The following is a 114267-nucleotide window of genomic DNA, read 5'->3' on the forward strand; positions in this document are numbered from 1 at the left end:
GATGGTGCAAAATCAGGACTGTGCAGGAGGTGCCGGGATCCGCACTAAACTGGATAGGTGACTTCAGAGGACCTATCGGCCAACGAACTACCGGCAAGCAACAGCCTAGCCAATCGCTACGGTGGTCAAAAGCGCGGCTTGACCCGTACATCGAAGCGGAACATCGTCATCGTGGCCCTGGTCCTCGGAATTGTGTTCGCCGCATGGGTGGCTACGTCCTCTGCACAAGCCCCGGTGACCTTCAAGGACATCGGATACAGCACGGTGGATGGCACTCAGGCCGAGGTCGATTACCAGGTCACCAAATACCCGGGCGCCACGGCCAAATGTGCCGTGAAGGCCATGGATTCCAAGTTTGCAGTGGTGGGCTGGAAAGTGGTCGAGATCGGCCCCAATGAGCCCAAGGACGGTGCCGACGGCGGCAGCACAACAGCCCAGCGCACCGTATTGAGAACGGAGTCCCCCGCTGTCGCCGGGGTAGTGGATAATTGCTGGATCGTGGACAGCGGGAAATAACAATCGTGTGACCCACAACTCAACCAGTTTGGGTTCGTCCAGAGGATTTACTACAATGGATGAAACCTTCACCCCGTTAAGTTGGTTACTGAGTTTCACGAGTGGCCACCTCGGCGGGGTCTTTGCTTTGTCAGATCAAGAGGAGAAATCCGTGTCTACCACCAAAGGCGCCACAGCAGCTTGGCTTACCCAGGAAGCTTTCGACCGCTTGAAGGCTGAGCTGGACCACCTTTCCGGCGCTGGCCGGGCGGAAATCGTCCAGAAGATCGAAGCCGCCCGCCAAGAAGGCGACCTCAAGGAAAACGGCGGATACCACGCAGCCAAGGAAGAGCAGGGCAAGATTGAAGCCCGCATCCGCCAGCTCACCGCGCTCCTGCGCGATGCCCAGGTGGGCGAAGCTCCTGCCGATGACGGAATCGTAGAGCCCGGCATGTTGGTTGTTGCCCGCATCGCCGGGGACGAAGAAACGTTCCTGCTCGGCTCCCGCGAGATCGCCGGCGACTCCGACCTCGATGTCTTCAGCGAGAAGTCTCCGCTGGGTGCCGCCATCATCGGCCACAAGGAGGGCGACAAGCTCAGCTACACCGCCCCCAACGGCAAGGAAATTCCGGTGGAGATCGTTTCCGCCAAGCCGTACGTCGCCTAAGCAGCGCGAAAAGCACGACGCCGGTCCACCCCTTCGCGGGGCGGGCTGGCGTTTTTCGTGTGCGTGCCCAACTGGGTCGCAGCAGTGCGCGTTTTGAGAGCTCATAACGCGCACAAATGCGACTTACTTGGGTCAGACGGCGGGCTCGGGTTTCGGACGCAACAGGACGGCTGCGATGATCCCTCCAAGGGCGCCGCCCAGATGGGCCTGCCACGAAATGAAGCCCATGACGGTGGGCAGCACCCCAAAGAGGATGCTGCCGTACGCCATGAAGAGGACCACGGACAACAGAATCTGCCACCAGTTCCTGTTGAAGAATCCCCTGACCAGAAGGAACGCGAAGAACCCGAACACCAGCCCTGACGCACCCACTGTCACCCCTCCCCCGCCAATAAGCCACACCATGAGTCCCGAACCCAGCCAGCTGAAGGCCAGGGCTGTGAGGAAGACCCTGATGCCGGCCAGGAAAACCAGGAAGCCGAAGATGATGAGGGGCAGGGTGTTGGACAGCAAATGGTTGAGGTTCGCGTGCAGCAACGGAAACGTCAGGATGTCCAGCACTCCGTCCATGCTGCGGGATCGAAGTCCAAAAGTACTGTTAAGGCCATGCCTCATCAGCGTGTTCAGGAACTCGATCACGTACAGCACGATCACGAAGCTGCCCATGAACAGCAGGCCGCCCTTCGCTCGGCCCGCGAGTGTCTCCTTGGCCTCGGCCTTGGATCCGTCAGGCGTTTCGAGCACCATCTGCGACTCCCGTCAGTGCACCACGATCGGCTGGAAGCCTTCGGCCCTCAAGGCGCCGAGGACCTGTTCGCCGTGTTCGTGGCCCTTCGTTTCCAGGTTGATGGTGATGGAGACATCGCCCATGCTGATGGAGCCACCCAGTCGCGTGTGGTCAAGGCCGGTCACGTTGGCGTCGTTTTCGGCAATGATGCGGGCGATCGTCGCCAGTGAACCCGGGCGGTCATCCAGCATCATTCGAACCGTCATGAACCGGCCCGCAGCCGAGAGACCACGCTGGATGACCTTGAGCATCAGCATCGGATCGATGTTGCCACCGGAAAGCACGACGGCGGTGTTACCCGGGTTTTCGATCTTGCCATCCATCAGCGCGGCTACTCCCACCGCGCCTGCCGGCTCCACGACCATCTTGGCCCGTTCCAGCAGGAAGATCAGCGCGCGGGCAAGGGAATCCTCGCTCACAGTCACAACATCGTCCACGAGCTCGCGGATGATGCTGAAAGGAAGCTGCCCTGGCCGGCCTACGGCGATGCCGTCGGCCATGGTCGAAACCTTTTTGAGCGGCACCAGGGCGTCCGCAGCGAGGGACGGGGGGTAGGCGGCTGCATTTTCCGCTTGTACGCCGATGACACGGATCTCGCGACCGAGCTCCTTGGCCTTGGCCTTGATGGCCACTGCGACGCCTGCAAGAAGTCCTCCGCCGCCGACGCCCATGAGAATGGTGTCCACGTTGGGGATCTGTTCCAGGATTTCCAGTCCGATGGTGCCCTGGCCGGCGACGACATCCACGTTGTCAAAGGGGTGCACAAAGACTGCCCCCGTTTCGTTGGCGTAGCGCTGGGCTTCGGCCAGTGCCTCATCCACGTTGTGGCCGTGCAGGATGACTTCTGCACCATGGCTGCGCGTTGCTGCAAGCTTGGGAAGCGCCACGCCCAGCGGCATGTAGATGCGGGCATTGATGCCCAGGCTCTTTGCGGCTACGGCTACGCCCTGCGCGTGGTTGCCTGCAGAGGCAGCCACCACGCCGCGCTTCTTCTCGGCATCAGTCAGGCGCGCCATCCGTACGTAGGCGCCGCGGACCTTGAAGGATCCGGCGCGCTGCAGGTTCTCGCATTTGAAGAAAACGTTGCCGCCCACGAGGGTTCCCAGCGCACGGGACGACTCCACCGGAGTCTTGGTAATAATGCCCTCGAGCAGCTCCTGCGCCTTGAGGACATCGTCCAGCGTGACGGGCAGGGTATCGAGGGTATTCACTGACTATTCTCCTTTGTTGGTGTCAACTGCAGGCTCCTGGACGGAGGTGTTATCTGCGGCCTTGGTCTTGCCGACAGCGCTGCTGCCGCTGCGGGATCCGGCTCGCGGAAGGTGGACTTCCTTGAAGTTGGAGTCGCCATCGGTTTCCGACGACGCGGCTCCAGGCTGCAGCTCAGCCGCGCCCAATCCTTCATCATGTTCCCACGTCCGGCCGGCAATGTAGCGAACCGCCGTGTTTACTACGGCGAGCAGCGGCACTGCGAACAGCGCGCCGGGAATGCCCGCGAGATAGGATCCGGCAGCTACCGAAAGGATCACCGCCACGGGATGAAGCGCCACAGCCCTACCCATGACCAGCGGCTGCAGGATATGGCTTTCAAGCTGCTGGACAAGCAGGACGATGGCCAGCATGATCAGCGCATTGACGGGTCCGTTCGCCACAAGGGCCAGCAGGACGGCGATTGCACCAGTAACCAGCGCACCCACTACGGGAATGAACGAACCAATGAACACCAGGACAGCCAGTGGAAGCGCGAGGGGAACCTGGATGATCGCGGCACCGGCTCCGATACCCACGGCGTCGATGAAGGCAACGAACATCTGGATCCGTACATAGCTGACCATGGAGGTCCAGCCACGACGTCCGGCACCATCAGCGGCCCTCCGGGCTGTCTTGGGCAGAAGCCGGACCAGGAACCCCCAGATCCGGCTTCCTTCCAGCAGGAAGAAGATCAGGATAAAGAGTGCCAGCACCAGGCCGGCTGCAAAGTGTCCCGCAGTGCTGCCAAAGGACAGGGCACCGCTGAGGATGCTGCTGCTGTTGTCCTGCAGGGCCGTGGCACCGTCTGAAATGTACTGATCGATTTGGGCGGCCGTCAGGTGCAGGGGTCCGGCTGCCAGCCAGTCCTGGATCTGTTGGATTCCGGTGAGTGCCTCCGTCCAAAGCTCCCCGAATCCTGAGACAAGCTGCCTGCCTACCAGGGCAAGGGCACCTCCGATTACCCCGATGAAACCCAGCACTGTAATGGCCACGGCTGCACCGTTGGGCAGATTCCGCTTGCGCAGCCAGAGCACCACTGGGTAGAGGAGTCCGGCCAAGAGCGCAGCGACCATGACCGGAATGATGAGAAAGCTGACCTTGCCCAGCAACCAGACCAAGGCGCCGATCATCAGCAGGATCAGGCCCATCCGCCACGACCACGCGGCCGCAATGCGCACCCCGTAGGGAATGTCTTGGGCAATTTGTCGGTCAGAACGTGATTTGGCGTCCGGTGTTGGCGTCATGAACCCATAATTCCGCAGGCCGCCCCGTATGGGAAACCGGCCCGCCGCGCACATGGCCTAGACGGAGGCGGTTATCCCCCACGTCATGGTGAACGTCTCCCCTGGCACAAGCCAACGCAAACCATCCCCGCTGTTAAAGGCATTGGCTGGACCGGTCATGGGCTCAATAGCGACTACTTTTGATCGGCCAGGGAAGGTGTCCGTGACGAACACGTGGACATACTGGCAGTTCTGGTCCTGCTCGAGTGACACGCTGCGTCCATCCGGCGCCGTCAGCGTATGCCGGGCCACGCCGCCGTCGAACGTCAGGTCCGTCAAGGCGACGTCGATGTCCAAGCTGCCCACCGCGCGGCCGACAGAAAGGTCAAAGTCTCCCTCCACCGCAGCCGTGCTGCGGGGAATCAATCGTTCGTCCGCTACCAGGCGGGTGTCGGCTTTGACGGTCAGGACCAAATCTTCGGGGGCTACCTCGCCCAGTCGAAGATAGGGATGGGCGCCTAGGACGACCGGAGCAGCGTCCTGTGAATCGTTGACCATCGTCTGTGAGACACGAAGGTCCAGGTTTTCGTCGAGCTCATACCGTACGAGGTGCCGGACAAGGAACGGGTAGCCGTGCTGGGGGAAGACGGTTGCTTCCAGTGTCACTGAGAACTCAGACTCGTCCACCAGAGTGTAGCCGGTGTTCCGGAGCAGTCCGTGGCTGGCGTTGTTGCGTGAGGCCTCGGTGATATCGAGCTGCTGCTTTTTCCCGTTGAGATACCAGACGCCGTCCTCCACCCGGTTGGCCCACGGGGCGAGCGTGATGCCCGTGGCGCCTGGCGGAATCTCGGCGTCACCGTAACTTTCGGTGAGTTGGACGCCTCCGCGGGAGTACAGCCGAAGGCCTGCCGCAAGCTCGGTGACGATGGCGAGCGCATCGTCCCGCCGAAGCTCGAATTGGCGGCCGGTGGCGAAGCGTCGGGGTGCTGATTCGGCCGGGCTTTGGGCAGAAGGGGAAGAGGCAGACATGGCAATACCGTACTGCATGTGTTGCCGCTCCCAGAGAATCATGATGTTAGCTTTTGTTTGAAACTATGCGTTTTTGATTGCTTTGTGGGATGATGGACCCATGAGCCGCATGACCCGCACCCGCCTCGCTGACAACCGCGAGTTGATCTACTTTGACGACCCCGGAACTCCTGAGCGCACACCGGACTCGCTGGTGGACCACCGCGAGCTCCCGGCGCGTGGCGAGCCCGGCGAGGTCAGGTACGACGCCCTGTCCGGCGAATGGGTAGCTGTGGCGGCCCACCGCCAAAGCCGTACTCACCTTCCTCCGGCCGACCAGTGCCCTATCTGCCCCACGACCGCGGCGAATCCCTCGGAAATTCCGGCTTCAGACTATGACGTCGTGGTTTTCGAAAATCGATTCCCCTCACTGGGACCGGCGCTGGGCCAGATCCCGGAGATCCCCGGTCATGGATTCGCTGGCCACGGCGTCACCGGGTCTGCCTTCGGCCGCTGCGAAGTTGTGGCCTTCACGCCGCAGCACACAGGGTCCTTCGCCGAATTGGGAGAGACCCGCGCCCGCACCGTCATCGAGGCCTGGGCACAACGCACCGAAGCACTGAGCGCCCTGCCCGGCATCAAGCAGGTCTTCCCGTTCGAGAACCGCGGCGCCGATATCGGGGTCACCCTGCACCACCCCCACGGCCAGATTTACGCGTACCCCTACGTCACGCCCCGGGCCGCCACCTTGGGTGCGGTAGCCCGCAAATACTACGACGACGTCGACGCGAAAGAAACGCTCGGGGCGTCCCTCCTCAGGGCAGAACGCGAGGATGGCAGCCGCATGGTTGTGGAAGCCAAGCACTTCAGCGCCTACGTGCCGTTTGCAGCCCGCTGGCCTCTGGAAATCCATTTGGTCCCCCACCGCAGCGTCCCTGACCTCGCGGCCCTGACGGGCGAAGAACGCGACGAGCTCTCCCACGTCTACCTGGACCTGCTGAAGCGCCTTGATGCGCTCTACCCCACCCCCATGCCGTATATATCCGCCTGGCACCAGGCACCGCTGGACCCGGTCCTGCGCCCGGCGGGACAGTTGCACCTCCAGCTGACTTCACCGCGCCGCGCTGCCGATAAGCTCAAGTACTTGGCAGGCTCTGAAGCAGCCATGGGAGCGTTCATCAATGACATCACCCCGGAAGCCGTGGCGGAGCGACTCCGCGACGTCGCTGCAACCACCGACGCCACACGGTTGGCCGACACCCTGGAAGGCACCCGAGCATGACCACCACCACTGACACCAGCGTGCTTTCTGCCCGCTTCCAGGAAACCTATGGTTCAGTTCCCGACGGCGTGTGGCAGGCACCGGGGCGTGTGAACCTGATCGGTGAACACACGGATTACAACGAGGGCTTCGTCCTCCCGTTCGCGATTGATAGGACCGCCAAGGTAGCAATCAGACTCCGCGAGGACTCCACGGTTCGGCTGCTGTCGCTGTTCGGTGGTCACGGCTTGGTGGAGGCAGACCTGTCCATCTCAGAACCGGGCTCCGGCGAAGGCTGGTCACGCTATCCCCTCGGGGTTGCCTGGGCCTTGAAAGAGCGTGGCATCGACGTTCCGGGTTTTGACCTGCTGCTCGATTCGGACGTTCCGCTGGGTGCCGGACTCTCTTCCTCCCACGCGATTGAATGTGCCGTCATTTCCGCCCTTAATGACCTCACCGGGGCAGGTTTAGGCGCCGAGGATCTGGTGCTCGCCACCCAGCGCGCTGAGAACGTTTTCGTCGGCGCACCCACGGGCATCATGGATCAGTCAGCTTCACTGCGCGGAGCCAAGGGTCATGCTGTGTTCCTGGATTGCCGGGACCAGCACGTTGACCTTGTGCCTTTCGACGCCGAGGCATCGGGCCTGGTCCTGCTGGTCATCGACACGAAGGTGTCGCATTCACACGCCGACGGCGGTTACGCCTCCAGGCGCGCCTCCTGCGAGTTGGGTGCCGAAATCCTCGGTGTCAAAGCACTGCGCGACGTCGGCGTGGAATCCTTGGCGGAAGCCGCGGGCTTGCTGGATGAGACAACCCTTCGCAGGGTCCGGCATGTGGTCACCGAAAACGACCGCGTACTCCAGACCGTGGAAATCCTCACCAGCGAAGGCCCGGCCAGCATTGGCGCGTTGTTGGATGCCAGCCACGTGTCCATGCGCGACGACTTCGAGATCTCCTGCCCCGAGCTCGACCTCGCCGTGGAGACATCAAAGGCCAACGGCGCGATTGGTGCCCGCATGACAGGCGGGGGTTTCGGCGGCTCCGCCATCGCCCTGACTCCGGTAGGCCAGGAGCAGCAGGTGCGTGACGCCGTCGTGCGTTCCTTCGCGGAGAGCGGTTTTACCGCCCCGGACATCTTCACCGTGACTCCAGCAGCAGGCGCCCTTCGCTTGGCCTGACCTCTCAGACTTACGCCCGTCTTCCTTCCAGATGCCGGGCGTAAGCTGGGGCCATGACTGAGGCTGTCATCGTTTCCACTGCCAGAAGTCCAATTGGGCGGGCCTTCAAAGGCTCCCTCAAGGACGAACGCCCCGACGACCTTGCTACTGCCATGGTGCAGGCTGCACTCGCCAAAGTTCCGGGTTTCGATCCTGCCGCCGAAGATGGAGGCGGCCTTGATGACATCCTGCTGGGATGCGCCGAACCCAGCGGCGAAGCGGGCTCCAACATGGCCCGCGTCGTCGCTGTCCTTGCAGGCCTGGACCGCGTACCGGCGGCTACCATCAACCGATTCTGCGCGTCCAGCCTGCAGACGCTCCGGATGGCATTCCATGCCATCAAAGCCGGAGAAGCGAACGCGATCATCTCGGCCGGAGTGGAAAGTGTCTCGAGATACCGGAATTGGGCAGGGGCTGGACAGACCGACGCCGGCAATCACAACCCACTCTTCGAATCAGCAGCCCAGCGGACAGCGGCCCGGGCGGCGTCGAACATTCCTTGGACGGATCCGCGGCTGGGCCGGAGGCTTCCCGATATCTATATCGCCATGGGCCAGACAGCCGAGAACGTTGCCACCAGCTACGGAATCAGTCGGGCGGACCAGGACGAGTGGGGCGTCTTGAGCCAGAATCGCGCTGAAAAGGCCATTGCCTCGGGTTTCTACGCCCGCGAGATCACACCGTACGCGCGCAAGGACGGCACCCTGGTTGACCGGGACGACTCCCCGAGGGCAGGAGTGACCTTGGAAGCTGTATCCGCTCTGGAGCCCGTTTTCCGGCCCCAAGGCACAGTGACCGCGGGCAATGCGTGCCCACTGAACGATGGCGCCGCCGCCGTCCTGGTCATGCGTGACACCCGTGCACGCGAGCTTGGACTCCAACCGCTGGCCCGGGTTGTCTCCACCGCCGTCTCCGCCCTCTCGCCCGAACTCATGGGCATGGGGCCAGTTGAGTCAACGCGACGGGCGTTGGCACTGGCAGGACTGACGATTGACGATATCGACCTTGTGGAGCTCAACGAAGCTTTTGCCGTCCAAGTGGTTGCAAGCGCCCGTGAACTTGGCATCGACCCACAGAAGCTCAACGTCCACGGTGGAGCCATTGCCCTGGGGCACCCCTTCGGCATGACTGGCGCGCGCATGACCACCACGCTCCTGAATGGTTTGAAGGAACGCGACGGAACCCTTGGCCTGGCCACGCTATGCGTGGGAGGCGGCCAGGGAATGGCTGTGGTGTTCGAGCGCCTGAGCTGAGGCATCCCTGTTTAAACCAGGCCCCGTTTAAAGAAATATGCCCCCGAAGTAATTTCGGGGGCATATTTCCTGAACTCAGGCGGACTTAGTCGTCGCCGCGCAAAATCGCCAGAAGCCGAATGATTTCGACGTAGAGCCAAACCAAGGTGACGGTCAGGCCGAAGGCAGCGACCCAGGAGTAGCGCTCAGGGGCGCCGGCACGGACGCCTTCTTCGATGCTGGTGAAGTCCATGATGAGCGAGAAAGCTGCCAGGCCAATCGCCAGGATGCCAATGAAGACACCCAGCGGGATGCCAGCAATGGTGATACTCGTGCGGAGGCCGAACGGTTCCTGGACCGCACCGGTCCACATCATGACGAGGTTGATCAGCGCAAAGACCGCGTAGCCGATGGTGGCGATCATGAAGAAGCGCACCATCTTGGGTGTGGCGCGGACCTTTCCGCTCTTGAAGAGCATCAGCGTGACGCCGAAGACGGCCAGCGTACCGATGACCGCTTGGAGGCCGACGCCAGGGAACATTCCGTCAAGGATCCGGGTCAGGCCACCGAGGAAGAGTCCTTCAAGGCCCGCATACGCCAGAATCAGTGCCGGAGAAGGCTGCTTCTTGAAGGTATTGACCAGCGCCAGCACGAAACCGCCCAGTGCACCGACGATCATGAGCATGGTGGACAGTGCCGGCGCTACAAAGAGCGTGATGCCGGCGCCGATGACCAGGGCAACAAGGCAGGCGACGGTCTTCATGATGACGTCGTCGTAGGTCATCCGGCCGGTATCGGCGGGTCCTGCTGCAGGCTGGTTGTACATCTGCTGCAGTTGTTCGTTGGTCATGTTCTGCTGCGAGGCGGACCAAGCGGACTGGGCATCGAGGACCTGTCCAGGCGCGCGGCCAGGTGCCTGGTTAAACTGCTGGCCGTACGGGTTGGAATACGGATTTTGCGGAACAGGCGGTGCCTGTTTGGCTCCACGGAAATTCTTTCCGTTGAAGATAGGGTTTCCGCCAAGTGCCATTGCGGGTGTCCTCCTGAAAAGGGCTAAGTGATAATTCACGGTACCAATTACCACGCGCCCAAGGCACGGAAAGTTCCCTTGTTCACCCAGACGAAACTCAACCGTGACACGAATGTGGGAGATTGCTTGTTGCCTATAGCTTCACAGTTGTTATCCGATCGCTATCTTCTGACCTCCATGCTGTGCATTCTTTAGCCGCACTGAGCGGTAACATAGGCCACACATGGGTGACTTAGATCACAATCGAGGCAGCTAGGCAAGAACTGTTCACAAGCCCCATGACCGTTCGCACCGGCTGCAATGGCGCAGCCGGGACCACCCCCACTGTGGAGGTTTCCATTTTGAGAAGCACACTGCGCGACCCGTCCATGAGACGGTCCAAGGGACTGCAGAGAGCCGTGGGGGCGTTCTTCGCAGCCCTCATTGCCACTCTGTTGATCGCCGCCCCCTCGGCGGAGGCTACCACCCCCTCGCCTTCGCCATCCCCAACGAATTTCCAAAACAATATCAGCGGCTTCCTCCGCGACGACGCCCGTGCTCCCATACCGGGCGTGAAAATCAAGGCCTCGGGCAACGGCTTTGAAGGCGAAGCCACCTCCGGAGCCAACGGAGCCTGGAACATAGGCGTCCCCGTACAGGGCACGTACAGAGTTGAGCTGGATACCTCCACCTTGCCGGAGGGCATCAAGCTTGCCGATGGCCAGGAGAATCCCCGCAATGTCACGTTCAACCAGACGTCCAATCTGTCGGTCATCTTCGCCTTCGGTAAGGGCATCGTCGTCCAGCAACAAGACTTCGGCCAAAACCTCCTCAACCGACTGGTTGCCGGGCTGAGCTTCGGCCTGCTGCTGGCACTTGCCTCCGTCGGCCTGTCCCTCATCTTCGGCACCACAGGCCTTACCAACTTCGCCCACGGCGAGATGGTGACCATGGGTGCCGTGCTCGTCTTTATGCTCAACGGTTTTGGGTTGCCGTTCTGGCTGGCCATCCTGCTTTCGCTGATCGGCGGCGGGCTCTTCGGCTACGTCCAGGATGCCGGACTCTGGCGGCCGCTGCGGCGGCGCGGCTCGGGCCTCGTCCCCATGATGATTGTCAGCATCGGCCTGGCACTGGCCATCCGCTACGTCATCCAGTTCTTCTTCGGCGGCGCAACCCAACAGCTGCCCGGAGCCCAAAGCGCAGAGGTCCAGATCGGGCCCATCTCCATCTCTCCGAACAACCTGTGGTCCCTGTTGATCAGTGCCGTGGTGATTGCCCTGATCGGCATCATCCTGCTGAAGACCCGTCTCGGTAAAGCAACCCGTGCAGTGGCTGACAATCCTGCGCTGGCCGCTGCTTCGGGCATCGACGTCGACTCGGTCATCCGGCTTGTATGGATCGTTGGCGGCGTCCTCGCTTCCCTCGGCGGCATCCTGTGGGCCTACTACCGGCCCGGGGTGACGTTCGACATGGGCTCGCAAATCCTGCTGCTCATCTTCGCCGGCGTGACGCTCGGTGGCCTGGGAACCGTCTTCGGCGCCCTGCTCGGCTCCATCGTCGTCGGAATCTTCGTGGAGCTGACGACGGTCTTTGGCCTCCCTGCCGACCTCAAGTACGTTGGCGCTTTGTTCATCATGATTGTTGTTCTTCTGTTCCGACCGCAGGGTATCCTCGGCCGGCGTGAGCGTGTGGGTTAGGAGCGGGCCATGGACTTCGGATTTATTCTTTCCAGCGCCCTTGGCGAATTGTTCAGCCCGACGACGGCGGCCTACGCGCTTGCCGCTTTGGGCCTGGCCGTACACTTCGGATACTCAGGTCTGTTGAACTTCGGCCAGGCCGGTTTCATGGGAGTGGGCGCCTACGGCTTCGCCATCTCTACGTTGACTTTCAAAACCCCGTTCTTCATCGGCCTGCTTATCGCGGTCCTGTGTTCTGTAGTCTTCGCGTTCATCCTGGGTATTCCAACACTGCGGTTGAGGGCTGATTACCTCGCTATCGTCACTATCGCCGCAGCGGAAATTGTGCGCTACGTCGTCACTACCAACCAGCTCACCAGCGTCACGGGTTCGGCAAACGGCCTGGCCGCGTTCGAGGGTGGCTTCTACTCCATGAATCCCTTCCCTGAGGGGTCCTACATGGGAATGAACAACCGTGACTTCTTTATTCGGTTTGTGGGTTGGGGCCTGGTCATTGTTTGCTGCCTGCTGGTCTGGCTGCTGATGCGCAGCCCTTGGGGGCGCGTCCTGAAGGGCATCCGCGAGGACGAGAACGCAGTGCGGTCACTCGGCAAGAATGTCTACTCCTACAAGATGCAGGCCCTCATTATCGGTGGCATCCTGGGCGCCCTCGCCGGCATGATCTTCACCCTCCCCCGCGGCGCCGTCCAACCATCCAACTATGGCACTGAGCTCACGTTCTTCCTTTGGACCTGTCTCCTGCTCGGTGGCATGGCAACCGTCCTGGGTCCGGTGATCGGAGCCATGATCTTCTGGGTAGTGCTCTCGCTGACGCAGAGCCTGCTTTATGGGCTCATCGAATCCGGAGTCATCACCTGGCTGACCACCGTTCAGGCCGGCCAGCTGCGCTACATCCTTGTTGGTGTGGCACTGATGCTCCTGATGATCTTCCGCCCGCAAGGCGTCTTCGGCAATAAGAAGGAGCTTGCTTTCGCATGAGTGAGACCAACGAACCAAACAGCAACAACCCAGTCAATCCAGTCAACCCGCCTACCCCTTCCAGCAGTGGTAGCTCTGCCCACCCTGCCACCCCGAGCGACGAGGCAGGTATCGACTACATGACCGATTCGCGCCCTATTGCGGTCGGGGAAAATACCCCTGGCTGCAAGAAGCGCGATCCGATCGTCGTGGCCGAAGACGTCACCCGTTCCTTCGGCGGCATCAACGCCGTGGATGTGGAATACCTGGAGATCCCCCGCCACAAGATCACTGCATTGATTGGGCCCAACGGTGCCGGCAAGACCACCCTGTTCAACTTGCTCACCGGCTTCGACACGCCAAACACGGGCAAGTGGCAGTTCGAAGGGAACAGTATTGCCGGCGTCTCGTCCTACAAAGTGGCGCGCATGGGCATGGTGAGGACATTCCAGCTGACCAAGGTCATGGGCAAGCTGACAGTCATGGAAAACATGCGGCTCGGTGCAGCGGACCAGCCCGGCGAGCGTCTCTCCAAAGCTCTGTTCAAGGGCATCTGGGGTGGCCGCGAGAAGGAGATTACGGCACAGGCACACGTGCTCCTGGAGAAGTTCAAGCTGGACACCAAGAAGGATGACTATGCCGCTTCCCTTTCCGGCGGCCAGCGTAAGCTGCTGGAGATGGCACGATCCCTGATGGTGAGGCCCAAGCTCGTCATGCTCGACGAGCCCATGGCCGGCGTGAACCCGGCACTGACCCAGTCCCTCCTGGACCACATCAAAAACCTCAAGGCTGAAGGCATGACGGTCCTGTTCGTGGAGCACGATATGAACATGGTGCGCCACATCGCAGACTGGGTAGTAGTCATGGCAGAAGGAAAAATCGTCGCCGAAGGCCCTCCCGGGGAAGTCATGAAGAACCCTGCCGTGATCGATGCTTACCTTGGCGCACACCACGACGTTGACCTCGGTGACGCGGAGGGCATCAAGGTGCTCGAGGCAGAACTTGAGGCTGACGAAGAGTCGGTGGTGGGAACGGAAGACGCAGGCATCCTGTCCGACATCGTAGAAACCAAGAAGGAGGACGGGAAATGAGCAGCACCAGCGCAATGCCCGCCTCGGCAGATGCCCCGGCAAGCGATTCCGTCGTCAAAGTCACCAACCTCGTCGCGGGCTACATTCCTGGCGTCAACATCCTCAACGGCTGCTCCATCGAGGCCCGCAAAGGTGAACTGATCGGCATTATCGGCCCCAACGGCGCCGGTAAATCCACCCTGTTGAAGGCCATGTTCGGCCTGGTCAAGGTCCATTCCGGCACCGTGGTAGTCCGGGGTGAGGATCTCACTGGTTTGAAGGCCAACAAGCTGGTCACGCGGGGCGTTGGTTTTGTCCCCCAGACAAACAACGTCTTCGCGACCCTCACCATCGAAGAGAACCTCCAGATGGGCATGTTCCAGCGGCCCAAAGCATTCGCTGAGCGCTTCGACTTCGTGGCCAGCCTCTTCCCGGAACTGGCCAAGCGACGTGCCCAGCGAGCCGGTTCCCTCTCAGGCGGTGAACGCCAGATGGTAGCCATGGGACGCGCACTCATGATGGATCCTGCGGTGCTCCTGCTCGATGAGCCATCGGCGGGCCTCTCCCCCGTCAAGCAGGACGAGACCTTCCTTCGGGTCCATGAGATCAACCGCGCCGGTGTTTCGGTCATCATGGTGGAACAGAACGCCCGCCGGTGCCTCCAGATCTGCGACCGTGGCTACGTCCTGGATCAAGGGAAGGACGCCTACACGGGCACTGGACGCGAGCTTATGAAGGACCCCAAGGTTATCCAGTTGTACCTGGGAACCCTGGCCGACGAGGTCTAGCAGCCGCACCACACACGAACGGAGGGCCTTGGGTTACCCAGGGCCCTTCGTTGTTCCCCGCCCGCTACGCACCCCGCTTGCCAAGGCCGCTCTGCGCCCCAAACCCACTCCCAAGCACGCACACCAGGCCCCACAACACACCCCGGCACCCGCGCCTTGAAGTAGAGCACACGAAACAGAACAGGTCCCCTTCCTTGAGAGGAGGGGGACCTGTTGCTTTGTTGCGGTCTAGTTAGGCCTTGGCTTACAGCTTGCCGAACTCCGCCTTCACGGGCATTAGCTTATTCTCGTCGGTGTACTGATAGATGCCGATATAGGCTTCCGTCGGGTCACCCGCATCCGAGAACGTGATTGGACCCGACTGGCCGTCGTAGTCGATGTCCTTGCCGTTACGAAGCAACGTGACGCAGCTGGCGAAGTTGTTGCACTTCTCGCCACCCTGCGATACGTCCTTGAGCTTGGCTGCGATATCGGCGCCCTTGGTGCTCTTGGCTTCCTCAGCGGCGAGCGCAATCAGGTTTACTGCATCGTAAGACTCACCGCCGTATGTGAAGTCCTTCAAAGCCGGATCCACGCTGAGAAGTGACTTGGTAAAGGATTCCGCCGCGAAAGTGCCGGGGAATGTTCCGTGAGCGCCGGTGAGCGTACCCGGTTGGAAGTCCTTGCTGTAGTCGGTGGTGTTGCCATCAACCAGGAACAGCTGTCCGGGCTTTGCCCCCTTGCCTGTGACAAGGGGAATAATGCTCTTGGCTTCGTCAAATGTGATCAGGACAATGGCGTCCGGCTTTGCCGCAATGACCTTGTCCACCTGGCTGCTGAATTGGGTGTCGCCGGTATTGAACAGCTCCTCGGCTACGACCTTGCCGCCGGCAGCTTCAAAGGCCGCCTTAACGTTCTTCTGCAAGCCGGTTCCATACGCGTCGTTGAGGACAATCATGCCGATGGTCTGGGCGCCGCAGGTGGCCATGTAGTTGCCGAGAACCTTGCCCTGCAGGACGTCCGAGGGGGCAGTACGCCAGTAGAGGCCCTTGTCGTCCCAGGTGGTGAAGTCGGGCGAAGTATTGGCAGGGGAGAACTGGAGCACACCTGCGCCTGTGATCTGGTTGATCACGGTCTTGGAGACGCCGGATGATGCTGCACCAATAATCGCGCTCACGCCCTGGCCCAAGAGGGCGGTGGTGGACTGGGTTGCGATGTCGGTCTTGGTGTCACCGGAGTCACGGTGCACCACCGAAACCGGAGCGCCCAGAACGCCCCCAGCATCATTGACTTCTTTAATACCGAGGTTGACGCCAGCAACTTCCGGTGGGCCGAGGAACGCGAGCGACCCCGTCGTCGGCAGAAGCGATCCAAGTTTCAGAGGAGTGGCGGTAGTGGTGGTCGAGGGAGGTACGGGTCCCGTGTTGGTAGCAGCCTGGCTGTTGCTGGCTCCCGCCCCTGCACTCGGAGCCGGGCAGGAGATGCCTGCGGCGGCGGCGGAACTGGACCCGGTCTGGCTCGGCGTGGAGGACCCACCACAAGCTGTGGCCAGGAGGGCAACCCCAATGCCAAGCGCTGTAAGCTTGGCGGCTCGGGGCGCCGCTTGGGAAAGATCAAACATTCGTTGTCTCCTCGATCGAAAGGTGCGAACTGCCTTTGATGCGATAACTCAGGTGTTCCTGATTAAGACTCAAACTAGTGCAATTGATCCGGGAAGATAAGTGATTCAGGTCACATCCCTATAACACTCGTTGCCTGTGGGGAATCTACGAGCCTGCTGGGAAAAGTCTCTGAAGAATAGCCGACAAATGGAAGGGGAGGAATCGTCCTCCCCTTCCGGTCTGTGCCCCAGGTGGGACTCGAACCCACAACACGCGGATTTTAAGTCCGCTGCCTCTGCCAATTGGGCTACTGGGGCGCCCGCACCATGGTATCCCAGCTACAAGCGTTCGAATGGCGCCGCGTAGCGAAACGTGCCCCGAACGCCGTCGGGCCATGCCGTAAGCGGCAGCAGCTGGAAGTGATCGCCCCAGGCAGCCTCCGGCGGTTCCACACCCAAGGAGGTGGCCGGTACATAGCCGAAGCGCGGGTAGTAGACGGGGCTGCCCAACAAAGCTATGGCCGGCTCCCCTGCCGCCGTGGCGCGCGCTGCGGTCTCACGCATGAGGGCCGAGCCGACGCCGCGTCGCTGAAACTGGGGAAGCACGCCGATGGGACCCAACCCCACAAGCTCCAGGTCGCCGATCCAGCCGCGGGTGCTGATGGCATGGCCAACGATGTCCCCGCCGATCTCAGCCACGATGCTCAACTCTGGAATGTACTCGTCGCACTCGAAGAGCTCGCGCAGCAAGCCAACTTCCAAAGGGGTCCCCTCAACCGGCTGACCGGTCACCGGAGACACTGAAAAGGCCCGTGCCGTCAGCTCCAGGATTTCAGGGCGGTCTTCTGGCCGCTCAGTCCGCAGTACCACTCCCCGGGCCAGCAAACGCAACACGTCCAGCGCGCGGTCGGCCTCCGCAACGGGAACCAGCAAGTGGTCATGATGAAAGCCAGCCAGGACGTTGCAGCTGATGCCTGCATGCGTCAGCGCCGCACTCACGGCGGCCGTCAACCCCACCGCTTCCAACGCGGAATGAATCTGGAGCGTGATCCAGGCGGCCACGAAATCGTAAGCGAGGCCAAGCCTGTCCGCCTCGTTCCGTCGAAGGACCACAGTCAAACCTTCGGCCTCCCGGACGGCGGCCTCGATGCCGCCTTCCAGCGGCTTGCCATGCGGCCAGAGAGCGTACACGTAGTCACCGTCCCTGATGACAGGATGCAGTGACTCCAGAAGGGTCTTCAGATCAGTTTCGCCAGGCATGGCAACAGCTTAAACGACGACGGCCACTCCCCTCAGGGAGCAGCCGTCGTCGGACGTGTACTACTTGGCGTCAGCCGATACCGGAGTCTTGTCCTCGGCAGGCTTTTCCGCAACAGCAGGTGCGGGGGCAGGTGCAGCAGCCGGCTTGGGGGCCGGGGTTGCAGCTGCAACGAAAGCGCCACGTGGGTTGTCCAGGTCAATCAGCTGCGTGGTGTCGCGGCCTGCGAAGAAGGCCAGGATCCAGCCGAAGATCACACGGAACTTGCGCTCAACCGTGGGCATCGCCATGCCGTGGTAGCCACGGTGTGCCAGCCAGGCGAGGCCGCCCTTGAGGCCGATGCGGCCGAGCAGGTTGATGTTGGCAACGCCCTTCCACTCGCCGAAGCCAGCCACAGCACCCAGGTTCTTGTGCTTGTAGTCGTGCAGCGGCTTGTCCCAGCGGGAAGCCCAGAGGTTCTTGGCGAGCTTCTTCGCCTGGCGGAGTGCGTGCTGGGCGTTCGGGACGCAAGTACCGTCCGGCAGGCCCTTGCCCGTGAGGTCAGGAACAGCGGCGATGTCGCCGGCTGCCCAAGCGTTCTCGACGATGCCTTCATCGCCGGCAATACGGAGGTCCGGGAGGACGCGGACACGGCCGCGCGGTTCCAGCGGGAAGTCCGTTGAGCGGATCATCGGGTTGGCCTGCACACCGGCAGCCCACACGAGGGTGTCAGCTTCAACTTCACCGGCGGACGTCTTGTCCGGGAGGTTGATCAGCTTGAGGTTGCCCTCAGCGCTGTCCAGGGAGGTGTTGAGGAGGACCTCGATATCGCGGCTACGCAGGTGCTCTACAACCCACTCGGCCTGGGATGCGGTGACCTCGGGCATGATGCGGCCCATGGCCTCGACGAGGATGAAGCGGACTTCTTCCTGGCGGACACGCGGGTTGTTCTTGACCGCGGCGCGGGCGAGGTCTTCCATTTCGGTGAGGCATTCGATGCCGGCAAAACCGCCACCGACAACCACGAAGGTGAGGGCCTTGGCGCGCTCTGCGGGGTCCGTCATGGTGGAAGCGGCTTCAATGCGCTCCAGCACCTTGTTGCGAAGTGCTACGGCTTCCTCAATGGTCTTCAGGCCGATGCCCTTGTCAGCGAGGCCCTTGATCGGGAACGTGCGGGTGATGGCACCAGCTGCGATGACGACGTCGAAGTACGGAATCTCGAAGGGAGCTTCACCATTGGCAGGAGCCACAACCGCTGTGCGGTTTGCGTGGTCGATGCTGGTGACGCGGCCCTGGATGAGCTCGGTCTGCTTGAGGTGCTGACGGTGGGAGACGACGGCGTGGCGTGCCTCGATGTTGCCACCAGCGACCTCGGGGAGGAACGGCTGGTAAGTCATGTAAGGCAGTGGATCTACGACGGTGACGATGCCACCTGCATTCGCGATCTTCTTCTGCAATTTAAGGGCTACGTACAAGCCGACGTAGCCGCCGCCGACGACGAGAACCCGGGGACGGTCAATGAGCTCTGGGGTGGTTGCCATGAAACCAGAGTACAGCACTTTGTGAAAATCTTCACTAGCTACTTCCGGGTGGGTGGATCCACCGCTTCCAGCGTTCCCGTTTCGGCCTCTTCCGCAGCGGCGGGAGGGCTTTTGGCGACCCTGCGCAGCTGGATGGATGCGCCCACAACGATCACTGCGAAAATGCCTCCGAACCCGAGCACGACGGCGGCCGGAAGGGCGTCATCCACCTGTGCAGGAGTGGCGGCGACGGGCACGGTCGGATCCGCCAGAGTGGGCGCCGCGCTTGTAGGACTTGCCACAGGTGCCTCGGACGGGGTGCTGAAGTCGCCCCGACGGTGGACGCGGATCCAGTCCGCGATCGATCCGAGCGGATTGGTGCTTGTGGTCTCTACCTCTTCCTTCAGCGCTGCCTCTGCGTTGAGCACACCGTAGCCGTAAAGGGGGTCCTTGCCTGGGGCACCGGCGTCCTTGGCCGTGCTCACAATCCTGTTGATGACCTGCTTCGCACTCATGTCAGGCCACTTGGACCTGATGAGTGCGGCCACGCCGGAAACGATGGGCGCGGACCCTGAAGTTCCCGCCCACTGCGCGTATCCGCCTCCGGGCATCCCGCCCAGCAAATTTTCAGCCGGGGCGGCAACGCCAATGCTGATCCCTTGCGAGGAGGAGTCGACGCTGGCCTGGCCATCGCCGTCGAGCCCTGCCACGGTGAGCACACCGGGAATGGTTGCGGGAGCTCCCACCTGCACGTTGCCACCCACCCGGTTGCCCGCGGCGGCGACGATCACCACATCCTTTTGCTCGGCATAAAGGAAGGCTGCGTCCCAACTTTGCGGCCAAACCGGCGAGGTGCTGCCCAGGGAAATATTGATGACCTTTGCGCCATTGTCCACGGCCCAGCGCACGGCGTCCGGAATCTGCTCCTGGTCCGTCTTGCCTCCCGGGTTCGGTGAACCCAGCCAGGTGGACACCGCCAGGATCTCCGCTTCCGGCGCGACGCCGATGATCCCGTCCGGTCCCCCGGCAGGAGGAACCGTGGGCGAGGCTGAGGGCGACGGCGAAGCTGTGGGCGTGATGTGTCCGCGGCCGGCCAGCATGGTGGCTACAAGGGTTCCGTGCTCCGTTTTGGCGCCGATGCTCTTCTGTCCGTTGGGCGCACCGGCTCCGGAAACGTCCGTTCCGCCCACCACGACGCCCTTGAGGTCAGGGTGGTTCCCGTCAATGCCGCTATCGATGATGGCGACCTTGACTCCTGCGCCCTTGGACACCTGCCAGGCATTCGTGATTCCGGATTCCTTGAGCCAGTACTCCTTGTCCCGCCAGGCGTCCGCCATCGCTGCCGGCGCAGTCAACAGCGCACCGGCCAGCGCTCCCCCGGCCAGCATCGTGGCCAGGGCAGCGGAAAGCAGCCGACGGTATCGCAGGGTCATGCGGAGTCCCGGATACTCAGGGCAATCCCATCCAGGATGTCGTGTTCGCTGGAAATTGCACCGCTGATGGCACCGTTGCCCACGGCGGCAAGCCTTTCCAGGATGCGCCGCCACACCAGGGCTCCAGCTCCGATGACGTCCACGCGGCCTGGATGCATGTAGGGAAGAACGGCCCGTTCGTCGCGGGTCATTTCCAGCAGGCTGGTGCAGGCGTCGCTGATGGTTTCAATATCGAGGTAGGCACCGTGGATCCGGTCCGGCTGGTACTCGCTCAGGCCCAGGGCATGCGCAGTGATGGTGGTGATGGAACCCGCGACGCCAACCATGGCTGAGGCACGGTCAAGCGGAACCGTCTGCGCGGCAAGGTCAAGCGCGGCGTCGACGTCGGCCTCTGCTGCTGCAATCTGCGCCGCCGTAGGCGGGTCGCTGCGAAGGTGCCGTTCGGTCAACCGCACACAGCCGATGTCCACCGAACGCGCAGCAATCACGCCATTGGCGTCACCCAGGACGAATTCGGTGCTGCCGCCACCCAGGTCAACCACCAGGACGGCGTCATCCCCTGTGACCGGCAAAACGCTGCTGGCACCTGCGAAGGACAGTGCAGCTTCCTCATCACCCGAGATAACTTCAGGCTCCACGCCCAGCAGCTCCCGGATTCCGTCAACGAAAACCTGGCGGTTCCGGGCGTCGCGGGTGGCCGACGTGGCGGCAAAGCGCACGCGAACGGCACCGTGTTCACGGATTAGCGCTGCATAGTCCGCTGTGGCGGAGAAGGTGCGTTCCAAGGCCTCGGGAGCAAGTTCTCCGGTGGCATCCACGCCTTGTCCCAGCCGGACAACGCGCATTTCACGCACGACGTCGGTCAGCGGCCCGGGCGCCCCGTTCTCCGAGGCGTCGGCAATGAGGAGGCGGATGGAGTTGGTTCCGCAGTCAATGGCGGCGACGCGGCTCATGCGTCCTCCACCAATTCGCTGCCGGAGCCGGCCTTGGGCTTTCGGACTGGCGCCGGACGCCCCACGATGTCAGGCAATCCTTGAGGACCGTGACGGCTCAGGTCCCTCGAGGGAGCCTCGCCTGCAGTGTCCCAGGCGCCATCGCAGTAGCAGCGGTCCTTGGTCCACCACTCTGCGATTGCGTCCAAGGCTTCGTCACCCAGCGGGTTGACCCCGGGACCGGCAGCCAGCGAGTGGCCAACCAGGACGTGCAAGCACTTAACGCGGGTGGGCATGCCGCCGGCGGAGATACCATCGATTTCCGGCACGGCCCCCGTCCCGGAACGTCCAGCGATCTCATTGCGTGCCTGCAGGTAGGCCTCGTGCGCCCCATGATACGCGTCCGCAAGTTCCTGATCCGCCGTAAGCCGATCATTCATCTCATTCATCAACCCGCCGGCTTCCAGCCGCGACACGGCGGACGTGATGACCGGGTGGGTGAGGTAGAACGTGGTGGGAAATGGAGTCCCGTTGCTGAGCCGGGGCGCGGTGGCCGCGACGAGCGGATTCCCACATACACAGCGTGCGGGAATTTCCACCACGTCCCGCACCGGCCTGCCCAGCTGGCGGCTGAGGACATCGAGGTCGTGTGCTGACGGCTGGCGGGATTCCTGCGGCACGGCTGCCGTGTTCTCTTCCACTTGCGTTGCCAACCTTCCTGCCCTTTTGGCCATGTCCCAGTAGGACACGACGGCGGCGGGCACCGCGTCTAGTCTGTTGCCGATCGTCTGATTGACTCCCAGAGCGCATCCACCCAGGGCAGGTTTGCCGGGTTTGCGGATGATCCGGAGCCGGTGCGGCCCCCAGGGGTACCGGCGGCTTCTTCCCCGCCAAATACCCAGTAACCCGTTTCACCCGGCATAACCATGTTAATGCGGTCGCGGGCCTGTTGTTTCACGTAGTTGGGATCCTGCCACCGGGAGAGCTGCTTGTTCAGCTCCGCCTGCTCTGCCTCCTTGCTGGCGATCTCAGCCTCCAGGGCCGAGATTTCAGCGCGCTTCTCCAAGAAAATCCGGACCGTGGGCGCCAGCATGATAGTGATGGCAATCATGACCACAGCCAGCGCGAGCATCCTGCCCGAGAACGCCTTGGCAGGTACAGGATCGAGGTCCTGGGCTTCACGGGCACCGTTGCCGGAGGCTTTGTCTGAAGCTTTCGTGGACGCGGCTTTCGTGGAAGCGGCGGGGCTGGTCTTGGTGGACGCTCCCTTGGCGCTGCCCGCGGTCTTGGTGGCTGGGCTCTTGGTACTGCCTGCAGTCTTGCCACCGGCGGGGGTCTTGGCACTACCTGTCGTCCTGGCACTGCCGGAGGGCTTGGGAGCCGAGGGCTTTCTGGTGCCCGTTGCCGGCGTCGAGGATTCCGCAGAGCCGCGGGAGGCGCCGAACTCGGCCTCGATGACGTCTCCGCCAGCAGGGCCTGCGCTGTTTGGCTTGCCCGCCGTAGTGGGCCGTGCCGGACCGTTGGCCGTGCCTGCGCTGTTTGGCCTTCCTGCGCTGTTTGGCCTGCCGAGGGCGTCGGCCCTGGGAACCTTTGGACGACGGGTGGCCATGACACTCCTGTAATGCCCGGTGCTTGCCTGGCGGGTTGCTGCGCTTGCCCTGCGCGTAACGTACGTGTGCGGAACTTGCGTAGGTCCTGCTGTGCCCGCGGCTCCGCAGGCAAGCGTTAAACAGAACCGGTGGCTATGGTCTTTCCACCATAGCCACCGGTCAGCTGTTTTCGCGGAATGCTAGCCCTTGAAACGCGGGAACGCGCTGCGGCCGGCGTAGCGTGCGGCGTCGTCGAGTTCTTCTTCGATGCGCAGCAGCTGGTTGTACTTGGCGACGCGCTCGGAGCGGGCCGGGGCACCGGTCTTGATCTGGCCCGCGTTGGTGGCAACGGCGATGTCAGCAATGGTGGTGTCCTCGGTTTCGCCGGAGCGGTGCGAGGTGATGGTGGTGTAACCGGAACGCTGGGCCAGGGAAACGGCGTCCAGGGTTTCGGTCAGGGAACCGATCTGGTTGACCTTTACCAGGAGGGAGTTGGCCGTGGCCGTCTCGATGCCCTGCTGCAGGCGGACCGGGTTGGTGACGAAGAGGTCATCGCCAACCAGCTGGACCTTGTCACCGATAGCGTCGGTGAGGGTCTTCCAGCCTTCCCAGTCGTTCTCGTCCAGCGGGTCTTCAATGGAGACCAGCGGGTAGTCGGCAACGAGCTCAGCGTAGTAGGCGCTCATTTCCGAGGCGGTCAGTGCCTTGCCTTCGAACTGGTATGCACCGTCCTTGTAGAACTCGGAAGATGCAACGTCCAGGGCAAGGGCGATGTCCGTACCTGGGGTGTAGCCGGCGTTCTTGATGGCTTCCTGGATCAGGTCCAGTGCAGCGCGGTTGGACGGCAGGTTGGGGGCGAAGCCACCCTCGTCACCGAGGCCCGTGGAGAGGCCCTTTTCCTGGAGGACAGCCTTGAGGTTGTGGTAGACCTCAACGCCCCAGCGGAGGCCTTCGGAGAAGGTCTCGGCGCCGATCGGGGCGATCATGAATTCCTGGATGTCAACATCGGAGTCGGCGTGCGAGCCACCGTTGAGGATGTTCATCAGCGGAACCGGCAGGACGTGTGCGTTCGGGCCACCGAGGTACTTGTACAGCGGCAAGTCCGAGGAAGCAGCAGCTGCGTTGGCAACGGCCAGGGAAACACCCAGGATGGCGTTGGCGCCGAGCTTGCTCTTGTTCGGGGTGCCGTCGAGGTCGATCATGGCCTGGTCGATGCTGCGCTGGTCCGTTGCGTCGAAACCAATGAGAGCCGGCGAGATCTCGTCGATGACCGCGTCAACGGCCTTCTGGACACCCTTCCCGAGGTAACGGCCCTTGTCGCCGTCGCGGAGTTCAACAGCTTCGTGCTCGCCGGTGGAGGCGCCGGAGGGAACTGCTGCGCGGCCGATCTGGCCGTCGGAAAGCAGGACCTCAACTTCTACGGTCGGGTTTCCGCGGGAATCAAGGATTTCGCGGGCGTGAATGGCATCGATAAGCGCCATGGATGTGCTCCTTATGGGCAAATTACAGGAATGTGGAGGGAAATTCTCAACGTCCTCGTCGCTACTAGCGTAGTCGAGAGTGGCTTAGGTTACGGAACGGGTTCAAACTCCTCACGTCATGAAGGCTGGGCCTTCCCGTTCTGAAACGATCGAACTGCTGCGCGGAGGGCACGCTCGGCGTCGAGCCCTTGCTCCCGGGCGCCGGCAACGACGGCGAGCAACAGCTCACCGAGCGCCTCTTCCGAGTCTGGAATTGCAGGAAGCCCGACGGCGGTTGCCTGGCTTTGGGCCTCGATCGACAGCCCCGCACGGGCAGCACGGTCCAGGGACTTTTGCGCCCCTGCCAAGGCAGGCAGGTGCGGCGGAATTCCCTCGAACGGATCGGCACGGTCGGGCTTCTCAGCACGCTTCACGGCATCCCACTTCAGGATGATTTCCTCGACCGTGGCAGGGAATGTGGCCTGCAGCGAACCGTCCGGCTTGAACACATGGGGATTGCGGCGGACCATCTTCGCGTTGATGCCGCGCGCTACAGCATCAAAGTCGAAGCTGCCCCGCTCCTCGGCAAGCCGGGCGTGAAGCACCACTTGAAGCAGTACGTCGCCCAGCTCGCCGCGAAGTTCCTCGTCCCTGGCCGGCGAATCCCCGGCCTCGATCGAGTCCACAACCTCATAGGCTTCCTCGATCAAGTACTCCACCAGGGACTCATGCGTGAGCGCACCCATCCAAGGGCAATGCTCCCGCAACGAGGCGATCGTCCGGATCAGCTCCGCAACCCCGGTTGTGGACTCGTTAGCCGAGGTTGGCGTAGGCATCGTTGATGTACTCGACCAAAGCTTCACGCTCGTCCAGCGGCAGGAACGCGGCCTCTGCGGCGTTGAGCGTCAGTTCGAGCAAATCATCGAGGTCGTAATCGAAGGTCTCAACCAGGAGCTCAAACTCGTCCGTCAACGTGACGCCGCTCATGAGCCTGTTGTCCGTGTTGATGGTGACGTTGAAACCGAGCTGGAAAAGCATGTCCAACGGGTGGCTCTCGATGCCTTCGCCGAAGCTGGAGACAGCACCGGTCTGGAGGTTCGATGACGGGCAGATTTCCAGGGCGATTCCGCGGTCGCGTACCCAGGCGGCCACGCCGCCGAGCGTCACCATGCCGATGGTGTCCTCGCCGTCGTCGTCGGAGTTGTCTTCAAACTCCACCGTGATGTCCTCCGCGATACGCACCCCGTGCCCAAGCCGGAGAGCGCGTCCGTCCACGAGGGCCGACTGGATGCTGTCCAGGCCTGCGGCCTCACCGGCGTGGACCGTGGCCGGAAAGTTGTTCTCGGCAAGGTAGGTGAAGGCGTCCTTGAAGCGCGAGGGCAGGAAACCGTCCTCGGCGCCCGCGATGTCGAAGCCCACAGCGCCGTTGGCGCGGTGCCGAACAGCGAGTTCTGCGATTTCCTGGCCGCGATCCGCGTGGCGCATGGCAGTGATGAGTTGCCCCACCTGGATCTGCTGGCCGCGTTCTTCCGCCGCATCCACGCCGGCTTCGAGGCCATCCTGGACCGCTTCCACCACTTCATCCAGGGTCAGGCCCTTCTGCAGGTGCTGCTCGGGGGCCCAGCGGACTTCACCGTAAACGACGCCGTCCTCGGCAAGGTCCTCCACGAATTCCTTGGCGACCCGGAACAGGCCCTCCTTGGTCTGCATCACGGCAATCGTGTGGTCGAACGTTTCCAGGTACCGCACCAGCGAACCGGAGTCGGCGGACTCGCGGAACCATTCGCCCAAGGCAACAGGATCAGTGGAAGGCAGCGTGTGGCCGACGGCTTGCGCCAGTTCGATGATGGTTTCAGGCCGCAGTCCTCCGTCCAAATGGTCATGGAGGGAAACCTTGGGAAGGCTCTTCAAATCGAAGTCGAGGGCAGGGGCAGCGTCAACAATGGGCTCAGTCACGTACTAAGACTAATCCCCACGGCTGCCATGGACTCGTTTCAGGTGCCCGCTGTGGTCGCCAAGGGACGGCAGGAGCTTAGCCAGCAGGCTTGGAAAGGTCGACGCCGGCGACCGCCTTGTGGGCCAAGTCCTGCGGGTTCGCCGTAGGCGCCTTCGCAGTTGCAGCGGCAGCGCCGGCCTGATCCTTCTTCTCCGCATCCTTCTTCTCCAGATGCTTGTGCCACCAGCGAAGGACGTGGTCCACAATAATGCCCAGGATCACCGCGAACGCCACGGCAATGCCTACGCCGAGCAGCGGGTTGTTGTGCACCCATTGGCCGGCGAGAAGGCCGATGCCGATGGAGTAGCAAACCCAGGTGACACAGGCAAAGGCATCCAAGAAGAAGAATGTCCTGTGGCGGAACCCCGTCTGGCCGGCAACGTAGTTCACAGCCACACGTCCCCAGGGAATGTAGCGGGCCGTGAAGATCAGGACTGCCCCACGTTTGTCGAGCTCATAGTGGGCCCAGGCAAACATCTTCTGGACCTTGGGGCGCCGCATCCACTTCCAGCGCGTCAAACCGATCTTGCGGCCCAGCATGTACGCCATGTTGTCGCCGGCCATTGCACCAACCAAGGCCGTGGCCCCCAGAATCCAAAGGTTCGGCTGACCGCTGTGAAGGGACAGCGCCGAGAGCCCAACAATGGCTGTTTCACTGGGAAGGATGGTGGCAAATCCGTCAATGAAGAAAAAGACGAGGAGTACCGGGTAAATCCAAGGCTGCCCGGCTGCATGCTCGAGCATTTGGTTCAAAAACTCCACGCGGCGGTAGCTCCTAGGCGAATATGACTTGACACTGTGACGGAAGTCGCTCTTAGTGTCCCATGGCCGGGACGTCGTTCGCTACGCCCCAGCCTCGGGATCACAGACTTAACGCTACGCGTGGAGTACGCGTTCCGTCGTCAACCGCCGGGCTGATCTCCCGGCGTCGTTCGTGTCATACCGTGGGTGGAGGCGGCGCTTCTTCCTCAGCGATATTCGTGCCTTCAGCGATGTTCTTGCGGTCCAGCGGCGCCGATCCCCTGACCCTGCTGATGATGCGGTCAATGATGATGCCCAGAATCACCGCCACCACAATTGCAATCACTGCACCCAACAGGTGGTTGTGCTCGAACCAGACCCCAAAGAAGTACCCGAGGACCACTGAATAGCTGGCCCACAGGATGGCCGACATTGCAGTGAGTCCCACAAAGCGGCGGTGATTGAAGTGCGTGGCACCGGCTGTGAGGTTCACTGCCACCCGGCCGATGGGAATGAAGCGCGCCACCATGATGAGTGAGGCTGACCGCCGTCGAAGTTCCTTCCCGGCCCAGCGGAAGGCGCCCTGCATGCGCTGCGTACGCATCCAACGCCAACGCTGGACCCCGATCCGGTGGCCTATCAGGTAGGCGATGTTGTCACCTGAGAAAGCACCGATTGCTGCCATGACGCCGAGCAGCCACACGTTGGGCGCGCCTCCGCCGCCGGAGACAGCACTCAAACCGACCACCACGGACTCGCTGGGGATGGGTGGGAAGAAACCGTCGATCAGGCAGCAGGCCAACACAAGGAACAACACCCACGGCTGCTCGGCCGCGGCGAGGATGAAATCGTTGATGGCCTGCACGGGATCTAAGCCTAGGCGATCCTGTCGATGATCAGCTGATGGGCTGGTCGTGAGCCCTCAGGGGCAATCACCACGGCGTCCTGCAGCGCTTCCTTGGCCCGCTCAAACTTCTCAGGAGTATCTGTCAACAGCGTCATCAACGGCTCGCCGGCCCTGACCAGCGCACCCGGTTTGGCATGCAGCCGCACACCGGCTCCGGCCTGGACCTTGTCCTCCTTGCGGGCCCGGCCAGCTCCGAGGCGCCACGCGGCAACGCCGACGGACAGGGCATCCAGTTCAACCAGGACGCCGTCAGCCGGGGCGTAGACCACCTCGGATTCCTTGGCCACCGGCAGTGCCGCGCGCGGATCGCCTCCTTGAGCTTCGATCATCCGGTTCCAGACGTCCATGGCGCGCCCATCCTTGAGGGCAGCCGCGGGATCGGCATCGTGAATGCCGGCACCGGCCAGCATCTCCTCGGCCAAGCGGACAGTCAGCTCGACGACGTCTTCCGGACCGCCGCCGGCAAGGACCTCCACGGATTCCTCCACCTCGATGGCGTTGCCTGCTGTCAGGCCCAGGGGCGTGGACATATCGGTCATCAAAGCCACCGTGTGAACGCCCGCGTCCTTCCCCAAGGCCACCATGGTCTCCGCCAGCTCACGCGCCTTCGCCTCATCCTTCATGAAGGCACCGGAGCCCACTTTCACGTCCAGTACCAACGAGCCGGTGCCTTCTGCGATCTTCTTACTCATGATGGAGGAAGCAATCAGCGGGATCGCTTCCACCGTTCCCGTGACGTCACGCAAAGCGTAGAGCTTCTTGTCAGCCGGCGCCAGACCGGATCCGGCAGCACAAATGACCGCTCCGACGTCCTGGAGCTGCGCCATGATCTCCTCGTTGCTCAAGTTCGCGCGCCATCCGGGGATCGCTTCGAGCTTGTCCAAGGTGCCGCCGGTGTGGCCGAGTCCGCGGCCGGACAGCTGCGGAACGGCCACCCCAAAGACCGCCACCAGCGGGGCCAACGGGAGGGTGATCTTATCCCCCACCCCACCGGTGGAGTGCTTGTCGCTGGTAGGCTTCCGGCCGCCGTCGGGCGTTGTCAGCGAGGAAAAGTCCATCCGCTCCCCGGACGCGATCATCGCGGAAGTCCAGCGCGAGATTTCCTCGCGGTTCATGCCGTTGAGCAGGATGGCCATGTTCAACGCCGCCATCTGCTCCTCGGCGATCACACCACGGGTATAGGCGTCGATGGTCCAGTCGATCTGTTCGGGTGTGAGTGTGCCTTTGTCGCGTTTGATGGAGATGATTTGAACGGCGTCGAAGGCTTCAGTGCTTCTCACGTGGTTTCCTCCAGGTTTTCGGGACCAAAGGCGTCAGGCAGCACTTGGTCCATGGATTTGATTCCCTGCGTTGTCATGAGCTGCATTCCGGGTGCGCGGAATTCGTAGAGCAGCTGACGGCAGCGCCCGCACGGCATGAGGACGTTCCCTTGGCCATCGACGCAGTAGAAAGCCGCGATCCGGCCCCCACCGGTCATGTGGAGTTGTCCCACCAAGGCACATTCAGCGCAGAGGGTCAGGCCATAGCTGGCATTCTCCACGTTGCAGCCGCTAACGATCCTGCCGTCCTCGGTGAGGGCCGCAGCCCCCACCGGGAACTTGGAATACGGGGCATAGGCCCGTTCCATGGCCTGTACTGCAGCCTCTTCCAGTGCATGCCAATCGACGTCAACCGTTGGCATCGTCAACCCTTCACGTACGGTATGCCGCTTGCGGCAGGTGGCCGCGACCTACCCACCAAACCCGCGACGGCGAAGATGGTCACCAGATACGGCAGCATGGCCATGAACTGGCTTGGCACCGGGGTACCAATGATGCCCAGAATCGATTGCAGGTTGTAGGCAAAGCCGAACAGCAGCGAGGCGAGGAAGGCACCGATCGGATTCCACCGTCCAAAGATCAGGGCCGCCAGGGCAATGAAGCCACGGCCACCGGAAATTTCCTTGGTGAAGGAGTCGATGGTCACCAGCGTGAACACGGCACCACCGATGCCGGCGATCGCACCGCCAAGCGTCACGTTCCAGAAGCGGGTGGCGTTGACGTTGATGCCGAGGGTGTCCGCAGCCTGCGGGTGCTCGCCGACAGCGCGGACGCGCAGGCCCCAACGGGTCTTGAACAAGCCGAACCAGACTACGGCTACAGCCACATACATGAGGTAGCCGGCGATGGATTGCTTGAACAGGATGGGCCCGATGATGGGAATGTCCGAAAGGAACGGAATCGGCAGGATATCCAGGCGGCCAGGAGTGTTGAACCGCTCCTTGTTGGTCACCATGACTGTGCCGAACAGGAAGCCGGTAAGGCCGGAGACCAGCACATTCAGGACGACGCCCACAATGATCTGGTTGACGAGGTATTTGATGCTGAAGACCGCGAGGACCATGGACACCACGGCGCCAGCTGCTGCGGCAGCAATCAAGCCGACATACGGGCTGCCCGTCACCGTTGCCACCAAGGCGGCCGTGAAAGCTCCGCCCAGCAACTGGCCTTCAATGGCAATGTTCACCACGCCCACCCGCTCGCACAGAACACCGGAGAGAGAGCCAAACACCAAGGGAACTGCCAAAGTCACCGAACCGGCAACCAGGCCGGCAAGTGAGATGGACGGCTGGCGTGCACCGGCAACAATCCATACCAGCAAGGCGAAGACGAAGACCACTGCGAAGGCGATCGGCAACCACTTGGGTGATCGCTCCCCGCGCGTCCACAGGTAGATCGAGTAAGCGGCCATGGCCAGGAGCACGATGGCCAGGACGACGCCACCTACCTGGCCTGGAATCGCCAGCGCCGGGACGGCAAAGGCATCGCCGGGATCGCTGATCTTCATCTCTGCTGTCTGGTCCGGACCCATGAGGCCGAAGAACACGAGCGCAATGAGTGCCAGGACGCCGAGCGAAACGGGGACCTTCAAAGACGGGCGGAGCCCAGGCGCTGCTGTTGCGCCCGGTAGTGGGGCGGTGGATGTTGCGCTCACTTGGCACCTCCGGTGGCGTTGGCAAGGGCAGCTTTCCTAGCGGCCTTCGGCGTCTTGTTCTTTTTCTTGGGCTCAAGCCGGAAAACCGACCTGATCAGCGGGGGCGCTGCGATGAACAGGACGATGAGTGACTGGACCACCAACACGATGTCGATGGGCGTGCCCGTTTGGATCTGCATCTGAACCGCGCCGGCCCTGAACGCACCGAAGAGCAGGCCCGCGAAGAACGTCCCCCAGGGAGTGCTTCGGCCAAGCAGTGCAACGGTGATGGAGTCGAAGCCGATCTGGGCTGCAACGCCGCCGGTCAACACCTTTTCCGTACCGGCCACCTGGGCAACGCCGCCGAAGGCAGCGAGCGCGCCGGCAAAGGCCATCACCAGGATGGTGGCACGGGGTACCTTGACCCCGGCCGTCCGCGCGGCCACGGGGTTGGCTCCAACAGCGCGGAACTCAAAGCCAATGGTGGAGCGGTTCAGCATCCACCACACGCCGTAGGTCAGCAGAACGGCCACCAGGAAGCCCAGGTGGAGCCTGGAATCTGGGATGAGCACAGGGTAGGTGGCACTGTCATCCAGCCGGGGTGAGATGGGGCTGTTGTCCCCCGGGCGCCGGAAGGCCGCGGTGTTCAGGAGGAAGTCCAAAAGGAACAGTGCCACGTAGTTCAGCATGATGGTCACGATGACCTCGTGAGCGCCGGTCCTGGCTTTGAGGATGCCAACTATCGCACCCCATGCAGCGCCTCCGAGGACGCCCATGATGATGACCAGCAGCAGGTGGAGCCCGAACGGCAAGTGCCAGGTGAAACCAACATACGCAGCCAGAGTGGCGCTGATAATGATCTGGCCCTGGGCACCGATGTTGAACAGGCCGGCACGGAAGGCCAAGGCAACGCCGAGGCCTGCACAGATCAGGGGCGTAGCTACCGTCATTGTTTCAAGCAGGGGCATGAAACCTTGGCGGGGATTGAAGACCGAGCCCTGGAACAACGCGACGTAGCTCTTGGTCATGGCATTCCACAGCGCCAGCAGGAAGTCGCTGGGCCGCGCGAAGAAATAACCCGCGCTCTCGGAAACCTTCTTATCCGTGCTGGCAATGAGCAAACCGCCCAGGAACAGCGCCACGATAACCGCCAGGACAGACACGAAGCCGTTGCCCATGACGATCCTGCGCATCGTGCTGCCTTGCCGGTGACCGGTGTCCCCGCTCTGCGAGGACACGGGAACAATGGACGGTTCCAGCGTGCCGCCAGCGGTGTCGAGTGCGACGTCCGCCGCACGCACTTCCGAGGTAGATTCCTCGGGGGTCTGGTCCTTACTGGGGGTCTGGTCCTTACTGGGGGTCTGGTCCTTACTCGTCATGGGAGCCTCCTTCCGGGCCGACGCCAGCCATCATCAGGCCGAGGGTGTCACGGGGCGTTCCGGCAGGGACAATGCCCACCAGCTTCCCCTTGTAAAGCACAGCGATCCTGTCCGCGAGTTCGATCACTTCATCGAGTTCCGTGGAAATGATCATCACCGGTGTTCCGACGTCCCGCTCGGCAACTATGCGTTTATGCAGGAATTCGATGGAGCCAACATCCACGCCGCGCGTGGGCTGGCTTGCGATGAAAAGCCGCAACGGCCTGGACAGCTCGCGCGCCATGACTACCTTTTGCTGGTTTCCACCGGAGAGGGTTCCGGCCGCAGCTCCCGCCGACGGCGTCCTGATATCGAACTCCTGGATCTTGGCTTCCGCATTTTCTGCCACTTTGGACGGCTTCATGCTGATGCCGCTCGCAAACGGTGCTTGGTCGTAAAGGTCCAGCACCAGGTTCTCGGCAACAGAAAAGGGCCCGACCAGCCCGTCCACTGTGCGGTCTTCCGGGACAAAGCCGACGCCCGACCGCAGCACGTCCTTGACCGGCAAGCCCAGGAGCTGCTTGCCGTCCAGCGTCACGGATCCCGTGACGTGCGGCTGGATACCGAGAATGGCTTCCGTAAGTTCCGTCTGGCCGTTGCCCTGGACACCTGCGACGGCGAGGATCTCGCCTTGGGCGATGTCGAAGCTGATGCCGTCCACAACGTTGGTGCCATTGGGGGCGCGAACTGTCAGGTCCTTCACCACGAAGGTTGTTTCCTTTGGCTGGGCGGCGGCTTTGTCCAAGGTCAGGCTAACGGGGCGGCCCACCATCATGGAGGCAAGTTCCGTGGCCGAGGCCGTGGGTGGAGCATCGCCTACTACGTTGCCGCGGCGGATTACCGTGATGACGTCGGCGACAGCCTTCACTTCTCGAAGCTTGTGCGAAATGAACACGATGGATGTGCCGGATGCTTTGAGCTGGCGCATGATGTCCAGTAGCTCATCCGTTTCCTGCGGTGTCAGGACTGCCGTGGGTTCATCCAGGATAAGCACCTTGGCGTCCCGGACCAACGCCTTGATGATCTCGACGCGCTGCTGGACGCCCACGGGCAGGTCCTCCACCAGGGCGTCAGGATCGACGTCGAAGCCGTACTTCTTTGAAATGTCCCGGATTTTCTTCCGGGTTTCATCAATGCTGAGGACGCCGCCAAAGGACGTCGGCTCTGCGCCGAGGGCCACGTTTTCGGCGACTGTGAAGACGGGAACCAGCATGAAATGCTGGTGGACCATGCCAATACCGGCGGCCATGGCGTCGCCCGGGCCCCGGAAGTTGACCGTCTTGTCGTCAACGAGGATTTGTCCGGCCGTCGGTTCATAGAGTCCGTACAGCACGTTCATGAGGGTTGATTTTCCGGCGCCGTTTTCGCCGAGGAGGCAATGGATCTGGCCGGATTCGACCACGAGGTCGATGTCTTGGTTGGCGTAGAAGGTCCCGAAAGCTTTCGAGATCCCCTTCAATTCGAGTTTCACAACTCCCACCGTTCTTTGAGTCCGAGGGACGGCTGTACTGCTCAAAGCCATTGGCTTTGAGCAGAAGCCTATTCTTGCGAGGGCCAGCAAGATAGGCGCTGGGGTCCGCTAGATAGGCGCTGGTCAGGGCAAAAACGCGCCGCCAGTACCGGCACTCGGTACTGGCGGCGCGTCCAGGAATTGTTACTTCTTGGGGCTTGCCGCTGATTCGACAACCAGCTTGCCGGACACGATGTCCGCCTTCAAGGCGTTGAGCTCGGACTTGGTATCTGCGGAGACTGCGGAATCGAGGTCGTGGAACGGTGCGATCGCAACGCCTTCGTTGGCAAGCGTGCCAACATAGGCTTCGTTGCTGAACTTGCCTTCCTTGTCGTCCTTCACCACGGTTTCCACGGCCTCACCCATCTGCTTGACCACGGAGGTCAGCATGAGGTCCTTGTACTCAGGAGCAGTGAGGTAGCCATCGGAGTCAACCCAGATGAGCTTGACGTCCTTGCCGGCAGCCTTGGCTTCCTTGAGGGCTGCACCTGCGCCCTTGCCCACCGGGCCGGCAACGGGCATCACAATGTCCGCACCCTGGTCCAGGAGGTTCTTGGTGATCTGCTTGCCGGTGTCCTGCTTCTCGAAGTCGCCTGTGAACGAGCCATCCTGGGTGGCCTTGTCCCAGCCGACTACCTGGACGGACTTGCCCTTGGCCTTGTTGTAGGCCTGGACGCCGTCATAGAAACCGTCCATGAAGATGGTGACCGTAGGGAGCTTGATGCCGCCGAAGGTTCCCACCTTGCCGGTCTTGCTCGCCGATGCAGCGGCGTAGCCTGCGAGGTAGGCAGCCTGGGCGGTGTCATAAACCACCGGCTTCACGTTGGCGATGGGGTCCTTGTACGAGAAGTCGATGATCGCGAAGTGCTTGTCCGTGTTCTTCTGCGCTGCTGCCTTGGTGGCGTCGCCCAGGAGGAAGCCCACCGTGATGGTCATGTTGCAGCCAGCGGAAACCATGCCGTTGAGGTTGGTCTCAAAGTCGCTGTTCGCCTTGGACTCAGCTGACTTCATGGTGATGCCAAGGTCCTTTTCGGCCTTCTGCAGACCCTCGAAGGAGGACTGGTTAAAGGACTGGTCATCGAATCCACCGGAGTCGGACACAATACAGCCGATGTAGTCGCTCTTGGTGGCGGCGCCCGAACCGGCGTCGGGAGCTTGTCCGCAACCGCTGAGCAAGAGCGCTGCCGCTCCCGCAGTTGCAATACCGGCCATTGAACCGCGCTTAATTGAACCGCGCTTAAGGGTGGCACGCAGTGGGTTCTTCAATTTTCCTCCAGGAAGAAAGTGAGTCGCGCTACGACGGATGGTCAATGAGTGTCCGTTTCGAATACCCGAGGCAGAAATTCTGTTTTCACTGAAGTTCGCAGCACTGCGCCGAAGCGCCTTGATACCCACAACACTAGTGGCGTGGACCACAGGCAGGTAGCACAATCCAGTCCTCATGGGCAGATTGTTGACCTTTTGTTACCAAGCAGTAGCCGGGCGCGCAAGTCACACCCGGCCCCACCCCAACGTCAGAGCCTGACGAGCATCTTTCCGGTGTTGGCGCCGTCCAGCAGATCAATGAATGCCTGCGGTGCGTTCTCCAGGCCGTCCACGATCGTCTCGTCGTAGCGAATCGTCCCGTCAGCCAGCCAACCGGCCATCTTCTCCGCGAATTCCGCCGCGTGCTGACGCTGGCCGCCAACGAGGAATCCACGCAGGGTCAGCTGCTTGCCAATCGCCAGGGCCAGGTTCCTAGGGGCCGCCGGCGGTTCGGTGGAGTTGTATTGGGCAATGGCACCACACATGGCAACGCGCCCGCCCACAGTGAGCGTAGCGAGAGCGGCTTCGAGGTGCTCGCCGCCGACGTTGTCGAAGTACACATCGACGCCACGCTCCCCCGCAGCTTCCCGCAACTGCTCAAGAACGGGGCCGTCGTTGTAGTTGAAGGCGGCGTCGAAACCGAGCTCCAGCAGCCTGGCGACCTTTTCGGCAGAACCGGCACTGCCGATCACCTTGCTGGCTCCGGACGCCTTGGCAATCTGGCCCACCATGGATCCCACAGCGCCAGCCGCGCCCGACACGAAGACAACGTCGCCTTCTTTGAACTCGGCCACCTTGAGCAGGCCCGCATACGCGGTCAGGCCCGTCATGCCCAAGGCACCAAGGAACGCCGATGTTGGAGCAAGGCCGCTTGGAACCGTGGTCGTCGCGGCCGCGTCCACCACCGCGTGCTCGCGCCACCCCAACTGATGCACGACGACGTCACCCACCTTGTGCGCGTCGGACCTGGACGCGATCACCTCACCTACCGCCCCGCCGTCGAGCGCTGCATCCAGGCGGAAAGGCGCCGAGTAGGACTTGACGTCGTTCATGCGTCCGCGCATATAGGGGTCCACGGACATGAACTGGTTCCGGACCAGGACCTGGCCGTCCTGAAGGTCCGGGAGGCCGGAGGCGGCCAGCCGGAAGTTCTCCGGCGACGGGCGTCCTACCGGGCGTGACGCGAGCTGGATTTCGCGGGTTTCCACTGGCGTGCTGGTAGCGGCGCTCATGCTGCGAACTCCACGAGCTTGAGGTCTACGGCCATGTTTCCGCGCGTGGCGTTGGAGTAGGGGCAGATCTGGTGCGCCTTGGCCATCAGTTCCTCCGCGGTATCGCGATCCAAGGCGGGCAGGGCGATCTCCAGCTCGGCGGCCAGGCCATAGCCCTCGCGGTCAGTGAGTGCCCCGAAGTGGACCTTGGCGGCAACGGCGGAATCGCTGAGGTCAACGCGTTCCTTGCGGCCCACCAAGCGCAGTGCGGAGTGGAAGCATGCCGCGTAGCCGGCGGCGAACAACTGCTCAGGGTTGGTGCCCTGGCCGTTGCCCCCGAGCTCAACCGGGCTGGCGAGGGCGACATCGAGCTTGCCGTCGTTGGTGCGGGCGTTGCCATCGCGGCCTTCGCCGGAGGCCAAAGCCTCGGCAGTGTAGAGAGTCTTCACGAATCTTCCTTTTCTCTTGGACATCAGTGGGCTTGTGTGTGGCTTGAAAAGTGTCAGAGTGACTTCTGCAGTGCCGCCGTGAGTTTGCCGAGCGTCGCGTGCAACTGCTCAATCTCATCCGTGGAGAGGCCGGCGGCATCAGCGAGGCGCTTGGGGACGGCCTGGGCCCGGCTGCTCAACTCCCTGCCGGCGTCGGTCAGGACCACATCCACTCGTCGTTCATCCTCAACGGAACGGTGGCGCTCAACGAGACCAAGCGCCTCAAGGCGCTTCAGGAGAGGCGACAACGTGCCGGAGTCGAGCCCGAGTTCGGCGCCAAGTTCCCGGACACTGCGCGGTTCCTGCTCCCACAGGACCAGCATCACCAGGTATTGCGGATATGTAAGACCCAGTTCGTCCAGCACGGGGCGGTAGACCGCCGTCGCGGCCTTGGACGCCGAATACAGCGCAAAGCAGACCTGGTGGCGGAGGCGGGGTGCATCACTCATGAATAAAACGATAGTGCACAATTCAATTGTGCACAACTCAACTTGGCCCAACTAGGGGACAACACATGTCCCAATGAGTGCTCAGTGGAACACGTGCTGTCCCTTAGTTGGGTTTAGTCCTGGAGGTCGCGGATCGTTCGGAGTGCAGCAGCAGTGAGGACCCGGATGGCGTAGCCAAGGGCGCGCTCGTCGACGATGAAGTCGCCGCGGTGGAGGTCATATTCCTCGCCGCCAGGCGTGTGGGTGCCGAGCCGCATCATGGCTCCCGGTAGGTCGGCCAGGAACCAGGCAAAGTCCTCGCCACCCATGGACTGGGGCGTCAGGACGACGGCGTTCTCGCCGAGTTCGGCACGGGCCGCAGCTTCAATCAGGGCGGTCTCATGCTCGGAGTTCACCACGGGAGGAACGCCTCGGGTGTGCTCCAGATGTACGTCCACACCGTAAGGAGCGGCAACCTGCTTCACGACGTCGTCCAGCAACTCCCCGGCACTGTGCCAGGCATCGCGGTCAAGGCAGCGCATGGTGCCCGCCATGTAGCCGGTGCCGGGAATCGCGTTGGGTGCAGAACCTGCCGAGATCTGGCCCCACACCACTGAGACTCCGCTGCGGACATCCACGCGACGGGAGAGCACGGCTGGTACGTTGACCGCAATTTGCGCCAGGGCAAAGACGAGGTCTTCCGTCAGATGCGGCCTGGACGTGTGGCCACCGCGGCCCGTGAGCTCGATCTTGATGGTGTCCGATGCCGAGGTAATGGCCCCGATCCGGGTGCCGATCTTGCCGACGTTGATCCTGGGATCGCAGTGCAGCGCAAGGATCCGGGGAACGCCGTCCAGCACGCCCTGCTCGATGCAGGACAAAGCACCGCCGGGCATGGTCTCCTCGGCCGGCTGGAAGATGATGCGGACAGTCCCGCCCAACGGGGTGTTCTTGTGCATCCGCTGCAGCACCAAGGCAATGCCGAGCATGGTGGTGGTGTGGACGTCATGCCCGCAGGCGTGCGTGACGCCGTGGTTCTTCGAAGCGAACGGCAGGCCCGTTTCCTCGATGATGGGCAGGGCGTCGATGTCACCACGCAGTGCAGTGGCAATGGGACCTTCCCCGATGTCCACCGTGAGCCCGGTGCCTTCAAGGCGGCGCGGCTCCAATCCGGCAGCCTCGAGCCGCTCCACGAGTTTGTCCGTGGTGCGGAATTCCTTGAAGGAGAGTTCAGGGTGCGCGTGCAGATCCCGCCTGAAGTCTATGAGTCCGGGCAGCAGCTCATCCACCCACGGACTTACAACGGGGGTCGGCTCGGTTTCAGTGGTGTAATTGCGCACGTCACAACTCTAGCCACCCACGGCCTCCGAAGAACGAAAGCCACCTCTTGGTTACGCTGCGTTCAGGCGCAGGACAACCAAAGAGGTGGCTCACGGTATAAGGGATTGCTACAGGACGTCCGTATCGCCGCTGGCTTTCAGGGCGTCAACAGTGCCCTTGACCAACTGGGCATGTTCCTTGGTAGTGACCAGCAGCGCGTCGGGCGTGTCCACGATGACCACGTCCTTGATGCCGATAAGGGCGATCACACGCTTGGTATCGGACACCACTACGCCGCTCGCATTCTCGGCAAACACCCGGGCACCTTCGCCAAGAACGGTAACTTCATCGACGTCGCCGGCATTGTTCAGGCGGCCAATTGCGGCAAAGTCGCCAACGTCGTCCCAGCGGAAAGTACCAGGCACGACGGCGACATCGCCGGCTGCCGCTGCTGGCTCGGCAACCGCGTAGTCGATCGCAATCTTGGGCAGTGTGGGCCAGACACGCGCGGTAACTTCAGCGCGCTGGGGCGTGTCCCAGGCTTCGGCGATTTCCTGGAGGCCCTTGAACAGCTCCGGCTGGTTCGCTTCGAGGTGCTGGAGCATGAGCGCTACGGGAGCCACGAACATGCCTGCGTTCCAGACGTAGTCCCCTGCTTCTACATATTTGTTGGCAACTTCCTGGCTGGGCTTCTCAACAAACTCAGCCACGGCAAGCGCATTCGGAGCACCTTCGACGTTCAGTGCCGCACCGGAGCGGATGTAGCCGAAGCCGGTGGAGGGGTGCGTGGGCTTGATGCCGATCGTGACGATCTTGCCCGTGGCAGCGGTGTAAATTGCCTCGCGAACGGTGTCCTGGAAGAGGTCGTCAGGGCTGATCACCTGGTCCGCGGCGAACGAACCCATGATGGTCTCGGGGTCGCGGCGGTAGAGGATGGCGGCGGCCAATCCGATGGCAGCACCGGAGTCCTTGGGCTCGCTCTCGAGCACCAGCTCGTCATCTCCCACCTCGGGGAGCTGCCGGCACACAGCGGCACGGTGCGCCTCGCCGGTCACAACGAGCACCCGCTCGCCGGCCAGCGGCTCAAGGCGGTCATAGGTGGCCCTCAACAACGTGCTGCCGGAGCCGGTCAGGTCGTGGAGGAACTTGGGCGCAGCGGCACGCGAGAGTGGCCATAGCCGGGTCCCCACACCGCCCGCCGGAATAACCGCGTGGAAGCGGTTCAATGGAGATTCCGGGAATGTCGCGTCTTCTGTACTCACCGCAACACTTTATCGGACGCGACTGCAAAGCCCCGCAGCACGCCGCACATGTGGCCTTCGTCTCACGAAGCACGGGAAATTGCCCAAATATCGCGTAAATACGGGCAGGAAACATGGAATTAACAACCAGAGAAGCGCGTCCTAAATTGAATAAGCTGGTAGCGAAGCCTAGATTTAGGCGTGAGCTACGAGTGCTCTCGCAGCAGGCGTTCCCCCCGCATGGATCCCATGCCAGCGCCGCTGTGTTGCAGGAAGGTTTAATCAGTGCCGACAAAACCAGCTGGCACCTTGTACCGCGGCCGTGAAGGCATGTGGTCCTGGGTTGGACACCGTATTACCGGTGTAGTGATCTTTTTCTTCTTGTTGGTCCATGTGTTGGACACCTCATTGGTGCGCGTGTCCCCTGAGGCCTACACGGCCGTCATTGGTGCTTACAAGAACCCCCTCATGGCCCTGGGTGAAACGGGCCTGGTCGCCGCGATCATCTTCCACGCCTTCAACGGCCTGCGTGTGATCGCCATCGACTTCTGGAAGAAGGGCGCGAAGTACCAGCGCCAAATGCTGTGGATCGTGCTTGCGCTGTGGCTGGTCACGTTCGCCGGCTTCGCTATCCGCCACCTTTCCCTCGCGCTGGGAGGCCACTAGACCATGACCACGATCGAATCCCCCCGCAGCGGAAAAATCGGTGCAGGCAAGATTGCTCCGAAGTACAACCGCACCGGCCCCAGCCGTGGCAACTTCGAAATGATCGCTTGGCTCTTCATGCGCCTCTCCGGCATCGTCCTGGTGGTGCTGATCTTCGGCCACCTCTTCGTGAACCTTCTGGTAGGTGAGGGTATCCACGCCATCGACTTCGGTTTCGTCGCCGGCAAGTGGGCGGATCCCTTCTGGCAGTTCTGGGACCTCGCCATGCTCTGGCTTGCCATGCTGCACGGAACCAACGGCGTCCGCACCATCATCAACGACTACGCGGAAAAGGACGCCACGCGCTTCTGGCTCAAGGTTGTCCTCTATGCAGCCACGGCTGTCATCATCATTCTCGGCACCCTGGTGATCTTCACGTTCAACCCGTGCCCCGTCGTCGACGGCGTTCAGCTGCCTGGCGGCTTCTGCCCGGCCCCGTAGCGGCTTCCTGGCGCAGCCGGCCAGCCCTGTTGGGGAACCGGTTGCGCCTGACTTAGCGGAACAGCCTCCGCCGACCATCTGAATTTTTGAAAGAGAGAGCATCTGGTATGCAGGTCCATAAGTACGACGTCGTCATTGTCGGTGCAGGTGGCGCCGGCATGCGCGCCGCGATCGAATCCGGTCAGCGCGCACGCACCGCGGTACTGACCAAGCTCTACCCCACCCGCTCGCACACCGGTGCAGCCCAGGGTGGCATGTGTGCAGCACTGGCCAACGTCGAAGAAGACAACTGGGAGTGGCACACCTTTGACACGATCAAGGGTGGCGACTACCTGGTTGACCAGGACGCAGCCGAGGTCATGGCGAAGGAAGCCATCGACGCCGTGCTGGACCTGGAAAAGATGGGTCTGCCGTTCAACCGCACGCCCGAGGGCCGGATTGACCAGCGCCGTTTCGGTGGCCACACCCGTGACCACGGCAAGGCTCCCGTCCGCCGTGCTTGCTATGCAGCCGACCGTACAGGCCACATGATCCTGCAGACGCTGTACCAAAACTGCGTCAAGCACAACGTTGAGTTCTACAACGAGTACTACGTCCTTGACCTACTGATCGTCGAAGAAGACGCAGTACGCGAAGACGGTACCCCGTACAAGCAGAAGCGTGTCGCCGGCGTAGTCTCCTACGATCTTGCTTCCGGTGAACTGCACGTATTCCAGGCCAAGTCCGTTGTGTTCGCCTCCGGTGGTGCCGGCAAGGTCTTCAAGACGACCTCCAACGCCCACACCCTCACGGGCGACGGCATGGGCATCGCCTTCCGCCGTGGCATCCCCCTGGAAGACATGGAGTTCTTCCAGTTCCACCCGACCGGCCTCGCTGGCTTGGGCATCCTCCTCACCGAGGGCGCACGTGGTGAAGGTGCCATCCTTCGTAACTCCGAGGGTGAGCGCTTCATGGAGCGTTACGCCCCCACCATCAAGGACCTTGCACCCCGTGACATCGTGGCCCGTGCCATGGCGAACGAAGTGCGTGAAGGCCGTGGTTGTGGTCCAAACAAGGATTACGTCCTCCTGGACCTCACCCACCTCGAACCGGCCCACATCGAGGCCAAGCTTCCGGACATCACGGAGTTCGCACGCACCTACCTGGGTGTGGAGCCGTTCACCGATCCTGTCCCCGTGTTCCCCACCGCGCACTACGCCATGGGCGGCATCCCCACCAACATCACCACCGAGGTGCTGCAGGACAACGACACGATCGTGCCGGGCCTCTACGCAGCCGGTGAAGTTGCTTGTGTTTCCGTGCACGGCTCGAACCGACTCGGCACCAACTCGCTCCTGGACATCAACGTCTTCGGCAAGCGGGCCGGTATCGCCGCTGCGGAGTACTCCAAGACGGCCGACTTCGTCGAGCTGCCCGAGGACCCCGAGGCAATGACCCGAGGCATCCTCAACGGCCTGCTCAACGGCAACGGCACCGAGCGTGTGGCCCAGATCCGCAAGGAACTGCAGGACACCATGGATGCGAACATGCAGGTGTTCCGCACCAAGGAATCACTGGAGCAGGTCCTTAGCGACATCGCTTCCTTCGAAGAGCGGTACAAGAACGTCACCGTCCAGGACAAGGGCAAGCGCTTCAACCTGGACCTCCTGGAAGCAGTGGAGCTGGGCTTCCTGCTGGACATGGCCAAGGTCATGACGGTCGGTGCCCTGCACCGTGAGGAGTCCCGCGGTGGCCACTACCGCGAAGACTTCCCGGACCGCAATGACGAAAAGTTCATGAAGCACTCCATGGCTTACCTGGACACATCCGTCACCGTCGACTCCTCGGCGGAATCTGTTGCGGGCATCCGTCTTGAGACGAAGCCCGTCATCTTCACCCGTTACGAGCCGATGGAGCGTAAGTACTAATGACGACCGAAATGGCAGAGCCCGCTTCCAAAATCGAGCTCCCGGCAAGCGTTGCGGGCGACGGTGAAATTCCCACCTTCCACATCACGCTCCGCGTACGCCGCTACGATCCCGAGATCTCGGACGAAGCACGCTGGGATGACTACAAGCTGACCATGTACGGCACGGACCGCGTGCTGGATGCCCTCCACAAGGTCAAGTGGGAGATCGACGGCAGCGTTTCCTTCCGCCGCTCCTGCGCACACGGCGTCTGTGGTTCGGATGCCATGCGCATCAACGGCCGCAACCGCCTCGCCTGCAAGACGCTGCTGAAGGACCTGGACACGACCAAGCCCATCACCGTCGAGCCGATCAAGGGCCTCCCGGTGGAGAAGGACCTGATCGTGGACATGGAACCCTTCTTCCAGTCCTTCCGCGAAGTCATGCCGTTCCTGATCAACAAGGGCCACGAGCCCACCAAGGAACGCCTGCAGTCCGTTGAGGACCGTGAGCGCTTTGACGACACCACCAAGTGCATCCTGTGTGCTGCCTGCACCTCGTCCTGCCCGGTCTTCTGGACCGACGGCCAGTACTTTGGTCCGGCCGCAATCGTCAATGCACACCGCTTCATCTTCGATTCCCGTGATGACGCCGGCGACATGCGCTTGGAAATCCTGAACGACAAAGAAGGCGTGTGGCGTTGCCGCACCACCTTCAACTGCTCGGAAGCATGCCCCCGCGGCATCCAGGTGACCCAGGCAATCGCCGAGGTCAAGCAGGCCATCCTGGCCCGCAAGATCTAGCTTCGCCGGTCCCCTAAGGAACCAAACGACGACGGCGCCGCTCACCACTTTTGGTGCGTGGCGCCGTCGTCGTTAATCACTTCACCAGTCTGGCTCCGGCCCGATAGCGCAAAAGCAAGGAGACCAGCGTGTCACGCCCTGAGAAGATCACTTTCACCGGAAGCACGGGTGACGCCCTCGCCGGCATCGTAGACGTGCCTGAGGGTCCTGTCCGTGGCTGGGGCGTCTACTCGCATGGACTGACCCTTGGCAAGGACAGCCCTGCTGCCTCTCGGATCTGCAAAGGGCTCGCAGAGCAGGGTGTGGGCATGCTTCGGTTCGACAACCTTGGCCTGGGCGGCTCTGCCGGGGAATGGTCCGCGGGCTCGTTCAGCGTCAAGGTGGCTGACACCATCCTCGCCGCCGCCTTCATGCGGGAGCAGGACAGGCCGGTCTCCTTGCTGGTTGGCCACTCCTTCGGTGGAGCCGCTGTGCTGGCTGCTGCGCGCGACATCCCCGGACTCAACGCCGTGGTAACCGTGGGCGCACCTTACGAGCCAAAGCACGTTGAGCACATGTTCGACGCCGAGATTGACTCCATCCTGCGTGACGGCAGCGCCGTGGTTGACCTGGGTGGCAGGCCAATGGAAATCCGCCGGCACTTTGTGGAGGACGTGGAACGCGCTGACCTGCGCGATTGCATCCGCACCCTCCACAAACCGTTGATGGTGATGCATTCCCCCACCGACAACACCGTGGGCATCGATAACGCCAGTGAAATCTTCCGCACAGCACGGCATCCCCGGAGTTTTATCTCCCTGGAGGGCAGCGAGCATCTCCTCACCGGGAAGGGCCAGGCCGCCCGTGTGGCACGGATTATCAGTGCCTGGGCCGATCCGTATTTGGAAGTCCGCGACGCCTAAGACCAACCCGGGGTCACTTATGGCCCATGTTTCCTTCTGGAAGGGGCCCCAGGTGACCTCGCGTTGGTGTTCGCCTACTTGCCGATGGCCGCTTTGCTCTCACTAAGCCACTGCTCGGCGGCCTTCTCCGGCGTCAGCCGCTTGAACAGGACTTCGGTGTTGATGCGCGCCGTAATCTCGGAGACCGCTGTTGAACCGGTGGGACCGATGAATGTCGGGGCGAACTCCATTTTGCCGATTTGGTCGATGTAGGCGGCCTCCGCCTTGCCCTGCGGCGTGAGCAGATCCTGGATGGCCGTACGCATGCCGGAGTTGCTGGGTACACCACGGTCGCTCTGGATGATCTTTGCTGCGGCCTCATTGTTCACAAGGAAGCTGACCAGCTTGGCTGCGGCATCCGTGTGCTTGCTGCGTGCAGAGATGGTGTAAAACTGCGAAGACTGAAGCCAGATGCCGGGTGTAGGCTTCTCCCCAGGCAGCTTCAGCAGCTTCAGCTCAGCGCCGGAGGCTTTACTGAGTGCGGTCAGGGAGTTCGACCAAGTAAGCATCATACCGGCCTGCCCCATGCCCATAAGTGTCTGTTCAGTGCTGACGTTGAGCTTCTCCACGGTTTCCGAAGCGCTGGGGGCGGCGCCTGACTCGCTGAGTTCGAGCGAGAAATCGAAGTAGTCCCGCACGGTTTGCTTGTCCAGTCCCAGCTGGCCGTCTTGTGTGTACAGCGACTTGCCGCGCTGACGGGCGAAGGCGTCCAGAGAGTCATGCGTGAGGACGGTGGCTGTGCCGTATGTTCCCTTGGGGCTCTTGGCCGTGATGTCTTCGGCGGTCTTGGCGAAGTCATCCCACGACCATGTGTTGTCATCCGGCAGGGCAACGCCGGCAGCCTGGAAAACTGAGGGGTTTACTACGATGGCCAAGGCGTTGGCACCGGTGGAGACGCCGTACTGTTTGCCCTGGACCTGCCCGTTTTCAAGGGCTCCCTGATCCATTTTGGAGAGGTCGAGCGAGCCATCCACCTTGGATAGATCCAGCAGGGCGCCGCGGTTGGCGTATTCGGCCGGGTAGGCACCGCCCATGGTGATGACATCGGGGGCGTCGTTGGCTGCCACTTGGGTAGCGAGCTTGTCGAAGTAGCCTCCAATGTCGCCATACTCCGGCTTGACCTTGATGTTGGGGTTGGCAGCCTCGAACTCCTTGATGGCTTTGTTCGTCAGTTCGGCACGGGTTGCGTTGCCCCACCACGAGAACCGAATCTCTACGGGTCCGTCTTCGGCCTGGCTGGATGGAGGGCTGGAGCAGGCTGCGGTGAGCCCCAGCACACTGACGGCTGCTACGAAAGCTATCGACTTCCGGATACTACGGAGAGATTTACGCGTCATTGGGCAAGCTTCTTTCAGGCTCGAGAAAACGGTTCCTGAAACGTATCAAGACGGTGTATATTCGTCAATAGTTTGGGATATGAACTATTTGAGCTACTAAGGAGTCCGCCGTGCCCACGAGGTCCGAGTCCCCAGCCATCGACCGCAAGGCACTCGTCCAGCGCCACAATGTCCGCCAGGAACGCCTTGACCCACGGAGCCCAGTATCGGTCGGCAATGGCGAATTCGCGTTCACACTGGATCTCACCGGGTTGCAGACTTTTCCCGTGGCCTACCCCGTGGGCGCCCGTGATGACCTCCCGCCGGGCACGCTTCTGGGAACCCAATCCCAATGGGGTTGGCACTCCGTGCCGCCGGCACGGCCCTACGACCTGGTCGGCTCGATAGTCCTCTACGATTCCCCCCGCGGCCCAGTGCCCTACGTCGACATGGTGGGTGGCATCGTCAATGACCGCGAGACCGACACATCCCTGGCTGAAACGTGGCTCCGGGCGAACCAGCATCGGCTGGACCTGGGGCGCATCGGCTTCCGCTGGCTGGAGAATGGCACGGCGCGCTCCATCCGTGAGACTGAGATCACCGACACCGAACAAACACTCGATTTATGGTCCGGAGTAGTTACCAGCCGCTTCACCTTGGCCGGACACCCCGTCAAGGTCACGACGGCGTGCCACCCCGACAGTGATGAGCTCGGCTTCCGCGTGGAATCGACCGCGCTTGGTACTGGTCTAGTCGTGGGTGTCGGCTTCCCCTACGGCTCCGAGGCGTGGCATGACGCGGCTGACTGGAACAGTCCGGACGCCCACACCACCTCGGTCAACGGCCCAGTGATGTCCGAAGAACACGATGGCTGCGCAACATGGACGGTCCACCGTGAGTTGGACGAGGCCCGCTATCAGGTGGTCATCACCGGCCAAAACCTGACAGTGGAACAGACCGAACAGCACCAACTCCAACTAGCTCTTGGTAAGGCCGGCGCTCCCGAAACCAAAGACGTGCTGGACTTCTCCGTCGCCTTCCTTTCCGCAGGAGATGGCGACTGCATCCCTCGAGGCATCAACAGGCGAACTGCCATGACTCCTGCGGTGAGCTATGCGGCCGGTGACGGGACCGGCGTCGAGCCTTCACCGGCCCATAACGTGATCGCAGCTTCCCAGGCCTATTGGCTTGGGTTCTGGTCCTCGGGCGGGGCGATCGAACTTGATGCGACCGAGGATCCCAGGGCCAAGGAATTGGAGCGAAGGATTGTCCTTTCCCAGTATCTGACGGCGATCAATTGCTCGGGCTCGCTACCTCCGCAGGAAACCGGACTTGTGTGCAACTCCTGGCGTGGCCGCTTCCACTTGGAGATGCACTGGTGGCATGCCGCGCACTTTGCGCACTGGAACCGTGTGGAGCTCCTCCTGCCATCGCTACGGTGGTACTCCACAGTCCTGGAGATATCCCGTCAAACTGCAAACGCGCAGGGATTCGACGGCGTCCGCTGGCCCAAGCAGATCGGACCGGACGGCCGGGAAAGCCCAAGTCCCATCGGGACATTCCTGATCTGGCAGCAGCCACACCCCATTCACTTGGCCGAGCTTGTGTACCGGGCAAATCCCAGCCGTGAAGTGCTGGAAGAATTTTCGGAGATCGTTTTTGAGTCAGCGGCCTTCATGGCCGACTTTGCACATCCCACGTCGCGTGGATTCGAACTGGGGCGACCCTTGATTCCGGCACAGGAAAGCTACGGCTCTATCCGGGCCAAGGTCACGAATCCCACGTTTGAGTTGGCCTACTGGCAGTGGGGACTCCGGACCGCAGTTGCCTGGCGCGATCGGCTGGGTCTGGAACCTGTGCACGAGTGGTCGGACGTGGCAGATGGCATGGTGCCGCCACGCGTGATCGATGGCGTTTACGCTGCGATCGACGTGGAGCCCTTCACCATCCGCACGGACCACCCTTCAATGCTGTGCGCGCTTGGCGTCCTGCCTCCGACGGACTTGATTGATCCGGACATCATGCGCGCCACCCTGTCGGATGTCCTGGCGGACTGGGATTGGGGCAGCACCTGGGGTTGGGACTATCCAGTAATGGCAATGACGGCGGCGCGACTGGAAGATCCCGAAGCTGCCGTCGACGCCCTTCTCCTCGACGCCGGAAAAAACACCGTGCTGACCAACGGGCACAACCGTCAAACCGATTCCCTGCCGCTCTATTTGCCCGGGAATGGTGGGCTCCTGGCCGCCGTGGCGCTCATGGCAGCTGGCTGGGACAACGGACCGGACCGCCACGCACCAGGTTTCCCAGCTGACTGGACCGTTGCTTGGGAAGGTCTGGTCCGGGCACCCTAGCCGGACTGGAACCACCACAATCCCTCACAGTCACTTATGGCCCATGTTTCGTTCGAGAAGGTGCCATAAGTGACTGTGAGGATTGTCGTGGCCCTATTCGCGGCGGGGTCCTACGGCCGCTCCAACCAAGGCGCCCAGGCCGAGGCCAACGAGCATCCCCACAAATGGAGAGTTGAAGACGAGCTGTCCAACCACCAGCCCCGCTGCGGTTCCCAGGAGGCAAGCGATCCACAACTGGTTGTTCATAGCACCTCCTGGAAGAAAGTAGCCCTACGTCTGGGGCGTTGTGCGGCGTGAACCGAGGACCTTTTTGCGCGGGGTATCCCCCGCCTGCAGGTCAGCCTCGCGGATGGCGGCCCACGAAGCGGAAATGAGATACACCTGGCTTACCAGGTTGAACCAGATGAGAAGGCCGATGATGATGGCGAATGAGGCGAGGACGGGGTTCTGTCCTGCCCGGGCGAGAAGTTCGGTGCTGAACAGCTGAAGCACGGTGGTCCCGATACCGGCCAGTGCAACGCCTTCGATGAATGCCCGGCGCCCCAGCTTGAGTCCACCTGCAATGTGGAACAACACGGCCGCCGTCGCGCAGTTCAGCAGGAGGGGGACGACCACCTTGACGACGGCTGCCACGGGCGCTGCGACCGCTTCATCCAACCTTAGGAGGTCGAAGATCCAGTCGGCAGCTGTGCCAAAGATGAGGGACGCGCCGGCACTGACCACGAGGATCACGCCAAGGAGCAGGAGTGTACCGGCGTCGACCAGTTTCTGAAGGACGGGGCTGCGCTGGAGCGGATCAGCGCCCGTCACGCCCCGCAGGCCTTCCCTCACGCTGGCTATCCAGCCAAGGGACGTGAAGATGGTTACCGCTGCCGCGATGACCGCGGTCCATCCAAGACCTGAGGGATTGAGCAGCGTTTGCGGATCAACCAGTCCCTCACCGCCGTTGACCTGGAGGAGTCCCGGAGCTGCAGAGGCGACGCTGCGAATGACGGCGTCTTCGAGAACCGGGTTGCCGCCCAGGACGATTCCGGCGATGGCGAAACCCGTGGTCAGCAGACCTGTGACGGAGAAGAACATGTTGAAGCCAATGCCGGCACTCAGAAGCGGCCCATGCTGCAGGGTGTAGTTCTGGAAGGAGCGCATGGCCCGGTTGGTGTTCAGCCTTGCGAGCAGGAGGGCGAGAAGGGCGCCGGCCCTCTTCGGCAGGCCTTCTCCGGCCCGCTTGGCGTGGCTCCAGTCCTGCCGCTTGTGAAGAAGTTGAAGTTTTAGCTTTGCCAGCTCAGTTGGCAGCGGAGGACTTCCGGCCGGTGGATGTTGATTCCGCCTGCTGCGTTTTGTCAGTGTCGCCGCCAAAGTCGAGCTCTTCCCGTAGCTGCCAAATTCCGTTGGTGTCGTGCTCGTAAAGTCCCATGCTAACCACTGGGAAGGTTGCCCGGTAATCTCTCAGGACCGTTTGGGCCTCGTCCAGGTTTTCCTTGGCGACGTCATGGGCCACGGTGACATGCGGGTGGTACGGGAAGGGAAGCAAACGCTCAAGCGGACCCGTTTGGAGCTTTTCGTGCAGCTGCACGCACTCTTCAAAGCCTTCTTCGACGTTGACGAACACCACGGGCGAAACGGGCCGGAAGGAACCGGTACCGGAAATGGTGATGGTGAACGGTTCCTGTGAGCGGGCCACCTCGCGCACGTGGTCCCGGGTGGCTGCCCAGTCCTGTGTGGGCGTGGTGGTGATGAGTGTGATGTGGGCGGGGATGACTTCGGCCATGGGATCGCCAAAGGATGCTCGCCAGGCCTGCAGTTCCCGCGCGATCTCCGGCGGGAAACCGAGGATCACCCCAACGCACATGGTGTCACCGGCACCGCAATCGGTGCCGGTGACAGCAGGCTGGCGCGATTCGTCCGGACCGACGCCTTGATGGGTGTCGGTCTTGACGTTAAGCTGGCCAGCTGCGCACATGAACTTAGCGGACTCCTTGCTCGCTGCGGTATGCATCCCCTCGGTACGGCAGGAAGCCTACCTTGGAGTAGACATCGGCGAGCGTCGCCGAGGCGATCTCACGCGCTTTGTCTGCACCGTGAGCCAGGAGACGGTCCAGTTCTGCCGGGTCCGCGAGAAGTTCGTTGGCCCGCTCACGGATGGGGGCAAGGCGTCCGGAGACGAGCTCGGCGAGATCTACCTTGAGGTGGCCGTACATCTTGCCCTGGTAATCGGCCACGATCTTCTCTACCGGGGTGCCACTGATTGCCGAGTAGATGGTGAGCAAGTTGGAGACGCCCGGCTTGTTTTCGCGGTCGTAGCGGATCTCGGTCTCAGTGTCAGTGACAGCGGATTTGATGCGCTTGGCAACGGTCTTGGGGTCATCCAACAGGTTAATGAGGCCAGCGGGTGATTCGGCAGACTTGGACATCTTGGCCGTGGGGTTCTGGAGATCGTAAATCTTTGCCGACTCCTTCTGGATGAAGGGCTCGGGCACCTGGAACGTCTCGCCGAAACGGCTGTTGAAGCGGTTGGCGAGGTCCCTGCTGAGCTCCACGTGCTGGCGCTGGTCTTCGCCCACGGGTACACCGTGCGGCTGGTAGAGCAGGATGTCTGCAGCCTGCAGGATGGGATAAGTGAACAGGCCGACGCTGGCGTGGTCCGAGCCCTGCTTCTGTGCCTTGTCCTTGAACTGGGTCATGCGGCCGGCTTCACCCATGCCGGTGATGCAGTTCAGTACCCAGGCAAGCTGGGCGTGCTCGGGAACCTGCGATTGCACGAACAGTGTGCACTTCTCCACGTCCACGCCGCCAGCGATGTACTGGGCGGCGGTGACCCTGGTGCGGCGGGCGAGCTCGGCAGGATCCTGCGGAACGGTGATGGCGTGCAAATCCGGAATGAAGAAGACGGCATCGTACTCATCCTGCATGCGAACCCAGTTGACCAAGGCGCCAAGGTAGTTGCCGAGGTGCAGGGAGTCAGCCGAGGGCTGCATGCCTGAAAGGACGCGCTGCTTGGCGCCAACGGCAAGCTTGGTGGAGGTCACGGTACTCCCGCTGGGCAGTGTGGCGGCTGGGGTGCCGGTTTCAGTCGTGATGGAGCTAGTCATTGAGCAATACTTTCGTGAAGCTTAGAGCCGGTAGTCCACTACCAGCGGTGCGTGGTCAGAGAAGCGGGTGTCCCACGAAGGCGCCCGATCCACGACAGCCGAGAACGCGGCCGCTGCAAGTCCGGGAGTAGCCAGGTGGTAGTCGATGCGCCAGCCTGTGTCAGTATCAAAGGCCTTTCCGCGCTGGGACCACCAGGTGTAGGGGCCGGCGACATTTCCTGCCAGGCCCCTGTGGACATCCCTCCATCCGATTTCTTCACCCATGAAGCGGTCAAAATAAGCGCGCTCCTCTGGCAGGAAACCGGCACGCTTGACGTTGCCCTTCCAGTTCTTGATGTCCAGTTCGGTGTGCCCGACGTTGAGATCGCCAACTACCAGCGCGTGATCGCTGTGCTTGGCGAGCTCGGGGAGACGGGTGGTCATGGCGTCCAGGAAGCGGTACTTGTCATCCTGCTTGGGCGTGCCTGCCTCACCGGAGTGAACGTAAGCGCTGACCACGGACAACGTGGAGGATTCGCCGTGGGTGTTCCTGACGGAGAAATCCGCTTCAACCCAGCGGCCGGCGGTGGCGAAGTAGTCATCGCCAATCCCGATCCGGGTGGCGGTGGGTTCCTCGCGGGAAGCAATGGCAACCCCTGCGCGGCCCTTTGCCTCAGCCTCAGCGTGGAGGATGTACCAGCCTTCGCCGAGCAGCGTGTTGACGATGGCATCAGGAGCACGGACTTCCTGCAGGCAGAGGATGTCAACCTCGCGTGGCTCCAGCCATTCCGCCATGCCGTTCTTGTAGGCAGCCCGAAGGCCATTGACGTTGACCGATGCGATGCGAAGGAAGTCCTTCTTCAATGCCGTACTCACCCGGTCTACTCTAGTCGATGATGGTGCCGGCCACGGGCTCGTCCGAGCCACCTGAGGACTTGATCATGTCCCGGGCATTGGTGGCCGTGATGGCAATGGTTTCCAGCGCGCGGTTGATGGTGTCCTGGTTTGCCGCTGCGCCCTTGGCACGTTCTTCGTCCACGACGCGAACCTGCACCTGGACAATCTTGAAGGAGTGGTCCAGCTTGAGGTCCCGGACTTCGTCGGCCTGGCTGCGTTCGGCGACCACGCGGGTACCGCCGCTGTCAGCCGAGGACGACGACGGCGCGCGGCCGGTTGCCGAGTTGAAAGCGGCTTGCGCTTCGCTCAATTTTGCTCCGGCTCGCCGCGCGGCCCTTCGAATGCTGAACACCACGAAGGTGGCGAGCGCGAGCCAGCCGAAGGCGACCACCGCAACTACCCAACCCACAAAATCGTTCTGATTGGCCGCGAAAATGACGGCTACCACGAAAGCGATGATGACTACGGTCATCCCCAGGCCGCCGATGCGGAAGCCCTTGAAAAGGCCTTTACCGGACGAGGACGTGGACGGGTGCGGGTCGCCGAGAGATTGCATGAGTCAATTGTCGCAAACCCCCGAAGGTGCCTGCGCCGCTTCCACGGATGGCGAACACAAACTCCATCACTTCAGGAACAGCTGGCGCAGCCGTGCGGTGGTGAGCATGATCCCCAGCGCGATCATCACCAGGTAGTAGCCCACGTGGATGGCCGTTGCCGGGCTGAACGAGCCCACGCTGATCTGCCGCAGCAGCTCAACCCCGTGCCACAGGGGCATGGCTTGGATGAACCACTGGATGACCTGCGGGTAGACGCTGAGCGGATAGAACGTGGCGCTGAAGAGGAACATGGGCAACAGGAATAAGTTGATCCAGTCCATCTGCTGGAACGTCTTCATGAAGCTGGTGATGCCCATGCCGAAGCTCGCGAAGCCGAAGGCAATCAACACTGATGCAGGGATCACCAGGATGGCCCACCAGGTAGTGATCAGGCCCATGACCCCCATCACCGCGGTGAATCCCGTGGCGTAGAGAAGACCCCGCAACAGTGCGAGGAAGATCTCGCCCATCGCAACGTCCAACGGCCCGAGGGATGTGTAGAGCATCCCCTGGTACAGCTTTGCGAAGTTCATTTTGAAGAAGACGTTCCAAGTGGAATCGTAGATGGCACCGTTCATGGCTGAGACTGCCAGGAGTGCGGGCGCTATGTAGGCCGCGTAGCTGATGTCTTCGCCGCCGGGTCCTTGGACTGTGCCCACGATCGAGCCCATGCCAACACCCATGGCCAACAGGAAGAGAACAGGTTCGAAGAACCCGGACAGCAACACCAGCCAGGTACTGGACTTGGCGGCCATGAGGCCACGAGCTACCACGGCCTTGGCATTTCGTGAGTAGAGGGGACCGAACTTGCGTTCCCGGGCGATATCGGTGGCGCTGTGGCCGCCAGTCAGGATGCTCATGAGCCCATCCTCTTCACGAACTGGCGCCGGACCAGCAGCCAGCCAACCGTGGCCGTTCCCAGGAGGAACACCACATGCGTAATGGTCAGCAAGGGGTTCTCGTCCATGCCATAAGTGAAGACCCGCCCCAGCTCAGTTCCGTGCCACACAGGCGATATCCAGCCGATCCAACGGACAGCCAACGGCAGGGTGTCCAGGGGAAAGAACGTCCCGGAGAAGAGAAACAGTGGCATGACGATGAACCTCTGCACCAAAGCGAACTGTCCTTTGTCCTGTGTGATGCTGGCTGCATAGGCCATGAGTGGCAGGCCGAAGGACAATGCCGCCGTGGTGGCAACCAGTGCTGACACCCAGCCCCACGGACTGGGCGAAGCCCCGAACATGGCCACAACTGCGAAGTAAATAACCGATTGCAGCAGGAACCTGAGCGTGCTGGCCATGATGTGGCCGCTCGCTATTTGCTGCGGTACCAGCGGCGAAGCGTGCGGGCCGTAGAACACCCGCCGCCATTTGAAGCCGTCCGTAATGGGGTAAGAGAATTCTCCGGAAGCCGTCATGACCGCCGCGGACACCAGCAGCGCAGGTGCAACAAATTCCAGGTAGCTGACGCCGCCGAAAACGGATTCGCTGTTCGCGTCCACCAGGCTCGCCAGCCCGACTCCCATGGCGAACAAGTACGCCACAGGCTGCCCCACGCTGTAGAGAACCACGGACCAGCCGTAATTGCGCATGACCCGGAGCACTTGTTCCGCGTAGAAAAAGGACCCCCAACGCCGCGCCCTGGCCGCCGAGACGGCAGGCGAGTGGGCCCGCAACGGCTGCTCCGCCGTCGTGATTGGCTTCTCAGCTCCGCTAGTCAACGAGGCTCCTCCCGGTGAGCCGCAGGAACACGTCCTCCAGCGAGGAACGGCGCACCAGTGACGTCATGGGGCGCAGCCCGCGCGCGGAGACCTGTTCCAGCGCGGCCTCGCCATCATGCGCGTAGATCAGCACGCGGTCAGGAAGCGTCTCGAGCCGCTCGCCGATGCCCTGAAGTTCGACGCCGATACGCGAGTTCCGCTCGGATCCGAACCTGAGTTCAAGTACTTCGCGGGAGGAGTGCTCGCGGATCAAGCTGGCCGGCGACCCCTCGGCCATGATCTTGCCCTTGTCCACCACGATCAGGCGGTCGCAGAGCTGCTCTGCCTCATCCATGTAGTGGGTGGTCAGGATCAGTGTGACGCCGTTTTCCTTGAGCCGGAACAGGCGGTCCCAGAGGATGTGCCGGGCTTGTGGGTCAAGGCCCGTTGTGGGCTCATCGAGCAGCAGGATGCGGGGTTCGTTGATGAGCGACCGGGCGATGGTAAGCCGCCGTTTCATGCCGCCGGACAGCGCATCCACTTTGGAGTTGGCCTTGTCTGTGAGCTGCGCGAATTCCAGGAGTTCGTCCGCTTTGGGCCGCAGGTAGCTCAGCGGCAGGCCGAAGTAGCGGCCGTAAACGATCAGGTTCTCGCGGACCTTCAATTCTTGGTCAAGGTTGTCCTGCTGCGGAACGACCCCCAGGTGTGCCCTGACCTCGGGCCCGTGGGATTCCGGGTCCAGGCCCATGATGTTCAGCGTTCCTGAAGTGCGCTGTGAGACGCCGCCGATCATTTTCATGGTGGTGGATTTACCCGCGCCGTTTGGGCCGAGCAGCCCGAAGGACTCCCCCGCCGGAACATCGAAGGAGATGTTGTCCACGGCTGTGAGCTCGCCATAGGTTTTGGTGAGATTCCGCGCGCTGATGACGGTGGGTGGGTTCATGTCGAAGCTGGTTTGCCACGATTCGGAGTGTGTTGCAGAGCCGGTTGCTTCATTGTGCACCCTCAGCAGACTAGTAGCGCCAACGAATATGTGAAAGGGCCCTTGCAGATATTTTTGCAAGAGCCCTCTCATTTTTTACTTTCATCCAAGTCAGGACGGTGGCTGCGAGCGCAGGACCTCCAGCCGCTGCCGGAACTCCGTCTCATCAATTTCGCCCCGCGCATAGCGTTCGCGCAGCACGCCCTCGGCACCCTGGGTTGCCGCCCAGTGATGGTTGCGGCGCCAAGCACGCCGGCCCACGAAAATGAACAGGAAGATCACGAGGATCCAGAACAGCGGGAACAGGAGGAAGAACGGCCAGAAGGTGCCGTCACCCCAGGGACCGTGCGCGACGACGGTGGCCGGCAGCTGTGCCAGCGCTCCCCCGAGCGTTGTGGTCTCCCCGACGATTGAAGTCAATGCGGTGAACATGTCAGTGATCCAAACTCTCTCCGCCGATTCCCGGCGCGAACCGTCTTTCGGCTCTGATTTGAGTCTGCCCGGGGACGGGCGGCGGGACGTCCGCCGTCGGGAGTCACCTGCAGGTGCTGCCCTACTCCCTTGGGAGTCGGAAGCAGCCCGTCAACTGCTCCAACCTGGCCGCACCAGTCCTGATTCATACGCGAGCACCACCAGCTGGGAGCGGTCGCGGACCATCAGCTTGGTCATGATGCGCGATACGTGGGTCTTCGCGGTCAGCGGGGTGATGAACAGGCGTTCGGCGATCTCGGCATTGTTCAGGCCCTCCCCCACCAAGGCCAGGACTTCGCGTTCGCGTTCGGTCACCTGCTCGAGGGGAATCACTTTTCCAACTGCCCGGCTCTGGGACGCCAGCTGTGCCATGATCCGTCGGGTCACCGAGGGCGAGAGCAGCGCGTCGCCGTCGTGGACCACCCGGACGGCGCGGATGAGCTCCGCAGGTTCGGTGTCCTTCACCAGGAAACCAGCTGCGCCCGCACGGACGGCCTCGGCAATGTACTCGTCGAGCTCGAAGGTGGTCAGGATGATGATGCGCGTGCCGGACAGGGATGGGTCTGCAAGAATTCTGCGGGTGGCGGTGAGGCCGTCATCGTCCGGCATCCGGATGTCCATGAGGATGACGTCCGGTTTGTCGCGCGCCGCCAGCCTCACAGCCTCCCTGCCAGTGCCGGCTTCAGCCACCACTTCCATGTCCGGTTCAGCATCCAGAAGCGCGCGGAAGCCTGCCCGGATGAGGGTCTGGTCATCAGCGAGGAGGATGCGGATCATGGGTGGTTTCCTTCTTGTTGTGCAGGCAAAGTTGCTTCCACGCGGAGCCCGGCCTGGAGTTCGTGCAGCGTGAGCGTCCCGCCCAAGGCGGCCGCCCTCTCACGCATCCCCGTGAGGCCGTTGCCGGGTAGCGCCCCGCCCATGCCCGCGCCGTCGTCATCTATCCGGACAGTCAGCGCATCTTCGGTCTGGGCAAGATGCACGACGGCGGTTTGGGCACCTGAGTGCCTGCCGACGTTGGTCAGCGCTTCCTGGATGATCCGGTACGCCGCTTCCTGCTGCGCCGGGCCGACGAGCTCATGGTTCGAGTGGTCCTCAAAGCGCACCTGCAAGCCCCCCAGCTCCGCGTTCTTCACAAGTTCGGGGATCCTGGCGAGCGTAGGCCGGGCCGCCGGGGCTAGCGGGACGTCCTCCCGCAATACGCCCAGGAGTTGCCGGACTTCCGTGAGCGATTCCTTGCTGGCTGCCTTGATGGCTTCCAGTGCGGGCCGGAGCTTCTGGGGATCATCCGAGCCCACGTGCAACGCCACCGATGCCTGCACGTTGATCATGGATAAGGAATGGGCCACGACATCGTGGATATCGCGGGCAAGCGTAAGCCGGTACTCATCGCGTTCGGCCTTCCGGGCGGCCTCCCGGCGACGTCTGTATTCCGCGAACCGCTCGCTCCGGCGTCGAAATCCCTGTCCAATCAGCACCAAAATGGCGGCCCATCCCACTCCGGCGGAAGCGCGGAGGAGCCAGTTGGGATCGCCGCTGAGTGCGGCCGCGAACACTACTGCGGCGGCGGCGATACCTGCCCCGGCCCACGCCTGCCACCGCAAACCCGCGGACGATGTCAGCACGATGGCCACCGCCAGTGAGAGCGCAATGGGACCCCAGGCGTAGCCAAGGCCAACATAGGCGCCTGTGGCCACGAGCGCGACGGGAAGCATGACCGCAGGCGCCCGCCTCCGGAAGGCCAGTCCCGCAGGCCCCGCCAGCAGCAACAGAATCGCAAGCGCGTCCAAGGGCCGTGGGGCGTCCTGGTGGCCCGCAGAAAAAAGCGTCCCCGCCACCTGGATGAGGGCCACTGTGATGACGATGAAGCTCGTGGGTGGGCCGGCGAAACGGCGTGGACCAGCAAACCGGCCTGGGCCTGGAAATCCCCGCGGTCCAGGAGAGCTCTCGGGTCCAGGGAAACGGGGTTGCATACACCGAGCCTAGCTTTGGTCCGGGTGTTCGTCGTCGGGTTAACGGAGCAGGGCGCCTACTCCCGGAGGAGTAGGCACCCTGGCTCTGTTTACAGTTTCAAGCAGGTTCCAGTTTCCAGCAGGCGTCAGGCGATGCCCGCTGCGCGCTCGGCGCTCTCCACAACGTTGGCGAGCAGCATGGCGCGGGTCATCGGACCCACGCCGCCCGGGTTCGGGGACAGCCAGGCGGCGACGTCGGCAGCTGCCGGGTCCACGTCTCCGGTGACCACAGCCTTGCCGTTAGCGTCCTCCACGCGGCTGACGCCGACGTCGAGCACTATTGCGCCCGGCTTGAGGTCTTCGGCCTTGATCATGTGCGGCACGCCTGCAGCGGCAATCACGACGTCGGCCTGCTTGAGTTCCGCGGGCAGGTCAACGGTTCCCGTGTGGGCCAGGATGACTGTGGCGTTGACTTCCCTGCGGGTGAGAAGGAGGCCGATGGGTCGGCCGATGGTGACGCCGCGGCCCACTACCAGGACGCGCTTGCCGTTGAGCTGGATGCCGTGCCGGCGCATCAGTTCCACGCAGCCCTTGGGCGTGCAGGGAAGCGGTGACTTCATTTCGCCGCTGACGTTGGCCACCAGGCGGCCGAGGTTCATGGGGTGCAGGCCATCGGCGTCCTTGTTCGGATCCATGGCTTCGAGGATGACGTCCTGGTCAATGTGCTTGGGCAGCGGCAACTGAACGATGTAGCCCGTGCATTCCGGGTTCTCGTTGAGCTCGCGGACAACCTTCAGGAGGTCTTCCTGGGTAATGTCCTCGGGCAGGTCCCGGCGGATGGACTGGATGCCCACCTCGGCGCAGTCCTTGTGCTTGCCGCCGACGTACCAGGTGCTGCCGGGGTCCGAACCCACCAGGATGGTGCCCAGGCCGGGGACGATGCCCTTTGCTGCGAGGACGGAAACGCGTTCGGTCAGTTCTGCCTTGATGGCTGCGGCGGTGGCCTTGCCGTCAAGGATCTGTGCGGTGGACTGTGTCATTCCATCTGCTCTTTCTGGTGGGTGACCTATTCAAAAACCTACTGTGAGGTTCATGCAGCGGGACCCGCCGCCTGTGATGTGGCGGCGGATCCCGTTGGCTCCGGGCCAGTGCCCGGCGATGCATTATTCGTGGGTTACCACTGCTCGTGCTGCGGGTACAGCGGGAAGTCGGCAGCGAGCTTGTCTACGCGGGCCTGGAGGGCCTCCACGTCCGTAGCGGAGCCAGCCTTCAGCGCGGTGGCGATGATCTCTGCAACCTCGGTGAACTCGGTGGCACCGAATCCGCGGGTAGCCAGTGCAGGCGTACCAATGCGGAGGCCGGAGGTGACCATCGGCGGGCGGGGGTCGAACGGAACGGCGTTCCGGTTCACGGTGATGCCCACGGAGTGCAGGAGGTCTTCAGCCTGCTGGCCGTCCAGCTGCGAGTTACGCAGGTCCACCAGGACCAAGTGGACATCGGTGCCGCCGGTGAGAACCGAGACGCCGGCTTCGGCGACGTCGGACTGGTTCAGGCGGTCAGCGATGATCTTGGCACCCTCGAGGACACGCTCCTGGCGTTCCTTGAACTCTTCGCTGCCCGCGATCTTGAAGGCAACAGCCTTGGCGGCGATGACGTGCATGAGCGGACCACCCTGCTGGCCCGGGAAGACGTTGGAGTTCAGCTTCTTGGCCCACTCCTGCTTCGCCAGGATGACACCGGAACGCGGACCCGCGAGGGTCTTGTGCACGGTGGAGGTGACGACGTCGGAGTGCGGGACCGGGCTCGGGTGCAGGCCTGCTGCAACCAGTCCGGCGAAGTGTGCCATGTCCGTCCACAGGAGCGCGCCCACCTCGTCAGCGATGGACCGGAAGGCAGCGAAGTCAAGGTGGCGCGGGTAAGCGGACCAGCCGGCGATGATGACCTGCGGCTTCTCGGCGATGGCCTGCTCACGCAGCTTGTCCATGTCCACGCGGAAGGTGTCTTCTTCGACCTGGTAGGCAGCTACGTTGTAGAGCTTGCCGGAGAAGTTCAGCTTCATGCCGTGGGTCAGGTGCCCACCGTGTGCCAGGGAGAGGCCGAGGATCTTGTCGCCCGGGGTGATCATGGCGGACAGTGCTGCGGCGTTCGCCTGGGCACCGGAGTGCGGCTGGACGTTGGCGTATTCCGCACCGAAGAGTTCCTTGACGCGGTCGATCGCCAACTGCTCGGCGACGTCGACGTATTCACAGCCGCCGTAGTAGCGGCGGCCCGGGTATCCCTCGGCGTACTTGTTGGTCAGGACGGAGCCCTGTGCTTCCATGACGGCGCGCGGGGCGAAGTTTTCGGAGGCGATCATTTCCAGGGTGCCGCGCTGGCGGCCGAGTTCCTGGTCGAGGACTGCTGCGATCTCGGGATCGAGCTCAGCGAGCGACTGGTTGCTGACAGACGCGGAAGTGGTGGTGGTAGGCACGGAGATCTCCTGGCTAGGCAACGGGTGGTGCTACAGGTCAGGCTACCGGCAGCAGCATTCCCGCGTCCCCTTGATTACGGAGGGATCGGTCACGTGCGTGCAGCGGTAAGACATGACCCTCGGCCCAGGCGTACGATCCGTGGTCTTCGTGATTGCCGCTCCCTGGTGGTAGTCCACCCAACGCCAGTTGCGACCCGTTAACAGTACAACAAGGCAGCACAGGTAGGCTTATCCGCGTGACTGACTCCACCGCTTTCGTTGTAACACTCTCCTGCCCGGACCGCCCCGGCATCGTCCACGCGGTAGCCGGCGCCCTCCTTGAGGCCGGCTGCAATATCGCCGACTCCCAGCAGTACGGAAGCCCCAGCACCGGCAACTTCTTCATGCGCGTGGAGGCAACCACAGCATCCTCGCAGGACGAGCTGACCGCCGCACTGCGTCCGGTTGCAGAGACCTTTGGCATGACGTGGCAGATCAACCCTGTTGGCGAAAAGGTCCGCACCATCATCCTGTGCTCCAAGGACGCGCACTGCCTCAACGACCTCCTGTTCCAGCAGCGCACGGGAACATTGCCTATCGAGGTTCCGGCGATTGTTTCCAACCACCGCGACCTTGAAGAGTTGGCCCAGTTCTACGGGATCCCGTTCCACCACATTCCCGTGACACCGGAAACCAAGCCGCAGGCCGAGGCCGAACTCCTGAAGCTGATTGCCGAGCACGACGTCGAGCTCACCGTCCTGGCGCGTTACATGCAGGTCCTGTCCAACGAGCTCTGCACTGAGTTGAACGGCAAGGCAATCAACATCCACCACTCGTTCCTGCCTTCCTTCAAGGGTGCCAAGCCTTACCACCAGGCCCACGCCCGCGGTGTGAAGATCATCGGAGCCACGGCCCACTACGTGACCGCTGACCTCGACGAAGGCCCAATCATCGAACAGGAAGTCATCCGTGTGGATCACGCCCGCACAGCCGCCCAGTTCGTCCAGATGGGCCGCGACGTGGAGGGGCGCACCCTGGCCCAGGCAGTCCAGTGGCATGCTGAACACCGCGTGCTTTTGGACGGCACCCGCACCGTGGTGTTCAACTAGCGCCACTCCTAAGCTGGGGGTATGCAGGGCATCCCCGAAGCTGACCACGAAGCTGACCTCGCAGTTTTCTACGACCGCCAAGCACCCGTCCGGAACACGCGCGCCCTCACCCCTCACCGGGTCGAGTGCCGGGAATGGTTCATCCGGCTTCTGAAGGATGAGCACCGGCACTCCGTCTTCGAGCTGGGCTGCGGGACCGGGGTTGAGGGGTTGGAGTTCGTCCGTGCAGGCCTGCACTACACCGGCGTGGACCTGTCGTCGGAGAGCGTTCATGTGGCCCGCTCCCACGGGCTCGAAGCGACGGTCGCCAGTGGCCGGCAATTGCCGTTCCCCGATTCGGTCTTCTCGGCAGCTTGGACCATGAGCACGCTTCTGCACGTGCCCAACAGCAGGATTCACGACGTCGTCAGCGAACTTGTGCGGGTCAGCGCGGCTGGTGCGCCAATCGCCGTCGGGCTTTGGTCAGGTGAGGATGAAGAGGTCCTCAACCCGGAGGACCTCGAAGAACCCCGACGTTTCTTCAGTCGTCGCAGCGACGACACAGTCCGGCGGATCTTCGGAGAGCACGGCTCGATTGAGCATTTCCGGACCTGGCCGGAAGGCATCGGCGTGGAGTCCGGGCCGGGAGCGGGCAGCTGGACGCAGCACTACCAGTTCCTGGTCCTGCGCACCCAGGCACCCAACTAGGTCGCAGCTGAGCGCGTTTTGAGCTCTCTAAACGCGCACAGCTGCGACCTAGTTGGGAACTAAGCTGGCTCCATGGCTCCCTCTTACACTTTCGCCGGGGACACCCCGGCCATCCATGAATCTGCGTTCGTTGCACCCACCGCTTCCATCATCGGCAAAGCGACTTTGGCCGAGGACTCCAGCGCCTTTTACGGGGTTTCGGTCCGTGCCGATACGGCTGCCATCAGCGTCGGTGCCGGCTCCAACCTCCAGGACAACGTGGTCCTGCACGCCGACCCCGGATTCCCCTGCACCGTTGGCGAGCGCGTCTCCATTGGGCACAGCGCAGTGGTCCACGGCTGCACTGTGGAGGACGACTGCCTCATCGGTATGAGCGCCACCATCCTCAATGGTGCAGTCATTGGGGCGGGCTCGCTCATTGCAGCCGGCGCCGTGGTCCTTGAAGGCACGGTCATTCCGCCCCGCTCGCTCGTAGCGGGCGTGCCTGCCAAGGTGCGCCGCGAATTGACCGGCGAGGAGTTCGAGGGCGTCAAGCACAACGCCGCCCACTACAAGGACCTCGCCGCGGCACACAGGGAAATGCACGCGTCTTAAACAATGCGGGGCCTGCTCTGCATCCCCACCGCCTCCCTGACTTCGCAAGCTCAGCCAGGGAACCCGGGCGGTGTGGGCCCTGCGATTGGTTTAGGACGCAGAGCAGGCCCCGCAACAGCAGTTAGTCCACGGAAATCTAGTCCAGTGAAATTGGCCCGAACTCGTCCAGCAGGTCGCCCGGACCCGGGTTTCCTGCGACGGACGATCCGCCCAAGTGGTTCACCACTCCCCACACCGCGTTCAGGCCTGTGGTCACGGCGCCCTCGGCCCAGCCTGCGGTGAAGGACACGTCGTCACCGGCGAGGAAGATGCCGCGCTGGCTTTCCGGCAGCTGATCCTGCTTGAAGTGGGTGAAGAGCCGCTGCTGGTACCGGTAATGGCCCGGCAGGTTGGCTTTGAAGGCGCCCATGAAGTTGGGGTCCGCTTCCCAGGACACCGTGATCGGCTGCCCGACGATGTGGCTGGCAATGTCCACGCCCGGGTAGATCTGCTCCAGCGAGTGCAGCATCAGCTTGACGCGTTCTTCGGCAGTGAGGGCAAGCCACTTCAGGGCGTCGTCGTTCCATGTGTAGGACAAGAGGATGACAGCGGGCTTGTCAGGGCCGTCGTCGAGCAAGTATGTGGCCCGGTTGAGGCGGTCGGTGAGGGTCATGGACAGGACTTCGCGTCCGGTATCCGGATCGATGTCCTTCCAGAAAGGCCGGTCCACCATCACGAACGTCTTGGACGACTGCATGTAGTGCGAGCGCTCGATCGCCGTCCACAGCTCCGCCGGGAACAGTGCCTCTTCGGTGTGGATGCGCGTGGAGAGCAACCACGACTGGCAGGTGGTCACCACCGCTGGGTACGTGGCTTCGCGTCCCCAGTTTTCGCGGACTACCAGGTCCCCGTTGTCCGCGCGGCGGATGTTGTCCACGGCTCCGCGCGGCGAGCCGGAGTGCAGCGACGACAGCGACGTGCCCTGCGGCCAGTGTTTAAGGTCCGACGGCGCGTGGTTCCACAGCGCCTCGGGGAGCCTTTGCGCTCCTCCCGAAATGAGCCGGTGCTGGTCGTCTGCATCGGTGTAGACCACCCGGAGGATCTCCAGGATGGAGTTGGGGAAATCGGTGTCCCAGCCTCCGGTGCCGAAGCCCACTTGGCCGAACGCTTCGCGGTGGGCGAAACCGGCTTCTTTGAAGGACTTGCTGGCTGCTATGAATCCGTAGAACGTCTGCTCGTCCATTTCGGGCAGGAGCGCGTTCCAGAGTTCCTTGATCCGCTTGGTATCGCGGGCCTTGATGGCTTCCTGCATTTGCGCGAACGCAGCGCCATCGTTGACGGCGGCCTTCCAGGCATCGGCCACTTCACGGAAAAATTCCGGTAGCTCATCTGCTGTGGTGGCGTAGTGCTTCTTGCCCGCAAGTTCGATCACAGTGCTGGACGTCGCCGGGGCCATCGGGTTGGGGAAGGCCTGCGTTTCCAAGCCAAGAAGGTCCACGTAGTGGTAGAAGGCCTTGCCGGAGACCGGGAAGCGCATGCCACCAAGATCGGCTACGACGCCGGGCGCCGAGGGGAAGCTCGCCGTGCGAAGACGGCCGCCGATCTGGTCGGCCTCGTACATCACGGGCTTGAGGCCGAGCTTCATGAGCTCATAGGCCGTGACCAGCCCCGACAGCCCGGCGCCGATGACTGCCACTTCCGTGCCGTAGCTCTCTTCCGGAATGCTGCCGAGTCCGTCCGGGTGTGCCAGGTAATGGTCATAGCTGAAGGGGAAGTCCGGGTTCAGCATGGTGATGGGGGCTTCGCCTGCCTCCGCCGCGGAAGCGGCAACGTCGGCTGTGGGAAGTTCGGTAGCGATGGTCATCAGTTTGCGGCTTTCACAGGTTCCGGGCTCACGGCCCTGGTGGTCAGTTCACGGTAGTCCTGATCGCTGAGCGCGGCTACCTTGGAATTCCGGCGTCCATAGCCGAAGTAGATGGCGATGCCCACCAGCATCCAAACACCGAACGTGATCCAGGTGTCGGCGCCGAGGTTGAGCATCAGGAAGGCACACATCAGCGTGCCCAGGATCGGGGTGATCGGGTACAGCGGAACCCGGAAACTGCGGTCAAGGTCCGGGCGGTTGCGCCGGAGATAGATCACTGCAACATTGACCAGTGCGAAGGCGAAGAGCGTACCGATGCTCGTTGCGTCGGCCAAGGCACCCAGCGGGACCAAGCCAGCGGTGAGGGCGACGGCGGTTCCGACTATCAGGGTCCCGGCGACTGGCGTTCCGGTGCGGCGGGAGACGCGGCCGAAGACTTTGGGCACCATGCCATCGCGGGACATCGAGAGCAGGATGCGGGTCTGGCCGTAAAGGACAGTCAGCACGATGCTGGCAATGGCAAGCACTGCACCGGCAGAGAAGACGAGTGCGATCCACGGCTGCCCGGTGATCTCGTGCAGGATCTGGACCAGGGCAGCTTCCGTGCCGTCGAACCAGCCCCACGGACGGGCACCGATCGCGGCAACGGAAACGAGGACGTAGATGCTGGTGACAATCACCATGGAGAGCATAATGGCGCGTGGCAGGTCCCGCTTGGGGTTCCTGGCTTCCTCGCCGGCGGTGGAGGCGGCATCGAATCCGATGTAGGAGAAGAAAACGCTTGACGCTGCGGCGGAGACACCGGCTGCACCCATCGGCATGAGGGGCTCGAAGTTGCCGGCGTTGAAAGCGGTGAAAGCTACCGCGCAGAAGAAGATCAGGATGCCCACTTTGATGATGACGATCGCGGTGTTGATCCATGCACTTTCACGGGCGCCCCGAACCAGCAGGATCATGGCAAGGACCACGATCACCATGGCGGGAACATTTACCACCCCACCATCGCCCGGGGGCTGGCTCATGGCGTCGGGCAGGACCTGTCCAAACGCAGCCAGGGTCTCGTTGACGTACTGGCCCGCGCCCACTGCAACAGCGGCCACGGACACCGCATATTCCAGCACCAGGCACCAACCGCAGATCCACGCCATGCCCTCACCCATGGTGGCGTAGGAGTAGGAGTAGCTGGAACCTGCCACCGGGACGAGCCCGGCCATTTCCGCGTAGGACACTGCCGAGAAGAGGGCAGCCAAACCAGCGATCACGAAGGAGATCCAGATCGCCGGCCCGGCCAGCGGTACGGACTCGCCAAGGATCACCAGGATGCCGGTGCCCAGCGTTGCACCGACGCTGATCATGGTCAACTGGAGGACCCCGAAGCTGCGTACCAGCGGCGTGCCGCCTTCGCCCGTTCCGGCCTCATCGGCCATCTGCCCGATCGGCTTGCGGCGCAGGAGTTGGGCACCGAGGCTTGGCCTGGCCATGTTCGCCGCCGTTGAGTTTTGAGTGTTCACAGGCACAGTCACCCTTGACGTCCCTTCAAAGTAGTTTCGATTTCCCCTCCACAAGACTGGCATGTGAGCCACCTCTCACAATGGTGCAAAATGACCTATAGTGTTCAACCATGAGACGTATTGCACAGTACCAAGAGGGCGGCCCGCTGGCCCTCTCCGGTCAGGTCAGAGTGGACCTGTCCGCCATTTCAGACAACATCAAAGCCCTGAAGGACCTGACCAAGGCGCCCTTCTTCATGGCCGTCGTGAAGGGCAACGCCTACGGTCACGGGCTGGTGGAAGTAGCCCGCACGGCCGTCGCTTCCGGCGCTGACTGGCTCGGAACAGCGCAGCTCACCGAGGCCATCGCCCTGCGCAAAGCCGGCATCACTGAACCGATCCTTTCCTGGCTATATCTGGCATCCCAGACGAGCGACACCATTCTGGAAGCACTCGAAAACAACATCGATGTGTCCCTCGGAAGCGTCCACCAACTTCAGGTGCTGGCTGGCATCGCCGAACGCCTTGGCCGTCCCGCCGTCGTACATCTTGAACTGGACAGCGGGCTAAGCCGCGGCGGGGCGCGAAAGGAGGATTGGGCCGAACTTGTATCTCATGCCCGGCAAGCGGAAGTGGACGGCACGGTGCTGGTCCGCGGCATTTGGACCCATTTGGCGTGGGCCGATGTGCCGGCCCATCCTGGAAACGCCAGCGCTGTTGCGGAGTTCGAAGACGCCGTCCGCGAGGCCCGCGAAGCCGGACTCAAGCCTGAACTGAGGCACGTTTCCAGTTCAGCAAACATCCTGGACCGCCCGGAATTCCACTTCGACATGGTCCGGGCTGGACTGGCAATTTACGGCCTCGCTCCCGCAGACCACCTCAACCCGACCGACTTCGGATTGCGGCCGGCCCTCAGCGTCACCGCCCCCTTGGTGATGGTCAAGAAGGTTCCTGCGGGCACTGGCGTCAGCTATGAGCACCAGGCCATCACCTATGAACCCCGCTACCTGGGCCTCATTCCCCTCGGCTATGCGGACGGCATCCCGAAAGGCATCAGCGGCCGCTCGGTGGTGAACATCGCGGGCCGCAGCGTCCCGGTCATCGGCAAGGTCTGCATGGACCAATTCATGGTGGACCTCGGACCCGACGCAACGGGGATCGACGTCGGCGATACTGCGGTGTTGTTCGGCGACCCCGCCACCGGTGCGGCGAGCGCCGACGATTGGGGCGCTGCGATCGGCAGCCACGGGGATGAAATCATCAACAGGATCGCCCCGCGCTTGCCGCGTATATACGCCTCCGCTACACATGAAGATGCCGCCTACGAGTGCCCCGACTACCAGGAGCCGGCAACCGCCGGGCAGGACAATGTTGCCTGAGCCCGCCACCGCCCGCCTGAGTTTCGTCACGCTGGAACAGTTCCTGGAGCAGTTGCCGCCCGAGTTGAAAATGCTTCACGACGGCGGCAGCGGCGCCTCGCTGCTGCGCTGGGTGGAACCGAGCGAGCTCGAAGACCCCACGCCATATCTGCCGGAGGGCGAGTTCTTGCTGACCGCCGGGCTGCCTTTCCTTGGGGAGGGCGGCTCGGCGGCCAGCGTGGACGCCTATGTCCGGCGTCTGGTGGGTGCGAAAGTGGCGGCGCTCGGTTTTGGGATCAGGCCCTATTTCGACGCCGTCCCCGACGTCCTCCTCGATGCCTGCCGCAGGCACAACCTCACCCTGTTCGAGGTCCCGGAGTCCGTGCCGTTCGCCGCAATTGGCTTGGAGTTCTCCCAGCTCCTGGAATCGGACAACGCCCGCGTGTTCCGGCAATTGGCCGAAACCAACCGCCAGCTCATGCGGGCAGTCCTCTCCCCCAGGCCGGAGCACGAATTGCTGGCGGCCCTTGTCCAGCGTGTGCCGGTGTGGGCGCTGCTGGTCGGGGCGGACGGACGGGTGCGGGCGCGTGGGCACAATGCCGGCGGCAGCACCGGCGTCGAGCATTCCTTGTTGGCGCCGCTGCTGGAACGGTTGCTGACCGGCAGCGGGCCGCGCGTGGAGATGGATGGTTTCGAGCAGCCGGGGTCTGCCCTGGTGTTCGGTCATCCGCTGCGCAGTACCAAGGACGCGAACCTCGGGGCGCTGATTCTTGGCTCGGACGCTCCGCTGACACCTGCTCAGAACAATGTGGTGCAGTCGGCGGTGGGTTTGCTGGAGTTGCTGGTCCGTCAACGAACCAGCGGGTCGCTTGCTCCGAGCCAGCTGGCCACGGCATTGCTCCTGCATCCGGATACCTTGTCCTCCGGCGCCACCAAGCACGTCAACGGGCTCAAAGACCTGCTGGCACAAAGCCTTTCCTCGACACGCTCCGGCCAAATGCGGGTGGTGCAGGGCATCAAGGCCGAATCCCCTGACTGGCCCGCCGGTGACGGCCCCGTTCGTGAGCTGCTGCAGTGGCGCAGGTTGTTCGATACCAAGCTCGTGGAAATAACCGACTACGGTTTCGCGGCCATCACCCGGTTGAAGGTGGACGACGCGCTACTTGCCGACGTCGAGAAGCTTGGCTGGAGGCTGGCGATCGGCGAGCCGACCGAACTCACCGGTCTTGCGGCGGCCTATCAGCGGGTGAGTTCCCTGCGGAGCCGGGTGTTATCCAGCGCAAAGAGTGTCCGCGTGGAGGAAGTGCAGTGGTCCGTGACTGGACTTCTTGGACGCGAGGCGGGAACCATGCTGGCCGAGCGGCTGCTGGCCCCAGTGTTGTCCTTGGAACCCGATCGCCGTGACCCACTGCTGTCAGTACTGCGCGGCTGGCTCAGCGAAAACGGCAGCTGGGACGGTTCCGCCAAGCTGCTGGGCCTGCACCGCAACAGCGTTCGCCGGCAAATAGGCGTCCTCGGTGAGCTGCTCGACATGGACCTCAACCAGGCACAGGTCCGGGCAGAATTGTGGATCGCCCTGCAGTATGCGGACGAACTTGTTGCCGGGTTGTCCGGACTCTCCGACCGCGACGGTGGCGGCGTCTAGGCGCCCGCCTCCCACTTCCGGTAGAGCTCAGGGCGTCGTTCGCGCAGATACGGGACTTCGTCGCGTGCGGCTTTCACCGCCTCCGTGCCCACCTCCGCGAACAGGAGCGCCGCCGACTCCCCCGCCGCAGCGAGCAACGAGCCATCGGGACCGGCAACGACGCTGCCGCCCAGGAAGTTGTAGATGTCCTCGTGCCCGCTGTGGTTGGCGTACGCAACGTTGAGCTGGCTCTCCACCGCGCGGGCACGAATGAGCACCTGCGGCACGTTATCGAACCCCATTGACAACGCTGTGGGGACCAGCAGGAGTTCAGCCCCTCGGGTCGCCGCTGCCCGGACTGCCTCCGGGAACTCAACGTCGTAGCAAATCAGCATCGACGTGCGGATCCCGTTGAAATCCACGACGGCGGGAGGTTCTTGGGCGCCGACGAACGCCTTGCGCTCCTCCGCTCCGAAGAGGTGGACCTTGGCGTAATGGAGGAGTTCCTCGCCATTGGCATCTACGAGTGTGGCGGTGATGTGCCACGTGTTGTCCTCGGGAGCCGGCGCGGGAAGGCTGTAGACGAGTCCGATGTTGTGCTGGCGGGCGATGCCGGAAAGGCGTTCGCGGATGCCCGGGAGCGTTGCCGGATCCAATTCGGCGTGAAGCCGCAGCGGTGCGTAGCCCACGGGAAAGAGCTCCGGGGTCAGGAGCAACCCGGCCCCTGCCTGGGCAGCGCGCCGGGCGGCGTCGTCGATCGTGCGCAGGTTCGCCTCAACGTCCAGGACGGAAGCGTTGGCCTGCAGGACGGATAGCAGCATCATTACCACCTTGGTTGCACCGGTACCGGACCGCGGGGGCCCGGAAGTCTTCTTGTTTCCAGAGTAGGCCTGTGGTCCGACACGTGGAGCGGGGCATTTGGACCCGAAGGCGTGCCAAGCGGGACGCATTGCACGCCCACCAGGCCCCACAACGGCAGAACCAGGTGCGTCTTGCGTTGGAGTATGTCGGGAATGCTTGACTCCTTGTGTTCACTTCTTGACTACAAGGTTGCTTTTGGGGCAATCTTCTTGTCATGCCCGCTATGCAGCGCTCAACGAAGAGCCAACCACGAAAACCCGGCTCGCAGTCCGCGCTCCGGCACCTGAACCAGCAACGGATTATCGAGTGCTTGTTGAGCGGGCCGTCCACGCAAGCCGAGCTTTCCAGGCAGACCGGGCTCTCCACCGCCACTGTGTCCAACATTGTGAAAATCATGCAGGACGCAGGCCTCGTTTCAACCGAGCCAACCACCAGCTCCGGACGCCGGGCAACCAACGTGAGGTTGAACAGCAACGGTGCGGTCGCCGTCGGAATCGACTTTGGCCGACGCCACCTCAGGGTGGTTCTGGCATCCCTCGGATACCACGTCATCGCCGAAGATTTCATTGAACTTCCGTTGGGCCATCATGCCGAGGAAGGCATCGCGGCGGCAGTGCGGTTGCTGGGGCGATTGCTCGCAGAAAATGGCATCGATCCGAGCGCGGTAGTGGGCGCAGGAGCGGGCATTCCCGGCCCGATTGATCGCAGAACAGGGACCGTTGCCCAAGGTGCCATCCTGCCCGAATGGGTGGGAATCGACATCCTCCACAGGCTTGAGGAAGCCCTGAATTGTCCCGTATTTGTTGATAACGACGCCAATCTTGGAGCCCTGTCAGAGGTGACATGGGGACCCCATAGCGGAGTGTCCAACCTGATGTTCCTCAAGATCGGATCCGGTATCGGTTCCGGCCTGATTCTCAACGGTGTGCCCTACTACGGGAATGTGGGCATCACGGGCGAAATCGGCCACGCGACCATCCATGAGCACGGGTTGGTGTGCCGATGCGGCAACCGCGGCTGCCTTGAAACCATAGCCTCCACCACCACCATGATTGAGCTGCTGGGCCGTGGCAAAGAGACATCATTGACACCGCAGGACATCGTCCGGAATTGCCTCGCAGGTGACTCCGCAACCCAGCGCGTAGTGGATGATGCCGGCCTTGCCGTGGGGCGCGCACTGGGCAACGTCGCCAACCTGATCAACCCTGAAGTGATCGTCGTGGGAGGTCCACTGGCAGGGCTCGGCGACCTACTCTTGGACCCCATTCGAAGGGGGCTCGTTCGCCACGCCGTGCCCGTTGTGGGCGAAACAACGCACCTCGCGATGTCGTCCCTGGGAGCGCGCGCGGAAGCACTTGGAGCAGCAGCTTTAGTGTTCCAGCATGCAGGAATTACGGGTAGGTAACGAAATCGTTAGCTGGTTCTTGTGTTCAAGTCTTGACGACAAGATAGGTGATCCAGTTTACTTTTTCATCAGACAGCTCCGCCGTTTGGGGAGCGACAACGAAGTCATGCATTGGAGGCGTAAGGGCTAATGACAACCCCTGACACGCAAGACGAACCCATCCTCTTGGAGATGCGTTCGATCACGAAGGAATTTCCCGGCGTGAAGGCTTTGTCGAATGTGAGCCTTCGGGTAAAGGCCGGCGAAATCCACGCAATCTGTGGCGAGAACGGTGCCGGAAAATCCACCCTGATGAAGGTCCTTTCCGGGGTGTATCCGCACGGCAGCTACACCGGCGACATCGTGTACATGGCCGAGACTCAGCAATTCAAGGACATTCGCGCAAGCGAAGCCGCGGGCATCGTCATCATCCATCAGGAGCTGGCGTTGATCCCGGAACTGTCCATTACGGAGAACATCTTCCTGGGCAACGAGCCCTCCAAATGGGGCATCATCGACTGGGCCGAGGCCCGCAAGCGTTCCATTGAACTGCTGGCCAGGGTTGGCCTCCGCGAGGACCCGGACACCCCCATCAAGGAACTCGGCGTCGGCAAGCAGCAACTGGTGGAGATCGCCAAAGCGCTGAACAAGTCCGTCCGCCTGCTGATCCTGGACGAGCCCACAGCAGCCCTGAACGAATCGGACTCCCAGCACCTGCTGGACCTGATCCTGGGCCTGAAGGGCAAGGGCATCACCTCGATCATCATTTCCCACAAGCTCAACGAGATCGAACAGATTGCCGATGAGATCACCATCATCCGCGATGGCAAGTCGATCGAAACATTGAACGTCAAGCGGGATGGCGTTGACGAAGACCGTATCATCAAAGGCATGGTGGGCCGGACGCTCGAGTCCCGTTTCCCGGACCATGAACCGAAGATCGGCGAGGTCTTCTTCGAGGTCAAGGACTGGACCGTCGGCCACCCGCAGATCCAGGATCGCCTGATCTGCAAGGGCTCCAACTTCTACGTACGCCGCGGTGAAATCGTGGGCTTCGCAGGTCTCATGGGAGCCGGGCGCACGGAACTTGCGCGCTCGCTCTTCGGTCACTCTTATGGCCGTTTCATCAAGGGACAGGTTTACAAGGACGGCAAGCCAGTCAACCTTCGCAGCGTGCGGGCGGCCATCGACGCCGGGCTGGGCTACGTCACTGAAGACCGGAAGTCCCTCGGCTTGAACCTGCTGGATGACATCAAGACCACCACAGTTGCGGCAAACCTCCGCGCCATCAGCAAGTACTCGGTGGTGGACGACCGCAAGGAGTTCTCGGTCGCCGAGGAATACCGAAAATCCCTGCGCACCAAGACCCCGTCAGTGGAGGAAGGCGTAGCCAAGCTCTCCGGCGGAAACCAGCAGAAAGTCGTGCTGGCCAAATGGATGTTCACCGATCCGGATCTCCTGATTTTGGATGAACCCACCCGAGGAATCGACGTGGGCGCCAAGTACGAGATCTACGGCATCATCCAGAGGCTGGCGAACCAGGGCAAGGGAGTGATTGTCATTTCCTCGGAGCTGCCGGAGCTCCTGGGCCTGTCTGACCGCATTTACACCATTTTTGAAGGCGCCATCACCGGTGTCCTGGACAAGAACGAAGCCAGCCAGGAAAGCCTGATGAAACTCATGACCTCCGCCCGCAAGACGGCCTGACCGTTGGCCCAGACTCACCCCTTCCTGACACAAGGACCAAAACAATGAACGCGCTCAAGAAGCTATTTGGTGGCAATACCCGCCAGTTCGGCATGATTTTCGCCCTGGTGGCACTTATCGTCTTCTTCCAGATCTTCACCGAGGGCCGGACGCTGACCCCGGGCAACGTTATCAACCTGTTCAACGGCAACTCCTACATCCTGATCTTGGCCATCGGCATGGTCCTGGTCATTATTGCCGGCCATATTGATCTCTCTGTGGGTTCCGTGGCCGCATTTGTGGGTGTTTCCGTAGCCCTCGCAATCCGGGACTGGGGTATCCCCTGGTACATGGGTGTGCTCTTCGGACTGGTGCTCGGTGCCGTGATCGGGGCCTGGCAAGGATTCTGGACAGCGTATGTTGGCATCCCCGCCTTCATCGTGACGCTGGCAGGCATGCTCCTGTTCCGTGGTTTCAACCAGTTCGTAGGCAAATCCAACACCATCCCTGTCCCCAGCGACTTCCAGTACCTGGGCTCGGGCTACCTGCCTGAAATTGGCCCGAACACGGGCTTCAACAACCTCACTTTGTTGTTGGGCATCCTGGCCGCGGCGTTCGTTGTCATCATGTCCCTGCGGGCCCGGGCTACCAACAAGGCCCTGGGCGCCGATGTTCCCGAGCTCTGGGTTGAGGTCACCAAACTGGTCCTGATCTGCGGTGCGATCCTCTACGCCACGTACCTGTTTGCCACTGGCCGCCCGGGAACTTCCTTCCCTATCCCCGGTTTGATTCTGGCCGTGCTGGTCCTGATCTACGGTTTCATCGCTGACAAGACCGTCCTGGGCCGCCATGTCTACGCCGTGGGTGGTAACCGGCACGCAGCAGAGCTGTCCGGCGTGCAGTCCAAGAAGGTCAACTTCATGGTCATGCTCAACATGTCCGTCCTGGCAGGCCTCGCCGGCATGATCTTCGTTGGCCGCTCCACTGCATCCGGGCCCTTTGACGGCGTCGGTTGGGAACTGGACGCCATCGCAGCCGTGTTCATCGGTGGCGCCGCAGTTACCGGCGGCGTTGGCACCGTGATCGGCTCGATTGTCGGTGGCCTGGTGATGGCAGTGCTGAACAACGGCCTCCAGCTCCTGGGCGTGGGCGCCGACCTCACGCAGATCATCAAGGGACTGGTGCTGCTGGCAGCTGTTGCCTTCGACGTCTACAACAAGATCCAAGGCAAGCGGTCCATCACCGGACTGCTGCTGAAGAACTTCCAACGCAACAACGACATCAAGCCAGACGAAACCACGTCCACCAAAGAGGTCATCTCCAAGGAAGCCTGACCGGTTTCCATCTGACTCGCTCCACCCACCACACAGAAAGTGAACCAAGATATGCGAATGTTTGGTAAAGCAGGAAAGGCAGCGGCAGTCGCTGCCATCGCGGCACTGGCGCTGACGGCCTGCGGCCGCTCTGACAGCGGCTCAAGCAGCAGCACAGCTGGCGGGGAAGCGTTCCCCAAGGACTCGCTGATCGGCGTCGCGCTCCCCCAGAAGACCAGTGAAAACTGGGTCCTCGCGGAGAAGCTGTTCAACGACGGCCTCAAGGGCGCCGGCTTCAAGGCGGACGTCCAGTTCGCCAACGGCGGCGTCTCCGACCAACAGAACCAGATCAGCGCCATGGTCACCAAGGGCGTCAAGGTCATTATCGTTGGCGCAATCGACGGCGCCCAGCTGGGTACGCAGCTCAAGCAGGCCAAGGACTCCGGCGCCACAGTCATCGCTTACGACCGTCTGCTCCTGAACACGGAGAACGTGGACTACTACGTGGCGTACGACAACTTCAAGGTCGGTGTGCTGCAGGGCCAGGCCCTGCTGGACGGATTGAAGGCCAAGAAGCCCTCCGGTCCCTACAACATCGAACTCTTCGCGGGTTCCCCGGATGATGCCAACGCCAAGGTCTTCTTCGATGGCGCCATGAGCGTCCTGAAGCCGAAGATCGACGACGGAACGCTCAAGGTCCTCTCCGGACAGACTGCCTTCGAGCAGGCTGTCACCCAGGGTTGGAAGGGCGAAAACGCGCAGAAACGTGCGGACACCCTCCTGGCAGGCAGCTACACCTCGGCCTCGCTGGACGGCGTACTTTCCCCGAATGACCTCTTGGCACGCTACATCCTGAACTCCGTCAAGGCCGCCGGCAAGCCGATTCCGGTCATCACAGGCCAGGACTCCGAGGTTGAGTCTGTCAAGTCGATCATGGCTGGCGAGCAGTACTCCACCATCAACAAGGACACCCGCAAGCTGGTTGAGCACGCCATCACCATGGTGAAGGACCTGCAGGCCGGCAAGCAGCTGGAAATCAATGACAAGGATTCTTACAAGAACGGTGTCAAGACTGTTCCGGCTTACCTGCTCCCGCCGCAGATCGTGACGGCCGCAAACGTTAAGACGGCTTACGTGGACGATCCGGTACTCGGCCCGATCACCAAGTAACACCGATCACCAAGTAACACCGCTTCGCAGCAAGCAACAGCAAGCCCCGGTCCGCCAGCACTCAGTAGGCGGGCCGGGGCTTTCGCTTGCCTGAACCGTTTTCCACGAAGCTTCCATGTCTGCAGGCCCCGGAGTTTACCGAAGGGCTGGATACAACGAATTAACTTGTCAAGTCTTGACCGGGGCGGATCGCCCCCTTAGAGTTCTGATATATGAGTCATATGTCACATGCTGCCGACCCCTACCCGAGGTTTTGAACTCGATGGATCGGCGCGAGGGTGCCGAAAACCAAGCCCTTGCCGTATCCGTCTCGAACAGCAGTGATACATGACAACGCCGAAATCATCTCGCAAGTCCTGCGCGGGCATATCGGCTGGCATCGAGCCAGTCCGCATCGCCCACCGGTCGCTAAGGGCTGCGGCTGTCCGTGCATCCATGAAACGGCGCTCTGGTGCCGTCAGCGGTTTGCGCTGAAGCCAGAAGGGAACAAATCTCAATGATCCATCCGACCAGGACGACGGACTCCGTCGACACCTCCATATCAAAAGAGACCAGCTCCAAGTTCAAACGCCGCTTCATGGTGCGGCTCGTCGCTGTCTTCATCGGTGGGATGTTCCTCGACGGTTACATCCTCGGAATTATCGGCCCCGTCACTGGACTCATGCGGTCAGAGCTCCAGCTCGACGCACTGTCTCTGGGCATGATCGCCGCGGGCCCGCTGGTTGGTATCTTCGTCGGCTCCCCGCTGGCCGGCTGGGCTACTGACAAGTTCGGACGCAAGCCCATGTTCCTCGTGGACATGGGCCTGTTCCTGGTCGCCTCAGCGGCCCAGTTCTTCGTAACCTCCGGAGACGGGGCCGTGATCCAGCTGGCCGCCATCCGGTTCCTCATGGGCGTCGCGATCGGCGGCGAGTACTCAATCGGTGGGCCATTGCTATCAGAGTTCTCCCCTCCGAAGCTGCGCGGGCGATTGCTCGGGCTCACTCTGATCGCCTGGTACGTCGGTTTCATGATGGCATTCATCATCGGCACGCTCCTGCACGACGCCGGTATCCCATGGCGCCTCGTCATCGGCACGAGCACGATACTCGCACTGGTCCTGTTCCTCGCCCGCATGGGCCTCCCCGAATCGCCGAGCTGGCTCATTACGAAGGGACGGCACAAGGAAGCACTCGCGATCGCACACAGATACGTCGAATCGCCCCAAATGCACGACAGCATCACCGGAGAGATCGATCTGAGGATGATCCAGGAGGCCCAAGCCGCGCAGAGCAGGACCAAAATCAAGGGCGCCTCCTTCGGAATGCTGTTCTCGAAGCAGAACTGGCGCGCCACCCTCTTCACCTCAGGTTTTTGGTTCTGCGCAGTGACTCCGTACTTCGCGATCGCGACCTTCGCCGACGACGTGCTCGACCAATTCGGCTTCGGCGGCTGGACCGGTGGAGTCGGCCTGTCCGCACTTGCAGCCGCGGGTGTTGTCATCACCGTACTTCTGATTGACAAGCTCGGCCGCCGAATCCTCACAGTGCCCGGGCAGTGGCTCTGTGCAGGCATCCTGCTGATCATCGGAGTCTGGACGGACGCACCAGCGATCATCGTGCTCGTACTGTTTCTCGCCTTCTCCTTCTTCAATGCCGGCTACACCACAATGACCCAGGTCTATCCGGCCGAGGTATTCCCCGGCGACCTGCGCGGCATCGGCATGGGCTTCGCCGCGGCCTTCAGCCGCATCGGAGCCGCACTCGGCACCTTCGCCCTGCCATGGGCGATCAGCAACATCGGCCTGGGCACAAGCATGGTCGTAGCCGCCGCCGTCGCATTACTCGGCGCAGTCCTCTCGCAATGGCTCGCGCCTGAGACGAAGGGGCGCACCCTCGCCGAGATCTCAGCAAACTTCTCCCACTGACACCGGGACTGCACGGAGAACCCGTGCCGGGCTCAGGATCCTGAGCCCGGCACGGGTTCTTTGGCTTTGATGAGCCCACCGCTTTTCACAGCCCACGCATAGCTTCGGCAGGCTTTCCGCACAGCAGCGCTCAGCAATGTTGGACCTGCAGCCCGCGAGCCAGCGGTCTGCGGAACTCAGCAGGTCCAAAGGAGAAACGTGAGCGTCCTTGCCCGAAGCGTAGGCAATGCCTTCCGCAACAAAATCAGAACGGCCGCGGTAGTCGCTGTGCTGGCCGTAGCGATCGGCCTGGCGTTGGCCATGCTTGTGGCCAACCAGGCCGTGGGTGCCAAGGTCCAGGAGCTCAATGCTTCCGTGGGCACCACCCTGACAGTGAATCCGGCTGGCGGGCAGGGCTTCGAAGGTGGCGGCGAACCGCTCACCGCTGCTCAAGCGCAAACGGCAGCCGCAGTCAGCAACGTAACGTCCGTGGTGGGTACCAAGGCTCTTCGTTTGCAGACGGCGACCGCAGAAACAAGCACCACGCAGGCCGCTCAGGGTGGTTTCGGTCCCGGCGGGCAGCAGGCCAGCGTCACCACCAACCTCACGGCAGCCATCGACGCCGGCACCCTCGGCAACCGCAACGGCTCTGCCACTAACACCGGCGGTACAGGCACCACCCAACGAGTACGCACCCTTCCCATTACGGCCACAGGCATCGGCGCCGAGGTTGACAGCGCTGGCAAGGCCCTGGACATCACCAGCGGCACGGGCCTGGGCGACTACACGACGGCGGCGGCAAAGGCACTGGTGGGAACGACGCTGGCGCAAAAGAACAACCTTACCGCGGGTTCCACCTTCACCATCCAGGACAAGACGTTCACCGTAGCGGGCATCTTCGACGCCGGAACCGCCTTCGGAAACAACGCCGTCTACGTCACCCTTCCGGAAGCCCAAACCCTGGCGGGAACTCCTGACGAACTCTCCACGATGATCGTCACAGTCAACAGCATGGAAAACGTCGACAGCACCAAGACGGCAGTCCAGTCCGCGTTGGGAACCGGTAAGGCCGACGTCACCCAGGGTCAACGCAACCTGGAAACCGCGGTCAGCTCGCTGGACAGCGTCAAGAACATCTCCCTGGTCGCGTTCATTGCAGCACTCGCTACCGCCGGGCTCATCATTCTCCTCATCATGGTGATGCTGGTCCGTGAACGCCGCCGCGAAATTGGCGTGTTGAAGGCCATCGGTGCCCGGAACCGCACTATCGGCCTGCAGTTTGTCCTTGAATCGCTGGTACTCGTGGCCTTGGGCAGCGTGGTGGGAGCGGCCATTGCATCGCTCGCCAGCGGCGGCATCGCGTCCGCGCTGATCAGTTCCAACACCAGCACGACGGCGGCCCCAACCACCCAGCGCGCGGGCGGTTTTGCCGGCGGAGGCTTCGCCGGTGGCGGTTTCGCCGGCGGCCAGGGCAGTCCTTTTGGTGGAGCCTCCCAACTGCTCACGTCCGTCACGGCGAGCGCCTCCCCCGGCGTCATTGCTGCCGGCATCGCCGCCGTCTTCGCGGTGGCCATCATCGGCGCATTGGTTCCGGCCTTGCTGACCGCCCGCATCCGTCCCATCGAAGTACTCCGAGGAGAATAGCCGTGATTGAAGTCAAGGACCTGGTCCGTCAGTTCAAGTCCGGCGACAGGACCATCAAGCCTGTCAACGGTGTCAGCTTCCAGCTGGAGAAAGGATCTCTGGCCTCGATCGTCGGCAAGAGCGGCAGCGGCAAAAGCACACTGTTGTCCCTCCTGGGTGCGCTGGACAAACCAACCAGCGGAGACGTCGTCGTGGATGGCGTCAGCCTGGCCGGACTGCCGGACAGCAAACTGACGGAGTACCGCCGGCGGGATATCGGCTTCGTGTTCCAGCAATTCAACCTGATCCCGAACCTTAGCGCCGTGGACAACGTCATGCTGCCCATGGAGTTCGCCGGGGTCCGCAAGGCTGCGCGGTTGAAGCGTGCCAAGGAATTGCTGGAGCAGGTGCAGTTGGATCCGGAAAAGCAGTCCCGGCGGATCAACCGCCTGTCCGGTGGCGAGCAGCAACGCGTCGCGATCGCGAGGGCGCTGGCCAACGAGCCCAAACTGATCCTTGCCGATGAGCCCACGGGAAACCTGGATGAGCAGACCGGCGAGCACATCATCGAGCTGCTGAGCTCACTGAGCCGCGACCACAACACCACCATCCTCGTGGTCACCCACGATCGCAGCTTGGCGCAAAAAACGGAACGCTGCTTCCGGCTTCAGCAGGGCCGGCTGACGGAGGAGGTCAAAAGCGGATCGCATCGATGACCTTGACGCGCACCGCCACGAGCGCCGGGATGGCTCCGGCGAGTGCGCCTACAAGGACAGCCGCGCCAAAGCCAAGGAGCGCGGCGTCCACGGGGAAGGACGGATATTCAGTCAGGCCTGGCGCTACTTTTGACTCGATCCAAGGGTTCTTCACTACTGCGACAGCCAGCATGACGCCCACCAGGCCAGCAACTGCGGTGGCTACGACGGATTCCATCATGACGCCGAAGAAGATGCGGCCGGACGTCGCGCCGAAGCTTCGCCGGATGCCGATTTCCCGGACCCGGTAGCGCACGGTGACCATGGAGATGTTGAGCATTCCCACTGCCCCGAGCAGGAGCACCAGCCCAGCCACTCCGCCAACTATCCACTGCGCCGGTCCCAGCGGGTCACCGTAGGCGGCGAAGTCCATTCGGCTTGCTTGCGCGTAGTACCCGGGAAATTGACCTTGGAGGTCCGCGGAAATAGCGGCCGCCAGGGAATCGGCCTGGTCCTCCCCCACCCACACTTTGAACTCGGACATCTGGGATTCCATTCCGGTCATCGCGGCGCCGCCAGTGAGGATGAAAGCGGCTGGCGGTTGCTGCGGATAGGCATCGGGCACGACGCCGATAATCACCGCAGTGGCAGGCTGCTGACCCGGGATGGTCACCGTTGGGCTGGTGGTCAGGTTGGGCATTCCGGCCTGGTTGTAGAACGCTTCGGAGACGACGACGGCGGGTGCGAGCCGTTGGTCGTCGTCGCCGGCGAACCAGGTTCCCTGGGTTAGCGGTACGCGGTGGATGATGCCGTATCCAATGTCCACGATGGTCACGTCAACGTTGGTCACGCCACGCGGAAACTGGAAGCCTGCCTGGGTCCTGCCAACGTGGGTGGACGTGGTGATGCCGAAGCGCTGTTGGATGCCTTCGTAGACCTTCTCCAGTTTCGCGGGATCAGGAGTGGAAGGGCCGTTCACGCTCAGTGCCAGGGTGGCTACGCGGCCACCATTGCGCTCGGACTGCACCTTGATTCCTTCACGGACCAGGCTCCCGATTCCTACCACCGACGTCAACGCTGCCACGGAAAGAGCCACCCCAAGGAGGGCCAAGAGGATGCGGACCTTGTTGATCCGGAGTTCCTGCCAAGCTTCCACCATCGTGGACAGGAAGCCGGTCATGCGCTGACTCCTGCTGTTTCTGCAACTGCCAGCGGGCTGAGCACGCCGGCATCCAAGCGGTAGCAGGCGCGGGCAAGGGCTGCCACATTGGTATCGTGCGTGATGGTCACCAGTGCGGCCGCGGTTTCCGTGGCCACGGTGTCCAGCAAGGCCATGACAGCCTGCCCCGTTTCGACGTCCAAGGCACCCGTTGGTTCATCGGCCAGGATGAGCCGTGGCCTGCGGACCAAAGCGCGTGCGATGGCAACGCGTTGCTGCTCACCGCCGGAGAGCATGTTCGGCATCGTGTTGGCCCGCGCTGCCAGGCCGACGCGGTCCAGCATGTCCATGGCCAGTTCACGCCGGCGCCAAAATTCCCTGCCCTTGGCGTAAAAGAGCGGCGTGATGACGTTGTCCAAAGCGTTGCGGCCCGGCAGCAGGTTGAATTGCTGGAACACGAAGCCCACCGTTGATCCACGCAGGCGGGCACGGGCGTTGCTGCTCAGCCGCTCGGCAGGGTTGCCGAGGAATTCCAGTTCACCGGAGGTGGGGACATCCAGGAGCCCCAAGAGGTTGAGCAGGGTCGATTTTCCGCATCCTGAACGGCCAACAATGGCCGTGTGATCACCGCTCTGGACCGCAAGATCGATGCCGCGGAGGATATGCAGTTGCTGCTCATCCGGCAGCGTCACCGACCGGGTGACTGACCGAAGACTGACGAGGGTTTCCTTTTTGCTTTCTACTTCCTGCACTGTTTCTGTCATGCTTCAGCCCGCCGGAGCGTAGGCAGCCTGTCCCGGCCCCATCATGGGACCCGGGACAGCTGGAGCGCCGGGCACGAACTCAAGAACTTGTTCGCCCTCGGCCAGCCCGGAAACAACCTCAACCACAGAACCATTGTTCAGGCCCAACTGGACCGTCCGCTGCTCGGGGGCTGCGCCGCTACCGGCCGGACCCGATATCCAGACGATGCCGTCCTTCACGCTGCCCTTCACCGAGGTCAGCGGAACCGTCACCACATCAGCGGCGACGCCAGCGCTGACGGTCATGGTCGCGCCAAGTCCGGCAAAGACTTCATGCCCAGCGGGGATTGCGCAGCTAAGCGTTCCCGTGGGCGTGCCACCTTCCTGCGACTGGCCACCGCCCCCGCCGGGGATTGCGACTGCCCCGCCGACGCCCATCCCAGCACCTCCGCCTGTGGACGACAAGCCGCCCGAGCCGCCTCCGCCGTCGTCGGAAGCGTTGTTCTTCAGCGTCACCTCGGTGCACTGGAACGGCGCTGGTCCGCCCACCAAAGCGATCTCCGCCGGCCCCGGCTTGCCGAGCAGGCGGTACTGCTGGGCCGCGGTCACCGAGCCGGCCACTGTGTAGGTGCCGGGATCGATCTTGCCGACGCTTTCCCCGACGCTCACTTGTTGGTCGATCAGCGTGGTCAAGGACTGCAAGGTGCCGCCGCTGGGGGCAAGGACGTTGAAGTAGTCATACACAGGCTTTGGCGCCGAGGACATTCCATCTTTGGACGGCTGCGCAGGTGTCGCTGCACGCTCGGCCTTGACTTGGAACAGGGCATCGCCCTTGGCCACCGTGGCGCCCGGTTCAACAAAAACTTTGATGACCTTGCCCGCAGACGTGCTCCGGACAGGTTCGGCCGCATCGCTCTGGACGGTGCCCTTAATTTCCACAGTATTGGTGACAGTTGCGCGGGTGGCCGGGACCACCGGGATGTCCACTTGCGCCAAGGGCGCTGGCCCGGAATCAGACGGCTTGAGGCCATCTACGAAAGCGATCTTGACCAAAGCCACCGCAATTACTGCGAAAACCACTAGCCAAGCAACCGGCAAAATGGCACGCCGAAAGATACCCATCCCTGCTCCATTTCGGTAACTCCCCACAGAACCTCTGCGAGGGATGATTACCTCAGCCTAGGTGAGGAATTCGGCAGTGCCGGGCATTCGCGTGACTCGACAGAGTGCTTACGGTTTGGGAATGAGAGGATGGCAGTCATGACGCTCCCTATCGCCAAACCGTGGCTGTCCAGCCAGACCAACCAGGATCCCCGGGCTGCCACCGGCCGCCGCTTGCGCTGGGGAGTCGTGTCCACGGGCAACATCGCCAACAGCGTTTCCCAGGACCTATCCCTGCTGGAGGATGCAGAACTCTACGCGGTGAGCTCCAGGACCCAGGCAGCCGCGGACGCTTTTGCGCACACACTTGGTTTCGCCAAGGCCTACGGGAACGACGCCGGTGTCCCCGGCTACCAGCGGCTGTTCGACGATCCCGCCGTCGACGTGGTCTATGTGGCCACACCCCATGCCCAGCACTTCCAGATTGCGGCCGCAGCATCGCGGGCCGGCAAGCATGTCCTGTGCGAGAAGGCCCTCACCATCAACGCCCGCGAAGCCACCGAGCTGGTGAAGTTGGCCCGCGAGCACAAGGTCTTCTTCATGGAGGCCGTCTGGAGCCGCTTCCTGCCCAGCATGCAGCGCGCCTTTTCCATTGCGGCCTCGGGGGAAATCGGACACACCCAGTGGGTCAGCGCGGACCTCGGATTCCCTGCGCCCTACGATCCCTCCGCCCGCATCTGGGCACTCAACGATGGTGGCGGCGCGCTCCTGGACATCACCGTCTACCCGTTGCTCTGGGCCCTGGGAACATTGGGCTTCCCACAGTCTGTTACCGCGATCGGCACGTTAAACGAGGACGGCGTGGACACCCAGAATGCGCTGACACTTGGTTATGCCAGCGGGGCCCAGGCGCAGCTGACGTCGTCCCTGACGGCCCATGGGCCGCGGACCGCCACGGTAGCTGGCGGGCTCGGATTCTTGCAGACGGTGGGCTCGGTGAACAACCCGCGGGAACTGCTGATCCGTGTGGGTTGGGACGAGCCGCGACACGAACGGTTCGATGTGGTGGGCGTGGGCTACACCTACGAACTCCGCGAGGTGACCCGCTGCATTCAACAAGGCCTGACGGAGAGCCCCGTGATGCCGCTGGAGGACTCCGTGAACGTCATGCGTTTGTTCGACGGCGTGCGGTCCCAGTTGGGGATCCGGTACCCGAACGACGCCCGGTGACTGCCGCCGTCAGGAGTTAACCCGACTGTATTAACGCCTCTGGCCCACCGGCTGCCTGGCCAGCTTCCGGTCCAGGGACCACGCACCGGGACCGAGGAACACAAACGCCACGGAAATGGCAACGTAGATGATCAAAAGTTCCGCCGTGACCCCGGACTTGTCCGTGAGCAGTGGTTTGCCTGCTTCCGTCACGAACCAGATGCCGGCAAACATGATTGCCGTGAGGAAGCCGGCTACCCTGGTCAAAGCGCCGAGGACCAGGAGCAGTCCCAGTCCAATCTCACCTGCAATGACGAGCCAAGCTACGATCTCGGGCTTCTGCACGCCCATGGCAGCAACCGACGCAGCAAAAGCGGCGTGCCCGGCCATGAACTTTTGGATGCCGTGCACCATGATCAGTGCGCCAAACACCACGCGCAGGATCGTGACGCCGCGGGCTGAGGACTTGGGAGACGGGTGAAGGAATTTCACCCGTCCCAATCTTCCATGCCTTCCCACCAAGTGCCAACCCAACTAGGTGAGTGGGGGCAGAATGGAACCTTATAGTGGGCCAAGGTGGATGGAGCTGGCATGGTGGACGTCGTAGTTGTTGGCGGAGGAGCAATGGGATCGGCCGCCGCGTGGCAGTTGGCCCGGAGCGGTAAGTCCGTGATCCTGTTGGAGCAGTTCGAGGCCGGCCACCACATCGGCGCCTCCCACGGCGCCACCCGCAACTTCAACACCGCCTACGCCGAGGCGGACTACCTGGACCTCCTCGCCGAAGCCAAGAACCTGTGGGATGAGCTTGCTGCCGAAACCGGGGCGCCCCTGCTGGACCTGGTGGGGCTGGCGAACCATGGCAACGTCGAGCGGCTCCGGACCGTCCAAGCGGCTCACCAGGAGCGCGGCATCGAGAGCTACTTCATCTCACCGGACGAGGCCATGGACCGGTGGCAAGGCATGAACTTCGCCACCGATGTGCTTTTCGTTCCGGGGTCCGGACGCATCCGTTCGGCCAACGCGTTGGTGGCACTTCGAAAGGCTGCCGAGTCCCATGGCGCCATCTTCAAATACTCGACGCCGGTCCACGACATCCGCATCGATGGCGCCGAAACGGTGGTCGTCGTGACAGAGGAGACTGAGTACAGGGCCAACCGCGTGGTAGTCACCGCCGGTGCGTGGACGAACAAGCTGCTCGGCGAACACGCGAAGCTACCCCCGCTGGTTGTTACCCAGGAGCAGCCCGCCCACTTCACACCCGTGGACAACACGCTGGTGTGGCCGAGCTTCAACCACACCCCGGACATGGACGATCCTGCGTACGAATACTGGTACAGCCCCGTCTACGGGATGCTCACACCTGGCGAAGGCGTCAAGGCTGGCTGGCATGGCGTCGGTCCCGTCATGGACCCTGACGAGCGCACGTTCCAGCCCATACCCGAGCAGCTCGATGCCTTGGTGCGATACGCGCAGGAGTGGCTCCCCGGCGTCGACCCTTCAACCGCGGTTCCCATCAGCTGCACCTACACCACCACGCCCACCGAGGACTTTGTGCTGGACCGCTTTGGACCGCTGGTGGTAGGCGCCGGCTTCTCAGGGCACGGTTTCAAGTTCACACCGGCTATTGGCAGGGTGCTGAAAGACATCGTCGACGGCGGCGTGGCACCTCGGCGGTTCCTGGCCGACCGTTAAACAGCAACTGACTCGCAGTTGTGGTTGTTATGAGCCCTCAAAACAACCATAACTGCGAGTCAGTTGGGGACTAGCTCAGGGTCGCGACGACCTTGTTGAACGTAGCCGACGGGCGCATGATTTCAGCGGCCTTGGCAGCGTCCGGACGGTAGTAGCCGCCCAGATCGACGCCGGGACCCTGGACTGCGTTCAGCTCGCCGACGATGACTTCCTCATTGGAGGTCAGGGCGTCTGCGATGGAAGCGAAGTCCTTGGCAAGGTCTGCATCCTCGGTCTGCTTGGCCAGTTCCTGTGCCCAGTACATGGCCAGGTAGAAGTGGCTTCCACGGTTGTCCAGCTCGCCAACGCTGCGGCGCGGGGACTTGTTTTCCAGCAGGAACGTACCCGTGGCGCGGTCCAGCGTGTCTGCAAGGACCTGGGCGCGGGCGTTGCCAGTGGTGGTGGCAAGGTGCTCGAAGCTGACGGCCAGGGCAAGGAACTCACCCAGGCTGTCCCAGCGAAGGTGGTTTTCCTTGACCAGCTGCTGCACGTGCTTGGGAGCGGATCCACCTGCACCGGTCTCGAAGAGGCCACCACCGTTGATCAACGGAACGATGGAAAGCATCTTGGCGCTGGTACCTAGCTCGAGGATCGGGAACAGGTCCGTGAGGTAGTCGCGGAGGACGTTACCGGTGACGGAGATGGTGTCCTCACCCTTGCGGATGCGCTCCAGGGTGAAGGCTGTTGCCTCCTCCGGGGACATGATCTCGATCTGCAGGCCCTCGGTGTCGTGGTCCTTGAGGTACTCGTTGACCTTGGCAATGAGGTTGGCGTCATGCGCGCGGCCCTTGTCCAGCCAGAAAACGGTCGGGGTCTGGGAAGCGCGGGCGCGGTTGACGGCAAGCTTGACCCAGTCGCGGACCGGGACATCCTTGGTCTGGCATGCGCGCCAGATGTCACCAGGGGAAACCTGGTGCTCAGCGAGGACGTTGCCCTTGCTGTCCACCAGCTGCATGGTGCCGGCTGCCTGGACTTCGAAAGTTTTGTCGTGGCTGCCATACTCCTCGGCTGCCTGCGCCATGAGGCCCACGTTGGGAACGGTGCCCATGGTGGTGGGATCAAACGCACCGTTGGCACGGCAGTCGTCCAGGACAACCTGGTAGACGCCGGCGTAAGAGCTGTCCGGGATGACGGCGAGGGTATCGGCTTCCTTGCCGTCCGGGCCCCACATGTGGCCGGAGGAACGAATCATGGCCGGCATGGAAGCATCGACGATGATGTCCGACGGAACGTGCAGGCTCGTGATGCCCTTGTCCGAGTCCACCATTGCCAGGGCCGGACCGTCTTCGAGGCCCTTGGTGATGGCTGCCTTAACGCCTTCACGGACGTCTTCCGGCAGGTCGTCAAGACCGCTGAGGATGGCTGCGAGACCGTTGTTCGGGCTGATGCCTGCGGCTGCGAGCTGCTTGCCGTAGGTGTCGAACAGCTCCGAGAAGTAAGCCTTGACCACGTGGCCGAAGATGATGGGGTCCGAGACCTTCATCATGGTGGCCTTCAGGTGTGCGGAGAAGAGGATGCCCTCTTCCTTGGCACGGGCAACCTGTGCCTTGAGGAACTCGTCCAGGGCGTCCGCGCGCAGGACGGTGGCGTCCACAACTTCGCCGGCCAAGACGGGGAAGTCCTTCTTGAGGACCTTGGTGGTGCCGTCTTCACGGACCAGCTGGATGCTGAGGGAATCGTCAGCCTTGAGCACGACGGATTTCTCATTGGAGCGGAAATCGTTCTGGCCCATGGTGGCAACGTTGGTCTTGGAATCGGCAGACCAGGCACCCATGGAGTGCGGGTTCTGACGGGCGTAGTTCTTTACCGACAGGGGTGCGCGGCGGTCGGAGTTGCCTTCACGCAGCACCGGGTTCACAGCTGAACCCTTGATTTTGTCGTAGCGGGAGCGGATATCCGTCTCGGTGTCCGAGGAGGGGTTGTCCGGGTAGTCCGGGAGGGCGAAGCCCTGGGACTGGAGTTCGGCGATGGCAGCCTTGAGCTGCGGCACGGAGGCGCTGATGTTGGGCAGCTTGATGATGTTGGCTTCCGGCTGCTTTGCCAGCTCGCCAAGTTCAGCCAGGGCGTTGCCCGTGCGCTGCTCTTCAGTCAGGAAATCGCCGAAAACGGCGATGATGCGGCCTGCCAGCGAAATATCGCGGGTCTCGACCTCCACACCTGCGGTCGAGGCATACGCTTCCACAATCGGCAGGAATGAGTAGGTAGCCAGCATCGGCGCTTCGTCTGTGTGGGTATAGATAATCTTGGCCATTGGCGGGGTTCTCCCTGAAAGTCTGCAGATTTCAACATCTCTAAACTTACCCGAGTAGGCTCGATTGGCGGCCCTTCGTGTCCGGGATCACGTGTTCGTTACCTGTGCCGGAAAGCGATTTACGCCCGACGGCGGCCTTGCCGCCGAAGCTGCCGACCGGCGTCGTGCATTGCTCCCCGCCGTGTGACAAGAAGTGAAAGCAAAATATCACAAACTGTGAAACAACTCTTTACAAACTTGTCATACGTTGGGTAGCTTCGATTCCGTCAGTCGGCGGTCGCCATCACTGGCCGCCCCACTCCCTCGATAGGTTGGAACAACGTGACAAAAACCAAGACCCTGGCCACAAGCCTCCTGAGTCTGTCCGCTGCCGCAATCCTTGCCCTGGTTGGAACCACCAGCGCAAATGCGGCCCCCGCCAAGGACATCGACTCCAGCGGCATTGCGGTCAGCAGCCATGTAGCGTCGGACAACGGCGCCGCAGACTACTGGACCCCGGAACGCATGAAGAACGCCAAGTCCGGCGACATCCTCGCCAACAAGGCACTGGACCGCGGCCGGCTCCTCAACCTCGGAAAAGCCCCGGTCACCGAAGCCCCGGGCGCCCTTAGCAGCGTCGAAGGTCAGCAAGCCTCCACCGACTCCAAGGCCATCAACCTCAAGGTCAACCAGAGCGAAACGCCCGTCAAGCACATCGGCAAGATCTTCTTCACCCTGGGCGGCTCAAACTACGTCTGCTCCGGCAACTCCGTGACGGCTGCCAACAAGAGCACCGTCTCCACCGCAGGCCACTGCGTCAACGAGGGACCGGGCGCCTACGCCACCAACTTCGTCTTCGTCCCCGCCTACCTCAACGGCTCCGCTCCCTATGGCAAGTGGACAGCAAGGGCGCTGTACTCCCCCACCCAGTGGGCATCCAACGGCAACATGCAGTACGACACCGCCTTCGCCGTCATGAACACCCTCAACGGCCAGCGGCTCGCAGACGTCGTAGGCTCCTCCGGTGTCCAGTTCAACGCCGCTCGCGGCCTGAGCTACAAGTCCTTCGGCTACCCGGCAGCTCCTCCGTTCAATGGTGAATCGCTTAAAAGCTGCTCCGGCACCGCCACCAACGATCCCTACAACCCGCAGTTCGCCACCCAGGGCATCCCGTGCAACATGACCGGTGGATCCTCGGGCGGCCCGTGGTTCATCGGTAACAGCTCCGGCGGCTACCAGAACTCGATCAACAGCTACGGCTACGGCAGCAACTCCAGCACCATGTACGGCCCGTACTGGGGCTCCGTCATCCAGTCGACCTACACCACAGCGGCGGCTTCGTAACGGTTCTGATTTTTCTGGCACGTCCCTGTTAAGTGCGTGCGTATGCACGACGGCGGCCGTCCCCTACCGGGGGCGGCCGCCGTTGCGTTGTGTGTGGATGGGCCCACGCCGCCCGGGTTCCCTGGCCGAAGCGCAGCGAGGTTAGGGCGGCGGTGGGGATTAGTGGAAGAAGTGGCGTGCGCCCGTGAAGTACATCGTGATGCCGGCAGCGTTGGCCGCGGCGATGACTTCCTCGTCACGGACGGAACCGCCGGGCTGGACCACGGCGCGGACGCCAGCGTCGATCAGGATCTGGAGGCCATCAGCGAACGGGAAGAACGCGTCCGATGCCGCCACGGCACCGCGTGCACGCTCGGGTGCGTCGCCACCGCTGGCGTTGGAGACACCGCCAGCACCTTCGACGTCGGACTCCACCTGCACGCCCAGCGTGTTGGCGCGCTCGACGGCGAGGCGGCAGGAGTCCAGGCGGTTGACCTGGCCCATGCCGATGCCCACTGCGGCACCGTGATCTGCGATCAGGATGGCGTTGGACTTGGCGGCGCGGCAAGCGGTCCAGGCGAAGGCGAGGTCAGCGAGGGTCTTTTCGTCGGCAGCTTCACCTGCGGCGAGGGTCCAGTTGGCGGGGTTGTCGCCGTCGGCGTCCACCTTGTCGCTCATCTGGACCAGGACGCCGCCGGAGACCTGGCGCATCTCGGAGGGGTAGCGGCCGTAGCCCTCGGGGAGCGCCAGCAGGCGGATGTTCTTCTTCTTGGACAGGATCTCCACGGCTTCGGGCTCGAAGTCCGGAGCGATGACAACCTCTGTGAAGATGTCGGCAACCGTGCGGGCCATGCCGGCAGTGACGGTGCGGTTCGCGGCGATCACGCCACCGAAAGCGGAGACGGGGTCGCAAGCGTGGGCCTTGGCGTGGGCGTCAGCGATGGGGTCCGCAGAGTCGGCGGATCCAACAGCAACGCCACACGGGTTGGCGTGCTTGATGATCGCGACAGCAGGCTCGGCGAAGTCGAACGCGGCGCGGAGGGCGGCATCGGCGTCGACGAAGTTGTTGTAGCTCATGGCCTTGCCGTGCAGCTGGTCAGCTTGGGCGATGCCTGCCGGAGCAGCCTTGTCCACGTACAGCGCCGCCTGCTGGTGCGGGTTTTCGCCGTAGCGAAGGACCTCGGAACGCTCAAGGGACAGGCCGGCGTAGGCAGGCCAGTCGATGATGCCATCGCCGTCTTCATCCAGGAACTGGCTGGCGGTCCAGGTTGCCACGGCATTGTCGTAGCTGGCCGTGTGTGCGAAGGCCTTGGCGGCCAGGCGGCGACGGGTGTTGAGGTCGAAGCCGCCTTCTTGTGCGGCGGCAACCACTGCGCCGTAGAAGTTGGGGTCCGTGACGATGGCGACGGCGGCATGGTTCTTCGCGGCCGACCGCACCATGGCGGGGCCTCCGATGTCGATCTGCTCCACAACATCGTCCTGTGCTGCGCCGGACTTCACGGTCTCGACGAACGGGTACAGGTTCACCACGACGAGGTCGAACGTCTCGATCTCCATACCGGCGAGGGTGTCCATGTGGGCCGGGACGCGACGATCGGCCAGGATGCCACCGTGCACGCGCGGGTGCAGGGTCTTGACGCGGCCGTCCAGCATTTCCGGGGAGCCGGTAACTTCTTCGACTTCCTTGACCGGGATGCCTGCGGCGGCGATCTTCTTGGCGGTGGAGCCGGTGGAAACAATTGCGACGCCGGCTGCGTGCAGGCCCTTCGCGAGCTCCTCCAGTCCCGTCTTGTCGTAAACCGAGATCAGTGCACGGCGGATGGGAACACGGTCAAGCTGCGTCAAGCTCACAAAAGTCTCCGTCTTAGTTCGCGTAGATGTCGCGGGTGGTGGGGCGGGTGTGGGGATACGGAGAGTTTATCGTGTTTCCCTGGCGCCCTCGTTTCGGGTCCACAACATAGGGTTGATCCATGGAAGCCACCGATGTCGTTCTCGCCGCCGATGTAGGGAAGAGCCGTTGCCGAGTGGAGCTTCGCAGGGGCACGGAGTTACTGGGCGCAGCCGACCAGCACGGGTTCCCCGGCGTACACATGGACAACGGCCCCACGGTCGCTTTCGACCTCCTCCTTGAGACGATCTCGATGCTCCCGCAGGGCCTCCCTGTCAGCACCTTGACGGGGATCGGCGCAGCAGTGGCCGGCGTCGAAGCTTCTGCGGAGAAGTCACGCGAGCTCGCCACCATGTTGTCCCAACGCTTCGGTGTCCCCGCAGCAGTGCTTTCGGACGCCACCGCAGCCCAACTCGGAGCCCTCCAGGGCGCCCCGGGCACCACACTGATCGTGGGCACGGGTGCAGTTGCCTTCCGTTTCGACGAAGCCGGGGTCCTTCACCGTGCCGACGGCTGGGGACCCTATCTTGGCGATCGTGGCAGTGGCCGGTGGATCGGCCAGCGAGGACTCCAGGCGGTCTTGGAAGCGCACGACGGTGGCCCTGCCACGTCACTTTCGGCTGCGGCTGGGGCTCTGGTCGACTCCCCGGAAATGCTTCCGGGCTGGCTCGCCTCCGTCGAAAACCCATACCGGGCAATGGCCCGATTTGCGCCGCTGGTTCTGCACGCAGCAGAGGCGGGTGACGCCGTCGCGAATGTCATCGTGGACGAGGCCTGCCGCATCCTGACCAAGACGGTGCAGCTGGCTGCGGGCGACGATTCGGCCGGCTCACGCCGTGTGGCGATGCTGGGCGGAGTGGTCAGCTCCGGGTTCTTCACGGAGCTCTTGCGGAAGTCCCTTGCTTCGGCTGGGATTGAGGTGGTGGCCCCGCTGGGCGATGGCTTGGACGGTGCTGCCCTCGCTGCGACGCGCCGCGGGCTCATCCAGGAAAGGTACATCCACCGTGACGGAACAAACTGGCCCGACTAGCCCCACTGACGCTGACAGGCTCGCGGGCCTGCGCACGGAACTCGCCGGGCTGGAGACAGAAGCCGCGGCCGAGAACCTGAGCGAGCTGGACATCCTGGGCACCGAGGAACTCGTCGCGGCAATGCTTGCCCACAGTGCAGGAGTTCACGCTGCGGTTGAGGCGGCAAGCCCTGCGATTGTGCAAACGGTCGACGCCGTTGCGGAGCGACTCCAGCGCGGGGGTCGCCTTCTTTATGTGGGGGCTGGAACGGCCGGGCGTCTGGGTGTGCTCGACGCGAGCGAGTGCCCGCCGACGTTCGGCACCCCGCCGGGACTCGTCGTCGGACTTATCGCAGGTGGCGTCCAAGCGATCCAGAAGCCGGTGGAGTACGCCGAGGATAACGCGACCGCAGGCGCGCGCGACCTGCACGATATTAACGTGACGGAAGCGGACGCCGTCGTGGGTATTACTGCGTCCGGCCGAACGCCTTACGTGATCGGCGCGCTGGAAGAGGCCCGGAAGAAGGGGGCGTTCACGGCGTCGCTGGCGTGTAATAAGGGTTCGGCCGTCAGCCATCTGGCGGACGTGGCGATTGAGGTGGTTGTGGGTCCGGAGTTCATCGCGGGCTCCACGCGGCTGAACTCGGGCACGGCGCAGAAACTTGTCCTGAACATGATCAGCACGCTGGTGATGGTGAAACTCGGCAAGACGTACGGGAACCTGATGGTTGACCTGCGCGCGACCAACGAGAAACTCCTGGCACGCTCGCAACGGACAGTGCAGCACGCGACTGGGGTGGACGCGCATCAAGCCGTAGCCGCACTGGACTCGGTCAACGGCTCTGTAAAAGCGGCCATCCTGGTGCTGCTGACCGGCATCGAACCCGCTCAGGCCAAGAGTGCCTTGGAAGAAGCCGGCGGTTTCCTGCGGAGGGCGATCGAAAACCAGAAGTAACCCGAACGGCGGTGTTGGCCCGAGCGCATAAAGTTGCATGCAGGAGGGCAGATGAATACATACACAGCCGTGCCCAGCGGCGAACAAGTTGTGCAGGAACTGCCGTGGCGGTGGAAGGTCCAAGGCAGGATCTTCGTGATCGGCGGTCTGGGGTTCATGTTCGATGCATGGGACGTCACGCTCAACGGCATCCTCATTCCGCTGCTGTCAAAGCATTGGTCACTGCAGCCGGCTGACGCTGCGTGGATCGGCACGGCCAACCTGATCGGCATGGCCGTGGGCGCGTTCGCGTGGGGAACCATCGCCGACACCATCGGGCGCAAGAAGGCCTTCACGGCAACCCTCCTGATCTTCAGCATCTTCACCGTGCTCGGCGCCTTCGCACCGGACATCGTGTGGTTCTGTATCTTCCGCTTCATGGCCGGGTTCGGGCTGGGCGGCTGCATCCCGGTGGACTACGCGCTGGTGGGTGAATTCACGCCGCGCAAGCAGCGGGGCCGAGTCCTCACTGCAATGGATGGCTGGTGGCCCGTGGGCGCGGCGCTCTGTGGTTTCATCTCCGCCGGCCTTGTTGCTGCCTTCGGTGACTGGCGGCTCACCATGCTGGTCATGGTGTTGCCTGCGCTCCTCGTTTTCTGGGTCCGGCGCAGTGTTCCCGAGTCTCCGTTGTTCCTGATTCGCTCGGGCCGCCGGGCTGAGGCAGCGGCGGTGATTGATGGTTTGGTGGAGGCAACGGGCGCCTCACCCCGGGCATATAGCCTGCCCGAACCCCAGGCCGCTCCCCGGCTCTCCCCCGGCAGCGCCTGGGAACAGTTGCGCAAGATCTGGACCTTCAACTGGAAAATCACGACTGCAGCCTGGGCCCTGTTCTTCAGCATCCTGTTGGTCTATTACCTGTCCCTCACCTGGATGCCCCGGATTCTCATCGGTGCCGGTTTCGAGGAGTACAAAGCCTTCGTCACCACAGCCGGGATGGCCGCCGTCGGGCTTTTGGGCGTGATAGCCGCCGCGCTGCTGGTGGAGCGGGTGGGCCGTAAGTGGATCCTCGCCGTCACCGGTCCGCTTTCCGCGCTGACGTTGGTGATCGTCGCGTTTGTGGTGGACGTGCCTTCGGCGGCTGTGTTCTGGCTGCTGGTGTTTGGCTTCGTGGTCCAGGTGGCGATCCCGGTCCTCTACGCCTACGTGTCCGAGCTGTATCCCACCGAACTCCGGGGCTCAGGTTTCGGCTGGGCTTCGACGTTCTCCCGCATCGGCGCGGGCTTCGGACCTTTGGTATTCGCCTCGTTCTTCTGGCCCGAATTCGGCTTGGCGCAGTCGTTCGCGATGGCCGGCGGACTGGTCCTGGTCTCGGTTCTGTGGATGGCGTTCTTCGCCCCGGAGACGAAGCAGCGCGTGTTGCAGTAGCCGCCCCGCCCTCCCCAACTAGGGGACAGCACATGTTGCACTGGGCCCTCAGTGCGACAGGTGCTGTCCCCTACTTGGGCGACCAGCCGCGGGCTTCGAGCGCCCTCCGGACCTTGGCCACAGCGGACCTCGCGTCGTTGGTCATGTGACGCTTGGATATCCTGACCAGGATCCACCCTGCCCGAGTGAAGTCCTCCTCGCGGGCAATATCCCGCACGACCTGCTCCGGATCGGAATGGCCCACGCCCTCGTACTCGACGGCAACGCGCTGCTCGCGATAGGCCAAATCCGGTTGACGCACGACGCCGGCACTCAACTCAGTGGGCACGTTGACTTCAGCTTCGGGCAGGCCACCCCACTCAAGCGCGAGCCTCAGTCGAGTTTCAGGTGCGGAATCCGAACCGACGCAGGCTTGTTCCAGTGCAAGACGCGCCTTCCGGATCCCCGGTGTCCCCCAATGACGGTCGAGCATCTCCTCCAACTCATCCAAGGTGCAGTGTGCTTTATTGCGTCCCTCGAATTCCTGCCTCGGTATGCGCAGCAAATGATCCGCAACGACCGTGATCTCGTTGATGTCCATCTTGCGGGCGCAATCGAGCCATGTCCGGGCACGGCTGGTGATGTACATGCCGTCGAGGACTACGATTTCGTCCTCAAAGAACTGGCCCTTATGCCCAACTACACCTCTTCGTCGCGGTCTACCCATGGTGTCCGGTCTTGAAATGTGCACTGCTGGCTCGTGGCTACCCGGCAGGAATCCCGGGAACTCCCACAACAGGAAGGCCGTCGCGTGGGATGCGGCCGAAAATGGTGTTACGAGAGTCAGAGGCCGGACGCGATCCGTCAGACCGGGTCCTTCGATCGAACGGGGAACAAGGATTTGGCGGCTTGGTGAGTCCAAATCTCTGTGGCGTAAACGCCCAACGGTTACGCCGGCGTCGAGGGCTTCCTGCCGGGTGAACGGCTTCGAGCTCAAAGGCTCAGGCAACGGCCGCGGGATCTTCATGAACCCATGCTGGCAAATCTGACGAGGGCGTGTGGAGTTATCCACAACCCATCATGTGCGTCAGGAAACTGAGGGACAGCACTTGTTCCTATGAGTGCTCATTGCGACGTTTGCTGTCCCCTAGTTGGGTGCCGTCCCCTACTTGGGAGCAGCGGCGAGGTTCGCCAAAGTTTGGACCAGCAGGCGGCGCTCCACTACCTTGATGCGCTCGTGCAGGGTTTCCTCGGAGTCGTCCGGCAGAACGGACACGGCTTCCTGGGCAATGATGGGGCCCGTGTCCACACCGGCGTCGGCCCAATGAACCGTGCAGCCCGTGACCTTCACGCCGTAAGCCATGGCGTCGCGGACACCGTGGGCGCCAGGGAAGGACGGAAGCAACGCGGGGTGTGTGTTGACGTACTTGCCATTGAAGGCCTCGATGAAGTCGGCGCTCACGATCCGCATGAACCCGGAAGACACCACCACGTCCGGGTTATAGGAAAGGACCTTGTCGCGGAGGGCAACGTCCCATTCGGCGCGGGTTTCGAACGAGTTGAAGTTCACCACGAAGGTCTCAATGCCAGCCTCGTCGGAGCGCTCCACACCGTAGGTATCGGGGCGGTCGGCACCCACAGCAGCGATCTCGACATCCAGTTCACCCGACTTCACGGCGTCGATGACAGCCTGAAGATTGGAACCGGTACCGGACACGAGGACAACAATGCGCATTGCACTAGCTTATGGGCGGCTCGCGTAGGCTGGAAAACATGAATCCCGACGTCGGTCCCAGGCCGAGCCAGCAACCCCGCACCGCTGCGGAAAAGTCCGCTTTCGGGGTGACACAGATCCTGTTCCGCGCTTTCCTTTTGTCGGCTTTGGGATCGTTTTTCGTGTTCTCCCTGAACGTGAACTACGTGTGGTTGAGCGCCATCCTGACGATCGCTGGTTTGGTGTTGGGGATTGTGGTCCTGGTCCGGTCGGTGAAGTACAAGCATCCCCGGCTGGTGTTGTTCGGCACCATCTCTGGGCTCGTGGTCTCGGCGGTCATGTGCCTGCTGATTCTGACGTCTGTGCTGTTCTTCAAACAAGTCACCACGTATCAGGATTGTGCCCGCTCGGCCCTGACGGAATCCGCCAAGACACAGTGCCTCACGCAGCTTGAGGACTCGATGCCGGGTCCGGTCCGCTAACCAACAAGCTCAGGCGTGTTCGTCGTCGAACGCTACTTCGTCCAGGTTCGCCTCGCGCAGCTTCTGGCGGCGTTCCAGCCAGGGCCCTACTGCGTAACCGATCACGACGCCGATGCCCACTTCGGCGGCCAGCCAGACTGCCGTCCACAGCGGGTGGGGTCCGATTTCCGTGAGCCGGCCTATACCGGCTGAACCTCGGGCGACCCATGCGAGAGCGCCGCTAAGCAGCCCCGCCACGGAACCGATGAACGCGCCCAGGAACAACGTGGACGCCGCGGCCGTGAACCAGCGGGCCTTGATTTTGATGGAGAGCCACTCGTCAAAGTGATTTTCGCCTTCGCGGAGGAACCACCAACCGGCCATGATCCCCGCAACCACGGGGAGGGCAAGAGCCATAGGCCCGGCGTCGAGTTGTCCGGAGGGAAGCCCACCGAAAACCGGGACGGCAGGCAGGGGCCCGACGGCGGTGCCCAGCGGCCCGGCGTGGGAGCCGACTCCGAGCGAGAAGCCAGCCCCGGAGGACCAGGCCAAAGCAAAGACCACGAGGTTAGGGAGGAATCCGAGCTGCGCGATCGTGAGGACTGCGCCGCCCAGAGCGCCGGCTTGGAGACCTTCGTAAACAGCAATGATGTCCGTCCAGTGCCACACGATGTCCACGGCCAACAGCACCGCGGCGAGGCAAACTGCCGCCATGGTCGCAACGAATCCGGCCTTCAACGCTGAGCCGACGTATGAGCCCGCCCACCGTGAGTGCTGGCTGGTCTTGGCGATCCAGGCGACGGCGTCCACGCCGATGAGCCTGCTCCAGGAGCCTGCCTCGCGTCGGGCGCCGACCACCAGGCCCAGCGCGAAGGAGATCAGGGGGATGGTCATGGCGAACCAGAGGTTGATGACTACTTCCGGGGTGCGGCACACGAATCCTGTCGCAGTCCCGAACGCGCCGTAAACAACGCAGGCGCCCAGAAATGCCTGCCACAGCTGGTCCGTGTAGGAAGCGCGCGCAAGTCGTCGCCCCGCCCGCCATGCAAGCAGGAAGGGAATGAGCGTCAGGCCCAGGGGAATCAGCGAAAGAAGACCCGTTCCGGGCTGACCGGCTGTGCCTATGTTGACCTGCGCCAACGTCAGCGGAACCCCGTGGATGAGCAGCCACGCCTGACCGGCAAGGCGCGCCAAAAAGTCCACGTTTCTGTTTTGGAATCCGTCAGTGGCCCACACCCCGACCAACGGAAGTATCACAACAATGGCCGAAATGAAGGCTGCCTGCGCCGCTTCCAAACCACCCTGTAGCCAAAGGGGCATCGGGAGGCCACGGTTTCCGGTCTGATCAGCGCGCAGTTTCATCGTGTTCTATCGTGCCACGGTAGGCACCCCTCCCCCGGCAGGCGCCCTGTAATACCGCGAATTCCAGCGCTTTTTGCCTGAACCGGCCGTAAAATGGGAGATGTTCGCAAGGGGTGACTGGAGGAGCGCATGAGTTCGTCTGCTTCACATGCACGCGGTGTCCACTTCGGACGGCAAGACATCCAGGTTGTTGGTCTGGGTGTGGGTGCCGTTCTGGCGCTGGTTGGCGTCCTGGGGTTCATTCCGGGCATCACCATGCAGTATTCGGAGCTGCAATTCTTCGGCCCGAACTCGCACGCGATGCTCTTTGGCGTGTTCCAGGTATCCATGCTGCTCAACCTCGTACAGCTGGCCATCGGCGCGGCAGGTTGGGCGATGTCCCGCACCGCGCACGGCGCACGAAACTTCCTGATGGGCTTCGGCGCCCTGTACGTGGTGCTGAGCATCTATGGACTGAGCGTCGGAGTCGACTCGGCAGCCAACTTCCTCTCCCTGAACTCCGTGGACAACTGGTCTCACATGGTGCTGGGCATCCTGATGATCGCCGCCGGTTGGATGTTCGCCCAGTACTTCACAGACGATAAAAAGGCCCGGAAATAATAGAAGCCGGGAACTAGGAGCGGCCAATGAACAGGTGTCACAACTAATTACAGAAAGTCGTACTAGCAGCTGGTGCAGCCACCTACGGATTCTCTCCAAAGGTTGCACCAGCCTTCTTTGTTAATGCTCGACGGCGGGTGGCTGGGTTACGCGGTCAGGCTCACGGCCTGACTGGACGTCGTGGCACAAATGACGCACAAAAGTGCTGGACTTCCCTGCTGCAGCCCAACGAGACTGTGTACACGAACAGGCACATGGCCTAGTGGGGGTCAACGGATGAGGCCGGTTCACATCGTCTGAAGGGACAAGGTCAATGAACGACCTCTCGGCATTTTTCCCCTTGATCGCCGGCATTCTTGGCGTGATTGTTGTCATCGGCTTCGTTTGGTTGGCAACCAAGGCGATGTGGAAAGTGGCGGAACCGAACGAAGCACTGATCATCTCAGGGCTGACCCGCGGCACGCTCGAAAATACTGACGGCATGGATTTCAAGATCGTCACAGGCAAGGGCGCTCTCGTAGTTCCCGGGCTGCAAACAGTCCGAACCCTTGCGCTGACGCTGAACGAAACAGAACTCAAGGTTTCCTGCGTGACGTCCCAGGGCATCCAGGTGATTGTGGACGGCGTGGTGATCTACAAGATTGGCGACGCTCCGCCGTTCATCGCCAACGCTGCGCGGAGGTTCCTGGGTCAGCAGCCGAAGATGGAGAGCCAGGTCTACAACGTGTTTGAAGGGCATCTCCGCTCGATCATCGGCAGCATGACTGTTGAGGAGATCATCCGCGAGCGCGACAAGCTCGCCTCCCTCGTCCGCAGTGCAAGTGGCGTGGAGATGGAGAAGCTTGGACTCGTGGTGGATTCCCTGCAGATCAAGGACCTGCAGGACCCAACGGGCTACATCCAGAACCTCGCCAAGCCGCACATTGCCCAGGTCAAAATGGAGGCCCGGATCGCCGAGGCTACGCGCAACCGTGAGGCGGCTGAGAAGGAAGCGGAAGCTGCTGCACTGATTGCTGATGCCCAAAGCCTGTCCGCCATCAAGCAATCAGCCGCGCAGGCGAATGCTGAACAGGCCCGGGCCAACGCTGCGCAGGCCGGACCACTGGCCGACGCCACTGCCCGTCAACAAGTGGTGGTCCAGGAAACCGAAGTGGCAAAACTTGAGGCCGACCGCGAAGAGCAGAAGCTGCAGACCACCATCCGCAAGCCCGCAGATGCCAAGGCCTATGCCCAGAGGACCGAAGCCGAAGCGAAGAAGGCTGCTGACATCAGTGCCGCCGAGGCCCTGGCAAAGCGCATCGAACTCGACGCTCAGGCCAACGCCCGCCGCGTCGAACTTGAGGCCCAAGCGAATGCTGGAGCTGCGGCGGCAATGGCCGGTGCAACCCGTGTGACCGGTGAGGCCGAGGCAGCTGCGACGACTGCCCGAGGTAATGCGGCAGCATCCGCAGTGAAGGCCAAGGCATTGGCTGAGGCAGAAGGTATCAAAGCCCGCGGTGAAGCGTTGGAGACAAACCAGGAAGCTGTTATCAACCAGCAGATTGCGGAAAACATGCCTGCCATCGTTTCGGCCGCGGCAGAGCCTTTCTCGCGCATCGGGCAGCTGACGGTGCTCAATGGCGGCGACGGGCTGAACAGCATGGTGGGCGGGATCCTGTCCCAGGTTGGCAGCTTCCTGCCGTCGCTGGCTTCCGCATTGAAGGGGAACGGAGCTAACCGGCCGCCGGCACCGCCCACCCGGTCCACTGCTGTGAAGTCTCCGCCGGCGAAGGCTTCAGATGCGGCGTCAGATGCATAGAGAGGTCAATCGGAGCCTCACCGGCAAGATCGGAAGGGTCACCGGCACCATCGCCCCCGGCACTATCGGCGAAGTCATGCTCCCCTTCCATGGCGGTACCAGCGCATTTTTTGCCTACCCGTTCGACAAGACGAGCATCTTTCCTGTGGGCGAAAAGGTACTGGTGATCTACTTTGAGCCGCCGCAAACCGTCTATGTGGATGAGCTTCCGGATGTGTTGCGGGAATCATGACCGCGGACTCGCCCGGAGAGGCAGAGACCACTAAGGCTGTGGGCCGTAGATGAATTCCTTGGCGTGATGGACTGCCTTCTTGAAGGCGTCGTTACGCAGCGAGACCTGCTCTTTGCTCCCGCCCTTGCCGGGTTCGACAAACATCGTGGGCCCTGGACGGAGGATCCAAATATCCCCGGCCGGCGGAAGGTAGAAGACGCCAAAGGACCGATGTTCGGGATCGTCCGTCCAGATAGGAACCACTGCCACAGCCGCCCCGGTATCTACATTGATCCACTGAGCGCGCGGCATGGGCTGCTCGTGGACTTCCGGATCCAGGAACGGCGCGGTTCCCTTTCCCCAGCGTTTCTCGAATCTCTCGTAGAACGCGGGCATCAGATGGCTGTCGTACGAGCGCCAGGCACTCATAGGTATCTCCTTCGGACTTTGGGCGAGGGGAATCCGGGGGTTGTCCTGGGCAGCGGTTCCCAGCGGACCGGGCCGAACACGAGAGGCTGCGGATCCTTTTGACTGCCAGCGGGAGTAGCCGGCGCTTTATGGACACGGACCTTTACTGGCTCACCTGAGGAACCGCTCCGCCCTGACGAACCGCGGGACGAGGTCCCCGTTCGCCTGCTGCGGTCATAAGCACTCCGCTTCGCCGGATCCGAGAGCACAACATACGCCTGCATGATGGCGTGCAGTTCCTGGAGGTCGGCCGCCTTGGTGGTGTCGCCGTCGTCGGGCTTTTTGCGGGTATCCGGGTGATGGGTACGGAGCAGCGAGCGGTAGGCGTGGGTGATTTCACGGGCTGTCGCGCTGGGAGCCACGTTCAGGATCGAGTAGTAGTCGGGTTGGTTGTTACTCACTGCTGGTTCCGGAAAAGTGCTGCGGATTTGGCGATGGCCCCCGGCATGGGCCGGGAGCCATCAATCGGGAGACAACGTCAGGGGCCGCGTTTTCCTCTGCGCAACAAGCGCTGTGGCGTGGCACGAAGCCTGCGCCCTCTTTTCCGATGCTGCGGCCGATCCGAAGCTCCCGGCGTGACGCTCCGCTGGGTTGGCCACCCCCGGGTGGAGCTCCAGCGGAGCAGCTGTGGCTAGGCGTTGATCTCCTGCCGTTGGCTGTTGGAGGAGATCTCAATGCGCCGCGGCTTTGCCTTTTCGGCGACGGGGATGCGGAGTGTCAGCACACCTGCGTCGTAGCTTGCCTGGACGCCATCGGTATCCAGGGTGTCCCCCAAGATCAGCTGCCGGCTAAAGACGCCTTGAGGACGCTCAGCAGCAATCATCTCGGTATCCTCACCTGCAGGCGACTTCCGTTCTGCCTTAACCGTCAACACGTTGCGCTCGACATCCAGCTCCACCGAGTCAGGGCTTACACCGGGGAGATCAAGTGCAACGATGAATTCCTCGCCCTCCTGCCAAGCATCCATCGGCATGCCTGCAGGGCGTGCTGTTGTGCCAAAAACCTGTTGGGCGAGCCTGTCGAATTCGCGGAACGGGTCTGTGCGCATCAGCATTTGGTTCTCACTCCTTCAGATCTTGATGCGGTTTTGTTGTCGTGCCAGCCTTCCAGATCTGTGTTGGCTGGTATAGATTTTTTATAGCACCGGCGAGAAAGTGGTGCAAGAGGTTTTTTCAAAGATTTTTTGAGAGGTTTGCATGGCTGGTGATCGCGACACCGAGCGGCTGGATCACGACGGCGGCAGGCCCGCTGAGGCGGACGACGCTGGCACGCGCGACACTGCCGAGCGTGACGGTCTTGGCGTCTACGCCATCTCCGTCGCGGCTGAACTCGTGGGTACAGGGCAGCAAAACCTCCGCCTGTACGAACGCAAAGGGCTGCTCACCCCGAAAAGGACCGACGGCGGCACCCGCCGCTACAGCGAAACGGACCTTGCGACGCTGCGCAGGATTGGCGCACTCCTGGACGAGGGCCTGAACCTTGCCGGAGTGAAACTGGTGCTCGAGTTGGAGGCCGCAAACCGGGGGCTCACGGAAGACAACCGGGAGCTGACCGAGGACAATCGTGGGCTGAAGGAAGACAACAGAGGGCTCAAGGAAGACAATCGTGGGTTGCGGAAGGATCTGAAGCGGGCGCGGGGCGACGAGGCATGAGCGCCCGAAGAGCGCTCTGCGTGCCCTCCACTCAGGTCTGTCTGGGACCTAAAATAGCCCGCAAACAACCATTGAAGCTTTAAACCGACTTCCATAGGTCCAGATTTTTCCAGTCCAGCGGAAAGCCCATGCTCACACCCGGGGAGATGAGTTCTGATCCATCAGGCGCTTGAAGGTGGATCTCGAGCTTTTTGATCTGTGTCTTGAAGGTCAAACACCAACTTGAGCCGCTGGTGTGTGACCTCAGCATGAAGCCCAGCACCGCTGCATATATGTAGAGTCTTTGATGCGGTTTTGGCGTTTCTGTGAAGTCCCGCTCGAGAAGGTGATCGAGCAAGCCACCCCGTGTTTCGTGGGCCTTGATTGATAGAGCTCGTTTGAATGCTCGGTTGAACAAACGCGAGCCGTGTGCGCAGACGTTTCGAAAGTCGACCATCATGCGAAGCACAGCACCGAAGGCTCTAGGATGGACGAAGCCAAACATCTGGGCGACTTCACGCGCGTCCTGTGTCTGCATGAGGTCATAGAGGAACGGCAATTTTCCGAAACTAAGCACCTCGGTGACTGCCCAGATCGGTATTGGCTGCTGAGGATATTTCAACAGGTGATGTGCAATGAAGTCTTCGTCCTCCGCGCCGGAACGAACCGCATCCCGGCAGGTTTCTTCCCATGCCTCAAACTTCGTTCCACCGCCACTGGGCTGATCGCAAATCCGCCTGTCAAGACAATCCTTGGACAAATGCGCGGCAACGTTCTTTGCAGCGAGTGTATGGGCCATGGCAGCCCTGAGACGAACTTCGAAGTCCAGAAGGCCTTCAAGACATACGCGTGCCAACTTGAAATCAAACGCCTCCAGTTTCATCACATGATCAAAACTGGCACCAGGGATGTAGTTGTCTCCTCGATACTGACGCTGCCGCTCATTTACCTCGTCTCGCGGAAGTAGCTGCCGGAAAACGTATCGGTATGCCCCTGAGCGGAAGTAGCCCACGCGTGTAAGAAAATTGATTGCCTCGGCGCGGTCAGGAACGGCAAGACCCCGGGCTTCAAGTTGCCGGAGTAGCTCATCGCGCTCTTTGAATTCCTTCGTGTACTCCACGCTTCACCGTTTATCGCACAATGAAAATCGCCCCCTTGAGCCGAGGCTCAGAGGGGGGCGATGTCTGATGAGTAAAACCTAACACAATCTACTGACAGACGAGCATTTACCAGCCGTACCCGCTGGTTCCTCCTTCCAGAGCCGTCGTCAGAGGATAGCCGTCATTCCGTTCCACCCCTGACCGATGACGCTCCCGATGGGCCACTTGGCGCCGCCGCTTCCTGAAAAGAGCCACATGGCCCCACTCGTGTCGCGCGCCATGATGTCGGCTTTACGGTCTCCGCTGAAATCACCCGGTCCGAAGACTGCGCTCATTACATTCCATCCCTGGCCAATCTGGGTCTGAGGCAACCAGCCCCCTGCACCGTTGCCCGGATACAGCCACAGCCGACCACTGGAATCGCGTGCGGCAACATCAGAGGCGCCGTCTGTGTTGAAGTCGCCCACGCCCATGATGTCCGTCATCCCGGACCACCCGGACCCAATCTGCACGCGTGCGAGCCAGCCACCCTTGCCGTTTCCGGGGTAGAGCCAAAGAACACCACTGCCGTCTCTAGCCGCAACGTCAGCGTTGCCGTCACCGTTGAAATCACCTACGCCGGTGATTGCTGTCATGCCGTTCCACCCCTGCCCGGCCTGAACTCTTGGCAGCCAGCCGGCCGCGCCATTTCCCCCATACAGCCACAGCACGCCGGTGTTATCGCGGGCAAGAATGTCCGACTTCCCGTCACCGTTGAAGTCACCCGGGGCAAGAAGTGCAGTCATGATGTTCCAACCCTGACCGACCTGAGTTCGATCCAGCCATCCGGCCGCACCATCACCCGGATACAGCCAGAGCACACCCGCACCGTCGCGGGCGAGAACGTCGGCGGTGCGGTCACCGTTGAAATCATTCTTAACTGGTCGCGGATCTGCGGGCTTAAGGACTGTCACTGAAGCACTGCCCTGATTGGCCACGTACGCCGTGCCTGTATATTCGTGGACAGCCACGGCCACGGGCTGGGCTCCAGTTCGGACGACAGTGGAAGTGTTTGAGGAGTCAATGACGGAAACGCCACCACGACTCAGTGTTGCGTAGGTTCTGTGGCGGGTGGAGTCCACAGCCAAGGAAGTCGGCTGGCTGGGAATGCTGATCTGGGCGATCTTGCTCCTTGTTGCTGGGTTGACCAGCACCACCGACGAGTTGCCAGTAGCACTCAGGGATTCAACATAAACGGTGCCAGTCCAAGAGTCGACGGCCACCTTCCCAAACGTCTCATTGGCCTGATACAGGGTGCTTGCGTGATTGGAGTCGTCCACAAGTCCGAGCTGGCTCTGCGGGCTGTCAATGTAGGTTCCCGCTTGCGTTCGATAGACCTCGTTAGTCCGGGTGTTCACAGCATGACCGATGGCATCCCCCGCGCCAAGGACGTAGACGTCCTTGGCGTTCGTTTGTCCGTCGATGACCGTCAATACCCCGCCTGTGGTGACAAAGACCTTGTTTCTTGAGGAATCGACAACCACGCTCCGAGGAGTGGAAGTGTAGTAGGGGATGTCCACTACCGAATGGCTCGCCCAAGGGTCAATAACGGTGATCCCGTTGCTGTAGGCAACATACACTTTCCAAGTGACCTGGTTGACGGCCACGATGCGCGGATTGGGGCCGGTTTTGACCCTTCCCGCGACCGCGGCGTCATTCATGATGACAACAGACCCGTCAGCACCCGCTTTACCTGCAACACTGACGTAGGCAGTGCTTCCCCGAGTCGCAACACCTTGAGCAATGCCACCTACATCGACTGCGGTCACTTTTCTCGTGTCCGCATCGATGACGGACACCCCACTGTCGGTGGCAACGTAGACATCCCCAGTGTCGGCGACTGCAATGTCATGTGGGGCTGTGCCAACGGCAATATCGAACGACGTGGAGTCGGCAACGGCGGGCGACCCAGCCATCAACGAAACGGCAAGCGAAACGACGACGGCGAGCGCCGCCGTCGTTCGCTTAAGACGAGATTTTCCGACTACAGACACAGCAGTGTAGGACGCGACAGAACCCAATGGGACCCCCAGAAAATGAGACGCGACTGCCGCGTCGATGAGCGGAGTCTACAGCCTGTTCAGGGAACTCACAGAATCGCCGTCATCCCATTCCACCCGGTGCCAACACGGGAAGCCGAAGGCCACGCCGTTCCCCCGTTACCGGAGTAAAGCCGCAGCTCACCGGCAGAGTTACGCGCCAAGATATCTGCCCGCCCGTCGCCGTCGAAGTCGCCGGGTCCAACCAGGGAGCTCATGACGTTCCAGCCTTGCCCAATGGTCTGTCGCGGCAGCCAGCTGCCGTATCCATTGGGCGGGTAGAGCCAGAGCGCACCGGCACCGTCACGGGCAGCAACATCGGACAGGCCATCACCGTTGAAGTCGCCTACGCCCGTGATCTCGGACATGTCGGACCAGCCGGAGCCAACCCAGGTACGGGGCAGCCAGCCGCCCCTGCCATCGCCGTGATAGACCCATAATGCGCCACCGCGGTCCCGGGCGACCACGTCTGGGAACCCATCACCGCGGAAGTCGATTCCCTCGATCGCGCTCATGCCTTCCCAGCCGTTGCCGATTTGCACACGCGGCTGCCATCCACCTGAACCGTTGCCCGGGTAGAGCCACAGCACGCCGCCGCCATCGCGGGCCATAACATCAGCTTTGCCGTCCCCATTGAAGTCGCCGGGAGCCACCATCGCCGTCATGACGTTCCAGCCTTGGCCCACCTGCGCACGAGGCATCCAGCCACCCGAGCCGTTGCCGGGGTACAACCACAGAACACCAGTGCCGTCCCGAGCCAGAACATCGGCGTTGCCGTCACCGTTGAAGTCGTTCTTGGCGGGCACCGATACGGACCCATCGATAACGGCTACGGAATCGCTTTCTATGTTGACCACGTAAGCCTTGTTTGTGGCGGCGTTCACCGCAGCGGCAAACGGCTCCTGCCCCGTGTACACAGCGGAACTGCTGTTGTCCTGTCCGTCAATGATCGTGGTGCCCCGGCCGGAGGTGGGAACGTAAATCTTGTTGCTTGCCTCGTTGATCGCAATGTCCCTAACGTACGAAGACGTGGGCACTTGGGCTATTTCAGAAAGGGTGGCGGCGTCGAGGACTTTGACCGCCCCGTCAAGGGAAGAGCTGTCAACAGCGACATAGATCCTGTTGGTGGCTTTGTTCACCGCCAACTGTCCCAGCTTGCTGGTGCTGCTGAACTTTCCTGTGACAGCGTCCGTTGCTCCGTCGATGACACTGACGCCCGCCCCGTATCGGCCGAGCGTGGTGTAGTAGATCTTGTTGGTTGCTTTGTTGATTGCGAGGTCCAGGATGCCGCCGGCACCGATGTTGATCGAGGCGGTGACTTGAGCGCTTGCATCAAGGACCTTGATGGCCCCGCCGGACAGGACATAGGCCTTGCCTGTTGAAGGGTTCACCTGAATGTTCTGGGCGCCACCCGTTAGCGGAACGGTCGTGGTGGCGTTGGTTGCACCATCGATGATGGTTACGCCGCCGCTGATGCCGACGTAGATCTTGTTGCTGATTTCGTTCACCGCCAGGACGGACGGTTCAGCTGTCATCGGCACGCGTACGGCAGGACCATACGTGGCCCCGTCCACCACGGAAACATAGCCGCCTGCTGTGCTGATGTAGATCTTGTTGGTCACCGTGTTCACGGCAACATCAAAGGCCCTGTCTCCTGCGTCAACGGCAGGCGCCCCGGCTGGTCCCCCTATACGGGTCACACCTTCGATCGACGTCACGAACACCGTGTTCGTCACAGGGTTTACAGCGATCCTTGCCGGCTGCTCACCTGTCGAGAAGATATCCGTCACCGCGTCAGCCATAGCCGGTGACGCCGGCGAACCGACGGTTCCCAGCAACAGAGCCAAGCCCAAGCCGACGGCGACTGACCGTGCCGCCGCCCGGCGCCGCCGTCGTACGCTTACTCCCCCAAGCGCGCGCGAACCATCCCCAGCAGCAAACATGGCAAGACCCCCCAAAAGTCGAGACGCGGCAGCGCGTCATAGAACGGGAGTCTACCCGGCGGCTCCGACAAACAGGACACCCTCCTGTTAACCAACTCTTCCTCCACAGGCCACCCGTTCGAACCCACAAGGCCAACCGCTCCGACCACCGTTGAAGGCGTGAGGATCGCAATCGTCGCCGAATCATTCCTGCCACTGATGAATGGGGTAACCCATTCGATACTGCGGGTGCTGGAACATCTGCAGGAGCGCGGGGATGAGGTGATGGTGATCGCGCCGTCGACGTCGGACACTGATGTTTCGAGCGTCGTGAAGGGTGCGTATGTGCACAGGCTTCCCTCAGTGCCGCTGGCCGGTTACACGAATGTGCGGGTTGCGTTGGGTGGTGTGAATCGGGTCAAGCGAATCCTTGCCGATTTCGCCCCCGACGTCGTTCATCTCGCCTCGCCGTTCGTCCTTGGCTGGCGCGCCGTGCAGGCCGCCGATCAACTCGGGATCCCGACGGTCGCGATCTACCAAACCGAAGTTCCCAGCTACGCCGCCCGCTACGGGGTGCCGTTCCTGGAGAACTGGGCGTGGAGCCGCGTGGACAACATCCACCTTCTGGCCACCCGAACCCTTGTGCCGTCCACGTTCGCGCTGAACCAGTTGCGCGGACGCGGGATCCTGCGCGTGGATATGTGGCGCCGCGGTGTGGACACCGCGCGCTTCAACCCGGCGAAACGTTCGACGGCATGGCGCATCTCGGTAGCGCCTGAGGGTCAACGGATCATCGGCTACGTCGGCCGCCTCGCGGTGGAGAAACAGGTGGAAGACCTGGCTGTGCTCGCGGACCTGCCGGATACGAAGCTGGTGATCGTTGGAGATGGCCCGCAACGCGAAGCACTCCAAACGGCGCTGCCGAACGCCCACTTTACGGGCTTCCACGGCGGAGATGCCCTGGCGCAGGCCGTGGCAGGCTTCGATCTTTTCGTCCATCCCGGCGAGTTCGAGACCTTCTGCCAGACCATCCAGGAAGCCATGGCATCGGGTGTTCCTGTGGTCGCGACCGGCCGCGGCGGGCCCTTGGACCTCGTGGAAAACTCCCGCACGGGTTGGCTCTACGAGCCGGGGAACCTGACCCAACTTCGCGACTATGTGCAGGACCTGATGGGCGACGACGCCAAGCGCCGCGCCTTCGCAGCGGCAGCAACCGCGTCAGTCCAGGGCCGGACGTGGCCCGTGCTCAGCGCCGACTTGGTGCGGCATTACAACGAAGTCGTCGCCGGCATTCCCAGCGAAGCCGGCCCCACTGAACTGACCTCAAGCAAAGGACCCTCCTCATGAAGATCTCTGTGATCGGCTGCGGCTACCTCGGCGCAGTCCACGCCGCAACGCTCGCGTCCATGGGCCACACCGTGGTGGGCATCGACGTCGATTCCCACAAGGTTGAGCAGCTCAACAAGGCGCTGGCTCCCTTCCACGAGCCCGGCCTGGATGAACTGCTCAGCGATGGACGCACCACGGGCCGCCTGAAGTTCACGACAGATTTCTCAGCGGCAGCCGATGCCAAAGTCCATTTCCTTTGTGTGGGCACGCCCCAGTCCAAGACCTCTGACACGGCCGATCTCTCCTACCTGATGAGCGCCACGAAGAGCCTCCTCCCCCACCTGGCCAAGAGTGCCGCCGTCGTGGGTAAATCAACGGTGCCGGTAGGCACCGTGGAGACGCTGCGCGCGGTCCTGGCTCGACGCTCGGACGTCCTGCTCGGCTGGAATCCCGAGTTCCTGCGCCAAGGCACAGCCGTCAAGGATTCCCTGGTTCCCGATCGCCTGGTTTACGGCGTTCCCGGCGGCAAAGGTGCCGCAGCCGGCGCTCCCGTGACTGCCGTTCTGGATGCCGTGTACGAGCCGCTTATCAGCGCGGGCATCCCTCGTTTGGTCTGCAACTTTGCAACTGCGGAGCTGATCAAGTCGGCGTCGAACGCGTTTCTGGCCACGAAGGTCAGCTTCATCAACGCGATGGCGGAGCTGTGCGATGCATCGGGTGCTGACGTGGGCGAGCTCAGCGAGGCGATGGGCCTGGACCCGCGCATCGGAAACCGGTACCTGCACGCGGGACTCGGATTCGGCGGGGGTTGCCTGCCCAAGGACATCCGCTCCTTCCGCGCCCAATCGCGCGAGCTTTCCGTCCCGTCCGTGGACCGATGGATGGCGTTGGTGGACACCATCAACCTGGACCAGCGAACGCGCGCCGTGGATGTGGCAAGGGAAATGTGCCGCGGTTTCCTCTCCGGCAGAACAGTGACAATCCTCGGCGCAGCGTTCAAACCGGACACCGACGACATCCGCGACTCCCCCGCTCTGGACGTCGCCCAGCAGCTCGCTTCCGCTGGCGCGCACGTAACCGTCACCGATCCCAAAGCCATCAACAACGCCTGGATCCGCTACCCGCAGATCCGCTTCGAGGCCTCCACCAAGCGGGCCCTTGAGGGCGCCGAACTCGTGCTGCTACTGACTGAATGGGACGAATACGTGTCCCTCTCGCCGTCGTTTGCGGGCTCGCTGGTACGACGCCGGATGGTGCTGGACGCCCGGAACGTGCTGGACGCTGAGGCCTGGCGAAGTGCGGGGTGGACCGTCCGCGGGTTAGGGACGGGAGCGTCCGTGGTGGCGGAGGAAATGTTCCTCTAACCGGCTGGACGTGCCGGGAACATCACGACCAGCACTGCCGTTATCACTGTGTAAGAACCTTTTTCCTTACAAGGAGGTAGGGCAATGAGGTGGCGTGGCCGGGTTACCCCCAAAGGCCTTGTTGATCTCAAAGCGGGTGCTGGGCAGAATATCAAGGACCGCTCGCACCCCTGGAGCAGGTATGTGGCGCTTGGGGATTCCTTTACCGAAGGTATTGGGGATCCGGAACCAGGAAGCGTCGGAGGGCTGCGCGGCTGGGCTGACCGCGTTGCCGAAGAACTAGCAGTCGGTCAGCCGGATTTTGCCTATGCGAACCTTGCCGTGCGCGGGTTGCTGCTGCAGCAGATCCTCGACCAGCAGATCGGTCAGGCCCTAACCCTGAAGCCTGACCTGATCACGTTGTCCGCAGGCGGGAACGACATGGTGTTCCACGCCAGTGACCCGGACAAGCTTGCCAGCAAGCTTGAGACCGGCGTGAGCCTCTTGGCTGAGACAGGCGCGACGATTGTTTTGTTCACGGGGCCGGACTGGGGATCCACCCCGGTACTGGGACGAAACCGTGGCAAAGTGGCGATCTTTAACGAGAACGTTCGCGCTATTGCTGCCCGCCACGGCGCACTCATCACAGATCTCTGGGCACTAAGGCAGCTCAAGGACCCGCGGATGTGGGACCCGGACCGGCTGCATTTCTCCCCGCTGGGTCATCACACGATTACCATTGCCGTGCTGGACACCCTCAATGTCCCGCATACGCTTCGGCCGCTGGAGCCTAAAGCGCTGCCCGAAAGCAGCTGGCGTCAAGCCCGGGCCGGTGACCTCGTATGGGCAAAGACATACTTTTTCCCTTGGGTCTTGAAGCAGCTTCGTCCCCACGGTCCCGGAGAGGAACACCTGGCGAAGCGGCCGTCGGCAGGCCCTGTCTTCGAAAGCGAGAACGCTTCGGGAGCGTCCGCAGCGCTGGTGGACGGATAGCCATTTGCCTCCTCCACGGAGGCCTATCCTGCAAGCTCTCATGAGCCAAGGAGCGTCTTAACAACGATGTGTGTTCGGCGTATTTTATTTGTGTAGATCCGATTTAGGCCCCGCCCGGGGTCGGTCCGCGGGGCCTGGTGACAAACAGGAGGCACCACGATGAGCAATCTACTTCGTTGGTCGGCCAGCGACATCGCCGATCCTGTCCGTCGGTTCCTTGAAGTGCGGATTCCGATCAGCCGTGGCGGAACTTCATGGACCGGCACGGATACCAGCACCGGTCCCACCGAAACCCGTTAGTCCGTAGCCTGGTGCGTACACCGGGCAAGACTCTCTATTGGTAATTCAATCTTCGGGAGCTCACGGTGGACACCGGGGTGATGACGGCTTATATCGTCGGTTATCTCATTGCTGCAATCACTGTGTTCGTGTTTTGCCTGCCAGCCATAGTGCTATTTGTGATTCTCTTGCTGGTGGCAGGGGCACTTCGGGTGGTGGTGTGGCCACTGGAACTGCTGATCCGGAAACTGCGCCGGCACCCGAAGGAAACCCAAACTGACCAATCGTGGTTGCTGGGCTCAGGTTAGGAGCCGTTTAGATCCATTAGCGAGTCAGCCAGTCTATTAGCGAGCAGGAGGAAGATGATGAACATCGGACAAGAGCCGGAATCGCCGCGTGAAGTACCGGAGGCCGATGCCCTTGAGCAGCAAACGCCCGTCCTCCCGGAGGGTTCCGAGGAGTTCGAGCTAACCAAACCGTTACCCGATGATGCCCCTGAGACCGATGTTCTGGAGCAGCGGACAGACGTGCTTCCTGGCGGTTCACCGTTTACAGGGCTCGCAGGCGTATCTGAAGCAGAGGCTGCGGAAGCAGACTATATCGAGCAGGCTCTCGCGCCCTCCTTCGAAGAGGAAGACGATTACCGCGAAGACAACGAGGAGGTCGGCTAGAAGCAGTCCCCACTCGTGCGATAAGTCATAGAAGACTTCTCCTGTTGGGGCGCATGTGACCGGTGTTACTGTGCCTCCACGCGCCTTTCGCATGGGCGCACTCTAAGGGGGCAACACATTGCACACACAACTTTCGCGCGCCGGAAAACGCTCGCTTTTCGGCGGCAAATCTCCACGTTCTTTTCGCGGTAAAGCGCTCGGAATCACGGCCATCGGGTCACTGATGATTTTGCTGGCCGGTTGCGGTTCGGGGTCCATGGGAGCTGCTGGATCGGTGAGCAGCACCACGGAGTCGACGTCAGCATCTCCTTCGCCAACGCCTACTCCAACGCCGAGCAAGATAGCCGGGAAAGCCTGCACCACCGAGAAGAACACACAATCTGTGGCCGGCGAAATTTACATCTGCGCGGTCGATCAATCGGGAAAACTCGCCTGGCTGGACTCAGCAACAGCTGGAAAGCTTTCTGATCAACGCGCTGCGGACGCTGCGGCAAAGGCCGCCGCAGAGAAGGCGGCAGCGGACGCAGCCGCGAAAGCTGCAGCGGACAAGGCAGCGGCTGACAAGGCTGCCGCGGACAAACTCGCTGCCGACCAAGCGGCAGCAGCAAAAGCAGCGGCAGATCAGGCTGCTGCCGATCAGGCCGCTGCTGCAGCTGCTGCGAAAGCCGCCCCGGCTCCCCGCGTTCAAAGTGGCTGCGACCCGAACTATGCCGGTGCCTGCGTACCTGTTGCGTCCGACGTCGACTGTGCTGGCGGCAAAGGCAATGGACCCGCTTACGTAAGAGGCCCAGTGACCGTGGTTGGTTCTGATATCTATGGCCTGGACAACGACCACGACGGTATCGGCTGTGAGTAGTAGCCTCTGATTTTGCCACTGTACAAGATGGTCTACGCACAGATAGTCTGTGCGTAGACCATCTACTTCAGGAGGCAACCATGTGGGATTACGAGCACAGCATTGAAACCACCGCGGCACCGGAGTCGCTCTGGCGACTCTGGTCCGACGTCGAGAACTGGGGTTCCTGGAACGCCGAAATTGAACGCGTTGAAATCGATGGCCCCTTCGCGGAGGGTTCGCACATCCTCATGACGCCACCCGGGGATCAACCCATCCAGTTGCGCATCGCGGAGGTAGTGGACGGCAAGCTGTTCGTCGACGAAGCACGCTTCGATGAGCTGCTGATCCGAACCGCCCACCGCTTGGACAGGCTCGACGGCGGTCGCGTCCGGGTTGTCTACAGGATGGAGATCACCGGTGCTGGCGCGGACCAGGTTGGCCCCGAGATCGGGCCTGCCATTACGTCAGATTGGCCGGATACCATGGCTTCGCTCGTCGAACTCGCCCAGCGCTGATGCCGCTCAGCCCGGGCGAGAGTCCCGGATTCCTACTGTGGCATGCCACCCTTCGCTGGCAGCGTGAGATTGCTGCGGCGCTGGCTCCGATCGGCCTCACCCACGTGCAGTTCGTGCTTCTTGCCTGCACCTGGTGGCTCAACAAAGAGGGTGAACACCCCAATCAGCTCGCCGTCGCCCGCCAAGCCGGTACCGACGTAAAGATGGCCTCGCAGGTCCTTCGAACCCTGGAGCTGAAGGGTCTCATAGAGCGCGAAGTCGATCCCTCGGACACGAGGTCCAAACGGCTTCGTGTTACTGAAGCAGGCTCTGAATTGGCTCCGCGAGCAATTGCCGCAGTAGAGCTTGCCGACGCCCAATTCTTCGAGCCGACGCCCGCCGGTGAACTGGTACCTCTGCTGCAAAAGTTGGCGCA

108 protein-coding genes, 1 tRNA gene and 1 riboswitch (1 of these 110 cut by a window edge) are annotated in these 114267 nt (G+C 62.4%); of the genes, 47 read left to right on the forward strand and 62 right to left on the reverse strand.

Features of this window, described 5'->3' with window-relative positions:
- Window positions 1–57: 57 nt before the first annotated feature.
- Both AC1DD7_RS12650 and greA read left to right on the forward strand, forming a co-directional pair.
- Entirely contained in the window at window positions 58–516 is a 459-nt protein-coding gene (locus AC1DD7_RS12650; RefSeq protein ID WP_477515227.1) for a DUF4307 domain-containing protein, read from the forward strand.
- A 151-nt stretch (window positions 517–667) separates the two neighbouring features.
- Window positions 668–1162, forward strand: a complete 495-nt coding sequence (gene greA, locus AC1DD7_RS12655) for a transcription elongation factor GreA (RefSeq protein WP_431119052.1) — start codon at window positions 668–670, stop codon at window positions 1160–1162.
- 132 nt (window positions 1163–1294) lie between these two features.
- On the opposite strand, the gene AC1DD7_RS12660 is transcribed toward greA, so the two are convergent.
- The 4 genes from AC1DD7_RS12660 to AC1DD7_RS12675 are packed head-to-tail and all read right to left on the reverse strand — an operon-like array spanning window position 1295 to window position 5470.
- The gene (locus AC1DD7_RS12660; protein WP_477515228.1) at window positions 1295–1909 is read right to left on the reverse strand and encodes a rhomboid family intramembrane serine protease; all 615 of its coding nucleotides are present in this window, start codon (window positions 1907–1909) and stop codon (window positions 1295–1297) included.
- Between the two features lie 12 nt (window positions 1910–1921).
- A complete protein-coding gene (ilvA, locus tag AC1DD7_RS12665) occupies window positions 1922–3160 on the reverse strand; it encodes a threonine ammonia-lyase (RefSeq protein WP_431119049.1) in 1239 nt (412 codons plus the stop codon).
- 3 nt (window positions 3161–3163) lie between these two features.
- Window positions 3164–4444, reverse strand: coding sequence for an AI-2E family transporter (locus AC1DD7_RS12670; protein WP_431119048.1), 1281 nt, complete (start codon window positions 4442–4444; stop codon window positions 3164–3166).
- A gap of 57 nt (window positions 4445–4501) precedes the next feature.
- Window positions 4502–5470 carry an aldose 1-epimerase family protein gene (locus tag AC1DD7_RS12675; protein WP_477515367.1) on the reverse strand — a complete coding sequence of 323 codons (969 nt, stop codon included), beginning with the start codon at window positions 5468–5470 and terminating at the stop codon, window positions 4502–4504.
- Window positions 5471–5552: 82 nt separating this feature from the next.
- Here AC1DD7_RS12675 and galT point away from each other — a divergent pair, with 82 nt between their 5' ends.
- The 3 genes from galT to AC1DD7_RS12690 are packed head-to-tail and all read left to right on the forward strand — an operon-like array spanning window position 5553 to window position 9162.
- Window positions 5553–6713 carry a galactose-1-phosphate uridylyltransferase gene (galT, locus tag AC1DD7_RS12680; protein ID WP_477515229.1) on the forward strand — a complete coding sequence of 387 codons (1161 nt, stop codon included), beginning with the start codon at window positions 5553–5555 and terminating at the stop codon, window positions 6711–6713.
- Window positions 6710–7870, forward strand: coding sequence for a galactokinase (gene galK / locus AC1DD7_RS12685; protein ID WP_477515230.1), 1161 nt, complete (start codon window positions 6710–6712; stop codon window positions 7868–7870). Before galT ends, galK begins: the two co-directional genes overlap by 4 nt.
- A 53-nt stretch (window positions 7871–7923) precedes the next feature.
- Window positions 7924–9162 (forward strand): acetyl-CoA C-acetyltransferase, encoded by a 1239-nt coding sequence (locus AC1DD7_RS12690; RefSeq protein ID WP_477515231.1) that lies wholly within the window; start codon window positions 7924–7926, stop codon window positions 9160–9162.
- A gap of 85 nt (window positions 9163–9247) precedes the next feature.
- On the opposite strand, the gene AC1DD7_RS12695 is transcribed toward AC1DD7_RS12690, so the two are convergent.
- Window positions 9248–10171 (reverse strand): Bax inhibitor-1/YccA family protein, encoded by a 924-nt coding sequence (locus AC1DD7_RS12695; RefSeq protein WP_477515232.1) that lies wholly within the window; start codon window positions 10169–10171, stop codon window positions 9248–9250.
- Window positions 10172–10449: 278 nt separating this feature from the next.
- Here AC1DD7_RS12695 and AC1DD7_RS12700 point away from each other — a divergent pair, with 278 nt between their 5' ends.
- Genes AC1DD7_RS12700 through AC1DD7_RS12715 form a run of 4 tightly spaced genes read left to right on the forward strand, consistent with a single transcriptional unit; the run spans window position 10450 to window position 14662 of the window.
- Window positions 10450–11847: a branched-chain amino acid ABC transporter permease gene (locus AC1DD7_RS12700; protein WP_477515233.1), complete on the forward strand. Its 1398-nt coding sequence runs from the start codon at window positions 10450–10452 to the stop codon at window positions 11845–11847.
- Between the two features lie 9 nt (window positions 11848–11856).
- Complete coding sequence (locus AC1DD7_RS12705; protein WP_477515234.1) at window positions 11857–12825, forward strand: branched-chain amino acid ABC transporter permease; 969 nt, start codon at window positions 11857–11859, stop codon at window positions 12823–12825.
- Window positions 12822–13895: an ABC transporter ATP-binding protein gene (locus tag AC1DD7_RS12710; protein WP_477515235.1), complete on the forward strand. Its 1074-nt coding sequence runs from the start codon at window positions 12822–12824 to the stop codon at window positions 13893–13895. The genes AC1DD7_RS12705 and AC1DD7_RS12710 overlap by 4 nt, the downstream gene beginning before the upstream one ends.
- The gene (locus AC1DD7_RS12715; RefSeq protein WP_442002645.1) at window positions 13892–14662 is read left to right on the forward strand and encodes an ABC transporter ATP-binding protein; all 771 of its coding nucleotides are present in this window, start codon (window positions 13892–13894) and stop codon (window positions 14660–14662) included. The genes AC1DD7_RS12710 and AC1DD7_RS12715 overlap by 4 nt, the downstream gene beginning before the upstream one ends.
- Window positions 14663–14906: 244 nt before the next feature.
- Here the strand turns inward: AC1DD7_RS12715 and AC1DD7_RS12720 are convergent, their stop codons facing one another.
- The 24 genes from AC1DD7_RS12720 to AC1DD7_RS12835 all read right to left on the reverse strand — a co-directional run bounded on the left by AC1DD7_RS12720 (window position 14907) and on the right by AC1DD7_RS12835 (window position 39950).
- Window positions 14907–16262 (reverse strand): ABC transporter substrate-binding protein, encoded by a 1356-nt coding sequence (locus tag AC1DD7_RS12720; RefSeq protein WP_477515236.1) that lies wholly within the window; start codon window positions 16260–16262, stop codon window positions 14907–14909.
- A 223-nt stretch (window positions 16263–16485) separates the two neighbouring features.
- A tRNA-Leu gene (locus AC1DD7_RS12725) sits at window positions 16486–16559 on the reverse strand.
- 21 nt (window positions 16560–16580) lie between these two features.
- Entirely contained in the window at window positions 16581–17501 is a 921-nt protein-coding gene (locus AC1DD7_RS12730) for an N-acetyltransferase (protein ID WP_477515237.1), read from the reverse strand.
- A gap of 60 nt (window positions 17502–17561) precedes the next feature.
- Complete coding sequence (locus tag AC1DD7_RS12735; RefSeq protein ID WP_431119027.1) at window positions 17562–19019, reverse strand: NAD(P)/FAD-dependent oxidoreductase; 1458 nt, start codon at window positions 19017–19019, stop codon at window positions 17562–17564.
- Between the two features lie 38 nt (window positions 19020–19057).
- Window positions 19058–20431 carry a S8 family serine peptidase gene (locus tag AC1DD7_RS12740; RefSeq protein ID WP_477515238.1) on the reverse strand — a complete coding sequence of 458 codons (1374 nt, stop codon included), beginning with the start codon at window positions 20429–20431 and terminating at the stop codon, window positions 19058–19060.
- The gene (locus tag AC1DD7_RS12745; protein ID WP_477515239.1) at window positions 20428–21384 is read right to left on the reverse strand and encodes a Ppx/GppA phosphatase family protein; all 957 of its coding nucleotides are present in this window, start codon (window positions 21382–21384) and stop codon (window positions 20428–20430) included. Before AC1DD7_RS12745 ends, AC1DD7_RS12740 begins: the two co-directional genes overlap by 4 nt.
- Window positions 21381–22064: a DUF501 domain-containing protein gene (locus AC1DD7_RS12750; protein ID WP_477515368.1), complete on the reverse strand. Its 684-nt coding sequence runs from the start codon at window positions 22062–22064 to the stop codon at window positions 21381–21383. The genes AC1DD7_RS12745 and AC1DD7_RS12750 overlap by 4 nt, the downstream gene beginning before the upstream one ends.
- A 68-nt stretch (window positions 22065–22132) precedes the next feature.
- Window positions 22133–22972, reverse strand: coding sequence for an FtsB family cell division protein (locus tag AC1DD7_RS12755; protein WP_477515240.1), 840 nt, complete (start codon window positions 22970–22972; stop codon window positions 22133–22135).
- A 180-nt stretch (window positions 22973–23152) separates the two neighbouring features.
- On the reverse strand, window positions 23153–24433 hold the full coding sequence (eno, locus tag AC1DD7_RS12760; protein ID WP_477515241.1) for a phosphopyruvate hydratase: 1281 nt from the start codon (window positions 24431–24433) through the stop codon (window positions 23153–23155).
- A gap of 116 nt (window positions 24434–24549) precedes the next feature.
- Window positions 24550–25248, reverse strand: a complete 699-nt coding sequence (locus AC1DD7_RS12765) for a MazG nucleotide pyrophosphohydrolase domain-containing protein (protein WP_477515242.1) — start codon at window positions 25246–25248, stop codon at window positions 24550–24552.
- Window positions 25226–26368 (reverse strand): adenosine deaminase, encoded by a 1143-nt coding sequence (locus tag AC1DD7_RS12770; protein ID WP_477515243.1) that lies wholly within the window; start codon window positions 26366–26368, stop codon window positions 25226–25228. The genes AC1DD7_RS12765 and AC1DD7_RS12770 overlap by 23 nt, the downstream gene beginning before the upstream one ends.
- A gap of 76 nt (window positions 26369–26444) precedes the next feature.
- Window positions 26445–27152 (reverse strand): DedA family protein, encoded by a 708-nt coding sequence (locus AC1DD7_RS12775; RefSeq protein WP_477515369.1) that lies wholly within the window; start codon window positions 27150–27152, stop codon window positions 26445–26447.
- 193 nt (window positions 27153–27345) lie between these two features.
- Window positions 27346–28014: a DedA family protein gene (locus AC1DD7_RS12780; protein WP_477515244.1), complete on the reverse strand. Its 669-nt coding sequence runs from the start codon at window positions 28012–28014 to the stop codon at window positions 27346–27348.
- An 11-nt stretch (window positions 28015–28025) separates the two neighbouring features.
- Window positions 28026–29336: a thymidine phosphorylase gene (locus AC1DD7_RS12785; RefSeq protein WP_477515245.1), complete on the reverse strand. Its 1311-nt coding sequence runs from the start codon at window positions 29334–29336 to the stop codon at window positions 28026–28028.
- The gene (locus tag AC1DD7_RS12790; RefSeq protein ID WP_431119015.1) at window positions 29333–29737 is read right to left on the reverse strand and encodes a cytidine deaminase; all 405 of its coding nucleotides are present in this window, start codon (window positions 29735–29737) and stop codon (window positions 29333–29335) included. Before AC1DD7_RS12790 ends, AC1DD7_RS12785 begins: the two co-directional genes overlap by 4 nt.
- A 2-nt stretch (window positions 29738–29739) precedes the next feature.
- Window positions 29740–31029 carry an ABC transporter permease subunit gene (locus tag AC1DD7_RS12795; RefSeq protein ID WP_477515246.1) on the reverse strand — a complete coding sequence of 430 codons (1290 nt, stop codon included), beginning with the start codon at window positions 31027–31029 and terminating at the stop codon, window positions 29740–29742.
- Window positions 31026–32387: an ABC transporter permease gene (locus AC1DD7_RS12800; protein WP_477515247.1), complete on the reverse strand. Its 1362-nt coding sequence runs from the start codon at window positions 32385–32387 to the stop codon at window positions 31026–31028. Before AC1DD7_RS12800 ends, AC1DD7_RS12795 begins: the two co-directional genes overlap by 4 nt.
- Window positions 32377–33897 (reverse strand): ABC transporter ATP-binding protein, encoded by a 1521-nt coding sequence (locus tag AC1DD7_RS12805; RefSeq protein ID WP_477515248.1) that lies wholly within the window; start codon window positions 33895–33897, stop codon window positions 32377–32379. The genes AC1DD7_RS12800 and AC1DD7_RS12805 overlap by 11 nt, the downstream gene beginning before the upstream one ends.
- A gap of 183 nt (window positions 33898–34080) precedes the next feature.
- Window positions 34081–35148 carry a BMP family lipoprotein gene (locus tag AC1DD7_RS12810; protein WP_477515370.1) on the reverse strand — a complete coding sequence of 356 codons (1068 nt, stop codon included), beginning with the start codon at window positions 35146–35148 and terminating at the stop codon, window positions 34081–34083.
- A gap of 302 nt (window positions 35149–35450) precedes the next feature.
- Window positions 35451–36473: an NADP-dependent oxidoreductase gene (locus AC1DD7_RS12815; protein WP_477515249.1), complete on the reverse strand. Its 1023-nt coding sequence runs from the start codon at window positions 36471–36473 to the stop codon at window positions 35451–35453.
- A complete protein-coding gene (locus AC1DD7_RS12820; protein WP_216924886.1) occupies window positions 36470–36901 on the reverse strand; it encodes an organic hydroperoxide resistance protein in 432 nt (143 codons plus the stop codon). The genes AC1DD7_RS12815 and AC1DD7_RS12820 overlap by 4 nt, the downstream gene beginning before the upstream one ends.
- Window positions 36902–36954: 53 nt before the next feature.
- Window positions 36955–37389, reverse strand: a complete 435-nt coding sequence (locus tag AC1DD7_RS12825; RefSeq protein WP_477515250.1) for a MarR family winged helix-turn-helix transcriptional regulator — start codon at window positions 37387–37389, stop codon at window positions 36955–36957.
- A gap of 113 nt (window positions 37390–37502) precedes the next feature.
- The gene (locus AC1DD7_RS12830) at window positions 37503–38708 is read right to left on the reverse strand and encodes an amidohydrolase (protein ID WP_477515251.1); all 1206 of its coding nucleotides are present in this window, start codon (window positions 38706–38708) and stop codon (window positions 37503–37505) included.
- Between the two features lie 108 nt (window positions 38709–38816).
- Window positions 38817–39950, reverse strand: coding sequence for a mannose-1-phosphate guanylyltransferase (locus AC1DD7_RS12835; RefSeq protein WP_431119004.1), 1134 nt, complete (start codon window positions 39948–39950; stop codon window positions 38817–38819).
- Between the two features lie 264 nt (window positions 39951–40214).
- Here AC1DD7_RS12835 and sdhC point away from each other — a divergent pair, with 264 nt between their 5' ends.
- From sdhC to AC1DD7_RS12860, 5 genes are all read left to right on the forward strand, one after another.
- Entirely contained in the window at window positions 40215–40595 is a 381-nt protein-coding gene (gene sdhC, locus AC1DD7_RS12840; RefSeq protein WP_089594138.1) for a succinate dehydrogenase, cytochrome b556 subunit, read from the forward strand.
- A 3-nt stretch (window positions 40596–40598) separates the two neighbouring features.
- Window positions 40599–41075, forward strand: coding sequence for a succinate dehydrogenase hydrophobic membrane anchor subunit (locus tag AC1DD7_RS12845; RefSeq protein WP_442002621.1), 477 nt, complete (start codon window positions 40599–40601; stop codon window positions 41073–41075).
- A 107-nt stretch (window positions 41076–41182) separates the two neighbouring features.
- Window positions 41183–42982 carry a succinate dehydrogenase flavoprotein subunit gene (gene sdhA / locus AC1DD7_RS12850; RefSeq protein WP_431119001.1) on the forward strand — a complete coding sequence of 600 codons (1800 nt, stop codon included), beginning with the start codon at window positions 41183–41185 and terminating at the stop codon, window positions 42980–42982.
- A complete protein-coding gene (locus tag AC1DD7_RS12855) occupies window positions 42982–43764 on the forward strand; it encodes a succinate dehydrogenase iron-sulfur subunit (protein ID WP_011773975.1) in 783 nt (260 codons plus the stop codon). Before sdhA ends, AC1DD7_RS12855 begins: the two co-directional genes overlap by 1 nt.
- Before the next feature lie 128 nt (window positions 43765–43892).
- Window positions 43893–44666, forward strand: coding sequence for an alpha/beta hydrolase (locus AC1DD7_RS12860; RefSeq protein ID WP_477515252.1), 774 nt, complete (start codon window positions 43893–43895; stop codon window positions 44664–44666).
- Between the two features lie 74 nt (window positions 44667–44740).
- Here AC1DD7_RS12860 and AC1DD7_RS12865 read toward each other — a convergent pair whose 3' ends face one another.
- The gene (locus AC1DD7_RS12865; RefSeq protein WP_477515253.1) at window positions 44741–46042 is read right to left on the reverse strand and encodes an ABC transporter substrate-binding protein; all 1302 of its coding nucleotides are present in this window, start codon (window positions 46040–46042) and stop codon (window positions 44741–44743) included.
- A gap of 110 nt (window positions 46043–46152) precedes the next feature.
- Here AC1DD7_RS12865 and AC1DD7_RS12870 point away from each other — a divergent pair, with 110 nt between their 5' ends.
- Window positions 46153–48375, forward strand: coding sequence for a hypothetical protein (locus tag AC1DD7_RS12870; RefSeq protein WP_477515254.1), 2223 nt, complete (start codon window positions 46153–46155; stop codon window positions 48373–48375).
- Window positions 48376–48468: 93 nt separating this feature from the next.
- Here the strand turns inward: AC1DD7_RS12870 and AC1DD7_RS12875 are convergent, their stop codons facing one another.
- The 14 genes from AC1DD7_RS12875 to glyA all read right to left on the reverse strand — a co-directional run bounded on the left by AC1DD7_RS12875 (window position 48469) and on the right by glyA (window position 60507).
- Window positions 48469–48621 (reverse strand): hypothetical protein, encoded by a 153-nt coding sequence (locus AC1DD7_RS12875; protein WP_431118994.1) that lies wholly within the window; start codon window positions 48619–48621, stop codon window positions 48469–48471.
- A gap of 24 nt (window positions 48622–48645) precedes the next feature.
- A complete protein-coding gene (locus tag AC1DD7_RS12880) occupies window positions 48646–49731 on the reverse strand; it encodes a YihY/virulence factor BrkB family protein (protein WP_477515255.1) in 1086 nt (361 codons plus the stop codon).
- Window positions 49658–50335: a 2'-5' RNA ligase family protein gene (locus AC1DD7_RS12885; RefSeq protein ID WP_477515256.1), complete on the reverse strand. Its 678-nt coding sequence runs from the start codon at window positions 50333–50335 to the stop codon at window positions 49658–49660. Before AC1DD7_RS12885 ends, AC1DD7_RS12880 begins: the two co-directional genes overlap by 74 nt.
- 4 nt (window positions 50336–50339) lie before the next feature.
- Window positions 50340–51464: a tryptophan--tRNA ligase gene (trpS, locus tag AC1DD7_RS12890; protein ID WP_224166789.1), complete on the reverse strand. Its 1125-nt coding sequence runs from the start codon at window positions 51462–51464 to the stop codon at window positions 50340–50342.
- Between the two features lie 21 nt (window positions 51465–51485).
- On the reverse strand, window positions 51486–52319 hold the full coding sequence (locus AC1DD7_RS12895; RefSeq protein WP_477515257.1) for an exodeoxyribonuclease III: 834 nt from the start codon (window positions 52317–52319) through the stop codon (window positions 51486–51488).
- A gap of 10 nt (window positions 52320–52329) precedes the next feature.
- Complete coding sequence (locus AC1DD7_RS12900; protein WP_477515258.1) at window positions 52330–52896, reverse strand: hypothetical protein; 567 nt, start codon at window positions 52894–52896, stop codon at window positions 52330–52332.
- 66 nt (window positions 52897–52962) lie between these two features.
- Window positions 52963–53796 (reverse strand): ABC transporter permease, encoded by an 834-nt coding sequence (locus AC1DD7_RS12905; protein ID WP_477515259.1) that lies wholly within the window; start codon window positions 53794–53796, stop codon window positions 52963–52965.
- Entirely contained in the window at window positions 53793–54632 is an 840-nt protein-coding gene (locus AC1DD7_RS12910) for an ABC transporter permease (RefSeq protein ID WP_477515371.1), read from the reverse strand. The genes AC1DD7_RS12905 and AC1DD7_RS12910 overlap by 4 nt, the downstream gene beginning before the upstream one ends.
- A gap of 16 nt (window positions 54633–54648) precedes the next feature.
- Window positions 54649–55578, reverse strand: coding sequence for an ABC transporter ATP-binding protein (locus tag AC1DD7_RS12915; protein WP_477515372.1), 930 nt, complete (start codon window positions 55576–55578; stop codon window positions 54649–54651).
- 150 nt (window positions 55579–55728) lie between these two features.
- Complete coding sequence (locus AC1DD7_RS12920; RefSeq protein WP_223948337.1) at window positions 55729–56049, reverse strand: SHOCT domain-containing protein; 321 nt, start codon at window positions 56047–56049, stop codon at window positions 55729–55731.
- A gap of 150 nt (window positions 56050–56199) precedes the next feature.
- Window positions 56200–56865: a response regulator transcription factor gene (locus AC1DD7_RS12925; RefSeq protein WP_477515260.1), complete on the reverse strand. Its 666-nt coding sequence runs from the start codon at window positions 56863–56865 to the stop codon at window positions 56200–56202.
- The gene (locus tag AC1DD7_RS12930) at window positions 56862–57938 is read right to left on the reverse strand and encodes a sensor histidine kinase (RefSeq protein ID WP_477515261.1); all 1077 of its coding nucleotides are present in this window, start codon (window positions 57936–57938) and stop codon (window positions 56862–56864) included. The genes AC1DD7_RS12925 and AC1DD7_RS12930 overlap by 4 nt, the downstream gene beginning before the upstream one ends.
- 245 nt (window positions 57939–58183) lie before the next feature.
- Window positions 58184–59077 (reverse strand): bifunctional methylenetetrahydrofolate dehydrogenase/methenyltetrahydrofolate cyclohydrolase, encoded by an 894-nt coding sequence (locus AC1DD7_RS12935; RefSeq protein WP_442002607.1) that lies wholly within the window; start codon window positions 59075–59077, stop codon window positions 58184–58186.
- A gap of 134 nt (window positions 59078–59211) precedes the next feature.
- Complete coding sequence (gene glyA / locus AC1DD7_RS12940) at window positions 59212–60507, reverse strand: serine hydroxymethyltransferase (protein WP_477515262.1); 1296 nt, start codon at window positions 60505–60507, stop codon at window positions 59212–59214.
- A 115-nt stretch (window positions 60508–60622) separates the two neighbouring features.
- Window positions 60623–60708: riboswitch (ZMP/ZTP riboswitch) on the reverse strand.
- A 35-nt stretch (window positions 60709–60743) separates the two neighbouring features.
- Here glyA and purU point away from each other — a divergent pair.
- The 3 genes from purU to AC1DD7_RS12955 all read left to right on the forward strand — a co-directional run bounded on the left by purU (window position 60744) and on the right by AC1DD7_RS12955 (window position 62876).
- The gene (purU, locus tag AC1DD7_RS12945; protein WP_477515263.1) at window positions 60744–61595 is read left to right on the forward strand and encodes a formyltetrahydrofolate deformylase; all 852 of its coding nucleotides are present in this window, start codon (window positions 60744–60746) and stop codon (window positions 61593–61595) included.
- Between the two features lie 21 nt (window positions 61596–61616).
- A complete protein-coding gene (locus tag AC1DD7_RS12950) occupies window positions 61617–62282 on the forward strand; it encodes a class I SAM-dependent methyltransferase (RefSeq protein WP_477515264.1) in 666 nt (221 codons plus the stop codon).
- Window positions 62283–62354: 72 nt separating this feature from the next.
- Window positions 62355–62876: a gamma carbonic anhydrase family protein gene (locus AC1DD7_RS12955; protein WP_477515265.1), complete on the forward strand. Its 522-nt coding sequence runs from the start codon at window positions 62355–62357 to the stop codon at window positions 62874–62876.
- Window positions 62877–63012: 136 nt separating this feature from the next.
- Here the strand turns inward: AC1DD7_RS12955 and AC1DD7_RS12960 are convergent, their stop codons facing one another.
- Window positions 63013–64719: a flavin monoamine oxidase family protein gene (locus AC1DD7_RS12960; RefSeq protein WP_477515266.1), complete on the reverse strand. Its 1707-nt coding sequence runs from the start codon at window positions 64717–64719 to the stop codon at window positions 63013–63015.
- Complete coding sequence (locus AC1DD7_RS12965; protein ID WP_477515373.1) at window positions 64719–66200, reverse strand: amino acid permease; 1482 nt, start codon at window positions 66198–66200, stop codon at window positions 64719–64721. The genes AC1DD7_RS12960 and AC1DD7_RS12965 overlap by 1 nt, the downstream gene beginning before the upstream one ends.
- A gap of 140 nt (window positions 66201–66340) precedes the next feature.
- On the opposite strand from AC1DD7_RS12965, the gene alr reads away from it, so the two are divergent.
- Together alr and AC1DD7_RS12975 are read left to right on the forward strand one after the other, a co-directional pair.
- Complete coding sequence (alr, locus tag AC1DD7_RS12970) at window positions 66341–67588, forward strand: alanine racemase (RefSeq protein ID WP_477515267.1); 1248 nt, start codon at window positions 66341–66343, stop codon at window positions 67586–67588.
- Window positions 67578–69212 (forward strand): PucR family transcriptional regulator, encoded by a 1635-nt coding sequence (locus tag AC1DD7_RS12975; protein ID WP_477515268.1) that lies wholly within the window; start codon window positions 67578–67580, stop codon window positions 69210–69212. Before alr ends, AC1DD7_RS12975 begins: the two co-directional genes overlap by 11 nt.
- On the opposite strand, the gene AC1DD7_RS12980 is transcribed toward AC1DD7_RS12975, so the two are convergent.
- Entirely contained in the window at window positions 69209–70015 is an 807-nt protein-coding gene (locus AC1DD7_RS12980) for a carbon-nitrogen hydrolase family protein (RefSeq protein ID WP_477515269.1), read from the reverse strand. The genes AC1DD7_RS12975 and AC1DD7_RS12980 overlap by 4 nt on opposite strands.
- 251 nt (window positions 70016–70266) lie before the next feature.
- Here AC1DD7_RS12980 and AC1DD7_RS12985 point away from each other — a divergent pair, with 251 nt between their 5' ends.
- From AC1DD7_RS12985 to AC1DD7_RS13015, 7 genes are all read left to right on the forward strand, one after another.
- On the forward strand, window positions 70267–71457 hold the full coding sequence (locus tag AC1DD7_RS12985) for an ROK family transcriptional regulator (RefSeq protein WP_223936265.1): 1191 nt from the start codon (window positions 70267–70269) through the stop codon (window positions 71455–71457).
- 129 nt (window positions 71458–71586) lie between these two features.
- Window positions 71587–73143, forward strand: coding sequence for a multiple monosaccharide ABC transporter ATP-binding protein (gene mmsA, locus AC1DD7_RS12990; protein WP_477515270.1), 1557 nt, complete (start codon window positions 71587–71589; stop codon window positions 73141–73143).
- A 44-nt stretch (window positions 73144–73187) separates the two neighbouring features.
- Entirely contained in the window at window positions 73188–74456 is a 1269-nt protein-coding gene (gene mmsB / locus AC1DD7_RS12995) for a multiple monosaccharide ABC transporter permease (protein ID WP_477515271.1), read from the forward strand.
- A gap of 51 nt (window positions 74457–74507) precedes the next feature.
- Window positions 74508–75605: a substrate-binding domain-containing protein gene (locus tag AC1DD7_RS13000; RefSeq protein WP_223936262.1), complete on the forward strand. Its 1098-nt coding sequence runs from the start codon at window positions 74508–74510 to the stop codon at window positions 75603–75605.
- Between the two features lie 496 nt (window positions 75606–76101).
- Complete coding sequence (locus AC1DD7_RS13005; RefSeq protein WP_477515272.1) at window positions 76102–77511, forward strand: MFS transporter; 1410 nt, start codon at window positions 76102–76104, stop codon at window positions 77509–77511.
- A 198-nt stretch (window positions 77512–77709) separates the two neighbouring features.
- A complete protein-coding gene (locus tag AC1DD7_RS13010) occupies window positions 77710–79134 on the forward strand; it encodes an ABC transporter permease (RefSeq protein ID WP_477515273.1) in 1425 nt (474 codons plus the stop codon).
- 2 nt (window positions 79135–79136) lie between these two features.
- Window positions 79137–79829, forward strand: a complete 693-nt coding sequence (locus tag AC1DD7_RS13015) for an ABC transporter ATP-binding protein (protein ID WP_431118957.1) — start codon at window positions 79137–79139, stop codon at window positions 79827–79829.
- On the opposite strand, the gene AC1DD7_RS13020 is transcribed toward AC1DD7_RS13015, so the two are convergent.
- The 3 genes from AC1DD7_RS13020 to AC1DD7_RS13030 are packed head-to-tail and all read right to left on the reverse strand — an operon-like array spanning window position 79807 to window position 82832.
- On the reverse strand, window positions 79807–80988 hold the full coding sequence (locus AC1DD7_RS13020; RefSeq protein WP_477515274.1) for an ABC transporter permease: 1182 nt from the start codon (window positions 80986–80988) through the stop codon (window positions 79807–79809). The two genes, AC1DD7_RS13015 and AC1DD7_RS13020, sit on opposite strands and share 23 nt — an antisense overlap.
- Entirely contained in the window at window positions 80985–81731 is a 747-nt protein-coding gene (locus AC1DD7_RS13025) for an ABC transporter ATP-binding protein (protein ID WP_477515275.1), read from the reverse strand. The genes AC1DD7_RS13020 and AC1DD7_RS13025 overlap by 4 nt, the downstream gene beginning before the upstream one ends.
- Before the next feature lie 3 nt (window positions 81732–81734).
- Window positions 81735–82832, reverse strand: coding sequence for an efflux RND transporter periplasmic adaptor subunit (locus AC1DD7_RS13030; RefSeq protein ID WP_477515276.1), 1098 nt, complete (start codon window positions 82830–82832; stop codon window positions 81735–81737).
- A 138-nt stretch (window positions 82833–82970) separates the two neighbouring features.
- Here AC1DD7_RS13030 and AC1DD7_RS13035 point away from each other — a divergent pair, with 138 nt between their 5' ends.
- Window positions 82971–84041, forward strand: coding sequence for a Gfo/Idh/MocA family protein (locus tag AC1DD7_RS13035; protein ID WP_477515277.1), 1071 nt, complete (start codon window positions 82971–82973; stop codon window positions 84039–84041).
- A 30-nt stretch (window positions 84042–84071) separates the two neighbouring features.
- Here the strand turns inward: AC1DD7_RS13035 and AC1DD7_RS13040 are convergent, their stop codons facing one another.
- Complete coding sequence (locus AC1DD7_RS13040) at window positions 84072–84512, reverse strand: DoxX family protein (protein WP_477515278.1); 441 nt, start codon at window positions 84510–84512, stop codon at window positions 84072–84074.
- A 99-nt stretch (window positions 84513–84611) separates the two neighbouring features.
- Between AC1DD7_RS13040 and AC1DD7_RS13045 the strand changes: the two genes are divergently transcribed.
- Window positions 84612–85712, forward strand: coding sequence for an FAD-dependent oxidoreductase (locus AC1DD7_RS13045; protein WP_477515279.1), 1101 nt, complete (start codon window positions 84612–84614; stop codon window positions 85710–85712).
- Window positions 85713–85782: 70 nt separating this feature from the next.
- Here AC1DD7_RS13045 and AC1DD7_RS13050 read toward each other — a convergent pair whose 3' ends face one another.
- Window positions 85783–88002: an NADP-dependent isocitrate dehydrogenase gene (locus AC1DD7_RS13050; RefSeq protein WP_477515280.1), complete on the reverse strand. Its 2220-nt coding sequence runs from the start codon at window positions 88000–88002 to the stop codon at window positions 85783–85785.
- Between the two features lie 426 nt (window positions 88003–88428).
- Between AC1DD7_RS13050 and AC1DD7_RS13055 the strand changes: the two genes are divergently transcribed.
- The gene (locus tag AC1DD7_RS13055; RefSeq protein ID WP_477515374.1) at window positions 88429–89325 is read left to right on the forward strand and encodes a trypsin-like serine peptidase; all 897 of its coding nucleotides are present in this window, start codon (window positions 88429–88431) and stop codon (window positions 89323–89325) included.
- Window positions 89326–89484: 159 nt separating this feature from the next.
- Here the strand turns inward: AC1DD7_RS13055 and purH are convergent, their stop codons facing one another.
- On the reverse strand, window positions 89485–91155 hold the full coding sequence (gene purH / locus AC1DD7_RS13060; protein WP_477515281.1) for a bifunctional phosphoribosylaminoimidazolecarboxamide formyltransferase/IMP cyclohydrolase: 1671 nt from the start codon (window positions 91153–91155) through the stop codon (window positions 89485–89487).
- Between the two features lie 119 nt (window positions 91156–91274).
- Between purH and AC1DD7_RS13065 the strand changes: the two genes are divergently transcribed.
- Genes AC1DD7_RS13065 through AC1DD7_RS13075 form a run of 3 tightly spaced genes read left to right on the forward strand, consistent with a single transcriptional unit; the run spans window position 91275 to window position 94560 of the window.
- On the forward strand, window positions 91275–92222 hold the full coding sequence (locus AC1DD7_RS13065) for an N-acetylglucosamine kinase (RefSeq protein WP_477515282.1): 948 nt from the start codon (window positions 91275–91277) through the stop codon (window positions 92220–92222).
- On the forward strand, window positions 92197–93156 hold the full coding sequence (gene murQ, locus AC1DD7_RS13070; RefSeq protein WP_477515283.1) for an N-acetylmuramic acid 6-phosphate etherase: 960 nt from the start codon (window positions 92197–92199) through the stop codon (window positions 93154–93156). The genes AC1DD7_RS13065 and murQ overlap by 26 nt, the downstream gene beginning before the upstream one ends.
- A gap of 51 nt (window positions 93157–93207) precedes the next feature.
- Window positions 93208–94560, forward strand: coding sequence for an MFS transporter (locus AC1DD7_RS13075; protein WP_477515284.1), 1353 nt, complete (start codon window positions 93208–93210; stop codon window positions 94558–94560).
- 70 nt (window positions 94561–94630) lie between these two features.
- Here the strand turns inward: AC1DD7_RS13075 and AC1DD7_RS13080 are convergent, their stop codons facing one another.
- On the reverse strand, window positions 94631–95566 hold the full coding sequence (locus tag AC1DD7_RS13080; protein ID WP_477515285.1) for a hypothetical protein: 936 nt from the start codon (window positions 95564–95566) through the stop codon (window positions 94631–94633).
- A 138-nt stretch (window positions 95567–95704) separates the two neighbouring features.
- Window positions 95705–96274: a phosphoribosylglycinamide formyltransferase gene (purN, locus tag AC1DD7_RS13085; RefSeq protein WP_477515286.1), complete on the reverse strand. Its 570-nt coding sequence runs from the start codon at window positions 96272–96274 to the stop codon at window positions 95705–95707.
- Window positions 96275–96285: 11 nt separating this feature from the next.
- Here purN and AC1DD7_RS13090 point away from each other — a divergent pair, with 11 nt between their 5' ends.
- On the forward strand, window positions 96286–96735 hold the full coding sequence (locus AC1DD7_RS13090) for a hypothetical protein (RefSeq protein ID WP_431118938.1): 450 nt from the start codon (window positions 96286–96288) through the stop codon (window positions 96733–96735).
- Window positions 96736–96744: 9 nt separating this feature from the next.
- On the opposite strand, the gene AC1DD7_RS13095 is transcribed toward AC1DD7_RS13090, so the two are convergent.
- Entirely contained in the window at window positions 96745–98076 is a 1332-nt protein-coding gene (locus tag AC1DD7_RS13095; RefSeq protein WP_477515287.1) for a cell division protein PerM, read from the reverse strand.
- A gap of 129 nt (window positions 98077–98205) precedes the next feature.
- On the opposite strand from AC1DD7_RS13095, the gene AC1DD7_RS13100 reads away from it, so the two are divergent.
- The 3 genes from AC1DD7_RS13100 (at window position 98206) to AC1DD7_RS13110 (ending at window position 100706) form a co-directional block, all read left to right on the forward strand.
- Window positions 98206–98676 carry a DUF4383 domain-containing protein gene (locus tag AC1DD7_RS13100; RefSeq protein WP_477515288.1) on the forward strand — a complete coding sequence of 157 codons (471 nt, stop codon included), beginning with the start codon at window positions 98206–98208 and terminating at the stop codon, window positions 98674–98676.
- 313 nt (window positions 98677–98989) lie between these two features.
- A complete protein-coding gene (locus tag AC1DD7_RS13105; protein ID WP_477515289.1) occupies window positions 98990–100474 on the forward strand; it encodes a flotillin family protein in 1485 nt (494 codons plus the stop codon).
- On the forward strand, window positions 100467–100706 hold the full coding sequence (locus AC1DD7_RS13110; protein WP_477515375.1) for a hypothetical protein: 240 nt from the start codon (window positions 100467–100469) through the stop codon (window positions 100704–100706). Before AC1DD7_RS13105 ends, AC1DD7_RS13110 begins: the two co-directional genes overlap by 8 nt.
- A gap of 30 nt (window positions 100707–100736) precedes the next feature.
- On the opposite strand, the gene AC1DD7_RS13115 is transcribed toward AC1DD7_RS13110, so the two are convergent.
- From AC1DD7_RS13115 to AC1DD7_RS13125, 3 genes are all read right to left on the reverse strand, one after another.
- Complete coding sequence (locus AC1DD7_RS13115) at window positions 100737–101114, reverse strand: hypothetical protein (RefSeq protein WP_477515290.1); 378 nt, start codon at window positions 101112–101114, stop codon at window positions 100737–100739.
- A complete protein-coding gene (locus AC1DD7_RS13120) occupies window positions 101111–101554 on the reverse strand; it encodes a DnaJ domain-containing protein (RefSeq protein ID WP_477515291.1) in 444 nt (147 codons plus the stop codon). The genes AC1DD7_RS13115 and AC1DD7_RS13120 overlap by 4 nt, the downstream gene beginning before the upstream one ends.
- A 230-nt stretch (window positions 101555–101784) precedes the next feature.
- The gene (locus AC1DD7_RS13125) at window positions 101785–102207 is read right to left on the reverse strand and encodes an Hsp20/alpha crystallin family protein (protein ID WP_431118929.1); all 423 of its coding nucleotides are present in this window, start codon (window positions 102205–102207) and stop codon (window positions 101785–101787) included.
- Between the two features lie 142 nt (window positions 102208–102349).
- On the opposite strand from AC1DD7_RS13125, the gene AC1DD7_RS13130 reads away from it, so the two are divergent.
- Window positions 102350–102805, forward strand: a complete 456-nt coding sequence (locus AC1DD7_RS13130; RefSeq protein ID WP_477515292.1) for a MerR family transcriptional regulator — start codon at window positions 102350–102352, stop codon at window positions 102803–102805.
- Window positions 102806–102884: 79 nt separating this feature from the next.
- On the opposite strand, the gene AC1DD7_RS13135 is transcribed toward AC1DD7_RS13130, so the two are convergent.
- The 3 genes from AC1DD7_RS13135 to AC1DD7_RS13145 all read right to left on the reverse strand — a co-directional run bounded on the left by AC1DD7_RS13135 (window position 102885) and on the right by AC1DD7_RS13145 (window position 107905).
- Window positions 102885–103904 carry an Abi family protein gene (locus tag AC1DD7_RS13135; RefSeq protein ID WP_477515293.1) on the reverse strand — a complete coding sequence of 340 codons (1020 nt, stop codon included), beginning with the start codon at window positions 103902–103904 and terminating at the stop codon, window positions 102885–102887.
- A gap of 147 nt (window positions 103905–104051) precedes the next feature.
- Window positions 104052–105917, reverse strand: a complete 1866-nt coding sequence (locus tag AC1DD7_RS13140; protein WP_477515294.1) for an FG-GAP-like repeat-containing protein — start codon at window positions 105915–105917, stop codon at window positions 104052–104054.
- 95 nt (window positions 105918–106012) lie between these two features.
- Window positions 106013–107905 (reverse strand): FG-GAP-like repeat-containing protein, encoded by a 1893-nt coding sequence (locus AC1DD7_RS13145; RefSeq protein ID WP_477515295.1) that lies wholly within the window; start codon window positions 107903–107905, stop codon window positions 106013–106015.
- 159 nt (window positions 107906–108064) lie between these two features.
- Here AC1DD7_RS13145 and AC1DD7_RS13150 point away from each other — a divergent pair, with 159 nt between their 5' ends.
- The 9 genes from AC1DD7_RS13150 to AC1DD7_RS13190 all read left to right on the forward strand — a co-directional run.
- Complete coding sequence (locus AC1DD7_RS13150) at window positions 108065–109231, forward strand: glycosyltransferase family 4 protein (RefSeq protein ID WP_477515296.1); 1167 nt, start codon at window positions 108065–108067, stop codon at window positions 109229–109231.
- Window positions 109228–110577, forward strand: coding sequence for a UDP-glucose dehydrogenase family protein (locus AC1DD7_RS13155; protein WP_477515297.1), 1350 nt, complete (start codon window positions 109228–109230; stop codon window positions 110575–110577). The genes AC1DD7_RS13150 and AC1DD7_RS13155 overlap by 4 nt, the downstream gene beginning before the upstream one ends.
- A gap of 84 nt (window positions 110578–110661) precedes the next feature.
- Window positions 110662–111549 carry an SGNH/GDSL hydrolase family protein gene (locus tag AC1DD7_RS13160; RefSeq protein ID WP_477515298.1) on the forward strand — a complete coding sequence of 296 codons (888 nt, stop codon included), beginning with the start codon at window positions 110662–110664 and terminating at the stop codon, window positions 111547–111549.
- Window positions 111550–111708: 159 nt separating this feature from the next.
- On the forward strand, window positions 111709–111849 hold the full coding sequence (locus AC1DD7_RS13165; RefSeq protein WP_477515299.1) for a hypothetical protein: 141 nt from the start codon (window positions 111709–111711) through the stop codon (window positions 111847–111849).
- A gap of 80 nt (window positions 111850–111929) precedes the next feature.
- Window positions 111930–112136: a hypothetical protein gene (locus tag AC1DD7_RS13170; RefSeq protein ID WP_477515300.1), complete on the forward strand. Its 207-nt coding sequence runs from the start codon at window positions 111930–111932 to the stop codon at window positions 112134–112136.
- Between the two features lie 54 nt (window positions 112137–112190).
- Entirely contained in the window at window positions 112191–112499 is a 309-nt protein-coding gene (locus tag AC1DD7_RS13175) for a hypothetical protein (protein ID WP_477515301.1), read from the forward strand.
- A gap of 382 nt (window positions 112500–112881) precedes the next feature.
- The gene (locus tag AC1DD7_RS13180) at window positions 112882–113355 is read left to right on the forward strand and encodes a hypothetical protein (RefSeq protein WP_477515302.1); all 474 of its coding nucleotides are present in this window, start codon (window positions 112882–112884) and stop codon (window positions 113353–113355) included.
- A gap of 80 nt (window positions 113356–113435) precedes the next feature.
- Entirely contained in the window at window positions 113436–113852 is a 417-nt protein-coding gene (locus AC1DD7_RS13185) for an SRPBCC family protein (RefSeq protein ID WP_477515303.1), read from the forward strand.
- On the forward strand, window positions 113852–114267 hold the 5' portion of the coding sequence (locus AC1DD7_RS13190; RefSeq protein ID WP_477515304.1) for a MarR family winged helix-turn-helix transcriptional regulator. The gene runs 13 nt beyond the window's last position; the window shows 416 of its 429 coding nt (coding positions 1–416); the start codon lies at window positions 113852–113854; its stop codon lies off the right edge, out of view. Before AC1DD7_RS13185 ends, AC1DD7_RS13190 begins: the two co-directional genes overlap by 1 nt.

This window comes from Paenarthrobacter sp. 10L412, from assembly GCF_056395565.1.

Coding starts and splice junctions, on each gene's coding strand:
- AC1DD7_RS12715 (WP_442002645.1), top strand. CDS start 13,892: ATGAGCAGCACCAGCGCAATGCCCGCCTCGGCAGATGCCCCGGCAAGC.
- AC1DD7_RS12670 (WP_431119048.1), bottom strand. CDS start 4,444: ATGACGCCAACACCGGACGCCAAATCACGTTCTGACCGACAAATTGCC.
- AC1DD7_RS13125 (WP_431118929.1), bottom strand. CDS start 102,207: ATGCTGATGCGCACAGACCCGTTCCGCGAATTCGACAGGCTCGCCCAA.
- AC1DD7_RS12675 (WP_477515367.1), bottom strand. CDS start 5,470: ATGCAGTACGGTATTGCCATGTCTGCCTCTTCCCCTTCTGCCCAAAGC.
- AC1DD7_RS12690 (WP_477515231.1), top strand. CDS start 7,924: ATGACTGAGGCTGTCATCGTTTCCACTGCCAGAAGTCCAATTGGGCGG.
- AC1DD7_RS13160 (WP_477515298.1), top strand. CDS start 110,662: ATGAGGTGGCGTGGCCGGGTTACCCCCAAAGGCCTTGTTGATCTCAAA.
- AC1DD7_RS12925 (WP_477515260.1), bottom strand. CDS start 56,865: ATGATCCGCATCCTCCTCGCTGATGACCAGACCCTCATCCGGGCAGGC.
- AC1DD7_RS12865 (WP_477515253.1), bottom strand. CDS start 46,042: ATGACGCGTAAATCTCTCCGTAGTATCCGGAAGTCGATAGCTTTCGTA.
- AC1DD7_RS13065 (WP_477515282.1), top strand. CDS start 91,275: ATGGAAGCCACCGATGTCGTTCTCGCCGCCGATGTAGGGAAGAGCCGT.
- AC1DD7_RS12720 (WP_477515236.1), bottom strand. CDS start 16,262: ATGTTTGATCTTTCCCAAGCGGCGCCCCGAGCCGCCAAGCTTACAGCG.
- AC1DD7_RS13175 (WP_477515301.1), top strand. CDS start 112,191: ATGATGAACATCGGACAAGAGCCGGAATCGCCGCGTGAAGTACCGGAG.
- AC1DD7_RS12885 (WP_477515256.1), bottom strand. CDS start 50,335: ATGTGCGCAGCTGGCCAGCTTAACGTCAAGACCGACACCCATCAAGGC.
- AC1DD7_RS12955 (WP_477515265.1), top strand. CDS start 62,355: ATGGCTCCCTCTTACACTTTCGCCGGGGACACCCCGGCCATCCATGAA.
- AC1DD7_RS13165 (WP_477515299.1), top strand. CDS start 111,709: ATGAGCAATCTACTTCGTTGGTCGGCCAGCGACATCGCCGATCCTGTC.
- AC1DD7_RS12825 (WP_477515250.1), bottom strand. CDS start 37,389: ATGAGTGATGCACCCCGCCTCCGCCACCAGGTCTGCTTTGCGCTGTAT.
- eno (WP_477515241.1), bottom strand. CDS start 24,433: ATGGCGCTTATCGATGCCATTCACGCCCGCGAAATCCTTGATTCCCGC.
- AC1DD7_RS12900 (WP_477515258.1), bottom strand. CDS start 52,896: ATGCAATCTCTCGGCGACCCGCACCCGTCCACGTCCTCGTCCGGTAAA.
- AC1DD7_RS13000 (WP_223936262.1), top strand. CDS start 74,508: ATGCGAATGTTTGGTAAAGCAGGAAAGGCAGCGGCAGTCGCTGCCATC.
- AC1DD7_RS13005 (WP_477515272.1), top strand. CDS start 76,102: ATGATCCATCCGACCAGGACGACGGACTCCGTCGACACCTCCATATCA.
- AC1DD7_RS13030 (WP_477515276.1), bottom strand. CDS start 82,832: ATGGGTATCTTTCGGCGTGCCATTTTGCCGGTTGCTTGGCTAGTGGTT.
- AC1DD7_RS12740 (WP_477515238.1), bottom strand. CDS start 20,431: ATGACCCTGCGATACCGTCGGCTGCTTTCCGCTGCCCTGGCCACGATG.
- AC1DD7_RS13075 (WP_477515284.1), top strand. CDS start 93,208: ATGAATACATACACAGCCGTGCCCAGCGGCGAACAAGTTGTGCAGGAA.
- AC1DD7_RS12935 (WP_442002607.1), bottom strand. CDS start 59,077: ATGACACAGTCCACCGCACAGATCCTTGACGGCAAGGCCACCGCCGCA.
- purN (WP_477515286.1), bottom strand. CDS start 96,274: ATGCGCATTGTTGTCCTCGTGTCCGGTACCGGTTCCAATCTTCAGGCT.
- AC1DD7_RS13115 (WP_477515290.1), bottom strand. CDS start 101,114: ATGAGTGCCTGGCGCTCGTACGACAGCCATCTGATGCCCGCGTTCTAC.
- mmsB (WP_477515271.1), top strand. CDS start 73,188: ATGAACGCGCTCAAGAAGCTATTTGGTGGCAATACCCGCCAGTTCGGC.
- AC1DD7_RS12980 (WP_477515269.1), bottom strand. CDS start 70,015: ATGATGCTGCTATCCGTCCTGCAGGCCAACGCTTCCGTCCTGGACGTT.
- AC1DD7_RS13090 (WP_431118938.1), top strand. CDS start 96,286: ATGGGCGGCTCGCGTAGGCTGGAAAACATGAATCCCGACGTCGGTCCC.
- AC1DD7_RS12755 (WP_477515240.1), bottom strand. CDS start 22,972: ATGGCCACCCGTCGTCCAAAGGTTCCCAGGGCCGACGCCCTCGGCAGG.
- AC1DD7_RS12975 (WP_477515268.1), top strand. CDS start 67,578: ATGTTGCCTGAGCCCGCCACCGCCCGCCTGAGTTTCGTCACGCTGGAA.
- AC1DD7_RS13080 (WP_477515285.1), bottom strand. CDS start 95,566: ATGAAGATCCCGCGGCCGTTGCCTGAGCCTTTGAGCTCGAAGCCGTTC.
- AC1DD7_RS12985 (WP_223936265.1), top strand. CDS start 70,267: ATGCCCGCTATGCAGCGCTCAACGAAGAGCCAACCACGAAAACCCGGC.
- sdhA (WP_431119001.1), top strand. CDS start 41,183: ATGCAGGTCCATAAGTACGACGTCGTCATTGTCGGTGCAGGTGGCGCC.
- AC1DD7_RS13025 (WP_477515275.1), bottom strand. CDS start 81,731: ATGACAGAAACAGTGCAGGAAGTAGAAAGCAAAAAGGAAACCCTCGTC.
- AC1DD7_RS12845 (WP_442002621.1), top strand. CDS start 40,599: ATGACCACGATCGAATCCCCCCGCAGCGGAAAAATCGGTGCAGGCAAG.
- AC1DD7_RS12915 (WP_477515372.1), bottom strand. CDS start 55,578: ATGAACCCACCCACCGTCATCAGCGCGCGGAATCTCACCAAAACCTAT.
- galT (WP_477515229.1), top strand. CDS start 5,553: ATGAGCCGCATGACCCGCACCCGCCTCGCTGACAACCGCGAGTTGATC.
- AC1DD7_RS12660 (WP_477515228.1), bottom strand. CDS start 1,909: ATGGTGCTCGAAACGCCTGACGGATCCAAGGCCGAGGCCAAGGAGACA.
- AC1DD7_RS13110 (WP_477515375.1), top strand. CDS start 100,467: ATGCATAGAGAGGTCAATCGGAGCCTCACCGGCAAGATCGGAAGGGTC.
- AC1DD7_RS13105 (WP_477515289.1), top strand. CDS start 98,990: ATGAACGACCTCTCGGCATTTTTCCCCTTGATCGCCGGCATTCTTGGC.
- AC1DD7_RS13130 (WP_477515292.1), top strand. CDS start 102,350: ATGGCTGGTGATCGCGACACCGAGCGGCTGGATCACGACGGCGGCAGG.
- AC1DD7_RS13145 (WP_477515295.1), bottom strand. CDS start 107,905: ATGTTTGCTGCTGGGGATGGTTCGCGCGCGCTTGGGGGAGTAAGCGTA.
- AC1DD7_RS12695 (WP_477515232.1), bottom strand. CDS start 10,171: ATGGCACTTGGCGGAAACCCTATCTTCAACGGAAAGAATTTCCGTGGA.
- AC1DD7_RS12965 (WP_477515373.1), bottom strand. CDS start 66,200: ATGGCCAGGCCAAGCCTCGGTGCCCAACTCCTGCGCCGCAAGCCGATC.
- AC1DD7_RS12800 (WP_477515247.1), bottom strand. CDS start 32,387: ATGACGAGTAAGGACCAGACCCCCAGTAAGGACCAGACCCCCAGTAAG.
- AC1DD7_RS13045 (WP_477515279.1), top strand. CDS start 84,612: ATGGTGGACGTCGTAGTTGTTGGCGGAGGAGCAATGGGATCGGCCGCC.
- AC1DD7_RS13050 (WP_477515280.1), bottom strand. CDS start 88,002: ATGGCCAAGATTATCTATACCCACACAGACGAAGCGCCGATGCTGGCT.
- galK (WP_477515230.1), top strand. CDS start 6,710: ATGACCACCACCACTGACACCAGCGTGCTTTCTGCCCGCTTCCAGGAA.
- alr (WP_477515267.1), top strand. CDS start 66,341: ATGAGACGTATTGCACAGTACCAAGAGGGCGGCCCGCTGGCCCTCTCC.
- AC1DD7_RS12905 (WP_477515259.1), bottom strand. CDS start 53,796: ATGAGCATCCTGACTGGCGGCCACAGCGCCACCGATATCGCCCGGGAA.
- AC1DD7_RS12920 (WP_223948337.1), bottom strand. CDS start 56,049: ATGTTCACCGCATTGACTTCAATCGTCGGGGAGACCACAACGCTCGGG.
- AC1DD7_RS12710 (WP_477515235.1), top strand. CDS start 12,822: ATGAGTGAGACCAACGAACCAAACAGCAACAACCCAGTCAATCCAGTC.
- AC1DD7_RS13020 (WP_477515274.1), bottom strand. CDS start 80,988: ATGACCGGCTTCCTGTCCACGATGGTGGAAGCTTGGCAGGAACTCCGG.
- trpS (WP_224166789.1), bottom strand. CDS start 51,464: ATGACTAGCTCCATCACGACTGAAACCGGCACCCCAGCCGCCACACTG.
- AC1DD7_RS12790 (WP_431119015.1), bottom strand. CDS start 29,737: ATGCCAACGGTTGACGTCGATTGGCATGCACTGGAAGAGGCTGCAGTA.
- AC1DD7_RS13170 (WP_477515300.1), top strand. CDS start 111,930: ATGACGGCTTATATCGTCGGTTATCTCATTGCTGCAATCACTGTGTTC.
- AC1DD7_RS12765 (WP_477515242.1), bottom strand. CDS start 25,248: ATGCCTACGCCAACCTCGGCTAACGAGTCCACAACCGGGGTTGCGGAG.
- AC1DD7_RS12775 (WP_477515369.1), bottom strand. CDS start 27,152: ATGCTCGAGCATGCAGCCGGGCAGCCTTGGATTTACCCGGTACTCCTC.
- AC1DD7_RS13095 (WP_477515287.1), bottom strand. CDS start 98,076: ATGAAACTGCGCGCTGATCAGACCGGAAACCGTGGCCTCCCGATGCCC.
- AC1DD7_RS12705 (WP_477515234.1), top strand. CDS start 11,857: ATGGACTTCGGATTTATTCTTTCCAGCGCCCTTGGCGAATTGTTCAGC.
- AC1DD7_RS13035 (WP_477515277.1), top strand. CDS start 82,971: ATGACGCTCCCTATCGCCAAACCGTGGCTGTCCAGCCAGACCAACCAG.
- AC1DD7_RS12815 (WP_477515249.1), bottom strand. CDS start 36,473: ATGAGCGCCGCTACCAGCACGCCAGTGGAAACCCGCGAAATCCAGCTC.
- AC1DD7_RS12735 (WP_431119027.1), bottom strand. CDS start 19,019: ATGGCAACCACCCCAGAGCTCATTGACCGTCCCCGGGTTCTCGTCGTC.
- AC1DD7_RS12960 (WP_477515266.1), bottom strand. CDS start 64,719: ATGACCATCGCTACCGAACTTCCCACAGCCGACGTTGCCGCTTCCGCG.
- AC1DD7_RS12700 (WP_477515233.1), top strand. CDS start 10,450: ATGACCGTTCGCACCGGCTGCAATGGCGCAGCCGGGACCACCCCCACT.
- AC1DD7_RS12875 (WP_431118994.1), bottom strand. CDS start 48,621: ATGAACAACCAGTTGTGGATCGCTTGCCTCCTGGGAACCGCAGCGGGG.
- AC1DD7_RS12745 (WP_477515239.1), bottom strand. CDS start 21,384: ATGAGCCGCGTCGCCGCCATTGACTGCGGAACCAACTCCATCCGCCTC.
- AC1DD7_RS12730 (WP_477515237.1), bottom strand. CDS start 17,501: ATGCCTGGCGAAACTGATCTGAAGACCCTTCTGGAGTCACTGCATCCT.
- AC1DD7_RS13155 (WP_477515297.1), top strand. CDS start 109,228: ATGAAGATCTCTGTGATCGGCTGCGGCTACCTCGGCGCAGTCCACGCC.
- AC1DD7_RS12950 (WP_477515264.1), top strand. CDS start 61,617: ATGCAGGGCATCCCCGAAGCTGACCACGAAGCTGACCTCGCAGTTTTC.
- AC1DD7_RS12810 (WP_477515370.1), bottom strand. CDS start 35,148: ATGGCCGGTATTGCAACTGCGGGAGCGGCAGCGCTCTTGCTCAGCGGT.
- mmsA (WP_477515270.1), top strand. CDS start 71,587: ATGACAACCCCTGACACGCAAGACGAACCCATCCTCTTGGAGATGCGT.
- AC1DD7_RS13100 (WP_477515288.1), top strand. CDS start 98,206: ATGAGTTCGTCTGCTTCACATGCACGCGGTGTCCACTTCGGACGGCAA.
- AC1DD7_RS13185 (WP_477515303.1), top strand. CDS start 113,436: ATGTGGGATTACGAGCACAGCATTGAAACCACCGCGGCACCGGAGTCG.
- AC1DD7_RS12855 (WP_011773975.1), top strand. CDS start 42,982: ATGACGACCGAAATGGCAGAGCCCGCTTCCAAAATCGAGCTCCCGGCA.